The organism is Parageobacillus sp. KH3-4 (assembly GCF_022846435.1).
GTDB classification, from domain to species: domain Bacteria; phylum Bacillota; class Bacilli; order Bacillales; family Anoxybacillaceae; genus Parageobacillus; species Parageobacillus thermoglucosidasius_A.
In genome coordinates this window covers 2,029,145-2,144,487 of sequence record NZ_AP025627.1, presented here as the reverse complement: position 1 = coordinate 2,144,487, position 115,343 = coordinate 2,029,145, and the positions used below count along the sequence as shown (strand labels likewise).

At 39.8% G+C, this 115,343-nt stretch carries 99 protein-coding genes and 2 pseudogenes (1 of these 101 cut by a window edge); 88 read left to right on the top strand and 13 right to left on the bottom strand.

The window, feature by feature from the left end; genetic code table 11:
• The 47 genes and pseudogenes from MWM02_RS10935 to MWM02_RS10710 all read left to right on the top strand — a co-directional run.
• Positions 1–1,266: the 3' portion of a glycoside hydrolase family 127 protein gene (locus MWM02_RS10935; RefSeq protein ID WP_064553134.1), read on the top strand. 639 nt of this gene lie to the left of the window's left edge; 1,266 of the gene's 1,905 nt are visible here — the last part of the coding sequence; the start codon falls outside the window, past its left edge; the stop codon is at positions 1,264–1,266.
• 356 nt (positions 1,267–1,622) lie between these two features.
• The gene (locus tag MWM02_RS10930; protein WP_064553136.1) at positions 1,623–2,624 is read left to right on the top strand and encodes a substrate-binding domain-containing protein; all 1,002 of its coding nucleotides are present in this window, start codon (positions 1,623–1,625) and stop codon (positions 2,622–2,624) included.
• Positions 2,625–2,660: 36 nt separating this feature from the next.
• The gene (locus MWM02_RS10925) at positions 2,661–4,460 is read left to right on the top strand and encodes a cache domain-containing sensor histidine kinase (RefSeq protein ID WP_244401999.1); all 1,800 of its coding nucleotides are present in this window, start codon (positions 2,661–2,663) and stop codon (positions 4,458–4,460) included.
• A gap of 11 nt (positions 4,461–4,471) precedes the next feature.
• Complete coding sequence (locus MWM02_RS10920; RefSeq protein WP_064553140.1) at positions 4,472–5,692, top strand: response regulator transcription factor; 1,221 nt, start codon at positions 4,472–4,474, stop codon at positions 5,690–5,692.
• A 201-nt stretch (positions 5,693–5,893) separates the two neighbouring features.
• Entirely contained in the window at positions 5,894–6,970 is a 1,077-nt protein-coding gene (chvE, locus tag MWM02_RS10915; RefSeq protein ID WP_064553142.1) for a multiple monosaccharide ABC transporter substrate-binding protein, read from the top strand.
• 75 nt (positions 6,971–7,045) lie between these two features.
• Positions 7,046–8,587, top strand: coding sequence for a multiple monosaccharide ABC transporter ATP-binding protein (gene mmsA, locus MWM02_RS10910; RefSeq protein WP_244401998.1), 1,542 nt, complete (start codon positions 7,046–7,048; stop codon positions 8,585–8,587).
• 1 nt (position 8,588) lies between these two features.
• Positions 8,589–9,809: a multiple monosaccharide ABC transporter permease gene (mmsB, locus tag MWM02_RS10905; RefSeq protein WP_064553146.1), complete on the top strand. Its 1,221-nt coding sequence runs from the start codon at positions 8,589–8,591 to the stop codon at positions 9,807–9,809.
• A 138-nt stretch (positions 9,810–9,947) separates the two neighbouring features.
• Positions 9,948–11,042: a GntR family transcriptional regulator gene (locus MWM02_RS10900; RefSeq protein ID WP_244401997.1), complete on the top strand. Its 1,095-nt coding sequence runs from the start codon at positions 9,948–9,950 to the stop codon at positions 11,040–11,042.
• A 93-nt stretch (positions 11,043–11,135) separates the two neighbouring features.
• Positions 11,136–11,822, top strand: coding sequence for an L-ribulose-5-phosphate 4-epimerase (araD, locus tag MWM02_RS10895; RefSeq protein WP_064553150.1), 687 nt, complete (start codon positions 11,136–11,138; stop codon positions 11,820–11,822).
• Positions 11,823–11,837: 15 nt separating this feature from the next.
• Positions 11,838–13,527, top strand: a pseudogene (locus tag MWM02_RS10890) (ribulokinase).
• A 29-nt stretch (positions 13,528–13,556) separates the two neighbouring features.
• Entirely contained in the window at positions 13,557–15,047 is a 1,491-nt protein-coding gene (gene araA, locus MWM02_RS10885) for an L-arabinose isomerase (protein ID WP_244401996.1), read from the top strand.
• Positions 15,022–15,330 carry a hypothetical protein gene (locus tag MWM02_RS10880; RefSeq protein ID WP_244401995.1) on the top strand — a complete coding sequence of 103 codons (309 nt, stop codon included), beginning with the start codon at positions 15,022–15,024 and terminating at the stop codon, positions 15,328–15,330. The genes araA and MWM02_RS10880 overlap by 26 nt, the downstream gene beginning before the upstream one ends.
• Positions 15,331–15,833: 503 nt before the next feature.
• Positions 15,834–17,144, top strand: coding sequence for an ABC transporter substrate-binding protein (locus tag MWM02_RS10875; RefSeq protein WP_244401994.1), 1,311 nt, complete (start codon positions 15,834–15,836; stop codon positions 17,142–17,144).
• A gap of 89 nt (positions 17,145–17,233) precedes the next feature.
• Positions 17,234–18,178, top strand: coding sequence for a carbohydrate ABC transporter permease (locus MWM02_RS10870; RefSeq protein ID WP_064553159.1), 945 nt, complete (start codon positions 17,234–17,236; stop codon positions 18,176–18,178).
• Between the two features lie 3 nt (positions 18,179–18,181).
• Complete coding sequence (locus tag MWM02_RS10865; RefSeq protein ID WP_099458915.1) at positions 18,182–19,027, top strand: carbohydrate ABC transporter permease; 846 nt, start codon at positions 18,182–18,184, stop codon at positions 19,025–19,027.
• A gap of 26 nt (positions 19,028–19,053) precedes the next feature.
• Complete coding sequence (arfA, locus tag MWM02_RS10860) at positions 19,054–20,562, top strand: arabinosylfuranosidase ArfA (protein WP_275973733.1); 1,509 nt, start codon at positions 19,054–19,056, stop codon at positions 20,560–20,562.
• Positions 20,563–20,651: 89 nt separating this feature from the next.
• A complete protein-coding gene (locus MWM02_RS10855) occupies positions 20,652–21,647 on the top strand; it encodes a Gfo/Idh/MocA family protein (RefSeq protein WP_244401993.1) in 996 nt (331 codons plus the stop codon).
• Positions 21,605–21,775 carry a hypothetical protein gene (locus MWM02_RS19475; RefSeq protein WP_346015916.1) on the top strand — a complete coding sequence of 57 codons (171 nt, stop codon included), beginning with the start codon at positions 21,605–21,607 and terminating at the stop codon, positions 21,773–21,775. The genes MWM02_RS10855 and MWM02_RS19475 overlap by 43 nt, the downstream gene beginning before the upstream one ends.
• Positions 21,776–22,152: 377 nt before the next feature.
• A complete protein-coding gene (locus MWM02_RS10845) occupies positions 22,153–22,956 on the top strand; it encodes an HAD-IIA family hydrolase (protein ID WP_244401992.1) in 804 nt (267 codons plus the stop codon).
• A complete protein-coding gene (locus MWM02_RS10840; protein WP_244401991.1) occupies positions 22,953–24,158 on the top strand; it encodes a sn-glycerol-1-phosphate dehydrogenase in 1,206 nt (401 codons plus the stop codon). The genes MWM02_RS10845 and MWM02_RS10840 overlap by 4 nt, the downstream gene beginning before the upstream one ends.
• A 563-nt stretch (positions 24,159–24,721) precedes the next feature.
• Positions 24,722–26,494, top strand: coding sequence for a sensor histidine kinase (locus MWM02_RS10835; RefSeq protein WP_244401990.1), 1,773 nt, complete (start codon positions 24,722–24,724; stop codon positions 26,492–26,494).
• Positions 26,463–27,248, top strand: a complete 786-nt coding sequence (locus MWM02_RS10830; protein ID WP_481861424.1) for a response regulator transcription factor — start codon at positions 26,463–26,465, stop codon at positions 27,246–27,248. Before MWM02_RS10835 ends, MWM02_RS10830 begins: the two co-directional genes overlap by 32 nt.
• A 78-nt stretch (positions 27,249–27,326) precedes the next feature.
• Positions 27,327–28,646, top strand: coding sequence for an extracellular solute-binding protein (locus MWM02_RS10825; protein WP_064553170.1), 1,320 nt, complete (start codon positions 27,327–27,329; stop codon positions 28,644–28,646).
• A 72-nt stretch (positions 28,647–28,718) separates the two neighbouring features.
• The gene (locus MWM02_RS10820; protein ID WP_244401989.1) at positions 28,719–29,600 is read left to right on the top strand and encodes a carbohydrate ABC transporter permease; all 882 of its coding nucleotides are present in this window, start codon (positions 28,719–28,721) and stop codon (positions 29,598–29,600) included.
• Positions 29,601–29,639: 39 nt separating this feature from the next.
• The gene (locus MWM02_RS10815; protein WP_064553232.1) at positions 29,640–30,506 is read left to right on the top strand and encodes a carbohydrate ABC transporter permease; all 867 of its coding nucleotides are present in this window, start codon (positions 29,640–29,642) and stop codon (positions 30,504–30,506) included.
• 22 nt (positions 30,507–30,528) lie between these two features.
• Positions 30,529–32,652, top strand: a complete 2,124-nt coding sequence (locus MWM02_RS10810; protein ID WP_244401988.1) for a glycoside hydrolase family 52 protein — start codon at positions 30,529–30,531, stop codon at positions 32,650–32,652.
• Between the two features lie 840 nt (positions 32,653–33,492).
• Positions 33,493–35,142, top strand: coding sequence for an extracellular solute-binding protein (locus tag MWM02_RS10805; protein WP_244401987.1), 1,650 nt, complete (start codon positions 33,493–33,495; stop codon positions 35,140–35,142).
• Positions 35,143–35,397: 255 nt separating this feature from the next.
• Positions 35,398–36,258, top strand: a complete 861-nt coding sequence (locus MWM02_RS10800) for an ABC transporter permease (RefSeq protein ID WP_244403617.1) — start codon at positions 35,398–35,400, stop codon at positions 36,256–36,258.
• A gap of 13 nt (positions 36,259–36,271) precedes the next feature.
• Positions 36,272–37,159 (top strand): carbohydrate ABC transporter permease, encoded by an 888-nt coding sequence (locus tag MWM02_RS10795; RefSeq protein ID WP_244401986.1) that lies wholly within the window; start codon positions 36,272–36,274, stop codon positions 37,157–37,159.
• Between the two features lie 39 nt (positions 37,160–37,198).
• Positions 37,199–39,280: an alpha-glucuronidase family glycosyl hydrolase gene (locus tag MWM02_RS10790; protein ID WP_244401985.1), complete on the top strand. Its 2,082-nt coding sequence runs from the start codon at positions 37,199–37,201 to the stop codon at positions 39,278–39,280.
• A 48-nt stretch (positions 39,281–39,328) separates the two neighbouring features.
• Positions 39,329–40,837 (top strand): GH39 family glycosyl hydrolase, encoded by a 1,509-nt coding sequence (locus tag MWM02_RS10785; protein WP_244401984.1) that lies wholly within the window; start codon positions 39,329–39,331, stop codon positions 40,835–40,837.
• A gap of 99 nt (positions 40,838–40,936) precedes the next feature.
• Entirely contained in the window at positions 40,937–41,887 is a 951-nt protein-coding gene (locus MWM02_RS10780; protein WP_244401983.1) for a sugar kinase, read from the top strand.
• Between the two features lie 17 nt (positions 41,888–41,904).
• A complete protein-coding gene (locus MWM02_RS10775; RefSeq protein ID WP_244401982.1) occupies positions 41,905–42,534 on the top strand; it encodes a bifunctional 4-hydroxy-2-oxoglutarate aldolase/2-dehydro-3-deoxy-phosphogluconate aldolase in 630 nt (209 codons plus the stop codon).
• 174 nt (positions 42,535–42,708) lie between these two features.
• A complete protein-coding gene (locus MWM02_RS10770) occupies positions 42,709–43,410 on the top strand; it encodes a GntR family transcriptional regulator (RefSeq protein WP_081260510.1) in 702 nt (233 codons plus the stop codon).
• Between the two features lie 63 nt (positions 43,411–43,473).
• Positions 43,474–44,877: a glucuronate isomerase gene (gene uxaC / locus MWM02_RS10765; protein ID WP_244401981.1), complete on the top strand. Its 1,404-nt coding sequence runs from the start codon at positions 43,474–43,476 to the stop codon at positions 44,875–44,877.
• Positions 44,878–44,910: 33 nt separating this feature from the next.
• Positions 44,911–45,993, top strand: a complete 1,083-nt coding sequence (uxuA, locus tag MWM02_RS10760; RefSeq protein WP_481861419.1) for a mannonate dehydratase — start codon at positions 44,911–44,913, stop codon at positions 45,991–45,993.
• Positions 45,994–46,839 carry an SDR family oxidoreductase gene (locus tag MWM02_RS10755; RefSeq protein ID WP_244401980.1) on the top strand — a complete coding sequence of 282 codons (846 nt, stop codon included), beginning with the start codon at positions 45,994–45,996 and terminating at the stop codon, positions 46,837–46,839.
• 110 nt (positions 46,840–46,949) lie between these two features.
• Entirely contained in the window at positions 46,950–47,600 is a 651-nt protein-coding gene (locus MWM02_RS10750; RefSeq protein WP_244401979.1) for a YesL family protein, read from the top strand.
• Positions 47,601–47,652: 52 nt separating this feature from the next.
• Positions 47,653–49,260: a glycoside hydrolase family 43 protein gene (locus MWM02_RS10745; protein ID WP_064553196.1), complete on the top strand. Its 1,608-nt coding sequence runs from the start codon at positions 47,653–47,655 to the stop codon at positions 49,258–49,260.
• A gap of 104 nt (positions 49,261–49,364) precedes the next feature.
• Positions 49,365–49,733 (top strand): annotated as a pseudogene (locus MWM02_RS19650) (transposase); the annotation flags it as partial.
• Between the two features lie 332 nt (positions 49,734–50,065).
• Positions 50,066–51,118 carry an aldose epimerase family protein gene (locus tag MWM02_RS10740; protein WP_244401978.1) on the top strand — a complete coding sequence of 351 codons (1,053 nt, stop codon included), beginning with the start codon at positions 50,066–50,068 and terminating at the stop codon, positions 51,116–51,118.
• A gap of 314 nt (positions 51,119–51,432) precedes the next feature.
• Positions 51,433–52,488, top strand: coding sequence for a D-xylose ABC transporter substrate-binding protein (gene xylF, locus MWM02_RS10735; RefSeq protein ID WP_244403616.1), 1,056 nt, complete (start codon positions 51,433–51,435; stop codon positions 52,486–52,488).
• Positions 52,489–52,616: 128 nt separating this feature from the next.
• Positions 52,617–54,137: a xylose ABC transporter ATP-binding protein gene (locus MWM02_RS10730; protein ID WP_244401977.1), complete on the top strand. Its 1,521-nt coding sequence runs from the start codon at positions 52,617–52,619 to the stop codon at positions 54,135–54,137.
• Entirely contained in the window at positions 54,134–55,312 is a 1,179-nt protein-coding gene (locus tag MWM02_RS10725) for a sugar ABC transporter permease (protein ID WP_064553202.1), read from the top strand. Before MWM02_RS10730 ends, MWM02_RS10725 begins: the two co-directional genes overlap by 4 nt.
• 124 nt (positions 55,313–55,436) lie before the next feature.
• Complete coding sequence (gene xylA / locus MWM02_RS10720; RefSeq protein ID WP_244401976.1) at positions 55,437–56,762, top strand: xylose isomerase; 1,326 nt, start codon at positions 55,437–55,439, stop codon at positions 56,760–56,762.
• An 18-nt stretch (positions 56,763–56,780) separates the two neighbouring features.
• Positions 56,781–58,280, top strand: a complete 1,500-nt coding sequence (gene xylB / locus MWM02_RS10715) for a xylulokinase (RefSeq protein WP_244401975.1) — start codon at positions 56,781–56,783, stop codon at positions 58,278–58,280.
• A 466-nt stretch (positions 58,281–58,746) separates the two neighbouring features.
• On the top strand, positions 58,747–59,748 hold the full coding sequence (locus tag MWM02_RS10710) for a LacI family DNA-binding transcriptional regulator (RefSeq protein ID WP_064553206.1): 1,002 nt from the start codon (positions 58,747–58,749) through the stop codon (positions 59,746–59,748).
• 215 nt (positions 59,749–59,963) lie between these two features.
• Here the strand turns inward: MWM02_RS10710 and MWM02_RS19645 are convergent, their stop codons facing one another.
• The 4 genes from MWM02_RS19645 to MWM02_RS10705 all read right to left on the bottom strand — a co-directional run bounded on the left by MWM02_RS19645 (position 59,964) and on the right by MWM02_RS10705 (position 61,158).
• Positions 59,964–60,269 (bottom strand): transposase, encoded by a 306-nt coding sequence (locus MWM02_RS19645; RefSeq protein ID WP_481861417.1) that lies wholly within the window; start codon positions 60,267–60,269, stop codon positions 59,964–59,966.
• Positions 60,244–60,462 carry a DDE-type integrase/transposase/recombinase gene (locus tag MWM02_RS19640; protein ID WP_481861773.1) on the bottom strand — a complete coding sequence of 73 codons (219 nt, stop codon included), beginning with the start codon at positions 60,460–60,462 and terminating at the stop codon, positions 60,244–60,246. Before MWM02_RS19640 ends, MWM02_RS19645 begins: the two co-directional genes overlap by 26 nt.
• A 25-nt stretch (positions 60,463–60,487) precedes the next feature.
• Positions 60,488–60,676, bottom strand: a complete 189-nt coding sequence (locus MWM02_RS19635; protein ID WP_481861416.1) for a helix-turn-helix domain-containing protein — start codon at positions 60,674–60,676, stop codon at positions 60,488–60,490.
• Positions 60,677–60,840: 164 nt separating this feature from the next.
• Entirely contained in the window at positions 60,841–61,158 is a 318-nt protein-coding gene (locus MWM02_RS10705; protein ID WP_244401974.1) for a transposase, read from the bottom strand.
• A gap of 348 nt (positions 61,159–61,506) precedes the next feature.
• Here MWM02_RS10705 and MWM02_RS10700 point away from each other — a divergent pair, with 348 nt between their 5' ends.
• From MWM02_RS10700 to MWM02_RS10625, 16 genes are all read left to right on the top strand, one after another.
• A complete protein-coding gene (locus MWM02_RS10700; protein ID WP_244401973.1) occupies positions 61,507–62,511 on the top strand; it encodes a Gfo/Idh/MocA family protein in 1,005 nt (334 codons plus the stop codon).
• Between the two features lie 17 nt (positions 62,512–62,528).
• Positions 62,529–63,719: a Gfo/Idh/MocA family protein gene (locus MWM02_RS10695; protein ID WP_064550462.1), complete on the top strand. Its 1,191-nt coding sequence runs from the start codon at positions 62,529–62,531 to the stop codon at positions 63,717–63,719.
• A gap of 88 nt (positions 63,720–63,807) precedes the next feature.
• The gene (gene iolG, locus MWM02_RS10690; RefSeq protein ID WP_064550461.1) at positions 63,808–64,833 is read left to right on the top strand and encodes an inositol 2-dehydrogenase; all 1,026 of its coding nucleotides are present in this window, start codon (positions 63,808–63,810) and stop codon (positions 64,831–64,833) included.
• A gap of 68 nt (positions 64,834–64,901) precedes the next feature.
• Positions 64,902–65,876 (top strand): sugar ABC transporter substrate-binding protein, encoded by a 975-nt coding sequence (locus MWM02_RS10685; RefSeq protein ID WP_244401972.1) that lies wholly within the window; start codon positions 64,902–64,904, stop codon positions 65,874–65,876.
• A 96-nt stretch (positions 65,877–65,972) separates the two neighbouring features.
• On the top strand, positions 65,973–67,463 hold the full coding sequence (locus MWM02_RS10680) for a sugar ABC transporter ATP-binding protein (RefSeq protein ID WP_244401971.1): 1,491 nt from the start codon (positions 65,973–65,975) through the stop codon (positions 67,461–67,463).
• A gap of 42 nt (positions 67,464–67,505) precedes the next feature.
• Entirely contained in the window at positions 67,506–68,504 is a 999-nt protein-coding gene (locus tag MWM02_RS10675) for an ABC transporter permease (RefSeq protein WP_081260199.1), read from the top strand.
• Between the two features lie 15 nt (positions 68,505–68,519).
• Positions 68,520–69,362 carry a sugar phosphate isomerase/epimerase family protein gene (locus MWM02_RS10670; protein ID WP_064550459.1) on the top strand — a complete coding sequence of 281 codons (843 nt, stop codon included), beginning with the start codon at positions 68,520–68,522 and terminating at the stop codon, positions 69,360–69,362.
• A 17-nt stretch (positions 69,363–69,379) separates the two neighbouring features.
• Positions 69,380–71,314: a 3D-(3,5/4)-trihydroxycyclohexane-1,2-dione acylhydrolase (decyclizing) gene (gene iolD / locus MWM02_RS10665; protein ID WP_244401970.1), complete on the top strand. Its 1,935-nt coding sequence runs from the start codon at positions 69,380–69,382 to the stop codon at positions 71,312–71,314.
• A 33-nt stretch (positions 71,315–71,347) separates the two neighbouring features.
• Positions 71,348–72,283, top strand: a complete 936-nt coding sequence (gene iolE, locus MWM02_RS10660; RefSeq protein ID WP_064550457.1) for a myo-inosose-2 dehydratase — start codon at positions 71,348–71,350, stop codon at positions 72,281–72,283.
• Between the two features lie 16 nt (positions 72,284–72,299).
• Positions 72,300–73,133 carry a 5-deoxy-glucuronate isomerase gene (gene iolB, locus MWM02_RS10655; protein WP_244401969.1) on the top strand — a complete coding sequence of 278 codons (834 nt, stop codon included), beginning with the start codon at positions 72,300–72,302 and terminating at the stop codon, positions 73,131–73,133.
• An 18-nt stretch (positions 73,134–73,151) separates the two neighbouring features.
• The gene (gene iolC / locus MWM02_RS10650; RefSeq protein WP_244401968.1) at positions 73,152–74,159 is read left to right on the top strand and encodes a 5-dehydro-2-deoxygluconokinase; all 1,008 of its coding nucleotides are present in this window, start codon (positions 73,152–73,154) and stop codon (positions 74,157–74,159) included.
• A gap of 18 nt (positions 74,160–74,177) precedes the next feature.
• The gene (locus MWM02_RS10645) at positions 74,178–75,638 is read left to right on the top strand and encodes a CoA-acylating methylmalonate-semialdehyde dehydrogenase (RefSeq protein ID WP_064550454.1); all 1,461 of its coding nucleotides are present in this window, start codon (positions 74,178–74,180) and stop codon (positions 75,636–75,638) included.
• Positions 75,639–75,707: 69 nt separating this feature from the next.
• Entirely contained in the window at positions 75,708–76,613 is a 906-nt protein-coding gene (gene fba, locus MWM02_RS10640; RefSeq protein WP_244401967.1) for a class II fructose-1,6-bisphosphate aldolase, read from the top strand.
• Positions 76,614–76,626: 13 nt separating this feature from the next.
• A complete protein-coding gene (locus MWM02_RS10635) occupies positions 76,627–78,354 on the top strand; it encodes a methyl-accepting chemotaxis protein (protein ID WP_244401966.1) in 1,728 nt (575 codons plus the stop codon).
• 39 nt (positions 78,355–78,393) lie between these two features.
• Positions 78,394–79,596, top strand: a complete 1,203-nt coding sequence (locus MWM02_RS10630) for an MFS transporter (RefSeq protein ID WP_244401965.1) — start codon at positions 78,394–78,396, stop codon at positions 79,594–79,596.
• A gap of 449 nt (positions 79,597–80,045) precedes the next feature.
• Positions 80,046–81,068, top strand: a complete 1,023-nt coding sequence (locus tag MWM02_RS10625; RefSeq protein ID WP_244401964.1) for an AI-2E family transporter — start codon at positions 80,046–80,048, stop codon at positions 81,066–81,068.
• Positions 81,069–81,143: 75 nt separating this feature from the next.
• Here the strand turns inward: MWM02_RS10625 and MWM02_RS10620 are convergent, their stop codons facing one another.
• The gene (locus tag MWM02_RS10620) at positions 81,144–82,853 is read right to left on the bottom strand and encodes a sigma-54 interaction domain-containing protein (protein ID WP_244401963.1); all 1,710 of its coding nucleotides are present in this window, start codon (positions 82,851–82,853) and stop codon (positions 81,144–81,146) included.
• Between the two features lie 228 nt (positions 82,854–83,081).
• Here MWM02_RS10620 and MWM02_RS10615 point away from each other — a divergent pair, with 228 nt between their 5' ends.
• Genes MWM02_RS10615 through MWM02_RS10605 form a run of 3 tightly spaced genes read left to right on the top strand, consistent with a single transcriptional unit; the run spans position 83,082 to position 86,582 of the window.
• Positions 83,082–84,515, top strand: a complete 1,434-nt coding sequence (locus tag MWM02_RS10615; RefSeq protein WP_064550450.1) for an aldehyde dehydrogenase family protein — start codon at positions 83,082–83,084, stop codon at positions 84,513–84,515.
• Between the two features lie 19 nt (positions 84,516–84,534).
• Positions 84,535–85,383 (top strand): AhlS family quorum-quenching N-acyl homoserine lactonase, encoded by an 849-nt coding sequence (gene ahlS, locus MWM02_RS10610; protein WP_064550449.1) that lies wholly within the window; start codon positions 84,535–84,537, stop codon positions 85,381–85,383.
• 17 nt (positions 85,384–85,400) lie between these two features.
• Positions 85,401–86,582 (top strand): iron-containing alcohol dehydrogenase, encoded by a 1,182-nt coding sequence (locus tag MWM02_RS10605; protein WP_064550448.1) that lies wholly within the window; start codon positions 85,401–85,403, stop codon positions 86,580–86,582.
• Positions 86,583–86,901: 319 nt separating this feature from the next.
• On the opposite strand, the gene MWM02_RS10600 is transcribed toward MWM02_RS10605, so the two are convergent.
• Both MWM02_RS10600 and MWM02_RS10595 read right to left on the bottom strand, forming a co-directional pair.
• A complete protein-coding gene (locus MWM02_RS10600; protein WP_167359566.1) occupies positions 86,902–87,039 on the bottom strand; it encodes a hypothetical protein in 138 nt (45 codons plus the stop codon).
• Complete coding sequence (locus tag MWM02_RS10595) at positions 87,020–87,211, bottom strand: Fur-regulated basic protein FbpA (RefSeq protein ID WP_244401962.1); 192 nt, start codon at positions 87,209–87,211, stop codon at positions 87,020–87,022. The genes MWM02_RS10600 and MWM02_RS10595 overlap by 20 nt, the downstream gene beginning before the upstream one ends.
• A gap of 181 nt (positions 87,212–87,392) precedes the next feature.
• Here MWM02_RS10595 and MWM02_RS10590 point away from each other — a divergent pair, with 181 nt between their 5' ends.
• The 6 genes from MWM02_RS10590 to MWM02_RS10565 all read left to right on the top strand — a co-directional run bounded on the left by MWM02_RS10590 (position 87,393) and on the right by MWM02_RS10565 (position 92,099).
• Positions 87,393–87,692: a MerR family transcriptional regulator gene (locus MWM02_RS10590; RefSeq protein WP_042385599.1), complete on the top strand. Its 300-nt coding sequence runs from the start codon at positions 87,393–87,395 to the stop codon at positions 87,690–87,692.
• A 180-nt stretch (positions 87,693–87,872) separates the two neighbouring features.
• Positions 87,873–88,184 carry a PTS sugar transporter subunit IIB gene (locus MWM02_RS10585; protein WP_013400991.1) on the top strand — a complete coding sequence of 104 codons (312 nt, stop codon included), beginning with the start codon at positions 87,873–87,875 and terminating at the stop codon, positions 88,182–88,184.
• Positions 88,184–88,516 carry a PTS sugar transporter subunit IIA gene (locus MWM02_RS10580; protein WP_244401961.1) on the top strand — a complete coding sequence of 111 codons (333 nt, stop codon included), beginning with the start codon at positions 88,184–88,186 and terminating at the stop codon, positions 88,514–88,516. Before MWM02_RS10585 ends, MWM02_RS10580 begins: the two co-directional genes overlap by 1 nt.
• 15 nt (positions 88,517–88,531) lie before the next feature.
• Positions 88,532–89,842: a PTS cellobiose transporter subunit IIC gene (gene celB, locus MWM02_RS10575; protein ID WP_244401960.1), complete on the top strand. Its 1,311-nt coding sequence runs from the start codon at positions 88,532–88,534 to the stop codon at positions 89,840–89,842.
• A gap of 15 nt (positions 89,843–89,857) precedes the next feature.
• Entirely contained in the window at positions 89,858–91,270 is a 1,413-nt protein-coding gene (locus tag MWM02_RS10570) for a glycoside hydrolase family 1 protein (RefSeq protein ID WP_244401959.1), read from the top strand.
• 115 nt (positions 91,271–91,385) lie between these two features.
• Complete coding sequence (locus tag MWM02_RS10565; RefSeq protein ID WP_064550444.1) at positions 91,386–92,099, top strand: GntR family transcriptional regulator; 714 nt, start codon at positions 91,386–91,388, stop codon at positions 92,097–92,099.
• A 36-nt stretch (positions 92,100–92,135) separates the two neighbouring features.
• Here MWM02_RS10565 and MWM02_RS10560 read toward each other — a convergent pair whose 3' ends face one another.
• The gene (locus MWM02_RS10560) at positions 92,136–93,269 is read right to left on the bottom strand and encodes an MGDG synthase family glycosyltransferase (RefSeq protein ID WP_064550443.1); all 1,134 of its coding nucleotides are present in this window, start codon (positions 93,267–93,269) and stop codon (positions 92,136–92,138) included.
• Between the two features lie 152 nt (positions 93,270–93,421).
• On the opposite strand from MWM02_RS10560, the gene MWM02_RS10555 reads away from it, so the two are divergent.
• Both MWM02_RS10555 and MWM02_RS10550 read left to right on the top strand, forming a co-directional pair.
• Positions 93,422–93,997: a YkoP family protein gene (locus tag MWM02_RS10555; protein ID WP_064550442.1), complete on the top strand. Its 576-nt coding sequence runs from the start codon at positions 93,422–93,424 to the stop codon at positions 93,995–93,997.
• A gap of 58 nt (positions 93,998–94,055) precedes the next feature.
• A complete protein-coding gene (locus tag MWM02_RS10550; protein WP_244401958.1) occupies positions 94,056–94,901 on the top strand; it encodes a metallophosphoesterase in 846 nt (281 codons plus the stop codon).
• Between the two features lie 20 nt (positions 94,902–94,921).
• Here the strand turns inward: MWM02_RS10550 and MWM02_RS10545 are convergent, their stop codons facing one another.
• Positions 94,922–95,314: a MaoC family dehydratase gene (locus MWM02_RS10545; RefSeq protein WP_064550440.1), complete on the bottom strand. Its 393-nt coding sequence runs from the start codon at positions 95,312–95,314 to the stop codon at positions 94,922–94,924.
• Between the two features lie 152 nt (positions 95,315–95,466).
• On the opposite strand from MWM02_RS10545, the gene MWM02_RS10540 reads away from it, so the two are divergent.
• Positions 95,467–96,993, top strand: a complete 1,527-nt coding sequence (locus MWM02_RS10540) for a Na+/H+ antiporter NhaC family protein (RefSeq protein ID WP_064550439.1) — start codon at positions 95,467–95,469, stop codon at positions 96,991–96,993.
• Positions 96,994–97,416: 423 nt separating this feature from the next.
• On the opposite strand, the gene MWM02_RS10535 is transcribed toward MWM02_RS10540, so the two are convergent.
• Positions 97,417–98,376, bottom strand: coding sequence for a bile acid:sodium symporter family protein (locus MWM02_RS10535; RefSeq protein ID WP_244401957.1), 960 nt, complete (start codon positions 98,374–98,376; stop codon positions 97,417–97,419).
• 302 nt (positions 98,377–98,678) lie between these two features.
• On the opposite strand from MWM02_RS10535, the gene MWM02_RS10530 reads away from it, so the two are divergent.
• The 10 genes from MWM02_RS10530 (at position 98,679) to MWM02_RS10485 (ending at position 109,584) form a co-directional block, all read left to right on the top strand.
• Positions 98,679–98,900, top strand: coding sequence for a FeoA family protein (locus tag MWM02_RS10530; RefSeq protein WP_064550436.1), 222 nt, complete (start codon positions 98,679–98,681; stop codon positions 98,898–98,900).
• A gap of 3 nt (positions 98,901–98,903) precedes the next feature.
• Complete coding sequence (gene feoB, locus MWM02_RS10525) at positions 98,904–100,898, top strand: ferrous iron transport protein B (protein ID WP_244401956.1); 1,995 nt, start codon at positions 98,904–98,906, stop codon at positions 100,896–100,898.
• Between the two features lie 66 nt (positions 100,899–100,964).
• Entirely contained in the window at positions 100,965–101,126 is a 162-nt protein-coding gene (locus tag MWM02_RS10520) for a FeoB-associated Cys-rich membrane protein (RefSeq protein WP_081260198.1), read from the top strand.
• A 263-nt stretch (positions 101,127–101,389) separates the two neighbouring features.
• Positions 101,390–101,965: a DUF5317 domain-containing protein gene (locus MWM02_RS10515; RefSeq protein ID WP_244401955.1), complete on the top strand. Its 576-nt coding sequence runs from the start codon at positions 101,390–101,392 to the stop codon at positions 101,963–101,965.
• A 185-nt stretch (positions 101,966–102,150) separates the two neighbouring features.
• Positions 102,151–103,995, top strand: a complete 1,845-nt coding sequence (locus tag MWM02_RS10510) for a diguanylate cyclase (RefSeq protein ID WP_244401954.1) — start codon at positions 102,151–102,153, stop codon at positions 103,993–103,995.
• Between the two features lie 165 nt (positions 103,996–104,160).
• The gene (locus tag MWM02_RS10505; RefSeq protein WP_244401953.1) at positions 104,161–104,913 is read left to right on the top strand and encodes a DeoR/GlpR family DNA-binding transcription regulator; all 753 of its coding nucleotides are present in this window, start codon (positions 104,161–104,163) and stop codon (positions 104,911–104,913) included.
• The gene (pfkB, locus tag MWM02_RS10500) at positions 104,910–105,821 is read left to right on the top strand and encodes a 1-phosphofructokinase (protein ID WP_064550430.1); all 912 of its coding nucleotides are present in this window, start codon (positions 104,910–104,912) and stop codon (positions 105,819–105,821) included. Before MWM02_RS10505 ends, pfkB begins: the two co-directional genes overlap by 4 nt.
• Before the next feature lie 27 nt (positions 105,822–105,848).
• A complete protein-coding gene (locus MWM02_RS10495) occupies positions 105,849–107,714 on the top strand; it encodes a PTS fructose transporter subunit IIABC (RefSeq protein WP_244401952.1) in 1,866 nt (621 codons plus the stop codon).
• Between the two features lie 142 nt (positions 107,715–107,856).
• On the top strand, positions 107,857–108,723 hold the full coding sequence (locus tag MWM02_RS10490; RefSeq protein ID WP_064550428.1) for a permease: 867 nt from the start codon (positions 107,857–107,859) through the stop codon (positions 108,721–108,723).
• Between the two features lie 15 nt (positions 108,724–108,738).
• Positions 108,739–109,584 (top strand): TIGR03943 family putative permease subunit, encoded by an 846-nt coding sequence (locus tag MWM02_RS10485; RefSeq protein ID WP_064550427.1) that lies wholly within the window; start codon positions 108,739–108,741, stop codon positions 109,582–109,584.
• 31 nt (positions 109,585–109,615) lie between these two features.
• On the opposite strand, the gene MWM02_RS10480 is transcribed toward MWM02_RS10485, so the two are convergent.
• On the bottom strand, positions 109,616–110,539 hold the full coding sequence (locus MWM02_RS10480; RefSeq protein ID WP_064550426.1) for an MBL fold metallo-hydrolase: 924 nt from the start codon (positions 110,537–110,539) through the stop codon (positions 109,616–109,618).
• A 68-nt stretch (positions 110,540–110,607) separates the two neighbouring features.
• Between MWM02_RS10480 and MWM02_RS10475 the strand changes: the two genes are divergently transcribed.
• Positions 110,608–111,009, top strand: coding sequence for a secondary thiamine-phosphate synthase enzyme YjbQ (locus MWM02_RS10475; RefSeq protein WP_064550425.1), 402 nt, complete (start codon positions 110,608–110,610; stop codon positions 111,007–111,009).
• Positions 111,010–111,366: 357 nt separating this feature from the next.
• Here MWM02_RS10475 and map read toward each other — a convergent pair whose 3' ends face one another.
• Positions 111,367–112,116, bottom strand: coding sequence for a type I methionyl aminopeptidase (gene map, locus MWM02_RS10470; protein ID WP_064550424.1), 750 nt, complete (start codon positions 112,114–112,116; stop codon positions 111,367–111,369).
• Between the two features lie 344 nt (positions 112,117–112,460).
• A complete protein-coding gene (locus tag MWM02_RS10465; protein WP_244401951.1) occupies positions 112,461–113,756 on the bottom strand; it encodes an ATP-binding protein in 1,296 nt (431 codons plus the stop codon).
• Between the two features lie 305 nt (positions 113,757–114,061).
• Between MWM02_RS10465 and MWM02_RS10460 the strand changes: the two genes are divergently transcribed.
• The gene (locus tag MWM02_RS10460; protein WP_064550422.1) at positions 114,062–114,307 is read left to right on the top strand and encodes a hypothetical protein; all 246 of its coding nucleotides are present in this window, start codon (positions 114,062–114,064) and stop codon (positions 114,305–114,307) included.
• Positions 114,308–114,424: 117 nt separating this feature from the next.
• Positions 114,425–115,231 (top strand): uroporphyrinogen-III synthase, encoded by an 807-nt coding sequence (locus MWM02_RS10455; RefSeq protein WP_064550421.1) that lies wholly within the window; start codon positions 114,425–114,427, stop codon positions 115,229–115,231.
• The last annotated feature ends 112 nt before the right edge of the window (positions 115,232–115,343 follow it).

Below are 115,343 nucleotides of genomic sequence, written 5' to 3'. Positions count from 1 at the left end.
CGTGGAAAGGAACCGAACTATTTTGAAGAAGAGAAGAAAAAGTATGGTCCTGGATACTTTGAAGAGTTATTCAAAACCTTTGACAACTTAAAAGAATATAATCAATCACATAAACCTGTGCGAGAGCAAGACAAAGCAGTGGGTCATGCTGTAAGGGCAATGTATCTTTATTGTGCTATGGCAGATTTAGCGAAAGAAACAGGAGATGAAAGCCTAAAAATAGCTTGTGAACGTTTGTGGGAGAATGTACACAAAAAAAATATGTATATTACTGGAGGAATCGGTTCAACGGCAAAGCACGAAGGGTTTACATTCGATTATGATTTGCCAAATGAGACAGCTTATGCCGAAACGTGTGCGGCGATTGGATTAGTATTCTGGAATCACCGCATGTTACAATTGGATTGTAGCGGAAAATATGCTGATGCGTTAGAACGTGCATTATATAATGGTGTTATCAGCGGAATTTCCTTGGATGGTACAAAATTCTTTTATGAGAACCCGTTGGCGAGTTTAGGAAATGTACACCGAAAAGAGTGGTTTGATGTATCTTGTTGTCCTCCTAACCTTGCACGTTTATTAGCCTCTCTTGGGCAGTATATGTATTCACAAAATGAGAAGGAAGTCGCTGTCCACTTATATATTCAAGGAAGTGTTAATTTAGATGTACAAGGAAAAAGTATTTTATTAAAACAGAAAACAAATTATCCATGGGATGGAAATATTTTGATCGATCTAGAAATGGAGCAGCCATCTACATTTGCTTTAAAACTGAGAATTCCAGGGTGGGCGCGCCAAGCGACAGTAAAAATAAACGGTGAAGTATTTGACATTAAGCAACATTTAGAAAAAAATTACGTGAGAATTGAACGGAAATGGAATAATCATGACCAGGTTGAACTCGTTTTTCCAATGCCAATTGAAAGAGTTTACACAAATCCTAATGTAAGATATAACAGAAATTGCGTTGCTATTCAGAGAGGGCCATTAGTCTATTGTCTGGAAGGAGCAGACAATCCGGAACCACTATATCGGATCTCCCTCCCTAAAAATGAAGTATTGCATTCACATTTTGATGAACAATTACTTGGTGGGGTTGTGAAAATAACAGGGAAAGCAGTTTTCTACAATGATTTCGAGTGGGATGGAGAACTTTATCGAACGAGTTTACCGGCACCCCGGCAATTCGAATTTACCGCTATCCCTTATTATGCTTGGGATAATCGAAAACCTGGTCAAATGCTTGTTTGGATTCCCGAAATATAAAAGTTGAAAAATGATATGTGTTGGTGAAGGTTAGCCGTAGACAAACGTTTACGGCTGATTTTTTTGTACTTAACAAGAGTGATAAAAGAAATTTTCTTGAGAAAGGTTATATATCCTTATTTCGACGTTTGAACCCTCTCTTCAAACATGATACATTGATAATATAATAAATTCATACGAACAAATAAAAAGGTCAGAAAGAGTATAAATACAAATAATAATAGACTGGCATTAGAAACCTGATCTTTTTATACGTACAAATAAACGTTAGCCATATTCCCGAACAGTATAGAGATGGTTTCATTGGATCAGGTTTTCTATCACTTTATGGCGTGTGGAAAAAGGGGGCGATCCAAATGAAAAAATTAGTATTTATTTATGCCGTTTTAATTAGTGCATTTATTCTTTACGTATATCATTACCATCTGGAAATCTCCCGCTTTCGTTCTTTTTACCAACAAGAGAAAGCGCTTCAAGGCAAAGTAGATGAGAAGTATGTGATGGTGACTTTCCAAGCAGGGATGGATTATTGGAAGCGTTGTCAAAAAGGATTTGAAGACGCGGCACAGGCATTAAATGTTTCTGTAGAATATCGCGGAGCTACGCAATACGATGTAAACGAGCAAGTGACCGTGCTGGAACAAGTAATTGCAAAAAAACCGGCGGGCATTGCGATTTCGGCCATCAATCCCACTGCGTTGACGGAAACGATTAACAAGGCGGTAGATAAAGGAATCCCCGTTGTGTTGTTTGACTCTAATGCTTCTGGCAGTAAGGCGTTCTCTTTTTTGGGAACGAATAATTATAACGCAGGAGTAACGGCTGCTCACAAAATGGCTGAACTATTAGGAAAAAGAGGAAAAGTAGCAGTGATTACATTACCCTATCAGCTCAATCATCAAGAACGAACGAAAGGGTTTTTAGAGACTATTCACCAAGAATATCCGCAAATGGAAGTGGTGGCAGTAAAAGATGGGAAAGGAGATTCTCTCGCTTCCAAGGAGGCAGCATTAGAAATACTTAATGAGTATCCCGATGTGGGAGGAATATTTGCAACAGAAGCGAATGGCGGGGTTGGTATCGGTGAGGCGATATTATCATTAAAAAATAAAAAAGTAAAAATCATTAGCTTCGATACTGATAAACGAACATTAGATATGGTGAAACAAGGAACTATATCTGCTACTTTAGCGCAAGGGACTTGGAATATGGGCTACTGGTCGCTACAGTTTTTGTTTCATCTTCACCATCGCTTAACTCCTTCCTTGCAATCAGGTTATCCTTTGCTACCTCCATACGTGGATACCGGAATTACTGTAGTGACGAAAGAAAATGTAGAAGATTTTTATGCGAAGTAAATGGAAGTACATCTGTGAAGAAATGAGTGATGACCATTGAAACGAAGAATCAATTATTTGCGAATAGACAATTTACCGATTCGTTATAAGCTCATTTCTCTTTTATTGGTCATTACTATTTTACCTTCGATTGGATTAGGAAGTTTGATCGGCTGGGCCGTTGACCGTATTATGGAACGGCAAATTAATGAAAATACTTTTCAGCTGATTAATCAAGTAAACAAGACATTAGAGTTTTATGTCAGTAATATGCAGAATATTACGTATTTAGTCGCGTTTAATCCAGATGTAAAAAGATTCCTAGCCGGACAGAAGGGAATACAAGGAATGAATGACGATTATTCCATTCGTCAGTTTTTGCAAGGGCTTACCACATTATATCCAGAAGTGGCAGGAATCCTTGTTGTGAACCGGAACGGCGAATATATCAGTAATGAGATGTATTCCCGTTCTTCTAAGCCGCTTACAGAAGAAACATGGTACCAAGAAGCGGTAAAAAATAAAGGAATTTTTAAAATTATTGGACACCCAATGAATCGGAATGTCATCACACATGCCAACTATACGAACAAGGAAGTGGTTTCCGTCGTGCGTGCTATTTTAAATCCGGGTACACAAGAGGTAGAGGGGGTGGTGCTAATTGATTTAAAACTGAGGGTGATTGCCGAGGCGACGAAAAATGTTCGTTTAGGAAAATGGGGGTATTTGATGGTCATTGATCATCGCGGTGAAAATATTTATATTCCAGCTAAACCGTTCATAAAAGAAATTCCGCGGCAATGGTTTCATGGAGATTTTGGAGCATTTTCGAAAAAAGTCCATGGACAATACCTTCAATTTATTTATCAGCGTTCTCCTTTCACTAACTGGACCACCATCGGGGTGTTTTCCAATCAAGAGTCTGCTTTAGAAATAAAAGAGATTCGTTTTTATGTGACGAGCTTCGTCTTTTTTGTGTGTTTAATCGGCATAGGAGCGTCCTATTATTTGGCGTATTCCATGTCAAGACCAATCAGCCAGTTAATCAGTTTTATGAAAAAGGTGGAAGCAGGCGATTTAACAAGCCGTTATCATGATGATCGAGCGGATGAAATCGGGGTGTTAGGTAGGAATTTTAATCATATGCTTGACCAAATTCAACGCTTTATTTCCCTTGCGGAATGGCAGGAACGACAACGATGGGAAGCGGAATTGCGCAGTTTACAAGCGCAGATTAAACCACATTTTCTTTATAATACGTTAGATACGATTCAGTGGATGGCAAGGAAAAAAGGAGCGGAAGATATAGCAGAAGTAGTAGAAGCATTGTCTAAACTATTCCGTATTGGGTTAAGCAAGGGGAAGGATATCATCTCCTTTGCGGAAGAAATCGAACATGTTCAAAGTTACTTGAGTATTCAAAAAACAAGGTATAAAGACAAATTGCATTATACGTTCGATATTGCTCCAGAGTTACAAAAGTTATTTGTATTGAAATTGGTATTACAACCGATTGTCGAAAATGCGATTTACCACGGCATTAAACAACGGAGAGGGCCTGGGCATATTTGGGTACAAGCTGAAGAGCAGGAAGGACTCCTTCTTATTCGCGTAACGGATGACGGAGTAGGAATGTCGCCGGAAAAGCTGGCTTCTTTGAGAGAAAGCTTATCGATTGATTTTACGTTAGGAGATACCGAAAAGAAAATGAAAAACATCAAAGGGTATGGAATGGTCAACGTGCAAGCGCGGCTGCGGTTAACATTTGGCGACTCCTACGGGTTATGGATTGATAGTAAAGAAGGACAAGGCACGACAGTAACGATTATGCATCCAATTATTAGACATATTACCTAGGAGGAAAAGAAATGTGGAAAGTGCTTATTGCGGATGATGAGGAGATTATTCGTGAAGGGATAAGAGAAACGGTAAACTGGGATAAGTTTCAGATGGAAGTGGTGGCGGAGGCGGAGGACGGAGAAGAGGCGTTGGAACTTGCATTAAAACACGGCATCCATGTATTATTCGTCGATTTAAGCATGCCCATTATGGATGGAATTACATTGATGAAACATATACGACAAAAGCTTCCTGACTGTAGAATGATTGTGGTTACAGGACATGATGAGTTTGCTTACGCGCAGGAGGCGCTTCGTCTGCAGGCTGATGACTATATTTTAAAACCGACCAATCCAGAACAATTACATGAGGTAATAAGCAAAGTGAAGAAAGAATTAGAACGGGAAAGGGAACAAAAAAGATATGTAGAATTACTATCGAGCCAAATTCAGAAAAACCTTCCTCTTCTTCGGCAACAATTTTGTTTGGCATGGGTCGCCGGAGAGATGACAGAGACGGAAATCATGAAGCAATTACAATTGTTGCAACTTCCGTCCTCTTGTCCTAGTCAGGTAGCGATCGTGTATTGGTCAGAATTTTTCGCGAACCAACCTGTTATGAATGAAAGAGATAAACAGCTGTTTTTATTTGCTATCGAAAATATCATTTCAGAATTATTGGATATTTATGAAAAAGTAGTATTTCGGGATCAATTTGGATTAATTGTCTTATGTATCTGGAGCCATGTTACTGAAGAGATGTGGATGCGATTAGAAGAATCCGTCAAAAAATATTTGAACGTGAAAGTAAATATATATACAGAGACAGTGAAGGGAAGCCTTATGCAAGTGGCCGATGCCTACCAGCAATGCAAAACGAAGATTTATAATGAATCACATATTTCTCCCATTGTGCGCCGGGCAAAACAGTATATACAAGAACATTTTTCCGAGCCCGGTTTGACATTAGAGTCTGTTGCCCAGTCTTTAAATGTTTCCCCCGTTTACTTGAGCCGCATCATCAAACAAGAATTAGGCACCTCGTTTGTCAGCTTATTAACCAAAGCACGCATAAAAAAAGCGATCGAACTATTGACTTCTACCGATCTTTCCATTCATGAAATATCTGAACGGGTAGGTTACGACACACAACATTATTTTAGTACAGCCTTTAAAAAAGTGGTAGGAGTTTCACCGAATCAATACCGCAAAGGAGCATCATTGCCGAACAGTATGCGAAAACATCATTGATAAACAGATACATTTTATGACAGAACTATCCTCTAAACAAGGGATAGTTCTTAATTTACGGAAATGAAAACGCTTTAATAAAGTTAATTTTTTATAAAAATAGTTAATATGTTAAAAAGACTATGAATTTTCTTGATGATATAGTGAAAGTGACAATAAAAAATATACGTACAAATTTAATAAAGGGGGATTAAGAAAAGTATGAAGAGATTTTTATCCGCACTGGTGTTATTGACGTTTGTATTTGCCTTATCGGCATGTAGTGGCATAGGAACCAATGGTGAAGATGCCGGATTTGTCGGAATATCGATGCCAACTAAATCATCGGAACGATGGATTCGAGATGGGGAAAGCATGGTAAAAGAGTTTAAGAAACTTGGCTATAAAACCGATTTGCAATATGCCGAGGATGTGGTAGAAAACCAAGTATCTCAGATTGAAAATATGATTACTAAAGGGGTAAATGTGTTAGTTATTGCACCGATTGACGGGGAAGCATTAACAGATGTATTAGAAAAAGCGCATAAACAGGGAATCAAAGTCATTTCCTACGACCGCTTGATTAAAAATAGCAAGTATGTAGACTATTATGCTACTTTCGATAATTTTAAAGTAGGCGTGTTGCAGGGAAAATACATCGAAGAGAAACTCGGTCTTAAAGAAGGAAAAGGGCCATTTAATATTGAGTTGTTTGCTGGATCTCCTGATGATAACAACGCGTATTTCTTCTTTAACGGAGCGATGTCCGTGCTAAAACCTTACATTGATTCCGGAAAGTTAGTGGTGCGAAGTGGACAAACGAAATTTGACCAAGTGGCTACGCTACGCTGGGATGGTGCTACTGCCCAAGCGAGAATGGACAACTTGTTAAGCGCTCATTATACGAATGCGCGAGTAGATGCTGTCTTGTCTCCATATGATGGAATTAGTATCGGGATTATTTCTTCACTTAAAGGGGTAGGATACGGAACTCCTAGCAAACCGATGCCTGTCATTACCGGTCAAGATGCGGAGTTAGCTTCCGTAAAATCGATTATCGCTGGTGAACAAACACAAACGGTATTTAAGGATACAAGACTATTGGCGAAAAAAGCGGTAGAAATGGCCGATGCGGTTCTCAAAGGCAAAAAACCGGAAGTGAACGATACAAAAACATATAACAACGGCGTGAAAGTCGTTCCATCGTATTTATTGGAACCGGTTTCAGTGGATGCTTCCAATTATGAAAAAGTGCTCATCGATAGCGGCTATTATAAAAAAGAAGATCTTTCTAAATAAAGGTGACGGGATATAGTGATAGTTTCTAAATACTATCACTATATCTATTCCTCACTATGGGAGGTGTGAAGGAGCATGTCTGAATTCATCCTGGAAATGAGAGGAATTACCAAAGAGTTCCCCGGTGTGAAAGCGCTTGACAATGTGAATTTAAAGGTAAGAGAAGGGGAAATTCACGCACTTTGCGGAGAAAATGGTGCAGGAAAGTCTACATTAATGAAAGTATTGAGCGGTGTCTATCCTTATGGTACGTATAGCGGGGAGATTTTGTTCAAGGGAAAGGTATGTAAGTTTAAAAATATTAAACAGAGCGAAGAACTAGGAATAGTTATCATTCATCAAGAGTTAGCATTAATTCCTTATTTGTCGATAGCCGAAAACATATTTTTGGGAAATGAGAGAGCGAAAAAAGGAATTATTAATTGGAATGAAACGATTGTCCAAACGAAGGCATTGCTACAAAAAGTGGGATTAGATGAGTCCCCGCACACATTAGTCGGGAATCTTGGAGTCGGTAAGCAGCAATTGGTCGAAATCGCCAAAGCGTTATCTAAAGAAGTAAAATTATTAATTTTAGACGAGCCGACAGCGGCTTTAAATGAGGATGATAGTGAAAATTTATTAAATTTGTTATTAGAATTCAAAAAGCAAGGAATGTCTGCTATTATCATTTCCCATAAGCTAAATGAAATTTCGAAAGTAGCCGACTCGATTACGATTTTACGGGATGGGAAGACGATCGAAACATTGGATATGAAAAAGGACGATGTGACGGAAGACCGCATTATTCGGGGCATGGTTGGGCGTGATTTAACGAACCGGTATCCGGTGCGAGAACCAAAAATTGGTGAAATTATCTTTGAAGTGAAAGACTGGAATGTTTATCATCCTCTTCACTCAGAACGAAAAGTCATTGACAATGTATCTATTTATATCCGCAAGGGGGAAATTGTCGGAATTGCTGGATTGATGGGAGCGGGAAGAACCGAGCTGGCGATGAGTATTTTTGGAAAGTCGTACGGCAGAAAAATTAGTGGAAAAGTGTTCAAAAACGGCTCGGAAATCGATGTTAGCGACGTCAGCAAAGCGATTGCCAACGGGATTGCTTATGTCTCAGAAGACCGCAAAGGAAACGGTCTCATCTTAATGGAAGACATTCGAAAAAACATCACGCTATCTCGATTAGGTAAAATCGCAAAGAAACTGGTTGTTGATGAAAATAAAGAAATCGTAGAAGCGGAACGGTTCCGTGACCAATTGAAAATTAAAACTCCAAGCGTTTTCCAAAAAACAGAAGCATTAAGCGGGGGAAACCAACAAAAAGTAGTGTTAAGCAAATGGATTTTTGCCGAGCCTGATATTCTCATTTTGGATGAACCAACGCGAGGAATCGACGTTGGAGCGAAGTATGAGATTTATACCATTATTCATCAACTAGCGGAAGAAGGAAAAGGCATTTTAATGATTTCGTCCGAATTGCCAGAAATTCTCGGCATGTGCGATCGGATTTATGTAATGAGTGAAGGCAGAATCACAGGGGAAGTAAATAGAGGTGAAGCAACTCAAGAAAAGCTGATGAAATTAATGACAAAAACGGCAGTTAGGAGGGTAATGTAACATGCAAATACCGGCACAGAAAGCAGTTTCACATCGTTCAACGGCAAACGAAAGCAAAATACAGCTTTTGAAACAGATGATGAAAAATAATATGAGAAGTTATGGCATGGTGATTGCACTAGTATTGATTATGCTATTATTCCAAATTTTAACTGGAGGGATTCTGTTAAGGCCATTAAACATCACAAACTTAATCTTGCAAAATAGCTATATTTTAGTATTAGCGATAGGCATGATGTTAGTCATTATTACCGGACATATTGATTTATCGGTAGGATCGGTTGCCGCATTTGTCGGGGCGCTTGCGGGAATTTTAATGGTTCAACATCATGTTCCAATGTTTGTAACAGTTCTGATTTCCTTGCTGCTTGGGGCTTTGATTGGGGCATGGCAAGGGTTTTGGGTTGCTTATGTAAAAATTCCGGCCTTTATTGTTACGCTAGCGGGAATGTTGCTATTTAGAGGATTGACGATGATCATTTTGGAAGGTCAATCGATCGCGCCTTTTCCGAAATCATTTCAAAATATTAGTTCCGGTTTTCTTCCTGACTTGTTCCATGGACAGAATCTCCATATTTTCACTCTCGTCATCGGAGTAATCGCGTCCATACTATTTATAGTGTCTGAAATTAGAAAAAGAAACAATCAGAAAAAATACGGCTTTGCTGTTAGTCCTGCTGCTGTTTTTGGAGTAAAATTAATCGTGATTGCGGCAATCATTATGGTATTTTCTTATGTTCTTGCCACATACGAAGGGATTCCAACAATCTTGGTTATTTTAGCTACGCTCATTATCGCGTACTCATTCGTTGCCAATAAAACCGTAATGGGCCGACATATTTATGCAATTGGCGGAAATGAAAAAGCGGCACAATTATCTGGAATTAAAACCAAACGTGTGACATTTTGGGTGTTTGTCAATATGGGCGTGCTGGCGGCATTGTCTGGTTTGATTTTCGCGGCTCGCTTAAACGCAGCGACACCGAAAGCAGGGAATTTGTTTGAACTTGATGCAATTGCAGCTTGCTTTATCGGTGGAGCGTCTGCCTACGGCGGAGTTGGCACAATTAGTGGAGCGATTATCGGCGGACTTGTAATGGGGGTAATAAACAATGGGATGTCTTTGCTTGGTCTCGGAATTGATTGGCAGCAAGCGATTAAAGGATTAGTATTATTAGCTGCAGTAGCATTTGACATTTATAATAAAAACAAGGCTGCTTAGCCTTCGTATGAGCGGAAATGAAAGGGTCAAGATCAATATTGTCTTGGCCCTTTTTTTGCGATAAATATATACATACGTACAAATAAAAATTGTTATAATAAATTTACTTTAATATTAATTTTTTACTTGAGGTGAACTATGAAAGAGAAAGCAATGCCGAAATATCTGCAGCTAAAACAGGAAATTTTATCTTGGATCCTTTCTGGAAAACTGCATCCAGATGAAAAAATACCGACAGAACACGAAATAGCAAGTCAATTTCAACTAAGCCGCCATACGGTTCGGCAGGCATTGGGCGAATTAGAGAAGGAAGGATGGCTGTATAAAATCCAAGGAAGTGGTACGTTTGTTTCCAGACCAAAACAAAAGGAACAGATTGATAGCAAAACAATAGGAATACTGACAACTTATATTTCCGACTATATTTTTCCACACATCGTCCGTGGGGCAGAAGAAACGCTGCGTGAAAAGGGATATCGTTTATTGCTGGCAAGCACTGACAATAACAAAGAAAGGGAACGAGAACAGTTAGAAACGATGATTACCCAGCCGTTAAACGGATTGATTATTGAACCAACAAAAAGTGCTCAGGGAAACCCGAATCTAGAATATTATTTATCACTTAATAATCTTCATATCCCATATGTGATGATCAATGCCCGGTACTTAGAAGTAAGTTGTCCGTGCGTAAAAATGGACGACGAGGGCGGGGGATTTTTATTAACGGACCATTTAATTCGTTTAGGCCACCAGCGTATTGCCGGGTTTTTCAAAACAGATGACTTGCAAGGAGTGGATCGCTTAAAAGGATTTATTCGTGCGCATCAAGAGCATGGTGTGGCGCTAGCGACCAGTTATCTCATTTCCTATGTGACGGAAGAAAAGGAAACAAAGCCGTTAGAAGCGGCCCGTCTTTTTTTGCAACAATCCCAAGAAGAAAGACCGACGGCGTTTGTCTGTTATAACGATGAATTGGCCATTAAATTGTTAGATGTTATCCGGCAACAAGGATTGTCCGTGCCGGAAGATATTTCTGTAGTAGGATTTGACGATTCTACGTTTGCCACGGCGACAGAAGTAAAATTAACGACCATTCGCCATCCAAAAGCGGAAATGGGAGCGAAAGCAGCAGAAATGTTAATCCAAATGATTGAACAGCAAACAGGGGAGAGAATAAATGATGTCATTTATAAACCTGAATTAGTTGTTAGGGAATCTACAAGGAAAGTGTAAAAAATGTCTGAATAACACAAAAAAGTTATGGAAAAATTGTACGTACAAAATTATAATGGAGGTGAGGAAATCTTTTTATAGGGAGTGGAGGAAATGCTTGAGGAACTAAAACAGACAGTTTTGGCAGCGAATTTGCAGCTTCCTAAATATCGGCTGGTGACATTTACATGGGGAAATGTTAGCGGAATTGACCGGGAGCGAGGGCTTGTTGTCATAAAACCAAGCGGGGTAGAGTATGACAAGTTAACAGCAGATGATATGGTTGTTGTTGATTTGGAAGGAAATGTAATCGAGGGGCATTTGAAACCGTCTTCAGACACCCCGACGCATCTATTGCTGTATAAAGAATTCCCAGCGATCGGAGGAATTGTGCATACACATTCTCCTTGGGCGACCATTTGGGCGCAATCCGGGAAAGGAATACCTGCATTAGGGACGACTCACGCGGATTATTTTTATGGCGAAATTCCTTGCACACGTAAAATGACAGATGAGGAAATTAAAGGGGCCTACGAGTGGGAGACAGGAAAAGTGATTGCCGAAACGTTCCGTTTCATTGATCCGCTGCAAATACCGGGGGTATTGGTACATGGCCATGGCCCGTTTGCTTGGGGCAAGGATGCTTTTAACGCGGTGCATAATGCCGTTGTTTTAGAAGAGGTGGCTAAAATGGCGGCAAGAACTTACATCCTTAATCCTGAAGTGCAGCCTATTAGCCAATCCCTGTTAGACCGGCATTACCTTAGAAAACATGGAGCCAATGCTTATTACGGACAATAAAGGGGAGAAATTGCAATGGGGAAAAAATATGTGATTGGTATTGATTATGGAACAGAGTCAGGCCGTGCCGTACTTGTCGATTTGGAAGGAAACGAAATCGCTGATCATGTCACTCCGTATCCTCACGGAGTCATTGATGAAGTGCTTCCGGAATCCAATGTAAAATTGGAGCCGGATTGGGCATTGCAGCATCCGGGAGATTATATCGAAGTGTTAGCGACTGCAGTTCCATCTGTATTGAAAAAGTCGGGAGTTAATCCTGCTGATGTAATTGGAATTGGGATTGATTTCACTGCTTGTACAATGCTTCCGGTTGACGCTTCGGGCGAACCTCTTTGTTTTCGGGAAGATTTGAAAAATCATCCACACAGCTGGGTGAAGTTATGGAAACATCATGCTGCACAAGATGAGGCGAATTTAATTAATGAAATCGCCGCAAAAAGAGGCGAAGCGTTTTTGCCACGATATGGCGGCAAAATTTCATCTGAATGGATGATTGCGAAAATTTGGCAAATTCTAAATGAGGCGCCGGAGATTTACGAGAAAACAGATCTTTTCCTTGAGGCTGCTGATTGGGTCGTATTTAAAATGACGGGTAATATTGTTCGCAACAGTTGTACTGCTGGTTATAAGTCGATTTGGCATAAGCAAGAAGGCTATCCAAGCAAAGAATTCTTCCGGGCGTTAGATCCGCGTTTGGAAAATTTAACAGACACAAAATTGCGCGGTGACATTGTGCCTCTTGGTACAAAAGCAGGCGTACTTACGGAAGAAATGGCAGCGATGATGGGGCTACTGCCTGGAACAGCCGTTGCTGTAGGAAATGTAGATGCACACGCGGCCGTGCCCGGAGTAGGAGTGGTAGAGCCAGGAAAATTAGTGATGGCGATGGGAACGTCGATTTGCCACATGCTGTTAGGAACTGAAGAAAAGTATGTGGAAGGAATGTGCGGCGTCGTTGAAGACGGGATTATTCCAGGATATTTTGGATATGAAGCAGGTCAATCGGCGGTTGGGGATATTTTTGCTTGGTATGTGGAACAAGGCGTTCCTGCCTGCGTGAAAGAAGCAGCTGAAAAAGAAGGAGTAAGCGTTCATCAATGGTTGGAAAAAAAAGCTGCTGCGTATAAGCCAGGAGAAACAGGATTGCTTGCGCTGGATTGGTGGAACGGCAACCGTTCTGTATTAGTTGATACAGATTTGACAGGGTTAATCGTTGGGTACACGTTACTAACAAAACCGGAAGAAATTTACCGGGCATTACTCGAAGCAACTGCATTTGGGACTCGGAAAATTATCGATGCTTTTGTTGAAAGCGGTGTCAAGGTTGACGAATTATACGCTTGCGGCGGGTTGCCACAAAAAAATAAATTATTGATGCAAATTTATGCGGATGTGACGAATCGTGAAATTAAAGTAGCAGCTTCTAAGCAAACTCCTGCTGTTGGTGCGGCAATGTTCGCCGCTGTGGCAGCTGGAAAAGAGAACGGAGGATATGAATCAATTGTGGAAGCCGCCAAAAAAAATGGGAAAAGTCCGTGATGAAACATTTAAGCCGATACCAGAAAACGCAGTGATTTATGAACAATTATATCAAGAATACACAAAATTACATGATTATTTTGGACGCGGAGAAAATGATGTTATGAAACGGCTCAAATTTATTAAAGAGAATGCCAAATCGAAAGAATCACTAAACGCCTAATTAATTGTGAATGATGAGGAGGAACCATGATGTTACAACTGCGACCATATGAATTTTGGTTTGTGACCGGAAGCCAACACTTATACGGGGAAGAAACATTGAAACAAGTAGAGAAACATTCTAGAGTCATTGTGGAAGGATTAAATCGCGATTCTATTATTCCGTTTAAACTAGTTTTTAAACCAGTTGTAACAACTCCTGAGGGGATTCGGAAACTTTGTATAGAAGCCAACGCGAATGATGAATGTGCAGGAATCATTACATGGATGCATACGTTTTCTCCTGCAAAAATGTGGATCGGAGGTCTTTCCGAATTAAGAAAACCGTTATTGCATCTTCATACGCAATTTAATCGTGATATTCCATGGGACAGCATTGATATGGATTTTATGAATCTGAACCAGTCTGCTCATGGTGACAGAGAATACGGCTTTATCGGGGCCAGAATGGGGATTGCCCGGAAAGTGGTAGTCGGTCATTGGGAAGATCCAGATGTTCGTGAGCGGCTTGGAAGATGGATGCGTACTGCTGTTGCTTTTACCGAAAGCCGAAATTTAAAAGTGGCTCGTTTTGGAGACAATATGCGAGAAGTGGCCGTTACGGAAGGAGACAAAGTAGAGGCGCAAATTAAGTTTGGCTGGTCAGTGAATGGTTATGGAATCGGAGATTTGGTGCAATATATAAAAGATGTACCAGAACAAAAAGTAAACGAACTTTTCGATGAATATGCAGAATTGTACGATATTGTTCCAGAAGGTTTTCATGAAGGTCCAGTACGCGAATCGATTCGTGAACAAGCCCGGATTGAACTTGGATTGAAAGCATTTTTAGAAGAAAGGAATTTTACAGCGTTTACGACTACGTTTGAGGATTTGCACGGAATGAAGCAGCTTCCTGGGCTAGCGGTACAGCGGTTAATGGCGGAAGGATACGGATTTGGCGGAGAAGGAGATTGGAAGACTGCCGCGCTTGTCCGTGTCATGAAGATTATGGCGGACGGAAAAGGGACGTCGTTTATGGAAGATTATACGTACCATTTTGAACATGGAAATGAAATGATCCTTGGTGCTCATATGCTCGAAGTATGCCCAACGATTGCGGCAACACGACCAAGAATCGAAGTTCATCCTCTTTCTATTGGCGGAAAAGAAGATCCGGCTCGTCTCGTTTTTGATGGAGGCGCAGGTGAGGCCGTTAATGCTTCACTAATTGATTTAGGGCATCGCTTCCGTCTTGTCGTAAATGAAGTGGATGCAGTAAAAACAGAAAAAGAAATGCCGAAACTTCCAGTAGCAAGAATTTTGTGGAAACCGCGCCCATCGCTTCGCGATTCGGCAGAAGCGTGGATTTTGGCAGGAGGCGCTCATCATACTTGCTTCTCTTTCGCAGTTACAACAGAACAGTTGCAAGATTGGGCAGAAATGGTTGGTATTGAATGTGTAGTAATTAATGAGAATACCTCTCCGCACTCGATTCGCAACGAGTTAAGATGGAATGAAATGGTATGGAGAAATCGATAAAAATAGAAAACATACGAAGACATGGACAATATCATTTTTATCCATGTCTTTTCTTTTTATATATGAAGGTCTTGAAGAGACGGCATCTGCCGACGGAGGGAAATGCCATTTCATACAATCATCACGACAGATCTGGCACCAATCTTGCCCTTTGGCAGAAGTTGATGCTCACCCTGCTATTAACCTTAATGTGGTTGGAAGAAGTGAATTTCAGTCGATCGATGTTGCGAGAATAACCGATAGTAAGAGAAAAGGGGAAGTACAGTATAAGGTATTTGCATAAAGAAAGAAATAGAATATTTTTAAAAAATAAAAAATTCAAAATTTTTTGTTGAAAAAAACACAATAAATGTTAAAATTTAATTAGTATTATACGTACAATTATAAAAAACAAACAAATAAATATATAAATTGTTATGACAATTTTTTCATTGTTTTTATTTGTTTGTACAATATGATTTCTTAACCATTGTAAATGGTTAAGTGATTTTATAGAAGCTATGGTAACATCCACTAACTGATTTCGGAATTGAGAAGTTTATGAAGGGCTGGGGAAAAATAAAAAGCTATTGCAATAAGGACGAGAGACAACATCTTTATGGGGCAGCTCTCAGCCTATCTGAATAAAAAGAAAATCCTCTTTTATACAGATGCCCCCACTTATTATAAGGTTGATATATTGATATACAGGGGTTATTCATTGCTGAGAAAGGAGGGGATTGAACATTTTTATTTAAGCGTTTTCATATTTGCTATAAAACGATTATTTTAAAAGGGGATGGGAATATGAAGAGGCTTATGATGCTGCTATTTACATTGACAATGGCAATGTCCTTACTGTTAAGTGGATGTTCCAGTGAAGCGAGTGACCCCGGGCAATCCGAAAAAAGCTCTGATGGGGATGTTAAATTAACTCTTTGGACATTTGTTGAGCAACATGCTAAATTCTACAAATACATGGCTGATGAATGGAACAAACAGCATCCCGACAAAAAAATTGAATTGCAAGCTACTACTTATCCTTACGACGATATGCATAATAAGTTACTATTATCCTTGCAGTCTGGAGTTGGGGCGCCAGATATTGCAGATATTGAAATTTCCCGTTTTTCTAACTTTTTGAAAGGGAAACCCCAACTGGTAGAATTAAATGATATTGTGGAACCAGTTAAGGACAAAATTGTTCAATCTAGATTAAACATCTATTCAAAAGACGGAAAATATTACGGCATCGATTTTCATGTAGGCGCTACCGTTATTTACTATAATAAAGAATTATTAGGTAAGGCCGGTGTAGATCCTGATAAAATTATAACATGGGAAGATTTCGAAGAAGCAGGCAAAAAAGTAGTTAGCGCAACAGGGAAGCCGATGATTACTATTGAAACTAACGATTTATGGAGCTACTGGCCTTTAATAGTACAGCAAGGTTCTGATTTCTATGGCAAAGATGGCAGTGTTACTTTAGACAATGAAATTAATGTAAAGACGTTAGAGTTTTTAAAACAGCTATTAGACGAAAAGATTGCTAAAGCAGCTCCTGGAGGAGGTCATCACAACGAAGAATATTATGGCTTTATGAACAAAGGAGGAGCTGCATCCGTTGTAATGCCAATGTGGTATATGGGAAGATTCACAGATTATATGCCTGATCTAAAAGGAAAAATGATTATTCGCCCTATGCCCCGTTGGACAGCTGATGGTAATCGTTCCGCTGGTATGGGCGGGACTGGAACGGCTATTACGAATCAATGCAAAAATGTGAAGCTCGCCAAGGAATTTTTAGCATTTGCGAAGCTGTCTAAAGAAGGAAATATTCAAATTTGGAAACAGCTTGGATTTGATCCAATACGTTGGGATGTTTGGGATGATCCTGCATTAAAAGAGCCGAATAAATATACTGAATATTTCGATAAAGATATTTTTAATATCCTAATGAGTGTGAAAAACGAGATTGACTCACCGGCAATTACAGAAAATACCCCGAAGATGAATCAACTTGTCGTGCAATCCGTGCTTTACAAGGTGTTAAAGGAAGGTAGTCAGTCGCCTAAGCAGGCGCTAAAGAACGTGGCAAAAGAGATGAAAAAGCAATAATGTTCGAGACGGTAAGGAAGGTTCTAACGACACGTAGTCGTTTGGATCTTCCCCAATCACCCATTTACTCGGTATAAGGGGGGAGTATGATGGAGAATTATCATTTGAATTATTCCATGAATACGCAACCAGTGCCCCAAAAGACAAAAAAAAGCAGGAATATTTTATTTTCTCAAAAAGTAGCTCCATATATTTTTGTATCTCCGTTTATTATCTCGTTTTTAGTCTTTTTTCTTTATCCTTCTATTTCGACAATTATCATGAGTTTTCAAGAGGTTTTGCCTGGTGAGACAAAGTTTATCGGATTGCAGAATTATAAGAAGCTATTAAATCCGCATTTTTACGCGGCGTTGCGCAATACAACAATTTATACCATTTGGACTTTAGTAATTCTGATTCCACTGCCTCTAGTATTAGCTGTAATATTAAACTCCAAAGTTATACCGGGGCGCAACTTTTTTCGTTCTGCCTATTTTATACCAGCGTTAACGTCTACTATTGTGGTTGGCGTAATATTCCGGTTGATCTTCGGGGAATTGGAGTCCTCTCCAGCAAACATGTTAATGAAAGCATTAGGGCTACACGCTCAACAATGGACAATGCATTGGGGAACAGGGATGTTTTTGATGGTATTTTTAGCATCTTGGAAGTGGCTAGGTGTTAACATTTTATATTTTCTTTCAGGATTACAAAATATACCGAAGGAGCTTTATGAGTCGGCCGAAATGGATGGAGCAGGGGTGTTTACAAAATTTTTTAGGATTACACTTCCGCTTTTGAAACCAGTGACAATTTATGTGTTAACCATCAGTATTTTTGGTGGATTCCGCATGTATGAGGAAAGTTTTGTATTTTGGCAAAACCAGTCTCCTGGCGATATCGGCCTTACCTTGGTAGGTTATATTTACCAGGAAGGGTTTATGAACAATGATATGGGGTTTGGCTCTGCCATTGGGATTGTATTGTTGGCGATTGTATTAGTTATTAACTTGATTCAGCTTAAGTTTACAGGAGCGTTTAAAAAGGAGGGGTAAACAATGGAATCAATGGCAAGACCAAATCCGGTCGTAAAGATCATCCTTGTATTAATGCTACTTTTTATTGCTGTTATTGCATTATTTCCTTTCTTTGCTCTTTTATTAGCATCATTTAAACCATCTACTGAATTATTGCGATATGGTTTAAACCTCAAGCTGCAAGCGCATTTATTATCGTTTAAAAATTATATTTACCTTTTTCAAGAAGGAGCTAAATATCTTATTTGGTATAAAAATAGCTTAGTAATTACGATAATAGGAACTATATTATCGCTGTTCTTCTCTTCAATGGTTGGATACGCATTAGCAGTTTATGATTTTAAAGGTAAGAATGTTGTTTTTATTCTTGTCTTGGCTGTGATGATGATTCCTATGGAGATTTTAATGTTACCATTATACAAGCTAATGGTCTCTTTTAAAATGATTAATACGTATTGGGGAGTAATTGTCCCCATTATGGTGGCCCCAGTAGCAATATTCTTCTTTCGTCAATATGCTTTAGGATTGCCGAAGGAATTGTTGGATGCCGCTAGAATCGACGGATGTTCTGAATTTAAGATTTTTTTTAATATTATGGTTCCATTAATGAAACCTGCTTTCGGAGCAATGGCGATTTTACAAGCGATGGGTTACTGGAATAGCTTTTTATGGCCAACCGTTATCCTTCGCACAGAAGATATGTTCACTTTACCGATTGGTTTATCGGGATTATTGACTCCTTACGGAAATAACTACGATATTTTAATTTCAGGATCTTTGTTAACTATTCTTCCAATTATTATTTTATTTATTTTCTTCCAGCGCTATTTTATTTCAGGTTTAACCGTTGGAGGGGTAAAAGGATAATATTATTAAGCGAAAGGATGAAAACCGTGAACACAAAAAAAGCCAAAATGATCGTCGAAAAAGATTTCAGAATTGCGGAAATTGATAAGCGGATTTATGGTTCATTTATAGAACATCTTGGCCGGGCGGTATATGGAGGAATTTACGAACCAGGTCATCCACAAGCTGACGAAAGAGGGTTTCGAAGAGATGTTATCGAATTGGTAAAAGAGCTGCAGGTTCCATTAATTCGTTATCCAGGAGGAAACTTTGTTTCCGGGTATAACTGGGAAGACGGGGTAGGTCCGAAAGAACAGCGGCCGCGGCGTTTGGAGTTGGCGTGGAAATCAATTGAAACAAATGAAATCGGTGTCAATGAATTCGTAGAGTGGGCGAAGCTTGTCAATGCTGAAGTAAATATGGCGGTTAACTTAGGAACACGCGGCATTGACGCTGCCCGCAATTTAGTCGAATATTGCAACCATCCATCAGGTTCGTATTATAGTGATTTGCGTATTTCCCACGGCTACAAAGAACCGCATAAGATTAAAACATGGTGTTTAGGAAATGAAATGGACGGCCCATGGCAAATCGGCCATAAGACTGCGGTAGAATATGGGCGCATTGCCTGCGAAGCGGCAAAGGTCATGAAATGGGTCGATCCAACTATTGAGCTTGTCGTTTGTGGAAGTTCCCACCGCAACATGCCAACCTTTGCGGAATGGGAAGCAACCGTTCTTGATCATACGTATGAGCATGTAGAATACATTTCGTTACATCAATATTATGGAAATCGTGATAATGATACAGCGAATTATCTGGCTCTCACATTAGAAATGGACGATTTTATCCGTTCCGTGGCGGCAATTGCAGATTATATTAAAGCGAAAAAGCGCAGTAAAAAAACACTTTATCTTTCTTTTGATGAGTGGAATGTCTGGTACCACTCTAACGAAGCGGATAAGTTAATCGAACCTTGGACGATTGCCCCTCCTTTATTAGAAGATATTTATAACTTTGAAGATGCATTATTGGTTGGATGCATGTTGATTACATTGATGAAACATGCCGATCGTGTGAAAATTGCTTGTTTAGCGCAGTTGGTGAACGTAATTGCACCGATCATGACAGAGAAAAATGGCCCAGCTTGGAAACAAACGATTTACTATCCATTTATGCATGCATCTGTGTATGGCAGAGGTGTAGCCTTACATCCAGTTATCTCTAGCCCGAAATATGACAGCAAAGACTTTACCGATGTTCCTTATTTGGAAGCCATCGCTGTTTATAATGAAGAAAACGAGGAACTTACGATTTTTGCAGTCAACCGTGATTTGGAAGATCCGTTGTTGCTAGAGTGCGATATTCGTAATTTCGATGGGTACCAAGTTATCGAACATATTATTTTAGAGCATGAGAATGTAAAACAAACAAATTCGGCAACCCATTCCCCTGTTGTTCCTCACAACAATGGAAATGCCCATCTATCAGATGGAAAAGTGGTAGCCCAGTTGCCAAAACTATCGTGGAATGTGATTCGTTTGGCTAAGAAATAAGCGGAAGCAGGCTGGTCTAATTAAGTTGTAAATGGGACCAGCCTATCCCTTTGATGTAAATATAAGATGAATAAAAAGGAGAAAAATTTATGGAACAAAAGGTTCGTTGGGGAATATTAAGTACAGCTGCTATTGCTAGAGAAACGGTGATTCCGGCTATTCAACGCGCTAACAATGCAGAAGTGGTGGCAATTGCTAGCAGTAGCGGAAAAGCAAGTAGTATCGCCAAAGAATTAGGAATTCCTGTTTCATATGAGAGCTATGACCAGTTGTTAGATGATCCAAATGTTGATGCTGTTTACATACCGCTTCCTAACAGCATGCATGTGGAGTGGACGATTAAAGCAGCAATTAAACAAAAACACGTTCTTTGCGAAAAGCCAGCTGCGTTGTGTGAAGCGGATGTAAGAAAAATGGTCGAAGCATGTAAACAAAATAACGTGTTTTTTATGGAAGCGTTTATGTATCAGTTTCACCCTCAGCATCAGAGAGTGAAAGACATTATTTCCTCAGGGGAAATAGGGGATATCAAATGCATGCGCGCCAGTTTTTCGTTCTATCTTCGCGATCGGGAGACCAACATTAGAATGAACGCACAGCTGGGCGGAGGAAGTTTATTTGACGTAGGATGTTATTGTGTCCATTCGATTCGCAATTTATTAGATTCAGAGCCTGTGGAATTGTTTGTTCAATCTAATTATGATGAACATCACTCTGTTGATATGACAACTAGCGGATGGATGAAAATGAAAAACGGAGTTCATGCATTGTTCGATTGTAGTTTTGAAATGTTTCCGCAAAATAAATATGAAATAATTGGAACAAAGGGAAAAATAGAAGCGTCACGAGCATACCGTCCAGATGTACATGGGGGAAATGGAATTATTACCGTTACGACCGATAGTGGAGAAAGTCGGAAAGAAGTCGTTTGCGGCGACCAGTACGTATTAGAGATGGAACATGCTTCCCGTTGCATTCTTGAAGGTGAAGAACCGTTTTATTCAATTGACAATATGATTCAACAGGCGCGGGTGTTGGAAGCATGCTATACATCTGTGAAAACGGGAAATGTTATACGATTTTAGGCATTCTCATCATGCTGATGAAAATACAAAGCCTTCCTGATTGGTTTGAAAAAGAGGGGGAGCAGATGCAAGTCATTCAAGAAAAATGGGCAGAAATCAAGCAGCAGCCGGTATATCTTTCACACTGATCAATGATTATGGAATCGAAGTTACCTGTATGAATTACGGCTGCATTATTACGAAAATCATTGCTTCCTGACAAAGATGGAAACTATGAAAATGCAGTGTTAGGCTTTGACCGTTTTGCCCGGTACTTAACGCATTCCCCTATTTTGGTGCAGTAATTGGACGAGTGGATTGGTGAATTCAGGAAGAAAAGCGTTGAATTAGACGGGTATACCGGTTGCGTAATAACCATTTAACATGGCGGAATCAAAGGATTTCATCATGTATTTTTGTATTACAGGCAATAAGAACTATTCATCGGTAACCAAGTACAAATTGGTGTTTTGAAATCATAAATATAGTCACAAAAGTTTCTTTCGGAAGGGGCAAAGGAGAACAGATGTTACAAGAAATTGAGGCGGTTCTTATTGACTTGGATGGTACTATTTTTCAAGGAGGGAGATTGATTCCTAAAGCAGACGATGCGGTTGCGTACTTGCGCTCTCTTGGTAAGCGAATCGCGTTTGTTAGTAATCGTGGCAACATATCACAGAGAATGTGCTACGAGTGGCTAAAGAAATGGAGAATTAGTGTACGGAAAGAAGAAATTATTTTGTCGTCTACAGTTACGGCAGAATTTCTGTACGTACATTATCCGTTTTGCAAAGTATGGACATTAGGAGATTATGGATTGCAGGAAGAGCTTCAACGTTATCATGTTCGATTGGCAAAAAAACCGGAAGAAGCGGATTTTCTGGTTATAACACTACATGAAACAATGACATACGATGATTTAAATTTAGCGTTTCAAGCTGTGCAGCACGGAGCGAGAATCATTGCGACACATGCAGATAAAACATTTCCGAATGAGAATGGAAATGCCATAGATGTGGTAGGAATGATTGGAGCGATTGAAGCAACAACAGGACGAAAAGCGGAACTTATTTTAGGTAAACCTTCTTGTTTTATGGTGGAAGCTGCTTTACGTTATTTGCAAGTAAGCCCGCCAAAGTGCCTGATTATTGGCGACAGTATTGAAACGGATATTCGGATGGGGCGTATGCATGGAATGAAAACAGCACTTGTCTTGACGGGAAATACAAAGAAAAAACATCTCGATTCGTTATTAGAGAAGGAGCTCCCCGACTATATTATTGATTCGATTTATGATATCGTTCGATTTGGGAAGGAGGCAGTGCAATGAATCGAACATTAATAGAAATTAAGGCTCTTTCTAAACAATGTCACTGTGGGAACGACCATAATGACATCCCAATTGAAACAATTATGATCAGCGATGATGCTTTACAACAAGCAGTTATATACTTGCAAAGAAAAAAATATCAAACAGTTGCTTTAATTGTGGATCAACATACATTTGAAGCAGCCGGACGACAGCTGAGCGCATTATTGCAAGGTGAACCAATTCATCATACTACTTGTTTCATTCAGCCAGATGAAAATGGTGATGTTATAGCAGATGAAGCGTCCATTGTACAAGCGCTTTTGGAGATTCCTCATGATGTTGATGCAATATTAGCGGTTGGATCTGGAACGATTCATGATATTACACGCTTTTGCAGCTATAAAATAAAAGTTCCGTTTATTTCTGTGCCAACAGCTCCATCTGTCGACGGTTTTACCTCTATGGGCGCGCCGTTAATTATCCGAGGAGTAAAAAAGACTATTCAAGCACAGGCGCCTATTGCTGTATTTGCGGATGTTAATGTATTAAAGCAGGCGCCTAAACGGATGATCGCAGCAGGATTTGGGGATATGATAGCCAAATACACTTCGCTTATTGATTGGCGTTTTGGCCATCTTGTTGCTGGTGAACCATATTGTCCCCTTGTTGACAAGATTACTCAAGAGTCGTTGCAGGAGTGCGTCAACAATATCGAGAAAATCGCTGCTGCGGAAGAAGAAGGAGTGCAGATTTTAATGAACGCGCTTCTTCAATCGGGAATAGCGATGCTGATAATGGGACAATCATATCCAGCATCTGGTGGAGAACACCATCTATCTCATTATTGGGAAATGGAATTTTTGCGAAAGAAAAAGCCACAAGTGCTTCATGGGGCTAAAGTAGGGGTTTCCACATCATTAATTGCTGAAGTATATACTAATCATTTTTTAATCCTCTTAAATGATTTAAGCGAAAATAACGCATTATTAGGCAACAAGACTATAGAACTGTTGGAGAGAAACAGACAGAAAATAAAAGAATGGTTTCAATCGCTGCCGTCTCCATCGGAACTGCGCTCAATGATGGAAAGAGTAGAAGGCGCTTGCACTCCAGAACAACTTGGGATCGATCAAGAATTGGTTGATAGAGGCCTTAAAGAAGCATATCATTTGCGTGATAGATTTACTATATTACGTTTTCTAAATGAATTTGTTAAATAGTGAAGCTCTAAGAGAATCGCCACATGAAACGGAGAGAAGATTTTAAAATCCTGCTACGGCAGGCTATTATGAAGAAGCAAAATATTTACAGCATGTTCCAAAGTACTGAGAAAGATGTATGCCTTCCGGAAAAGAAACGATTAAACGGGATTTTGCTGATATAGAGAAGAAGCATGGTCTACGCTGTACTCATTACCGGAGATTGTAAAAATCAGGCGCGAGTGGTGTGCGTCGGTGCCGCCATGAATTTGAAAAAAATGACGAGTTGCCTATGGAAGATAGAGCATCGTCCTTCCTTTGCATTCGTATAATTTTATCTGGGAATATATTTAAAGATAGGTTCAAGACATTCGTATAAAATCCACTTTGCCAACAAGATAAAAGGGAATTCCATATTTGGAATTCCCTTTAAATCTGTCTTTTCTGTCTTTTTAGATATAATATTAAAAATAGAATGTGAATCATTGCTTAGGTTTTGGTTGCCCATACTATTATTCATCCCTTTATTATGCAAGAAACATTATTCGTGAAAGCAGCAATCATGCTATGGGGGGATAAAGATATTGAAGAAAAAGAGATTGTATAAATTTAATACACTTCGTAATCAAATTTTATTTGTCTTTTTATCTGTAATGATCGTTGTGCTATGTTTTGTAGGAATTATGACATTTCATTTAGTTTCTACGTTGCTGAAAAACAACGCCGAGAAGCAGATCGAGCAAACGGCAATGCACGCCAGCGGACGTTTGGAAGCGCTTTATCAACAAATCGATGCATTGACAAACCAGGTCGCCACTAATATGTACGTACAACAATTGCTTTTGAAAATAGCTAACGGTTACTCTCCCGGATTTAGGGAAAAACAAGAGCTAATGTATATTGTAAATTCGTTTCAAGCGTATTCTGATGCAATTCATTCTTTTGAACTTTATACGAATAATTACAAGAAAATATTTCCATTAGACGGAGAGGATTTAGGTAACCGAGTAGGTATAAAATGGATTAAACAAGCTTCCGAGGCAAAAGGAAAAATGGTCTGGGTTGGTCGTGATCCGAAGGCTCCGGGATATTTTCTAGCTTTGCGGCAAATTCGCCTCATGGAACGGTGGTTTTCTTCAGGAGGCTATTTATTAGTTCGCATAAATCAAGATTATTTTCAATTTAACGATTATTTTTATTCGCCTGGGGAAAAGAAAGGATATATCATTCTCATGGATTCTAACTCCAATGTCCTTTTTTCAAATTATCACGGAAAGTTTCGACAGCTCGTTAACACAAAACAAGCGATGATTCGGAAAGAGGGGCAAGAGTACTTAGTGGTGAAACAACTGTCTGAGTTAACAGGATGGACGCTTGTAATCATAACTCCTGTCAAGTTCCTCACGGAAGGGGTGTCGATCCTTAAAAATGCGATTATCCTTTCCGGAACGATAGGTTTCTGTATTTTTTTGACATTTTCTTTTTCTCTCTCTACAATGATTACTCAGCCGATTTTGCGATTAACGAGAATCATGCAACGTGGCAGAAACGGCGAGTTAAGGACAAGCCCGCCGATTTCATCAACGGTTGAAATTAATGAGTTGAATGAAACATATAATGCGTTAGTAGAAAATATTAAACACTTAATTCAAGTAGTTTATGAAAAGGAATTGGTTCGCAGTCGCGCAGAGCTGAAAGCCCTGCAGGCGCAAATAAATCCCCACTTTCTTTTTAACACGCTTGACGCCCTTTATTGGTCCCTTGTAGAGAAGGATGAAGAAGAATTATCGCAATTTGTCCTTAATATGTCTCAATTATTTCGCTATATTATAAGTAGCTCAAAGAATGACGAATGGGTAACACTTCGCGAAGAAATAGAACATATTAGACGTTACATGGAAATCATGAAATTAAGATGGGGAGATCGTCTCATATGGGATATAGTAGTTCCAGCGCGCTGTTTAGATGTCCGGATACCAAAACTATTAATTCAGCCGCTAGTAGAAAATGCTGTTTTGCATGGGGTTGGAAATAAAATGGAACAAGGTTTCGTGTTGGTCACTGTAGAGGAATCTGATCATTCCCCTGATTTAATGATTAAAGTAATAGATGACGGTGTTGGAATGGATGAAAAAACTCTGCAGAAAATAGAACAGTTGTTAAATAAAAAGGAGTTTTCAACCTTTAAAGGAAGCGGAATGGCCATTGCCAATGTGAATAGGAGACTGCAGCTTTATTATGGGGAAGATAGAAAAGTTGCCATTCAAAGTGAATTGGGCAAAGGCACATGCATATCTTTAAAAATTCCCAAAAGCGGGGGATTCGATGATTCATTTTCGGACGATTTTGATTGTTGATGATGAGCCACGAGCAAGACAAGGATTAAAGAAAACTTTGGAGTCCTGGTCAGCGGGTAGATATGAAATTTTTTGTGCGGCAAATGGGGAAGAGGCGATACACATTATTCGCCAGCGGGCGATTCATTTGTTAATCACAGATATTCGCATGCCTGAAATTACTGGTTTAAAACTGGTCAAGTCAATAGAGAAGCAGAAAAACAAACCGGTTGTTATTATCATATCCGCTTATTCTGAATTCGAATACGCGCAAGAAGCGATTACGTTAGGTGTAGTGAATTATCTTTTAAAACCGATAGATAAACATAAACTTATTAATGCAGTGGAGCAAGCAATCAAGGTTTGGGAAGAGCGTCAGAAAGCGGCGGTAGTGGAGAAAATGATTGATAGCCGGGTAATAAATATCCAAGAAGGAACGCGTTCTCATGTCGTTAAGGAAGCAATGCGGTTTATTAATGAAAATCTGAATAGACCATTTAATTTACGTGAAGTATCCTCATTCGTACATTTAAATCCTAGTTATTTCAGCACTTTGTTTAAAGAAGAAACAAACATGACTTTTAGCGAATATGTAACAAGATGTAGACTGCAAAAAGCCAAAAGTTTATTAATTACAACCGATTTAACGATTGCGGAGATCGCGGAAGAAGTAGGATATCAGACCGCAAAATACTTTATCAAATTGTTCAAAGAGTTTGAAGGAATAACCCCTTACCAGTTTCGAAAAGAGAATCTAAAAAAAGGAGAATTTTAGCCAATCATCGTTACCTTAATTCCCTGGCTTTTTCAATGCTATAATTGCATCGTAGCAAAAAACAAGGGGGGAATGGATTTGTTAAAGAAAGCGCATTCATTATTATGCGTCATGATCATCATTTTTGCACTTGTATTAACAGGTTGTTCGGGTACGACAAATGAAAGTACATCTTCATCAGGGGCCGGCAAAAAAGTAACGATCACGTTTATGCATCTTTGGCCGGCAGGAAGTTCGAAGCAGCAAAATATGATTGTTAATGAAATTATTAAAGAGTTTGAAGAGCAAAATCCAAATGTTACGGTTAAACAAGAAGTTTTAGAAAATGAACAATATAAAAATAAATTAAAAGTACTTGCTGCTTCCAATGAACTTCCTGATGTAGGCATGACTTGGGCTGCAGGATTTTTAGAGCCTTATGTGAAAGGGAATTTATTTGCGCCACTAGATGATATCTTGAATTCTGGGCTGAAAGATAAGTTTGTTTCGGGAACAACCGAGGCCTATGCTGTTAACAATAAAACGTATGCGCTTCCATTGGAATTAAATATCACTCCTATTTACTACAACAAAAAAATCTTTTCCAAGTACCATTTAGAGCCACCTAAAACATATGAAGATTTTAAACATATTGTTCAAACGCTTGTTAAAAATGGTGTAGCACCGATTGCACTTGGAAACAAAGATCGTTGGACAGGATCATTATGGTATATGTATCTAGCTGATCGGATTGGCGGAGCTGATACGTTAAAAAATGCGATTAATGGCAGCGGTACATTCGAAGATCCAAGCTTGATCAAAGCTGCGGAGGAAGTTCAACATTTAGTAAAAATGAAAGCGTTTATTAAAGGGTTTAATGGACTATCTAACGATGAAGCAAAATCAGAATTTATGAATGAAAAAGCCGCGATGTACCTAATGGGAACATGGGAATTGCCTAACTTTACTACGAATGAGGAAGTACCAAAAGAGTTTAGAGACAAAGTCGGTTTCTTTAAATTTCCTGTCGTTGATGGAGGAAAAGGAAATGTAGATAGTTGGGTGGGAGGCCCGGGAGTAGGTTTGTTTGTTTCTGAAAATTCTAAAGTGAAGGAAGAAGCGAAGAAATTTGTAAAATTCTTTATTGAAAAGTGGGGAGAGCAATCTGTGACAAAAGCGGGAGTAATTCCTGCGACGAAAGTGGACACTGCCAATATAGATTTGCCGCAGTTATACATTGATGTACTCAATGAACTAAACAAAGCTAGCAACATCACATTGTTTGCCGACGTGCAAATGAATCCGGAAGCAGCACAGACACATTTGAATTTGATTCAATCATTATTCGGAGAAGAGGTTACACCTAAGGACTTCGTCAAACAACATGAAGAAGTACTTGCAAAGACACAAGGGAAGTAAAAAAATCTGATCAAAAAGGACATATTTTCAAATATGTCCTTTTTGATCAACGAGTAAAGGAGGGAAGGCGTCATGAATAAAATGATGTCTGATAAAAAAGTCATTGCTTTATATATACTTCCACCTTTGTTATTGATTGTAGCATTCATTTATGTTCCGATCATCATGACAGGTTATTACAGCTTAACCCAATGGGACGGCATCGGACAGATGAAGTTTATTGGTCTGGATAATTATAAAGAACTGATAAAAGATGAAATGTTTTGGAAAAGTGTCTATCATTCATTCTTACTAGCAGTCTTTTCTGTGATTAGTTTGTTAGGCTATTTAGCGGTATCACTGGTACTATCTGGAAAGGTCAAAGGCGCAAATTTATTAAGAAAAATTTACTTAATACCGATGTTGTTGTCTTCTGTTGCCATTGGTCAACTTTGGCTGAGAATTTACCATCCATCTAATGGCATGCTTAATCATTTTCTCTCCTTTTTAGGAATAGAAAATCCTCCTAACTGGTTGGCTGATCCTTCGATTGTGCTATATGCGGTCTTTATCCCTATTATATGGCAATATGCGGGGTTTTATATTTTGATTTACTATGCAGCTTTAAAAAGTATCCCGCCTTCTATTATAGAAGCGGCGATTATCGATGGAGCCAATCCTTTGCAATTGGCTTATAAAATTAAAATCCCTTTAATTTCAGGGGTAATTAAAGTAACCATTGTATTAGCTGTTGTCGGTTCTTTGAAATATTTCGATCTAATTTATGTAATGACAGACGGAGGACCGAACGGCGCAAGTGAAGTAATAGCTTCCTATATGTACCATAAAGCGTTTCGCAGTTTTAATTTTGGGTACGGAAGCACGATCGCATTCTTTCTATTATTGATTTGTGTAGTTGTTACATGGCTGATTCGGAAGTTTACGAAATCTGATGAGGAAGTACAATATTATTAATTTTTGGAAAAGGGGCGAAAGAAATTGAAAACAGGTACGATGACAGAGAAACGGACTGCCTGGCTATCAGCTGGTCAACCCGGAAAGAAGATAGGCATGTTCTTTTTCTATATAGTGCTAATTGTTCTAGCTGTTTTTCAAATACTTCCTCTAATTTGGCTATTATTCTTTTCGCTTAAGAATAACCAAGAAGTATTTAATACGCCACTTTTTTCATTGCCATCTCCGCCTAGATGGGAAAATTATGTAAAAGTATGGGTGGAAGGAAATATAGGACGTTATTTTTTTAATAGCGTCTGGATCACTACGTTATCGGTCATTTTCACCGTATTATTGGCTAGTTTCGCTACTTTCGCCATTACGCGTATGAATTGGAAATTAAAACATGTTGTATTGGGATTGTTTATGGTCGGGTTGATGATTCCAGTTCATTCAACACTGATTCCATTGTTTAGCTTTTTTATGAAAATGAAATTAGTAGACCATCCATTATCTGTAATTTTAACAAATATCGGGTTTAATCTGCCGCTTACGATAATGGTTTTGCTTGGGTTTTATTACTCATTACCGCGTGAGTTAGAAGAATCAGCCATTATGGACGGATGTTCTGTCCATCGGATGTTTTTCCAAGTCATTTTGCCGATGACTTCTCCGGTCATTGTAACGACGGCGATTATTAATATGATTTATAACTGGAATGAATTTGTTTTTGTCAACACATTTATTAGTTCAGATCAATATAAAACCCTTACCGTAGGAATCCAAAATTTTATCGGGCAGTACACTACAGACTGGGGAGCAATTGGTGCAACTTTGATGATTAGTATTTTGCCAATTCTACTTGCATTCTTTTTCCTCAGCGACCGAATTGTAGAAGGAATTACGGCTGGAGCAGTTAAAGGATAATTAGAAAGGAGAAGTATAGGCAATGCCAAAAAACATGTTTTTTAACGCCCATCATTCACCAGTAGGAGCATTTGCAAGTTTTACGCTTGGATTTCCAGGAAAAAGCGGAGGGCTGGATCTCGAATTAGGGCGTCCTCCTCGGCAAAATGTGTATATAGGTGTTGCTTCTCTTTCACAACCAGGGATGTATGATGTATTGCCGTTTTTTGAAGCCGGTGACGATGAAAGCAAGAGATATGACATCGAAAATCCAGATCCTAATCCAGAAAAACCACAGATTCTTGTTCCGTTTCCAAACGAAATGATCCAACGGGAGTTTCATGTTTCGACCGACACGTGGAAAGCGGGAGATCTTACGTTTACGATTTATTCTCCTATGAAATCTGTTCCAAACCCTGGCACAGCCAAAGAAGAAGATTTAAAGTTTGCTTTAGTTCCAGCGGTAATTGTCGAACTTACAATCGATAACACAAAAGGCACATCGCCAAGACGCGCATTTTTTGGCTTTGAAGGGAACGATCCTTATACGTCAATGAGACGGATTGATGATACGTGCCCGCCATTGCGTGGGGTTGGACAAGGCCGCATAACGGCTATTGTATCAAATCATAGCGATGTACGTTCGGCACTGCATTTTAGCTTGGAAGATATTTTAACGACCCCGTTGGAGGAAAATTGGACATTTGGATTGGGGAAAGTTGGAGCATTAATTATGGATACACCAGCCGGGACGAAGAGAACATATCAGTTTGCAGTATGTTTTTACCGTTCCGGGTACGTAACTGCTGGCTTGGACACATCCTATTTTTATACCCGGTTCTTTAAAAATATTGAAGAGGTAGGAAAATATGCTTTGGATCACATCGAAGCGTTGAAAGAGCTCGCTTTCCAGTCCAATCAGCTTATAGAGAAAGACTGGTTATCGGATGATCAAAAATTTATGATGGCTCATGCGATTCGCAGTTATTACGGCAACACCCAGTTGTTAGAACATGAGGGAAAGCCAATCTGGGTAGTAAATGAAGGCGAATACCGCATGATGAATACATTCGATTTAACAGTAGATCAGTTGTTCTTCGAGTTAAAAATGAACCCATGGACGGTGAAAAACGTCCTAGATTGGTATGTAGAAAGATATAGCTATTACGATCGGGTTCGTTTCCCGGGAGAGGAAAAGGAATACCCGGGAGGGATCAGTTTCACCCATGATATGGGTGTAGCAAATACATTTTCACGCCCTCATTATTCGGCATACGAGCTTTATGGAATCGACGGTTGTTTCTCTCATATGACACATGAACAATTAGTAAACTGGGTACTGTGCGCTGCCGTGTATATAGAACAAACAAAAGATTGGGCTTGGAGACAAGAAAAGCTTCCAATTTTGGAACAATGTTTGGAAAGTATGGTAAACCGGGATCATCCAGATCCGGAAAAACGAAATGGAGTGAAGGGCCTAGACAGCACGCGTACGATGGGAGGAGCAGAGATTACAACCTATGACAGTTTAGATGTCTCCCTAGGACAAGCGCGAAATAATTTGTATTTGGCAGGAAAATGTTGGGCAGCATATGTAGCACTTGAAAAAATATTCCGGGATACTGGAAAAGAAACGTTGGCCGCTTTAGCAGGAGAACAAGCGGAAAAATGTGCAGCTACAATTGTTAGTTACGCGACAGAACAAGGATATATCCCAGCGGTGATGGGAGAAGGGAATGATTCAAAGATTATTCCAGCGATCGAAGGATTAGTGTTCCCTTATTTTACAAATTGTCACGAAGCTTTAGATCCACATGGCCGTTTCGGAGAATATATTCGCGCTTTGCGGAAACATTTGGAATATGTATTAACGGAAGGGATTTGTTTATTTCCAGATGGAGGATGGAAAATTTCATCGACAAGCAATAACTCATGGCTAAGCAAAATATACTTGTGCCAGTTTATTGCCCGGCACATTTTAGGGTGGAAATGGGATGAAGCTGGTGCGAGAGCAGATGCGGCGCATGTAGCTTGGTTGACTCACCCGACACTTTCCATTTGGAGCTGGAGTGATCAAATTATTGCGGGGGAAATTAGCGGAAGCAAGTATTATCCGCGTGGGGTAACAAATATTCTCTGGTTAGAAGAGGGAAAGGAAAAAATGTAATGTAAGTGTGAAAGAGAAAAACTATGACTTATAAGCCTTAAAAACTCATTATGAGGAAACGCGGTAGCTATAGAAAAGTATGCTCTTTTGGTTTACAGGCGCAGATGATAGAGCTATGGATGGCCGCGGAACGGATCTCTTCAAGCCACCGGAACAAATGATAGAGCTACAAACAGAAAGAGATGAACAAACTTTTGCGATATTTAGAGAATATAAAATGTTGCACTTTCGGGAGTTGCTGACGTAGATAACTTTTTTAGTAAAAAATATAAGAAAAGGTTGTCCTATCCATTTATTTCCGATAAGTTTTATAACCCAAAACCGTCTTTTTGGAAAATCATTCATTTCGCTACTATCAGTATTCATGCCATCATCATCCGATATTAAAGTGATCGTACTCATTAGGGTGATGATGGCTTCTAGGTCTCAAAGGCGTTTGGGAATTTAGCAAATAACCGATAATTTCGATAAATAAAATAATTCATAAAAATATTGAATCAATACGAGTTTTTATTTATAATAATTCCAGAACTGACATACTAGTATTACTAATAATACAGTTTACATATTTTCTTGAATAAATTGGTTTTGTGAAACATGCATCTTTCATATTTCATGTCTCATAAGTATAAGGTTGTTTATTTTTAACTACCATACTAGTATTGTACTGCTGGTTATTATGCTGTAATTTTTGAAATCGCTTACGAAATTGGTGTATGGGAATAGTTATATCCCTTTTGTTATAGTCCGCTAGAAAGGGGGGATAACAACAAGCTAAAGTAATGGTTACGCTGGTTCGTACGGGAGGAAATTTATTTAAAACGGCTGGGGGGAGAAATTATGTTCAAAAGGCTATTTGTTTCAATGGCAGCAATGGTTATGACTATTGGGTTGCTAGCTGGATGTACTGACAAAGAACCTGCTTCTTCGGACGAATCAAGTAAATCTTCTGAAGGAAAATCCGTGGTAACTATTACTACAATCCGTACTTTAAAAGATGATGTAAAATTTAGGAAGGGAGAGGATGTTAATAACAACCCAGCAACAAGATGGGCTGAGAAGGAACTAGGAATCAAATTCAAAACATTATGGACAGCGCCAAATGACGAGCAATATTATAATAAAATTCGTTTAGCGCTTTCATCTGGCCAAGAACTTCCAGATGTTTTTATGGTAGCAGATGGTTTGTTGATTAATGACCTAATCCGTTCAGGAAAAGTTATGCCAGTAGATGAAGCAATTGAAAAGTATGCTTCACCAAGATTGAAAGAAATATTTAATAAATTTCCCGAAGCGTTTTATCCGGCAACCGTAAATAGCAAACGATATGGCATCCCTCGTTTCTCGGGAGGGAACGGATCGGATTCGTTGTTATGGATTCGTAAGGACTGGTTGGACAAATTAGGGTTACAGCCTCCAAAAACAATCGAAGATCTTGAAAAAATTATGGATGCGTTTGTAAACAAAGACCCGGACGGAAACGGGAGAAAAGACACCATTGGGTTAACTCTTGCCAGCAAAAATGGTTTAGCTACTTGGCTTGCAGATGGAAGTTTTATTTTTGGCGCATATGGCGATTATGTACCTGGTTCTTGGTCAAAAGAAAAAGATGGCTCTTTAGTATACGGGTCTGTTCAGCCGTCCATTAAAAAAGGTTTAGCCAAGCTGCATGAATGGTATGAGAAAGGATATTTGGATAAAGAAGTAGGAATTTTGGATGAACAAACGGCTATCAAAAGTTTTGTCGCCGGAAAATCGGGAATTTTAGCTGCTCCGCCGTGGGCAGTCGGGTGGCCGATTGCTGACGCAATTAAAAATAATCCAGGAGCAGTTGTAGAGCCATATCCTCTGCCGAGCGGGCCAGATGGAAAAATCGGACGCCGCGGTGAGGGACTAACTGTAGGAATGTTCCTATTTAATAAAAACTTTAAACATATGGATAAATTCTTTGAATACTGGGATGCAATCTACAGTTATGTGTTTAACGATTCTAAATATTTCAAATATGGATTATTTGAAGGATATGACTATGTGATGAAGGATGGAAAGCCGGTATATGACCCGAAACAAATTCCAGGCGGAGCAATAGACCCAGGAAAATATTTCTTGACAACCGATATCCCTACGATTCCTTATATGCTTTATAACCTTGCAGAAGAGCTATATACTACAAAACGGCAACCAAAAAATGCATACGAGTATACGAAGATCGTCGCGCAAGGAGAGCCATATATGAAAGCAGCGACGATTGTGAACCAACAAAATGAATATAGAATTGAAAACGAATTCAGTGGTCCTCCTACGAAAACAATGCAAAAAAGAGGAGAATTCCTCACAAAAATGGAAAGAGAAACATTTGCTAATATCATCTATGGAAGAGCGCCTCTAGGTGAATTTGATAAATTTATTAAAAAATGGAGAAAATCTGGCGGCGATGACATTACGAAGGAAGTCAATGAATGGTATAAATCAGTGAAAGAGAGCAAGTAAAAATACGTTTGAGCGGTGCGAACTTATTGGGAATTTTGCGTATGTTCGCGCCGTTCTTTACCATATTATGATTGATATTTTGTTAGCAATGGATATAGTTGGGCGATAAAAGTTTGCGTTACATCGTTTCGTGTGCCCCCGTTACTTACGAAAAGGAGGAGAAGGAATTTGCAAACACAAACGCATTTAGAAAGCCAAACGGTTATAAGCAAAAAGAAGGGTTGGAATTTGCGAAATACATGGCAGCTACATGCAATGTTACTACCAGCTGTAATCATTGTTTTTATTTTTCAGTACATTCCTTTGCTCGGTCTTGTAATGGCGTTTCAAGATTATGAACCTTGGCTAGGATTTCTTCACTCTCCTTGGGTAGGGCTCGAGCATTTTAAAACGATGTTTGAATATGAAGATGCTCGCCAAGTAATATGGAATACTTTAGTCATTTCCACATTAAAGATTATTTTTAATCTTGTTGTTCCCTTAGTTTTTGCCCTGCTGTTAAATGAAGTCTACATAATGAAATTCAAGCGGACGGTACAGACGATTGTTTATTTACCTCACTTTTTATCTTGGGTGATATTAGGCGGCATTTTAATCGATATGCTTTCTCCTGAAGGCGGAATTGTTAACCGTGTATTCGTTTCGTTGTTTAATATTGAACCGATTTTCTTTCTCGGAGATAACGATTGGTTCCGTACGGTTGTTGTCATCACGGATGTTTGGAAAGAATGCGGTTTTAATACGATTGTCTTTCTCGCTGCTATTACGTCCATTAATCCAACATTGTATGAAGCAGCAATTGTCGATGGTGCTAACCGGTGGCAACAGACGATTTATGTGACATTGCCGTCCATGCTTCCTATCATTATTGTAGTTGGCACATTATCATTAGGAAACATTTTAAATGCAGGGTTTGACCAAATTTTAAACCTTTATAATCCGCTTGTATATAAAACGGGGGATATTATTGATACGTATGTTTATCGTGTCGGGCTTTTAAATGGAGATTTTAGTTACGGTACCGCTGTTGGTTTATTTAAATCTGTTATTAGTTTTATTCTAGTTGTTACTGGATACCGTTTAGCATATAAATACGCAAACTACAAAGTGTTCTAAGCGGGGGAGGATCATGCACCATTACCAAAAAAGTTTGTCATATAAAATATTTACTATATTCAATTATTTCATTCTAGCATTAATAGCATTGTTATGTATACTGCCACTCATTCATATCTTGGCTGTTTCATTTAGCGGAAGTGCTGCGGCAACTGCTAACATTGTTGGTTTGTGGCCTGTTGATTTTACGCTGGATGCATATAAAAAGACGATTGGAAACGAAAATTTTGTGCGTGCATTATTTAATTCGTTTCTCCGGGTTATATTAGGAACGTCTATATCCATGGCATTTATGTTATGTGCCGCCTATTCTTTGTCAAAGAGTGATTATGATTTTAAAGGCAGAAAAATTTATATGTGGTTTTTCGTTTTCACTATGTTATTCCACGGAGGACTAGTGCCAACTTATATGGTTGTAACAAAATTAGGACTAACCGACACGATTTGGGCATTAGTGTTGCCCTCGGCAATAAATGCCTTTAATTTGATATTGCTTGTCAATTTTTTTAGAACTTCTGTACCAAAATCGTTGGAAGAAGCAGCTATCATCGATGGAGCTAATCATTTCACCATATTTTGGAGAATATATTTACCGATTTCCGTGCCGGCTATCGCTACAATTTCTCTGTTTACCATAGTGTTTCATTGGAATTCATGGTTTGACGGTATGATTTATATGTCTAATGTCAAGCATTATCCGCTATCCACATTCTTGCAGACGATTATTGTGCAGCAAGATTTTAGTAAAATGAGTGTCGATGCAGAAACGTTGAAAAACTTATCAGAGCGGACTGTCAAATCAGCGCAGATTTTTATAGCGGCATTGCCTATGCTCATTATATATCCGTTTGTTCAGAAATTTTTTGTAAAAGGAATCGTTTTAGGAGCAGAAAAAGAATAAAAGGAGACTTATATTTTGCATGAATAGGAGGCGCTATATATGAAAGGAAATGGGGCAGTGTTACAGGAAGGGGAACAATACGAACCTTGTTGGCTAAGATATGAAAAAGTAGAAGGATATTACCAAAACCTTTCCTTATTTTCAAATATTGTTGTGAAAGGAACATCGCCTGTTTTTCATTCGGCTGTTGAGGAACTTTCGCGCGGCATATCGTCTATTATTGGCATTCAACCGAAAGTAGCCAAAAACGTTGAAAAAAATGGGTTTATTCTATTAGGCACTATAGATGATGAAGAGGTAAAACGGCGATTTTCAAGTTTAAGAGAGTTTCAGCAAATAAACAAGGAAGGATATACTATTCAGTCTATTTCACATAATGGGGAATTATCCATTTATTTAGTGGGAAAAACGGATAAAGGTGTTTTGTATGCTGTGTTCCATTTTCTTCGATTATTGCAGATGAAAAAGGGCATCGAGCGTTTATCTATTTTGGAAAACCCGAAAAATCGATTGCGCATGATTAACCATTGGGACAATATGGATGGAAGTATCGAACGTGGATATGCGGGACGCTCGATTTTCTTTAAAGACGATCAGTTTGTAAAAAATAGAAATCGTATCAAAGATTATGCACGGTTGCTTTCGTCAGTAGGAATTAATGGGGTTGTGATTAATAATGTGAATGTCCACGAAACAGAAACAAAATTGATTACAGAGGAATTTTTGCCGGATGTTGCAAAAATTGCAGATATTTTCAGATCTTACGGTATACAGACGTTTTTAAGCATCAACTATGCAAGTCCGGCCCAAATTGGAGGACTATCAACAGCGGACCCGCTTGATCCGGACGTGCAACAGTGGTGGAAAAAGACAGTTGAACGCATTTATCATTATATCCCAGATTTTGGTGGGTTCTTAGTAAAAGCAGATTCAGAATTTCGGCCTGGACCATTTACATATAATAGAAACCATGCTGAAGGAGCGAATATGCTGGCTGAGGCGCTGCAACCATTTGGGGGAATCGTGATTTGGAGATGTTTTGTATACAATTGCCGACAGGATTGGCGGAATCGTTCGACCGATAGAGCGAAAGCGGCTTACGATCATTTCAAGCCATTAGACGGTCAATTTCATAACAATGTCGTTTTGCAAATAAAAAATGGGCCGATGGACTTTCAGGTAAGGGAGCCGGTGTCTCCTTTATTTGGTGCGATGCCAAAAACGAATCAAATGATGGAAGTTCAAATCACGCAAGAATATACAGGGCAGCAAAAACATTTATGCTATTTAATTCCGCAGTGGAAAGAAGTGTTGGAATTTGATACGTATGCAAAAGGGAAAGGATCGCAAGTGAAAAAAGTAGTAGACGGCTCTTTATACAATTATCAGTATAGCGGCATCGCAGCTGTTTCTAATATAGGCGATGATCCGAACTGGACGGGGCATACATTGGCGCAAGCCAACTTATATGGGTATGGGCGCTTGGCCTGGAATCCAGACCTTTCAGCGCAGGAAATAACGAATGAATGGGTGCTGCTTACATTTGGGGATGACCCGGAAGTTGTTGGACAGATTAGCCAGATGCTTTTAGACTCTTGGAGAATTTATGAAAATTATACCGCCCCTTTGGGAGTAGGATGGATGGTGAACCCTGGACATCATTATGGCCCAAATGTGGATGGGTATGAGTATTCTCCGTGGGGAACATACCATTATGCGGACCGTTACGGGATTGGAGTCGATAGAACAGTACGAACTGGGACAGGTTTTACCGCTCAATATTTTCCTGAAAACGCTGAAATGTACGAATCTCTTGAATCTTGTCCAGATGAATTACTATTGTTTTTCCATCACGTCCCTTATACGCATCGTCTCAAATCTGGCGAAACCGTTATTCAGCATATATACAACACTCATTTTGAAGGTGTAGAGCAAGCCAAGCAGTTAAGGGAAAGATGGAAAAAATTAAAAGGTAAAATAGATGAAAAAAGATATCGTGATGTTTTGGAGCGTTTGAATATTCAAGTAGAACATGCAAAAGAATGGCGGGATGTGATTAATACATATTTTTACCGCAAATCGGGAATGGAGGATAAATATAACCGCACTATTTATAAATGATGAGGCAGATTTATGCAAATATCCTAATCAAGGAAGTGAATCATTGGAATGAAAAAAATAAAAGTTCGAGATGATGAGCCAAAAGTGTTTAAGAAGAATTGGAAATTCTGTGTCGGCACAGGAAGATTGGGGCTTGCATTGCGAAAAGAATATTTCGATCATCTAAAATTGGTTCAAGAAAAAATAGGATTTCAATATATCCGCGGACATGGTTTGCTTTCTGATGATGTAGGCATTTATCGTGAAGTGGAAATCGATGGAGAAACAAAACCTTTTTATAATTTTACTTATATTGACAGAATTATTGATTCTTATTTAGAGCTAGGAATCCGCCCATTTGTGGAACTTGGATTTATGCCAAGTGCCTTAGCGTCTGGAGAGCAAACTGTATTTTATTGGAAAGGGAACGTTACACCCCCTAAAAACTACAATAAATGGTATGATTTAATCGTAGCGGTAGTATCTCATTTTGTGGAACGTTACGGTATCGAAGAAGTGCTGAAATGGCCTTTTGAAGTTTGGAATGAACCAAACTTAGTAAATTTCTGGAAAGATGCGGATAAACAAGAATATTTTAAACTATATAAAGTCACGGCGGCTGCGGTAAAAAGCGTTCATCCTGATCTTCAAGTTGGAGGGCCGGCCATATGTGGGGGAAGCGATGAATGGATTGTTGACTTTCTTCGCTTTTGCGCCGACGAAAATGTACCGGTCGACTTTGTAAGCAGGCATGCTTATACATCAAAGAAGCCGCATAAAAAGACATTTGAGTATTATTATCAAGAATTAGAAGCTCCGGAAGATATGTTACAACAATTTAAAACAGTTCGCGAGCTAATTGATCAATCGCCGTTCCCACACCTGCCTTTTCATATTACGGAGTATAATACATCGTACAGCCCAATCAACCCGGTTCACGATACCGTTTTCAACGCGGCATATATAGCCCGGATTTTGAGCGAAGGCGGAGATTATGTCGATTCTTTTTCGTATTGGACATTTAGCGATGTATTTGAAGAAATGGATGTTCCGAAGGCACAATTTCACGGCGGATTTGGCCTAGTTGCTCTCAATTCGATCCCGAAGCCTACTTTTCATTTATTTACATTTTTTAATGCTTTAGGTGATGAACGGCTTTATCGTGATGAGGAAATAATTGTGACTAGAAGGGAAGATGGTTCTATTGCGCTGGTTGCTTGGAACTTAGTTATGGAGAAAGGGAATGGTTTTACAAAAGATTTCGAAATGGAAATACCTGTTCCGTTTGAAGATGTTTTTGTGAAACGGCAGACAATCGATGAAGATCACGGCAATCCATGGGCTGTATGGAAACAAATGGGGAGGCCGCGGTTTCCACATAAAAAGGCCGTAGAGACATTGCGCCAGGTAGCACAGCCTAAAGTGACTACATGCAGAATGCGGACGGAAAATAATATTTTAAGGTTGCAAGTCAAGTTAACGAAAAACGAAGTGACTCTTATCGAAGTAGAACCGGTGAAAGATGAAACATATACCTATGTTGGATTAGACGACAGCTTCATTACATCGTACTCATAATATAAATTCTGTTAAGCGGAAATACAGGAGAGTCTTAGTTTGGGGTAGATTTTCCCTTCACCAAGATGACATGAATATGAGAAAAGTGGAGGTTTTAAGATGGATGTTGTCACAATAGGGGAGTCCATGGTAGTTTTTACTCCTACTAGCAATGGATTAATGAGATATGCTACCCATTTTACGAAAAAGATCGGTGGTGCTGAGTCTAATGTTGCAGTTGGCCTTGCAAGGTTAGGACATCGTGCCGGTTGGATCAGCAGAGTCGGAAATGATGAATTTGGAAAGGCAATTCTCGCTTTTTTAAAGGGGGAAGGCGTTGATATAAGCAGAGTAAAGATGGACGAAAAAGCACCGACAGGCATTTATTTTAAGGAAATGAGAAGGCAAAATGACATTCGGGCTTACTATTATCGCAAAGGCTCGGCAGCAAGCCTATTATCACCGGCTGATTTGGACGAAGAGTATATCGCAAGTGCAAAATATTTACATATTACAGGCATTACCCCTGCTTTAAGCGATAGCTGTCGGGAAGCCATTTTAGCCGCAATAAAAATAGCGCGCGATAATGGGGTGAAAATTGTATTCGATCCTAACTTGCGACTCAAACTTTGGAAGGAAGAGGCTGCTAGGGGAACGCTTCTTTATATCGCATCACAAGCAGATATTGTACTCCCGGGGATGGCAGAAGCAACCTTTTTATTTGGCAACCATCCTACAGAAAAATTGGGGCAATTATTTCTTGAACTTGGGGCTTCCCTAGCAGTACTGAAACTAGGAGAAAAAGGCGCACATTATTTTACAAGTAAAGAAGACAAATGGGTTCCCGGCTTTCCAGTGGAACAAGTGATCGACCCGGTTGGAGCAGGCGATGGGTTTGCTGCTGGATTTATTTCGGGATTGTTAGACGGATTAAGCATATATCATGCTGTGGAAAGAGCTAATGCTGTAGGTGCGCTGGTGACGATGGTTTGCGGCGATGTTGATGGTTTGCCTGAACGTGATGAGATTGAAAAATTAATAACAAAAAATAATGAAGATGTTATTCGATAATAAAGTGGGGGAAAAGCATGGATGATATTAAAGAAACGGGAATTATTCCTGTCATTAGGGGAGCAACAGTTGAGAATATCATCCCCATTGCGCGCGCTTTAAAAAAAGGTGGAATAAATATCATTGAAATCACAGTGGAAGCTCCAGGAGCGCTGGCAGCGCTTGAAAAAGCGGCAAACGAGCTAGAGGGTGTATTAGTAGGTGCTGGCACCGTATTAGATGGGGAAACGGCACGATCAGCGATTTTATCCGGAGCTAAGTTTATTGTTTCTCCTTCCACGAGCATAGAGACGATTCAAATGACGAAGCGGTATGGGGCAGTGAGTATAGCGGGAGGATTAACACCAACGGAAATCGTTACCGCTTTTGAAAATGGAGCTGATTTTGTAAAAGTATTTCCTATCAGTATATTCGGACCTAATTACATTAAAAGCATTAAAGACCCTTTGCCGCAAATACCGTTAATTGCGACGGGGGGAATAAATATAGAAAACATAGAAGATTATATAAGAGCAGGCGTGGAGGCGGTAGGGATAGGAAGCTCATTAGTCAACGTAAAAAAGCACCTCACTGATTCATACCTGTTGGAAATAGCCCATCATGCTTCCTTATTAGTAGCTGCGGTAAAAAAAGCAAGAGCGAAATAGGCAAATATTTTAACCAACAACCGTATGGCTGAATGTATGAATATATGGTGCAATTGACAGAAAATATTTTCTTCGCTAAAATGTAAGCGAATTTTTATCTTTAAAAAGAAATGTTTATTTTTTGAATAATACTACCATACTAGTATAGTGAGATAAAATGAAAGGGAGAATTCAATGGCAATGTTTACATTCCAAGAAAGCCAACAAATAAAAAGCTCTACAAGGGGATCAACGAGAGACCAACTGTATCATTTGTTAAAGGAGAAAATTTTGCGTTTAGAGCTTGAGCCAGGTACAAAAATTTCTGAAAAGGAAATTGCTGAAAATCTTCATGTTAGCAGAACCCCTGTTCGTGAGGCTTTCTTAAAATTAGCTCAAGAAGAATTGTTAGATATTATTCCGCAAAGCGGCACGATCGTATCACGGATTAATTTAGAGCATGTAGAAGAAGGCAGATTTATTAGAGAGGTCATTGAGAAAGAAGTAGTGGCGTTGGCATGTGAAAAATTTACGGAGGAATATTTATTTCAATTAGAAAAAAATATTGCCATGCAGGAATTATGCGTGGAAAAGAGCAACTATTTAGCACTTTTCGAATTGGATGAGGAATTTCATAAGATTATTTTTGATGGTTGCAGGATGTCGCGGTCATGGAAAATGGTTCAGCACCTAAATAGCCATTTTAACCGCTTGCGCGTGCTTCGATTATTTTCCGATTTAGACTGGGATATTATCATCTCTCATCATAAGCAAATTTATCAATTAATTGCTAATAAGGAATCAGAGAAAGCGCGAAAAGTGATGGAAGAACATTTAAGACTAGTGGTCATTGAAAAGGACGTGCTAAAGAAACAATATCCGCATTATTTTGTTTGAATTCGCCCTGTTTAGAAGAATGTATAGATCTAATGCATGTTGTTGAAAAGGAGGGGAAGCTGCGTGCAGACATTTATACACGAAAATTTTTTACTGCAGAATAAACCGGCGAAAATTCTTTATCATGAATATGCGAAACATATGCCAATTATTGACTACCACTGTCATTTAAGTCCGAGGGAAATCGCAGAAGATAAACGATTTCAAAATTTAACCGAGTTGTGGGTAGACGGCGATCATTATAAATGGCGTGTAATGAGGACGTTGGGGATTGAAGAGAAATATATAACAGGAGACGTAAGTGATTATGAAAAATTCCAAGCGTGGGCTAAAGCAGTGCCTTATTGTATTGGAAACCCATTATACCATTGGACGCATTTGGAATTAAAACGTTATTTCGATGTTGATATAGTTTTAAACGAAGGAACATGTAAGGAAATATGGGATCATTGTAACCAAGTATTACAAAAAGAGGATTTCTCAGCCCGCAATATCATTTCTAAATCCAATGTGGAAATGATAGGAACAACGGATGATCCATTAGATAGTTTAGAGTACCATAAAGTTATTCAAAGTAGCCAACATATCCCAACAAAGGTCATGCCCACTTTTCGGCCGGATCCATTATTAGAAATTAATCATCATTCTTTTCCAAAATATATAGGAGAGCTAGGGAAAATTACGAATATCGAAATAACTAATTATGAACAAATGTTAGAGGCAATTAGAAACAGAGTTAACTATTTCCACGAAATGGGATGTAGAATTTCTGACCACGGACTCGAGTATATGCCATATGAAGAAAGCGATTTAAAAGAAGTGTCCGCTATTTTCCAAAAGCGAAAAGATGGTTTTATTGTAACTAAAACAGAAGAAGATAAATACAAAACGTTTACATTACGTTTTTTAGGACAACTTTATCATTCATTGGATTGGGCCATGCAACTGCATATTGGTTCAATAAGAAATACGAATGCGAGAAAGTTTCAACAATTAGGCGCAAATACCGGGTATGATTCTATTAATGATTTTATATTGGCAAAGCCACTGAATTCTTTTTTAAATGCGTTAGAAAAAGAAAATAAGCTGCCTAAAATCATTCTTTATACTTTAAATCCTGCATATAATTACGTTATTGCATCGACAGTTGGCAATTTTCAAGGTGAAGGAATTAAAGGAAAAATACAGTTTGGAGCGGCTTGGTGGTTCAACGACCATAAAGATGGGATTCTATCACACATGAAGGACTTAGCCAATGTAGGAGTTTTAAGTAGTTTTATAGGCATGCTGACTGATTCAAGAAGTTTTTTATCCTATGTACGGCATGAATATTTTCGAAGAATACTATGCAATTTAATAGGGACGTGGGTGGAAAATGGCGAAGTCCCGCCCGATTATCCTTTTTTAGGAAAAATTGTTCAAGACATTTGTTATTTTAATGCAAAAAATTACTTTAACATTCAGTAAATTTCCTTCGATGAATCAAGGGAGTGCAAAGCGATGAAAATGACATTTCGGTGGTTCGGCAAGGGCAATGATACTGTTTCGCTGGATGACGTGAGGCAAATTCCCGGAGTGGAGGGAATTGTAGGAGCATTATACCACATTCCTGTAGGCGAAGTGTGGCCGCTTGAAGATATTTTACACTTGAAAAAACAGGTAAATGAAAAAGGATTCCACCTTAAGGTAATTGAGAGTGTCAATGTCCATGAAGATATTAAACTAGGATTGCCTTCACGGGAGCGCTATATTGAAAATTACAAACAAACGATTCGGAATTTAGCGAAAGCTGGTGTGAAAGTTATTTGTTATAACTTCATGCCTGTTTTTGACTGGACGAGATCGGATCTAGCGAAAAAACGGAGCGATGGTTCTACGGTTTTGGCTTATGAGAAAGATAAAATAGAAAATATTGATCCGGAAGAAATGGTTAGAAGAATCGAAAGCGACGCAAACGGTTTTTTATTGCCAGGGTGGGAACGTGAAAGATTGAAAACAATCAAAAACCTTTTTTCTCTATATAAAGGAGTTACAGAAGACGATCTATTTGAAAACCTGCGTTATTTTTTGGAACAAATTATTCCCGTCGCAGAAGAGTGCGGGATTAAAATGGCGATTCATCCCGATGATCCGCCTTGGTCGGTATTTGGATTGCCGCGAATTGTAACAAATAAAGAAAATTTAGAGAAAATTATAAAGATGGTCGATAGCCCAGCGAACGGAATCACGTTGTGTTCAGGTTCATTGGGGGCTAACCCTAATAACGATATTCCAGAAATGTTCAGATATTTCTTGAAAATGGATCGGGTCCCGTTTGTCCATGTTAGAAATATAAAAATACATGAAAACGGCGATTTTGAAGAAACATCCCACCGTAGTTGCGATGGTTCGCTCGATATATGTGAGATCGTAAAGGCGCTTCATGATATGAACTTCCAGGGATATATACGTCCTGACCATGGACGGATGATTTGGAATGAAAAAGCGCGGCCGGGATACGGGTTATATGACCGTGCGCTTGGTATCATGTATCTCTTCGGAATTTGGGATAGTCTGGAAAAGCAAAAGAAAGGAAGAGGATAAATGCTGCCAATCCATCCAAATCTAAAAGGCAAAGTAGCGGTAGTTACCGGCGGTGGTGGAGTGCTGTGCAGCTGCATGGCCAAGGAGCTGGCTCGGCAAGGAATGAAAGTGGCAATCCTTAACCGGACGTTGGAAAAAGCAGAAAAAGTAAAGGAAGAAATTATCAACCAAGGTGGGGATGCCATCGCCGTTCCATGCAATGTGTTAGATGTTGATAGTGTAAAAAAAGCGGAAGAAATCGTATTTCGTGAATACGGCCCCTGTGATGTGTTGATTAACGGGGCCGGCGGTAATCATCCACAAGGGATTACCACAAAAGAGATACTTGAACAAGAAGATTTGGATCATCCGGAAATCGCTACATTTTTTGATCTTACTACCGAAGGATTTAAGTATGTGTTCGATTTAAATATTGTGGGCACTGTCATTCCAACACAAATTTTTCTAAAACGAATGATCGGAAAAAAAGGAACGATTATCAATATCTCATCGATGAGCGCCCCCCGGCCAATGACGAAAGTTCCGGCATATAGCGCTGCCAAAGCGGGGATTGAAAATTTCACAAAATGGCTGGCGGTGCATGTAGCTAGTGTCGGAATTCGTGTTAACGCGATTGCTCCAGGATTTTTTCTGACGAAACAAAATGAAAATTTACTAAAAAATCCAGACGGATCATATACGGAGCGTACAAAAAAAATTTTATCCCACACACCGATGAAGAGATTAGGGAATCCTGAAGATTTATTAGGAACTTTGCTCTGGCTTGTCGATGAACAAACAAGCGGATTTGTTACAGGAATCGTTGTACCAGTTGATGGAGGATTTTTGGCATATGCTGGCGTCTAAAGATAGGATAGAGCGAATATTTTTCTTTTCTTATTGAATATTCAAATAATACAAATATTTGTGATATACTGTTCCGTAGAAAAGACGGCATTGAAAAAGGTGGATTAAAAATGCGTTCCAGTTGGCTAGAAGGAAGAATATATGGCATATGCGAATGGATCACCAGATTGGCGTATGTCAATATACTTTGGGGGCTCTTTACATTAGCAGGAGCGATTATTTTAGGCGTTGCGCCTGCGACAGTTGCGTTGTTTACCGTTGTAAGAAAATGGCTTCTTTTTAGCGATAATGATGTTCCGATTTTTAAAACGTTTTTGAACACATATAAAAAAGAGTTTTGGCGGGCCAATAAGATCGGGCTATTTATAGGGTTTGTTTCTTATGTTTTATATATTGATTTTCTATATATCGCAAACGTCCGAGAAGCGTTTCAGCTAGCATTTTCCGTTTTTCTGTTTGTTATTTTAGTTTTTTATGCTATTACGCTTTTATATCTCTTTCCTATTTATGTTCATTATGAACTGCGGTTCTTGCAGTATGTAAAATACTCTTTCTTTATCGGGATGGCGAATCCGTTAATGACGCTGACCATGTTCCTTAGCATTATCTTGCTGACTGTTTTGTTTATGTATATACCCGGGCTAATTCCATTCTTTAGCGTTAGTTCGTTCTCTGTTGTTTTAATGTGGTGTGCGCTAAAGGTCTTCCGCAAAATTGAGGAGAAGCAAAATGCCATCAATCGTTCTAACAGCAAAGCTTAAGTAGTTGAATATCTTTTTGTAAATGTTTTCGGAAAAAGGAGGTAACACAGATATGGTAAGAATAAGAAATCCCATTTTAACCGGATTTCATCCAGACCCATCCATATGTCGTGTAGGAGAAGATTACTATATTGCCGTTTCCACATTTGAATGGTTTCCAGGAGTGAGAATCTATCACTCGAAAGATTTAAAAAATTGGCGTTTAATTTCAAGACCATTAAATCGATTGAGTCAACTGAATATGTTAGGAAACCCAGATTCAGGAGGAGTTTGGGCGCCCCATCTATCATACAGTGACGGTAAATTTTGGCTTATATATACAGATGTAAAAGTAGTGGAAGGGCAGTGGAAAGATTGCCATAACTATCTTGTCACTTGTGAAACGATTGATGGCGAATGGTCTGACCCTATTTACTTAAATAGTTCAGGTTTTGATCCGTCTTTGTTTCACGATGATGATGGAAGGAAATATTTAGTTAATATGTGCTGGGATCATCGTGTTGGCAACCATTCTTTTTATGGCATAGTGCTTCAGGAATATAGTGTTGAACAACGAAAGTTAATTGGAAAACCGGAAATTATCTTTAAAGGAACAGATTTAAAAATTACCGAAGGCCCCCATTTATATAAAATCAACGGTTATTATTATTTATTAACAGCGGAAGGTGGCACAAGATACAATCACGCGGCAACCATTGCGCGGTCAAAATCTCTCCGGGGGCCGTATGAGGTGCATCCGGAAAATCCGTTGATTACATCATGGCCATATCCGCGTAATCCGCTGCAGAAAGCGGGGCATGCCTCCATTGTGCATACCCATACGGATGAGTGGTTTTTAGTACATTTAACAGGCAGACCGCTTCCGAAAGAGGATCAACCTTTGTTGGAACACCGCGGCTACTGTCCGCTTGGGCGTGAAACAGCAATCCAAAGACTGGAATGGAAGGACGGCTGGCCTTATGTTGTCGGAGGAAATCAGCCTTCTTTAGAAATCGAAGGACCGAATGTGGAAGAAGTAAAATGGGAGAAGGATTATGATGAAAAAGATGATTTTGACAGCGATGTTTTAAACCCGCACTTTCAGACGTTGCGGATTCCGTTAGGAGAGGATATAGCTTCATTAAAAGATAATCCCGGGCATTTGCGGCTATACGGAAGGGAGTCGCTTACCTCAAAGTTTACACAAGCTTTTGTAGCTAGACGATGGCAGCACTTCAACTTTATTGCAGAAACGAAAGTTGCCTTTCGCCCTACAACATTCCAGCAGTCTGCAGGACTTGTAAATTACTATAATACGCAAAACTGGACGACGCTTCAAATTACTTGGCATGAAGAAAAAGGAAGAATTCTTGAGGTAATGACATGCGATAATTTTACATTTGACCAACCTCTCCGGGGAGAAGAAATCGTTATACCAGATGATGTACAATATGTCTATCTTCGCGTTGAAGTACAGACGACTACTTATCAATACTCTTATTCATTTGACGGGGAAAATTGGATGAAAATTCCTATACAATTTTATTCATACAAATTATCCGATGATTATGTAAGAGGCAGAGCCGCTTTTACCGGTGCGTTCGTCGGAATGCACTGCCGGGATAGTTCAGGGCAAAACAACTATGCTGATTTTGATTACTTTTTGTATAAAGGATTGTGATATCTTTGTTATATGCTAAACACTTTGTTTATTAAATAGACAAACAAATAAAAGTACGTTATAATTTCGTTAAGATTTCTAAGTAATCTAAAAAATTATGAAGGGTTATAGCGGAAATCGGAAGTTTCTCTCATTATCTTATCAAGATCCACGCCAATTCCTGAAGCTCGTGAGCCTGACGTTATAAGAACGTTTCTTCGATCAGCGTAAAAGACAAAAAACGGCTTTCCAAACGTGGAAGGAGGCGGTTGCGCGCCTCCACTTCCATCGCATGATACCGCTGATCTGTCACAAATGAGGCGTTTCGATCGAATATTACACGACTCGGGCGAACAATCCATTACGGAAGAAACAATTGATTGTTGTGTTATGTGGAAAATGACTAAAGTACTGCATGCGGTGAGTACAAACTGCAAACGTTTGGCGCAGAGCGAATGATACAGGACGCTTTCAGGTTCGCAAAGGCAGTTTGATTGTTCAATTGCAGTTTTGAAATATTTTCTCAAAATATAAAATTATTGGGAAAAAATGAAGGCGTTGCGGGCATATCGCCCAGATGTATATGGAGGAAACGGAATCGTTACCGTTGCGACTGATAGTGGAGAAACGCGGAAAGAAGTCGTTTCTGGCGATATAGATTGAGCCCGCTTCCCACTGCATTCTTGAAAGGGAACAGCCGCTTTATTCAAGCGGCAATATGATCCAACAGGCGCGGGTGTTTGAAGCATGCTACACGTCTGTGCAAACAGGAAGTGTTATAAAAACATGGAAGTTCTAGTTTTTGAGAAGTGGGAGGATGAACACGATGAAAGTCATTCAAGAAAAATGGGCAGAAATCGATCAACAGCCTGTCATATCTTTCACGATGATCAATGATCATGGGATGGAAGTTACTTGTATTAATTATGGTTGCATTATTACGAAAATCGTTGTCCCTGATAAGGATGGAAATTATGAAAATGTTGTATTAGGATTTGATCAATTTGATCCGTATGTAGCGAATACTCCTTATTTTGGTGCAGTAATTGGGCGGGTGGCAGGAAGGATACAAAACGCTTGTTTTGAGTTGGATGGAAAAACATATACATTATGTAAAAACGAAAACAACAATCACTTGCACGGTGGGGTAAAAGGGTTTCACCGTGTTCTTTGGAATGCGGTGATGGTGGAAAAAGAAGAGGAAGTTGGCGTGCAATTTTCTTATACAAGTCCGGATGGGGAGGAAGGATATCCAGGCACTGTCCAAGTACAAGTAACTTACATGTTAAATAATCAAAATGAATTAGTTATTTCTTATGGTGCACGTTCTGACAAAAGCACGTTATTGAACTTAACAAATCATACGTATTTTAATTTAAGCGGCAACATGAAAAGAGACATTTTGGATCATGAATTGAAAATAAAGAGTGACCGTTTTTTAGAGTTAAATCAAGAGCTAATTCCAACAGGTGCCATTTTGGATGTTGCGAACACTCCTTTTGATTTACGCAAAGGAAAGAAAATTAAAGACGGAATTATGATGAATCATCCACAAATTGAGTTAGTTGGACAAGGATACGATCATCCGTTTTTATTAAATGTTCATCATGATAAAGAAATCATTCTTCAAGATCCTGAAAGCGGTCGCACACTGACAATCGAAACAGATGAAGTAGGGGTAGTAGTATATACGGGAAATCAGTTACAAGAGGGAATGGATATTTATGGTGTGCCGTCGCGGAAGTATTTAGGAATTTGTTTAGAAACACAAGGGTTGCCAGATGCCATTCATCATCCTCATTTTCCATCTTGGATATTGCGACCAAGTGAAAAATATTCGTCGGTAACTATCTATAAATTTGGTGTTGTAATAAAATGACAATTTTTATAAGTATTATCGTATCTATATGGAAAAATTGTAAAAACATTATTATTTAAATCGCTTACACTCTGTATTCATATACATTTGGATATGAAAGATCCGTTACTACACCTGATTCTGGAGAAGTTGGAAAGGTTGGCTAGCTAAGGTGGAAGATAAAAACGGATATTCATTTTTTCGTAATCTTTGTTTGTTCACTAGACAAACAAATTTAACAGCATTATAATTTATATTGTAAGTTAATAAAAATTTATGACCAAAATGAAAAGGGGGAGCTAGGATTGAAAAAGGCAGTAAAAGTTCTTAGTCCTATGTTATTGCTGTTTTTGCTTGTATTTATGATGACTGCTTGCGGACAGGACGTTGCAAACCAAAATGGAAGCGGTAACAAAAGGGGAGGACAAGATAAAATAAAGATAGGTTTTTCCGTGTCGGATCTTACACTTGAAAGATGGCAACACGATCGTGACATTTTTGTTAAGCAGGCTGAAAAATTGGGAGCAGAGGTATTAGTACAATCAGCAAACGGGGACAGCGAAAAACAATTATCACAAATTCAAAATATGTTATCCCAAGGGATCGATGTTCTAGTAATTGTGCCAGTTAATACGGATGCTCTATCGCCAGTTGTAGAGCAAGCAAAAAGAGAAGGTGTAAAAGTACTCGCTTACGATCGACTAATTATGAATGCCGATGTGGATGCATATGTTTCATTCGATAACGTACGTGTAGGAGAGATGCAGGCGGAATATTTAGTGAAAAAAGTACCTAAAGGTAATTATTTCTTGTTAGGCGGTTCTCCTACAGATAATAACGCTAAAATGTTTAGAGAAGGGCAAATGCATATTTTGCAACCTCTTATTGATAAAGGCGATATTAAAATAGTTGGGGATCAATGGGCAAAAGATTGGCAGGCTTCAGAAGCAATGAGAATTATGGAAAATGCGTTAACGGCTAATAAAAATAAAATTGATGCAGTGGTTGCTTCCAATGATAGTACTGCGGGGGGAGCTATTCAGGCGCTGGAAGCACAAGGTCTAGCTGGAAAAGTAGCAATTTCTGGCCAAGATGCTGATTTAGCGGCAGTTCAACGTATTGTCGAGGGAACACAATCTATGACTGTATATAAACCTATTAAGACTATTGCAACTAAATCTGCAGAAGTTGCAGTTCAGCTTGCTAAAGGTGAGAAAATTCAAGCAGACGAAACGGTGAATAATGGAAAAGTAGATGTGCCGTTTATTAAATTAAATCCAATTATGGTGGATAAAGATAATGTCATTGATACTGTCATTAAAGATGGTTTTCATTCCTATGATGACGTGTATAAAAATGTACCAGAAGATAAGCACCCACCACGTCCGTAATAAATTTTTTAAATGTGGACTCTTTTAATGGTATCCATGGCAAATGGTTCGATTCTGCTTGTCGTGAATACTATTACCTTATTATTTTTTGATGATAAGTTAAAAAATTATTAGGTAAGGTGGGGCGTATGCAACCATACATTTTAGAAATGAAGGGAATTACAAAAGAATTTCCAGGAGTCCGTGCATTAGATAATGTTACTTTTTCTGTGCGGAAAGGAGAAATTCATGCACTTTGCGGCGAAAATGGCGCTGGGAAATCCACTTTAATGAAGATTCTGAGTGGGGTATATCCATACGGTTCATATGAAGGAAAAATTTATATTAATGGTAACGAAGTAAAATTTAGAAATATAAAAGAATCCCAAAAAGCAGGAATTGCTATTATTTATCAAGAGTTAGCCGTTGTAGAGGAAATGACGGTAGCCGAAAATATGTTTCTCGGCCATGAATTGATGAGAGGAAAATACATGGATTGGAATCGCTTATATGCAGAAGCGCAAAAATGGCTGCAAAAAATAGGTTTGCCTATTGATCCAGAAACAAAAGTGGGAGATTTAACTGTTGGTAAACAGCAATTAGTAGAAATTGCGAAAGCCCTTACAAAAAATGCCGAGATTATTATTTTAGATGAGCCGACAGCAGCATTAACAGAAAGCGATGTTTCTACTTTAAAGAACATTTTAAGAGATCTTCGCTCTCAAGGCGTTACATGTATTTATATATCCCATAAACTCAACGAGGTCATGGAATTAGCCGATACAGTAACTGTTTTAAGGGATGGGCAAACCGTGAGTACCGACCCAATAGACCAACTGACGGAAGAGCGTATTATTGCCAAAATGGTAGGAAGGGAACTGGATGAATTATACCCTTATGAACCGCGTGAAGTGGGAGAAGAAATTCTCAAAGTCAACAATTACTCTGTTATTGACGAAAAGTCAGGAAAAAAAGTGATTGATAATGCCTCTTTTACTTTAAGAAGGGGAGAAATTCTTGGTATCTCAGGACTAATGGGATCAGGACGAACAGAATTATTTACAAGTATATTTGGAGCGTATAAAGGAAAGAAACAAGGGACTGTTTTTTTAGATGGGAAGGAAGTAATCATTGAAAGTCCTGCAGATGCTATTAAGCATGGAATCGCCTACGTTTCCGAAGACCGGAAGAAGTATGGCCTCATTCTTGAAATGGATATTATAAAAAATTCCACTCTTGTGGCTCTAAAAAGGGTAACAAATTGGAATATGATTGATCGTGCTTTAGAAGTAAAATATGCGGAGGAAATTACAAAGAAAATGAAGTTAAAAGCATCTAACCTTGAGCTGAAAGTATCTCAGTTGAGCGGCGGAAATCAACAAAAGGTAGTTTTGAGTAAATGGTTATTAAATAATCCTAAAGTGCTTATTTTAGATGAACCAACTAGAGGGATAGACGTCGGTGCGAAATATGAAATCTATAAAATTATTAACGAATTAGCTAATCAAGGTGTCGGCATTGTCTTGATTTCGTCAGAGTTACCGGAAGTTATGGGAATGTCGGATCGCATTTTAGTCATGTCGGAAGGAAGAATTGTTGGGGAGTTTAGCCGGGAAGACGCTACACAGGAAAAAATTATGACTTGTGCGACGGGAGGGAGACAAAAATGAAAAGCTCGGTTTCTTTTCAAGCACCCGTGGATTCAGGAAAATTGAGAAGGATGCGTTCAAAATTTGATTTTCGCTCTTATACGCTTATCATTGCCCTTGTTCTTATAGCGCTTATTTTTGGAATATTAACAGATGGAGAGTTCCTAACATCGCGTAATTTGTCCAACTTATTTATGCAAATGTCTGTGATCTCGATTTTAGCTATCGGAATGACACTAGTTATTATAGCAGGGCATATTGATTTATCTGTAGGTTCGGTCGTTGGATTAACAGGAGGAATTGCAGCAATTTTACAAGTTTGGTATGGATGGGGAACTGTTTCTGTTATTATTGTTGCAATTATTGTCGGTGCATTGATAGGACTTTGGCAGGGTTGGTGGGTTTCTTATCGTAATGTGCCCGCGTTTATTGTTACGCTAGGCGGCATGCTGATTTTTAGGGGAATTTTAATTGGGATTAGTAACGGAGAGACTATTGCCCCGTTGAATAAAAGTTTTGAAGCGATTGGGAATAGTTATCTTCCTTATGTAATTGGTTATGTATTAGCAATAATCAGTATTATTATGCTATTTGTTTTTGTTAATAGAAACCGTAAAAAAAGGCAGTTATTAGGGTTAACTGTCAATACCAAGGTTAATGATTATGGAAAAGCGACGATTTACTCATTGTGCATTTTGGTATTAGTTTACATGTTAAACCGCTACTACGGTATTCCGATCCCAATGCTTGTCGTCGTTCTATTTGCGATCATCTTTGTTTTTATCGCGGTCAAAACTCCATTTGGAAGATACATTTACGCAATTGGCGGGAATATTGAGGCAGCAGCCCTCTCGGGGATAAATATCAAACGTATTGTACTTGCTATATTTATTTTAATGGGAGCGCTTTCCGGAGTGGCAGGTATTATTTTAACGAGCAGATTGAATGCGGCAACAGTAAGTAGTGGGGAAATGTATGAGTTAGATGCCATCGCTGCCTGTGTCATTGGGGGCACGAGCCTAATGGGCGGAAGAGGAAATATAATAGGAGCTATTATTGGCGCCCTCATTATGGCTAGCATCGATAATGGGATGAGCATGATGAACATTGAAACCTTTTGGCAATTTATTGTAAAAGGATTGATTCTTATTATTGCAGTCTGGATTGATATATCGAGTAAAAGCCGGACTAACTAATTTAATCGATATTGGAAATTAGTTAAAAATACACAACTGTATTTTGCATTTATGTGTGTTAATACCAATCATATGATTGGTCTATTTCTATAATAGAAAAATATTATAATAGGAGGAATCTATCATGCCTTATTTCAACAACATCAGCACCATATCCTATGAAGGACCAACGTCTAAAAATCCGCTTGCGTTTAAGTTTTACAATCCAGAAGAAAAAGTCGGCGATAAAACGATGGAAGAGCACTTGCGCTTTTCAGTTGCGTATTGGCATACGTTTACAGGGGATGGATCGGATCCGTTTGGGGCAGGCAATATGATCCGTCCATGGAACAAATACAGCGGAATGGACTTAGCCAAAGCGCGTGTAGAGGCTGCTTTTGAGTTTTTTGAAAAATTAAATGTCCCATTCTTCTGTTTCCATGATGTGGATATCGCGCCAGAAGGGGAAACATTAAAAGAAACATATAAAAATTTGGATATTATCGTAGACATGATTGAAGAATATATGAAAACAAGCAAAACGAAGCTGCTTTGGAATACGGCGAATTTATTTACCCATCCTCGCTTTGTCCATGGCGCCGCCACTTCTTGCAACGCCGATGTATTTGCCTATGCAGCGGCCAAAGTAAAAAAAGGGTTGGAAATTGCGAAACGATTAGGAGCGGAAAACTACGTATTTTGGGGCGGACGAGAAGGGTATGAAACGCTATTAAATACCGATATGAAACTAGAGCTGGACAACTTAGCCCGCTTCTTGCATATGGCGGTGGATTATGCAAAAGAAATTGGGTTTGAGGGGCAATTTCTAATTGAGCCGAAGCCGAAAGAGCCGACGAAACATCAATATGACTTTGACGTTGCGACAGCGTTGGCATTTTTACAAACATACGGACTAAAAGATTACTTTAAGTTCAATATCGAAGCAAACCATGCAACGTTAGCGGGACATACGTTTGAACATGAATTGCGGGTAGCGCGCATTCATGGGATGTTAGGTTCTGTTGACGCAAACCAAGGAGATATGTTGTTAGGATGGGATACGGACGAATTCCCGACAGATTTATATTCTACTACGCTTGCCATGTACGAAATTTTGAAAAACGGCGGCCTTGGCCGTGGCGGATTGAATTTTGATGCTAAAGTAAGAAGAGGATCATTTGAACCGGAAGATTTGTTCTACGCTCATATCGCTGGAATGGACAGCTTTGCTGTTGGATTAAAAGTCGCTTATCGATTAATGGAAGACCGCGTTTTTGATGAGTTTATTGAAGAACGGTACAAAAGTTATACAGAAGGAATTGGACGGGAAATCGTCGAAGGAACCGCCGACTTCCATAAATTAGAAGCTCATGCTTTGCAACTAGGAGAAATCCAAAATCAATCGGGCAGACAAGAACGATTAAAAACATTGCTTAACCAATACTTGCTTGAAGTTTGCGCAACCCGTTAAGGAAAAGAGGGATTGGCTGTGGATCACGTCATTGGTGTGGATTTAGGGACAAGTGCAGTAAAGGTGCTGCTTGTGGATCGGAATGGAAATGTCAAGGGAGAGTGGACAGAAACTTATCCCTTATATCAGCTCCAGTCCGGATATAGCGAACAAAATCCTGAGGATTGGGTAGAAAAAACGATTGTTGCTTTAAGAAAGTTATTGGAAGTTTCCCATGTTTCTCCTGACTCTGTTAGTGGATTGAGTTTTTCCGGCCAGATGCACGGACTTGTGCTTTTAGATAAGGAACGGAACGTACTGCGAAATGCGATTCTGTGGAACGATACGCGGACAACGGAAGAATGCCGGGAAATTGAGGAGAAAGTGGGAAAAGAAACGTTATTATCGATTACGAAAAACCGTGCGTTAGAAGGATTTACCTTGCCGAAGCTGTTATGGGTGAAAAAGCATGAGCCGCATCTTTATCAGCGTGCGTACACGTTTTTGCTGCCGAAGGATTACGTCCGTTTCCGTCTTACGGGGCAAATTGCGATGGAATATTCCGATGCGGCAGGGACGTTGTTGTTAGATATTGAAAATAAGACATGGAGCAAGCCTATTTGCGACGTCCTTGGCATTGATGCTCAGCTGTGCCCTCCTTTAGTCGAATCAACGGCATATGTCGGAACATTGCTTCCGGAAATCGCGGAAGAAACTGGATTATCTACGAATGTAAAAGTTTTTGCCGGCGGTGCCGACAATGCTTGCGGTGCAGTTGGCGCTGGCATTTTATCGGAAGGGCGCATGATGTGCAGCATCGGTACATCCGGTGTCGTTTTGGCGTACGAGCAAACAGGAGAGAAAGATTTTGCTGGAAAAGTTCATTATTTTAATCATGCCAAGCCGAATGCCTACTATATTATGGGAGTGACATTGGCCGCCGGGTATAGTTTTGATTGGTGGAAGCGCACGTTTATGGAAGACATCCCGTTTGCCGATATTGTCAAACGTGCCTATGAATCACCGATTGGCGCCAATGGCTTGTTGTTTGCCCCATATTTGGTCGGGGAACGAACTCCTTATGCCGATGCCGATATCCGCGCCTCCTTTATCGGGATCGATTCTTCGCAAACGAAGTGGGATTTTGCGCGCGCAGTGATGGAAGGAATCACCTTTTCGCTAAATGAATCGGTGGAGATGATGAAGGCAAGCGGAAAAACGGTCGAGTCGGTCGTTTCCATCGGCGGGGGAGCGAAAAGCAAGGAGTGGCTGCAATTGCAGGCAGACATCTTTGCGATCCCAGTGGCAAAATTAAAAAATGAGCAAGGCCCAGGGCTAGGGGCGGCAATGATTGCTGCGTATGGCTGCGGCTGGTTTGATTCGCTCGAGCAATGTTCGGACGTGTTTAAGCAGGTAGAGCTTGTTGTTGAGCCGCAAAAAGAGGCGGTAGCACGTTACCGGGAGTTATTTGCTATTTACCGTGAGATTTATCCGCAAACAAAAGAGATTACGAAAAAGTTAAAAGCATTTCGGAACTAATTTTTCTGTGCGCGCCGGCACGTTTTGTGCCGGCGTATTTTTTAAAAGGCTAGATTAGTATGATATTATCCCCTTATAATAGACAGAAAAAAAGCAAAGACTGTTACTGTTTACTATAAGCGGATTTTATAAAAAATCAGAAATTTAATTGAAAAGGGAATGTTTAGATATTATATAAACCAGAGAATGGGCTAGCAGGAGCGAAGTTTTTGGAAAAGTAAAATCGTCCCCTTTGTGTCGTTTTTTATTCAATTTTTGTAGTTATAAGCTGGATGCAAGTCCAATTATTTATGTAAAATTGCAAAACAATCATTAGATATTGATTCAAACAAAAAGAGATTGAAAAAAAGTGGAAAACAAATTACACTTTAAATAAAATAAAGAAAGCGCTTGCTCTAATTTTCTGTTTGAAAAATGTGTTCCTTTCTTACTAAAAAAATACTGACGTGCGAAAGACTGGTGAAATATGAAAGTAACGATTTATGATGTGGCGAAACAAGCTGGTGTATCTATATCAACTGTATCAAGAGTGATTAATAACACGGGACGTATTAGTGAAAAGACAAGAAAAAAAGTATTAGAAGTGATGAAAGAATTGCACTATCAACCTAGTATAGTGGCTTCTGCGTTAACTGGAAAACGGACCCGTACAATTGGACTTATTATTCCTGATGTAGCTAATCCATTTTTTTCTGAAATTGCCAGGAAAGTAGAAGACCGCGGAAGAGAACTAGGATTTAATGTGTTAATGTGTAATACAGATAATAATCCAGATACAGAAGAAATGTATCTTTCTCTCCTAAGACAAAAAAGTGTGGATGGAATTATTATTGGAACGACAACAAAAAACTACACAGTTTTAAATCAATTGCTACACGAAAAATTCCCGTTAGCTTTTATTGCTCAAGATATTCCTGAATTAGCTATTAATGTTGTTAGAGTTGATGATTTCTTAGGCGGATACCAAGCTGTATCGCATTTAGTATCTTTAGGTCACAAAAAGATTGCCATTATGTTGGGAAATTTAAGCAGAACAAGCGATAAATATCGTCTTCAAGCTTATCGTCAGGTAATGGAAGAGAATGGATTAAAATACGAAGAAAAATGGATCGTTTATACAGACTATTCAATGAGAGATGGAAAAAGAGCAGCGTTAGAGTTGCTTCAGTCTTCACAAAAACCAACTGCTATTTTTGCATGCTTTGATTCTTTAGCCATTGGTGTTTATCAAGCTGCAAAGGAATTGGGACTTCAAATTCCAGATGATTTATCTATTGTAGGTTTTGACAACACGATATTGTCTACAATTGTTGATCCTCCATTAACGACAGTAGCACAGCCTATTGACGAAATGGGACGGCAAGTAGTTGATTTGTTGATTGATGAGATAGAAGGAAACAATAATACAAAACAGCGGATTATTTTACCACCAGAATTAATCATAAGGCAATCTACAAAATTATTATAAGAGTCATTATTATTTTTAAAAAAAGAGGAACTTGGCGAAGTGGACATATCCCTGTCAAGTAGACAGTGTTTAAAAAGACCCTCTCATCAGCTTCATCCATCATAGTTGATTGGGCTTTGTCAGTGTCAAGGAAATCACTTGACACTGACAGCCCATCAACTAATTGGCAGACAAGCTGATGGAGGAGCTATTCTAGTCATCCGTGATTCCTTGTGTTATGCACATACCTTCTTTCTGTATTGTACAGGGCTAAGATATGTGAGTTTCTTTTGAATGCGCCTATCATTATAAAACTCCATATATTTATGAACAGCTGCTTCCAGGTCATCCATGGAGTGAAATTCCTCAAGATATATACATTCTGTTTTTAGATGGCTAAAAAAGCTTTCTATACAAGCATTGTCTAAACAGTCTGCTTTTCTGGACATACTTGGAATAATACCATGTTGTTTGAGAGTTGCGTGGTATTCATGGGATGTGTACTGGAACCCTTGGTCACTGTGTAAAATGGTTCCATTCACATCTCGTTTTTTTTATTGCTTCGTCTAAAGTATCAAGAACTAGCTGAACATCATTTCTTTTACTGATTCGATACGAAATCACTTCCCTGTTAAAGAGATCATAGATAACGGATAAGTATAGACGCTGGTTGTCCCAAAGGAGATAAGTAATATCTGTCACCCATTTCTCATTCGGTTTACTCGCTGTGTAAATTGTCTATTTAATACGTTCGGTACCTTCATTCTTTCCGAACCTTTTCGGTAGGCCTGCTTTTTTCTGCGAATTTTCGCCGATTCATCTGCTTCATTAAGCGATAAATACATTTGTGATTAATTCTCCACCCGTATTCCCGCAAAATGTATGCCTTTACTCTTGGATAACCATAAGTTCCATTGGATACTTCATAGGCTTCCACGATCAAATTCATGATGCCTTGATTTCTTAAATCTCTCACTGTTGTTACATTTTTTCGTTTCAGCCACTTATAATAACCGCTTCTGGAAACACAAGCTATCTTGCATAACAAAGAAATAGGATAGGAACGACTAAGATCATGAATGATGGAATAGAAGACGGTTTTGTCTCTGGTTTTCACCTCCTTTTCAAGGCAATAAGCTTTTTTAAGAATTCATTTTCTGCTTTTAGTTTTCGATTTTCTTCTTCTACTGTTAATGGCTTCTTTCTTGGGCGGCCCCGTTTAGAGGAAATGGTTTTTCCTCTACGTTCTTTTAGTCCTTCTTCTCCATACTGTTGATAGTTCTTTACCCAAATGCGTACCCTTTTAGGATCTTTGATCCCCATTCTCTTGGCTACTTTCCGATACCCTAATTGTTCATTCAAATACATCGTCACTGCATGTAATTTAAATTTAAAACTATAGCTTTTGTATTTTGCATCTGATTTATCCAAAAAATCCCTCCTGTATAGCAGTGTGTCCTTTTTCTACACTGTCTACACAAGAGGGATAATATCAAAGACGTCGTTCCTCTCTTTTTTTGTTCTAATAATATACTAAATATTTGTTATATAATAAAAATTTTATAAAATTCATAAAAAATAGTTGCTAAAATCGATTGATATAGATAAAATAAAAGCAGATATGGGAAAGCGCTTTCTCAAATTAATGTGCAATTTTTTAAGGATTTATAATCCATAACGCATAAAATATAAAGTTAAAAAACAAATATATATTGAGAAAGCGCTTGCTCTTAAAATTGCGTGGAACATTAGCTAAGTCTGTAAGAAAGGAGAAAAATTATGCCGCAAGTAAAAATAGGAATCTTGGGTGCAGGAGGAATTGCGAAGGTACATACATCGATTCTTAAAAGAGATGAACGAGTACAGATTGTCGGAATAGCAGACATTGTAGAGGAACGAGCAGTAAACTTGGCAAAAGAAGCAGGAAGTGCCAAGGCAGTTAGTAGTTTAGATGATTTGTTTGAACTTGGTGTTGATGCTGTATACGTTACAACTCCAAATACGTTGCATGTTGAACCTGTATTGAAATGTTTACAACAAAACGTTCATGTATTTTCAGAAAAACCAATGGCTACATCTTTGGAAGAAGCGGAACAAATAAAAAAAGCTGCGGAAACATCAAAAGCAATATACAATCTGGGAATGAATCGCCGATATGCGTCTGTTTATAAAAAGGTAAAAGAGCTCATTGCTTCGGGAGAAGTAACTCCGTATTTAGCAAACGTTAAAATGAATCGCGGTGAATTATTAAATCCTGCTTGGACAGCCGATCCGAAGGTGACGGGTGGATTCCTTTATGAAACCCCTTTCCATCTGATGGATATGTGTCGTTATTTATTTGGAGAAGTGCAAACAGTTTATTGTGAAGCTAGACAAAATATTTCCAAAGAGGAATTAGATACATTTGCGATTATGATGACTTTTGAATCAGGGACTATCGCAAATTTTGTTACTTATGCTCATGCTGGATGGAGTTTCCCGTTCGAAAGTTTGGAGGTTTATGGGAAATATTGTACGATTGCTACTCAAGAGCTAGAAAAGGTGATGTATGCTCCAGGATTGCAGCAACCAGCTCAGATTAGCGATTTTTATCAATTATCCATTGAAGAAAAGTGGGGATATGTGGAGGAAGATCGTCTATTTATCGATGCCATTATTCATGGAACGAAACCTCCTGTTACGGCAGAGGACGGATTTCGCTCCATTCAGCTATTGGAAGCGATTTATGAAAGTGCTAAAACTGGAAAAATGATCGACTTTCGTCAAGCGGCTTCATCACAATAAAAAGAGTAGGTGACGATATGAGTAAAAAACAAGTTCGCATTGGAATGGTCGGATATAAATTTATGGGAAAAGCCCATAGTCATGCTTTTCGTGATATTCCATTTTTCTTTGACACCGAGGTTGTTCCGGTTTTACAGGCTATAGCCGGAAGGGATGAACAAGGAGTAAAACAAGCAGCTGAAAAATTGGGGTGGGAATCGTACGAAACTGATTGGCGGCGTCTTATCGAGCGTGATGATATTGATGTTATTGATATCGTTACGCCGAATAATACGCATGCTGAAATTGCGATTGCTGCAGCCAAAGCAGGAAAACACGTTATTTGTGAGAAACCACTAGCGTTAACGTTGGAACAATCGTTAGAGATGCTTGAGGCGGTCAATAAATCTGGTGTCGTGCATATGGTTTGCCACAATTATCGGTTTGCGCCCGCTGTACAGTTTGCAAAACAACTAATTGCACAAGGTAAGTTAGGGAAAATCTATCATATTCGTGCTACGTTTCTACAAGATTGGCTTATGGATCCCGGTTTTCCATTAATATGGAGACTTAAGAAAGAAATTTCTGGATCAGGTACTCTTGGGGACATTGGGGCACATATCATTGATTTGGCACGTTTCTTAGTTGGAGAGTTTAGTGAAGTAATAGGAATGATGGAAACTTTTATTAAAAAGCGACCATTAGGTGATATGGATCTCCATTTGAAAGGGCGCGTAGAAAGCGGAAAATGGGGAGAAGTTGATGTAGATGATGCAGTTGCGTTTTTAGCACGTTTTGAAAATGGGGCGTTAGGTGTATTTGAGGCAACTCGCTTTAGCAGAGGAAATCGTGCAGGGAATCGATTCGAAATTAATGGGGAAAGAGGCTCTATTCGTTGGGATATGGAAAATATGAACAACTTGCAAGTCTATTTAGAAGATGACGAGCGTGGTTTACAAGGATTCCGGACAATTAACTGCACAGAAGTAGAACACCCATATGCATCAGCGTATTGGCCGGCTGGCCATATTATCGGTTATGAGCACACGTTTATTAACCTATTGTCTGAAATGATGAATGGAATTGCAGGTGGATACAGCCCTGCCCCTAACTTCGAAGATGGTGTTCGCAATCAAGCAGTATTAGAAGCTGTTGAACGTTCTGTACAAACAAACAAATGGATAAAAGTATCTGAATTATTAGAATCATCACAATTGAAAACGAATTGACGTGGAAGAATGTTGATAGTATAGATAGCAGAATTTTCTGTATCATAAAAAGAAAGCGGTTACATTTATTCGAAAGGTGTGTTGTTTTATGACGGTTCGATGTGCTGTTCTTGGCTTAGGACGGTTAGGTCATCATCATGCCAAAAATTTAGCCACCCATCAGATTAGTGGTGCTCAATTGGTCAGTGTTGTTGATCCAATGGAAGGTCGTGCAGAGCAATTTGCTAAAGATTTCGGTATTGAACATTGGACTAAAAATCCAGATGAAGTATTTGAAGACCCTCGCATTGATGCAGTTATTATTGTTACTCCAACAAGTACCCATGCTGAGATGATTCAACGAGCAGCGAAAAATGGAAAAGCTATATTCGTAGAAAAGCCGCTTACTCAAAGTTTAGAAGAAGCGGATGAAATCATTCAAACTATTAAACAGTATAATGTCATCTGTCAAGTTGGATTTATGAGAAGATTTGATCCTGCATATGTCGAGGCAAAGCGAAGAATCGAAGCGGGGGATATTGGGAAGCCGATCTATTTTAAAGGGATTACTCGCGATGCTGGTTCCCCGCCTGCGGAATTTATTAAACATAGCGGTCGGGTGTTTTTGGATGTTTCTATTCATGATTATGATATTGCAAGATTTTTAATGGGAGCTGAAATTACTTCCGTTTCTGCGCATGGAAGGGTGTTATTGCATCCATTTATGGAAGCGTTTAAGGATGTGGATCAAGCGATTACGTACGTACACTTTGATTCTGGTGCAGCCGGAGATATCGAGGCAAGTCGCAACTCGCCTTATGGTCATGATATTCGCACTGAAATTATTGGTACGGAAGGTTCGCTTTTTATTGGGACTCTTCGAAATCAAAATGTAACGTTATTAAATTCGAAAGGCAGCACGTATGAGATTATTCCAGACTTTCAAACGAGATTTAATGATGCTTATCGTTTAGAACTTGTTCATTTTATTGAATGTGTTCAAAATAATCAAATTCCAAAAGTAACCGAAATAGATGGAAAGGTGAATTTAAAAATTGCTATTGCAGCGACGGAGTCATTTGATAGCGGCAGAGCGGTTCATATCAAGAAAGAACATCTAGAAAAAAGTTATTAATTTTTCGAAGAAGATAACGATTCTGTTACCAGTTCATTTACCATATAAAAAACAAGGGGGAAAGGGAAATGAAGATTCAAAAAAAATGGATTTCGTTCACGCTTTTACTGCTGCTTAGTTTTGCTATGCTAGTCGGATGTAGTGGAAAACAGGAAACGGTTACAACATCGGGAGATAAGTCAGGAAAAATCGTGATTGGAGCAGCTTTGCCGGATTTTGATGATAAATGGCTCAGCTATTTGCAAGATGGAATGAAAGAATATGAAAAAACGCAAAAAGATGTCGAGGTGGTCTATGTTGATGCAATGAATGATGCCAGTAAGCAGTTATCTCAAGTCGAAAATTTTATTCAGCAAAAAGTCGATGCAATCGTATTAATACCGGTAGATACAGTTTCTGCACCAGAAATGGTTGATAGAGCAAATCAAGCTAATATTCCTATTGTAGTTGTTAATAGAATTTTTGATGGTGTAGATAAGGCTACTGCTTATGTTGGCTCCGAATCGATTAAGGCAGGAATCATGCAAATGGAAGAAGTAGCAAAAATTTTGGGTGGAAAAGGAAATATTGCGATTATAAACGGACAAATGGGGCATGAAGCACAAATCAAACGTACAGAAGGGAATAAGCAAGTAATCAAAAAATATCCTGATATGAAGGTTGTATTAGAGGGAACAGCAGAATGGGATCGAGCCAAAGCCATGTCGCTAATGGAAAACTGGTTGCAATCCGGTAAGAAAATTGATGCTGTTGTCGCTAATAACGATGAAATGGCGATTGGGGCAATAATGGCCTTAGAAGATGCAGGAAAATTAAATGATGTAGTTGTAGCTGGAGTAGATGCTACGCCAGACGCGTTAGAATACGTAAAGAAAGGAAAATTAAAGGTTACTGTTTTCCAAAATGCGAAAGGGCAAGGTCAACTAGGATTAGAAGTAGCTATTAAAGCAGCAAAAGGAGAAAAAGTAGAAAAGTTCAACTGGATTCCGTACGAACTAGTGACAAAAGATAATGTAGAAGAGTATATCAAAAAATGGAAATAATGTCTTATGCACATTATAGTCTATCACAAAAAAAGAAGGGGCACCACAATAGTGCCCTTTCTAAAAAATAATCCTGATGAAAACGAGGGAAAGCGTATGAGTAAAGACTATATTTTAGAAATGATCGATATTACAAAGGAATTTCCAGGAGTGAAAGCGCTCGATGGTGTACAGTTTAACGTTAAAAAAGGAACAGTCCATGCATTAATGGGAGAAAATGGTGCTGGAAAATCAACATTAATGAAAATACTAATAGGAATTTATACTCCTGATAAAGGAAAAATTATATTTGATGGAGAGGAGCTAAAACTTTCCACCATTAAACAAGCTCTTGATAAAGGGATTTCTATGATTCATCAAGAACTTAGCCCGATACCAAATATGACAGTAGCGGAAAATATTTTTCTAGGCAGAGAGCCTAGCTATAGATTTACCGGATGGGTGAAAAAGAAAGAATTAGAAGAAAAAACAAGAAAGTTATTTGAAAGATTGGAGATCGATATCGATCCTAATACTAAAATGTCTGAACTTAGCATTGCTAATACTCAAATGGTTGAAATTGCGAAAGCGATTTCTTATAACTCTAAGCTGATCATTATGGATGAACCTACATCTGCCATTACAGAAAAGGAAGTCCATCACCTATTTAATATTATTCGTTCTTTGAAAAAAGAAGGTGTGTCAGTCATTTATATTACCCATAAGATGGATGAAATAGAGCAGATTACAGATGAAGTAACGGTATTAAGAGATGGAAAATATATAGGAACGAAGCAAAGCAATCAGATTACGAAAGATGAACTTATACAAATGATGGTAGGAAGAGAATTAAATCAAATTTTTCATAAACAACCTGCAGAAATTAAAGAGGTAGCATTATCAGTAAAAGGATTAACGAAAAAAGGAAAGTTTGAAAATATTAGTTTTGAAGTAAGAAAAGGGGAAATTGTAGGTTTTGCTGGATTGATGGGTTCAGGGAGAACAGAAGTTTTAGAGAGTGTTTTTGGAGTTACTCCTCCCGATTCTGGAGAAGTCTATGTTCATGGTAAAAAAGTAACCATTCGTTCCACAAGAGATGCCATTAAATATGGAATGGGATTATTAACAGAAGATAGGAAGTTAACGGGATTATTCCTACCATTATCCGTTCAAGATAACATGATTACCGTAACTGTCGATCAATATACAAAGGGTGGATTTTTGCAACAAAGAAAAATTCGTGATGATTGTCAGAGACTAGCTGAACAATTAGCAATTAAAACGCCAAATTTGCAACAACTTATTAAATATTTAAGTGGTGGAAATCAACAAAAGGCGCTAATTGCTAGATGGTTACTTTATGATCCTGACATTTTGCTTTTGGATGAACCAACGAGAGGAATTGATGTAGGTGCAAAATCGGAAATTTATAATTTGATTTTTGAGTTAGCTAGAAAGGGAAAAGCAATTGTTGTTGTTTCTTCAGAACTACCGGAAATATTAGGATTAAGTGATCGAATTATCGTGATGCATGAAGGAAGAAAAACAGGTGAATTGTCTAGAGAAGAAGCGACACAAGAACGAATCATGGAATTAGCAACTGGATAATTAGTTGCTTTACTGGAATCATAACGATCGGAGGGAGTATACATGAATAGCCAAGTGTCTGTTGTGAATAAATCGGAAAAATCGAAGCAGTCCATTAGTTCCAAAGAAAGAGTTTCTCGTATTTTACACAAATATGGAATGTTATTTATCCTTATTGCATTAGTTATCCTCATGTCTGTTCTTTCTCCAACATTTTTTACAACCGGGAACTTATTGAATATTGTTAGGCAAATGTCTGTAGTAGGAATAGTAGCTATCGGTGTTACGATCGTTATAATTACCACTGGAATAGATTTATCGTCAGGATCTGTCATTGCGCTTGTGTCGGTTGTAGCGGCTAGTTTTGCCCATCCGGATACGTATCCGGTTGCCGTCCCGATTATCATTGGTCTAGGCTTGGGACTTCTTACAGGTATTATCAATGGAACAATTATTTCAAAAGCAAACATTGCCCCATTTATTGTCACATTAGGAATGATGACGGCTGCAAGAGGAGCTGCGCTGTTGTTTAGTGATGGAAGACCGATTGGAAACTTGTCGGATTCCTTTAGGTTTATTGGTCAAGGGACAGTGGCAGGTATTCCAGTTCCAATTATTATCTTTGGATTTGTAGGATTGGTTTCATATATTCTTTTGAATAAAACAAAGTTTGGTAAATATGTATATGCTATTGGTGGTAATGAACAAGCAGCGATTATTGCTGGTGTTAATGTAGATAAGTATAAGATTTTGGTATATGCATATGCTGGTTTACTATCAGGTCTTGCTGGAATTATTTTAACGTCTCGTATATCATCTGGTCAGCCAACGGCAGGCATGATGTATGAATTGGATGCAATTGCTGCGGCTGTTATCGGTGGTACAAGTCTTTCTGGTGGAATTGGCACGATTGGCGGTACAATTATTGGAGCGCTTATTATTGGAGTCTTGAATAATGGTCTGGATTTGCTAAATGTTTCACCATATTGGCAACAAATTTTAAAAGGAGTCATTATAACTGTTGCTGTATTTATTGACTCTCGGAAAAATAGAAAATCGTAGGGTGGGAAAAGCATAATGAAAATTGCATTTAATCAAGCAACAACGATGAAGAAATCCACATTAAAAGCGGATTTAGAACTCTGTGAGAGATATGGATATGATTTGATTGAGATTCGATTAGATAAGTTAAGAGATTATCTTATTGGCGATACAGTAGAAGAGTTAAAAGAATTTTTTGAACATCACCGAATCAAGCCGTATGCATTTAATGCGTTGGAGTTTATTACATTCAGAGATCGAGAAGAATATACACAAATACAAAATGATTTGCAGTTTTTATGTGAGGTTGGTGAAAAAATCAACTGCAAAACAGTGATTGCTGTTCCAAGTTTTGATATTGGTGATTATACAATATCGGAAATAAAACATGAAACGGTTCGGGTGTTACACGAGCTAGCGCAATTGGCGGAACCATATGGAGTGCGATTGGCGTTGGAATTTTGTGGGTATCCAAATTGTTCAGTCAATACTTTTGCTCAAGCGTATGATATTGTTCAAGAAGTAAATCGAGATAATGTTGGTATTGTACTAGATTGTTTCCATTTTTACGCAATGAATTCCCGTATCGAAGATTTACAAGCCGCAGACCCATCAAAAATTTTCGTATTTCATATTGATGATTGCGAAGATTTACCTTTTGGAGCGCTACGCGACCATCATCGTGTGTGGCCAGGAGATGGGGCTATTGATCTAGATCAAATTTTGCGTACATTAAAAGAGATTGGCTATTGTGAAATGGCATCGGTCGAATTATTTCGCCCGGAATACTGGGAATGGGATATAGAAAAAACGATTAAGACGGCTAAAGAGAAAACAGAAAAAATATTGAGTAACTATTTTGAGTTAAGCAGATCGTGAAAAAGGAGGGGAAAATTATGAGGACGGTTCGATTAACGACTGCGCAGGCATTAATTAGGTTTTTAAATCAACAATATGTTGAATTCGATGGAAAAGAGCAAAAATTTGTCAAAGGAATTTTTACAATTTTCGGACATGGGAATGTACTTGGAATTGGTCAAGCGCTTGAAGAAGATCCTGGGGAATTAGAAGTGTACCAAGGTCGTAATGAGCAAGGAATGGCACATGCGGCGATTGCCTTTGCGAAGCAGAAACATCGAAAACAGATTATGGCATGTACTTCTTCTGTAGGCCCAGGAGCAGCCAATATGGTAACAGCAGCTGCAACTGCTTCAGCTAATAATATTCCAGTCTTATTGCTTCCAGGAGATACGTTTGCAACAAGGCAACCTGATCCGGTTCTTCAACAAATTGAACATTATCATGATTTAACGATTTCTACGAATGATGCCTTCCGCGCTGTCAGTAAGTATTGGGATCGAATCAGTCGTCCAGAGCAACTCATGACGGCAATGATTAATGCGATGAGGGTATTGACGGATCCGGCAGACACAGGTGCAGTCACCATTGCTCTACCACAAGATGTTCAAGGAGAGGTATATGATTTTCCTGAGTATTTTTTCCGAAAGCGTGTTCATCGCATTGAGCGCCGTGTGCCGACTATTGATGCGGTGAAAGATGCAGTGGAGCTGATTCGCAGAAAGAAAAAGCCAATTATTATTTGCGGCGGGGGTGTTCGCTATTCGGAAGCTGCGGAAACATTAAAAAGATTTTCTGAAAAATTTCACATTCCTTACGGTGAAACACAGGCTGGCAAAAGCGCAATTGAAAGCACACATGCTTATAATCTTGGGGGAATTGGGGTAACTGGTAATCTTGCTGCCAATATGATTGTGAAAGAAGCTGATCTTGTTATCGGAATTGGTACAAGGTTTTCGGATTTTACGACTGGTTCAAAACAGTTGTTCCAAAATCCAGATGTAGACTTTTTAACAATTAATGTGTCCGAATATCATGCATATAAGCTTGATGCGGTGAAAGTCGTTGCTGATGCCAAACTAGCACTTTTAGCCCTTGAACGTGAGTTGGAGAGGATTGGTTATCGTTCTGAATATACAAATGAAATTGAACTAGCAAAATCAAAATGGAACGATGAATTAAGACGTTTGTATAAAGTACGATACAATGAACAGGGATTTGTACCAGAAATTGCTGGTCACCTAGATGAAGTGCTTCCTGAGTTTTATGAATTATTTGGTTCTTGTTTGACACAAACAGAGGTAATTGGGGTTATCAATGAACTTATTGATGAAGATGCGATTATCATCGGAGCGTCAGGAAGTTTGCCAGGTGATTTACAGCGAATGTGGATATCGCGTAAACCGAATACGTATCATATGGAATACGGATATTCGTGCATGGGATATGAAATTTCAGGGGCTCTCGGGGTGAAGATGGCGGAACCAGAGAAAGAAGTATATGCGTTTGTAGGTGACGGAAGTTATTTAATGCTTCATTCAGAGTTGATTACTAGCATTCAAGAACGGAAAAAAATCAATATTTTGTTATTCGATAACGCAGGGTTTGGATGCATTAACAACTTACAAATGGAACATGGAATGGGTAGCTTCGTCACAGAATTTCGTTACCGTAATATGGAAACGGGACGTTTGGACGGAAACTTCATCACCATTGATTTTGCACAAAGCGCTGCAGGCTATGGTGTGAAAACATATAAAGTTTACACGCTTGATCAGTTAAAGGAAGCTATCGCGGATGCGAAAACCCAAACAGTATCGACACTAATTGATATTAAAGTTCTCCCGAAAACGATGACACATGGTTATGAATCATGGTGGCATGTTGGCGTTGCCGGAACTTCTCGTAATCCAAAAGTAATGGAAGCCTATGCTAAGAAAGAAAGCGAATTGAAAAAAGCTCGAAAATACTGATAGAAAAAATTACAAAATGAGGTGTATTGAAAAATGGGGATGAATGGAATAGCAGAAAATCCGTTTCGGGTTGGTATTGCTCCTATCAGCTGGGTCAATGACGATATTCCTGGTCTCGGAGACCATTATACACAAGATCAAGTATTATCGGAAATGGCTTCGTTGGGGTATATTGCAACTGAAATGGGAAGGCTTTTTTCGCAAGATCCTTCATCATTAAAATCAAAACTCGAAAAATACGGAATCCAATTAGCAAGCAAGTTTATTGGTGTATTATTTTCTGATGAAAAATGTTTAGAAAAGGAGCTGCAATCGTTTCAGAAATGGGCGGAATATTTACATGAAATGGGTTGTAAGCACGTCATCGTGTGTGAAATGGGTGGATCGATGCATTGGGATCCTCGCCGTTCACCTGAGGATAAAACAATTCAAAAGTTAACGGAGAAAGAATGGGAGTCGTTAGTTGAAGGTTTACATAGGGCTGCTAGACTATGTCAGTCATTCGATATGAAACTTGTTTATCATTTCCACGCTGGTACTGTGGTGGAAACTGCGGATGAAATTGACCGTTTAATGGAGTTAACGGATCCGAATCTTGTCCATTTACTATATGATACAGGGCATGCATTGTACGGTGGTTACGATCCACTAGAACTTTTGCATAAGTATGAGGATCGAATCGAATATGTTCATTTAAAAGATGTTCGGCTTAATGTTCTTGAACAAGTGAGAAAGGAGAATCTTGATTTTCGTAGCGCTGTGTTACGTGGAATGTTTACCGTGCCGGGAGATGGTTGCATTGATTTTGTTCCGATTTTTGAAAAATTGATACAAATTCAATATGACGGTTGGATTATTGTTGAAGCGGAACAAGATCCTGCTGTTGCGCATCCATATAAGTACGCAAAAATAGCAAAGGATTATATTGATTCGATTGTTCAAACTTTGATGTCTACAAAACAACGATAAAGGAGTGAGAAAATACATGAGTCGATTAGTTATTTCGAGTCACAAGCCGGATAAGGAAGGAAATGTAGTGAGAGTGACACCGCAATCTGCTGGATGGAAGTATATCGGATTCGAAGTATACATTCTACAAAAAGGGCAAAAGCTGCGGAAGGAAACGGTGAATCAAGAAGCATGCCTAGTTCTCCTTAGTGGAAAGGCAAATGTATTCACTCAATATGGACAATGGAAAAATATTGGTGAACGAATGAGCGTATTTGAAAAGATTCCTCCGTATTCTGTATATGTTTCTTCTGGAGATTTTTACGAAGTAGAGGCTGTAACAAATCTTGAATTAGCAGTCTGCTTGGCTCCAGGGAAAGGTACCTATTCTGCTAGATTAATTAGTCCTAGTGAGATAGAAGTAGAGATAAGAGGTGCAGGAAACATTGAACGAAGAGTTCATAATATTCTTCCGGAGCAAAAACAAGCTGATAGTTTACTAGTAGTAGAAGTATTTACACCGGAAGGTAACTGGTCTAGCTATCCGCCACACAAGCATGATCAAGATAATCTGCCTCATGAGTCTTATTTAGAAGAAACATACTATCACAAAATTAATCCGGAACATGGATTTGCTATACAAAGAGTGTATACTGATGATCGTTCGTTGGATGAAACAATGGTAGTCAAAAACGGAGATGTTGTTTTAGTGCCGAAAGGATATCATCCTGTTGCAGCACCGCCGGGATATGAAGTGTATTACTTAAATGTCATGGCAGGACCAGTTCGGACATGGAAATTCCACAATGATCCAGATCATGAATGGGTAATGGGAAGCAGGTTAGCAGCTAAACATTCATCATCTATATAAGAAAAGTGAGGCGGTTTGATGAAATATTTAACATTTGACCAACAAAAACCATTAGATTTTATTGCTATCGGACGGTTATGTATTGATTTAAACGCCAATGAAATTAACCGCCCAATGGAAGAAACGGTGACGTTTACAAAATATGTAGGCGGTTCTCCAGCCAATATTGCAATTGGAATGTCTCGTCTAGGGATGAAGACAGGATTTATTGGGCGTGTAGCAGACGATCAGATGGGAAGATTTATTATTAATTATTTGAAAAGAAATCATATTGATACATCCAATGTGGTTACCGATAAATCAGGAAGTGTGACAGGGCTTGCTTTCACTGAAATTAAAAGTCCAACTGATTGCAGCATTCTTATGTATCGGGACAATGTCGCTGATTTGAAACTGGAGCCAAATGATATAAAAGAAGACTATATTAAACAAGCAAAGGCTCTCTTAATTTCAGGAACGGCTTTAGCGAAAAGCCCATCTAGAGAGGCAGTGTTTTTAGCGTTACAATATGCGAAAAGACATGGAGTTGTTGTGTTCTTTGATTTAGATTACCGTCCTTATACGTGGAAATCTCATGAAGAAACAGCAATTTATTATAACTTAGCTGCAGAAAAATGTGACGTCATCATTGGAACAAGAGAGGAATTCAACATAATGGAGCGATTTGAAAGCATCAAAAATAATGATGAGAGAACAGCAAAACAGTGGTTTAATTACCAAGCAAAAATTGTCGTTATTAAGCATGGCAAAGAAGGTTCGACTGCTTATACAAAAGAAGGCGAGAAATTTGTGGGAACCATTTTCCCTGCTAAAATCATTAAAACATTCGGAGCTGGTGATTCATATGCTGCTGCCTTTATTTATGGATTAATGCAAGGATGGGATATTCCTAAAGCGATGGAATATGGGGCTGCTGCTGCTTCCATTGTTATTTCAAGCCATAGCAGTTCAGATGCGATGCCGACATTACAACAAATTGAAGAATTTATTCAGAAATATAAAAGCAATCAAATGATAACGAAATAAAACAAGGAGGAAGATAACATGACAACAGCGGCTGAAGTACAAATATTAAAAAATTATATTGGAGGACAATGGGTGGAATCATCTTCTGGAAAAACGGAAGTGGTTCCGAATCCAGCTACAGGAGAAGTTTTGGCCTATGTTCCTATTTCTAATAAGGAAGATTTAAATAAAGCTGTTGAAGCAGCAAAAGAAGCTTTTAAAGATTGGAGCAAAACGCCAGTACCACGTCGAGCTCGGATTTTATTTAAGTATCAACAACTGCTTGTTGAACATTGGGAAGAGCTTGCTCGCTTAGTAACGTTAGAGAACGGAAAGAGCTATAGCGAAGCATATGGAGAAGTTCAACGGGGGATAGAATGTGTTGAATTTGCAGCAGGAGTACCTACGTTAATGATGGGAAAACAGCTTCCAGATATCGCAACTGGCATTGAGTCTGGAATGTATCGTTATCCGCTAGGAGTAGTCGGGGGGATTACGCCATTTAACTTTCCAATGATGGTGCCATGCTGGATGTTCCCGTTAGCGATTGCTTGCGGAAATACGTTTGTCCTAAAACCATCTGAACGTACGCCGATACTTGCCAACCGTTTAGCAGAATTGTTTAAAGAAGCGGGGCTTCCGGATGGCGTGTTGAATATCGTTCATGGAGCACATGATGTGGTGAACGGGTTGTTAGAACATCCAGATGTGAAAGCAATTTCTTTTGTTGGTTCGCAACCTGTCGGTGAGTATGTATATAAAACAGCGGCCGCATATGGAAAGCGCGTTCAAGCGTTAACTGGGGCGAAGAATCATTCAATTGTTATGCCAGATGCTGACTTAGATTTAGCGGTTCAGCAAATTATGAATGCCGCATTTGGATCTGCTGGAGAAAGATGTATGGCTACTTCTGTTGTGGTTACTGTTGGAGATATTGCAGACGCATTTGTAGAGAAATTAGTAAAAGCGGCAAATGAGATTAAAATTGGAAACGGATTAGATGAGGATGTATTCCTTGGACCAGTCATTCGTGAATCGCATAAGGAACGAACAGTCAAATACATTGAACTTGGAGAAAAAGAAGGAGCACTTTTAGTGAGAGACGGTAGAAAAGATGCTGCGACAAATGCCAAAGGTTATTTTATCGGTCCAACCATTTTTGATCAAGTGACAACCGATATGACAATTTGGAAAGATGAAATTTTTGCGCCTGTTTTATCTATTGTTCGGGTAAATACATTGGATGAAGCAATTGAAGTTGCAAATAAATCTCCATTTGCTAACGGTGCTTGTATTTATACAAAAGATGGAAGAAATGTTCGGAAATTTCGGGATGAAATTGATGCGGGGATGTTAGGAGTCAACTTAGGAGTACCAGCACCAATGGCGTTTTTCCCATTTTCCGGGTGGAAAAATTCGTTTTATGGTGACCTTCATGCAAATGGAACAGATGGTGTTGAGTTTTATACACGCAAGAAAATGGTTACAGTTCGCTGGTAATTTCATAGAGTATCAAGCGGTTTCAGCTTGATACTCTTTCAATATTACTACTAAAAGAGGTGATAGTAAATGGCGTTAGTATCGATGAGAGAGATGTTGAGTCAGGCATTAGAAGAAAAATATGCGGTAGGTCATTTTAATATTAATAACTTGGAATTTGCACAAGCTATTCTTCAGGCAGCGGAAGAAGAACAATCCCCGGTAATTTTGGCAGTGAGCCCAGGATACATTCCACATTTAGGAGGCTTACGAACAGTAGCAGCAATTGTAAAAGAATTAATAAAAGAATATAACATTACTGTTCCAGTTGCTCTCCATTTGGATCACGGTTCATCATACGAACAATGCTTACAAGCAATATATGCAGGATTTACTTCTGTCATGATTGATGCTTCACACTATCCTTTAGAAAGGAATATCGCGGAAACGAAAAAAGTAGTGGAGGCCGCTCGTGTTTTCGGTGTCTCAGTAGAAGCGGAAGTAGGCAGAATCGGAGGTCAAGAGGATAATGTCATTGTTGATGAAGCAGAGGCGATGTATGCAATTCCGGAAGACTGCGAACGTTTTGTGAAGGAGACTGGTGTCGACTGTCTTGCGCCAGCGTTGGGATCGGTTCATGGTCCATATAAAGGAAAACCAAAGCTGGGATTTTCAGAAATGGAACAGATCAAGCGATTAACTGGTGTACCGCTTGTTTTGCACGGTGGCACAGGAATTCCTCTTAATGATATTCGTAGAGCGATTTCGTTAGGTACAGCAAAAATTAATGTGAACACGGAAAATCAAATAGCGTTTACTAATATGATTCGACGTGTTTTAAAAGAAAATATTGCATTGTATGATCCGCGAAAATATTTGGCGGAAGCGAGAGAAGCAATAAAAAATATAGTAAAACAGAAAATGCGTGAATTTGGCTCATCAGGGAAGGCGGAAAAAATTCATGATAAGTACCGAATAAAAAAGACTGTTTTATGAGGGATGAGATTTTATGATGGAGTTATTAAAAATACGAAGACGTTTTACTATTCGTCAGAAAGTATGGATAACTTTTTTGATAATTGGCTTTCTATTCTTTTTGACAGTAGGTATTTTCTATTACGGTATCATTGTGATAAATCGTGCTTATGATGATTTTCTTAATCGTAGAATGGTTGTGTTGAGAAACTCCGAACATATTCAACTCCAAGCTTTGCAGCAAATCAATAGTTTACGTGCTTTTCTTATATCTGGTAATCAGCAGTATATAAGAGATATGGAGAGTGCTAATAAAGAATTAGAGAATATTCTTGAGAATATTCTTAATGATACGAAAAAAATAGTAAAAAATAATGAAGAACAAAGTCGTATTAGAAAAATACAACTGCTTAATAAAGGATTTATTAATTCGTCAAAATATGCAATTGACTACAGAGATGATAATGCTCCAGTACAATTGATTTCTTCTCTTGCTGATTTTTCCAATAAGTTTGCAAATGATATTTTGCTTGAGTCCAAGAAGCTATCAAGTCTGGAAGAGAAGCTTCTCGAGAAACAAATTTCTCGAAATAGTCACCTTGTTATTCAACTGCTTTCTATACTTATTCTTGTTTGTATCTTTGTGGCATTACTCTTTTTATTTATTGGATGGATGGTTTCTAGAATGATTGTCAAGCCGGTTGTGATGGTATCAAACGCTGTGCAAAAAATTGCCTCTAGCGATTTGACGTTAGGTCCTATTCAAGTCAACAACAAAGATGAAATTGGTGAGTTGGCACAATCGTTTAACGACATGGCAAGAAATCTTCGCCATCTTATTCAAGAAGTCAGTGGGAATGCAGAACAAGTAGCGTCATTTTCTCATGAATTAACAACGACAGCAGAACAAACAAGAACAGCAACTGAACAAATTGTTGCTACGATGCAGGAGGTGTCAGCAGGTGCTTATAAGCAAATAGAAAATATTGAGAATAATTCACAAATCATTCAAGAAATGTCTCTAGCTATACAACAAATTGCAAATCATGCACAAATTGTTTCTTCAAAAGCGATTGAAGCTTCCAAAAAATCAGCAGAGGGAAGAAAAGCAATAGAAATGTTAGTACAACAGATGACGTTAATTAACCAAACAGTAAGCAGTTTGTCAAACGTAGTAAAAGAGTTAGGAATGCATTCAAGAGAAATCAATCAAATAATCGAAGTAATTACCGAACTTTCTGAGCAAACACATTTATTAGCCTTAAATGCAGCTATAGAGGCAGCAAGGGCAGGGGACCATGGACGCGGATTTGCTGTGGTGGCGGATGCAGTTCGCAAGTTGGCAGAACAGTCTGCGCAATCTGCTCAGCAGGTTTCCTTATTAATTAGTAAAATTCAACAAGAAACAAATAGAGTGGTAATATCAATGGAGGATGTAACAAAAGAGGTAGGATCAGGTATACAATTGGTTAACTTTGTTGATGAATCGTTTGTTCATATTTATAACACAGTTAGCGACGCAACTACTCAAATACAAAATGTATCATCTGCTGTAACACACGTGGTATCAGGCACAGAACAAATCGTACAATCGATGAAACAGGTGAAGTCAATTACAGAGTCAGCACATTTGGGAGTACAGGGAGTATCTGCGGCAACTGAAGAACAACTAGCGTCCATGCAAGAAGTTTCTGCTGCTGCTTATACGTTATCACAAATGGCGGAGAAGTTACAAATGTTAATTAGGAATTTTAAAGTATAATGCGGGAATGAAATAGGATGAATGATGAGGGGGGATAAGTTGCGCTCGTTTTCTTCTAATAGAGATCGGTACCTTTTTTTAATTGCTTCATTTATATTTTGGTTTTCGAATTTTATTTATATGCCGATTTTATCTCCGTATATTGAGTTGTTAGGGGGAACTTACACTTTTATTGGTATTGTTTTAAGCAGTTATGGATTTATGCAATTTTTATTCCGTCTTCCTATTGGAATGATTTCTGATTTTATGAAGCGAAGAAAACCATTTATTATACTTGGAATGCTAATGACAATGATTAGCGGTTTGATGTTTGCGTTAACAAATAGTTTAGGTTGGGCGCTTGTTTCTCGCTCGCTTGCTGGGGTTGCTGCGGCGACATGGGTGGCTTTCACGGTTCTTTATTCGAGCTATTTTTCTGATGAGAAAATTTATAAAGCGATGAGCAATATTTCTTTCGTTGTTGTTTTAGCTCAACTAACAGGCATGTCTATTAGTGGTTACATTGTTGATAAATGGGGATGGCATGCCCCATTCTGGATAGGTGGAATTCTAGGGATGATTGGGGTAATCCTTTCTCTTTTTATTTATGAACCGAAAGATAAAGATGTAAAACAGACCTCTATACAAATGAAAGACCTTATATTGGTGATGAGAGAACCATTGCTTTTAAGGGCTTCCTTACTTTCCATTTTGGCTCACAGCATCATTTTTACCACAATGTTTGGATTTATACCGATGTATGTGTTGCAAATAGGACTTCAAGAAAGTGACTTGAGCATGATTGTTTTTTCGTTTATGATTCCTCATGCATTAGCGACGCTTTTTATGGAAAAAGTGTTCGTTCCATTATTTGGGAAATGGAAATCGTTGATGTTAGCATTTCTCTGTAGCGCTATTTTTACTCTTATCACCCCTGTTATTAAAGATAAAGAATTATTATGTGTCATACAAGCACTCAATGGGTTTTCTCTAGGATTGCTATTTCCGCTATTATTGGGAATGTCAATTGAAACGATTGATGATGATAAACGAGCGACAGCAATGGGGACCTACCAAGCAATTTATGCTGTTGGAATGTTTGGAGGACCGTATTTTGCCGGTATGTTGAATTCGGCAATGGGGATTCATGCAGGTTTTTACTTTGCAGGTGTGTTAGGAATAGTAGCAATGATACTAATATTATCTTGGAATTATAAAGAACGCGGGTCTATCCGTTACTCTAACTATAGAAAAGTTCCATGAGCGCGCTTTGCTCTCCACCCGGCATGAAAATGGCCGCTCCAAGCGCGCATTTTCATAGAAAAAACTAAAGTTAATTTATATGCGCCAGCACGCATCGTGCCGGCGCATTGCTATGTCAAGCGATGGACGGTTCTATTTTTTAAGAAAGTATCGCATTTGGACTTTTTAGGAATTATGGAAATAATCATCTTCGAGCAAAAAAATTATATGAACGAGCGGGTGAATTTCCCATAGGCCCATCTTGACAGCAAATCGACTCCTTGTTCTTGCATTGATGAAAAATGACTGCAAATCAATGAGCTTGTCCGCTTGCTCCCTTCCTTGTTTATTGATAGCAATGAAAGCGCTTATTTAAATATTTCCAGCAAAAATTTTTATTAATTTTTTTGGGATTGTACGGTAAAATCAATAGTGGTAAAAACTCTATTTAGCAACGGGGAGATGGATCAGTGGGATCAGAAATCATGCAATTTTTCAAGCGATCGACGTGGAAAAGAATCGTTATTTTTTCTATTTTAATTTTTATTCTCTATTTAGTTCGAAGCATTTTAAATATTATTTTGCTTACTTTTATTTTTTCTTTTTTAATGAATGGGCTTGTTGACTTTATTTCTAAAAGGATTCGCATCAATCGGAAAATTATTGTGCTGCTATTGTATGCCGCGGTCGTTTCCATCCTTGTCTACGGCGTCGTCAAATATTTGCCCGTCGTTATTAACGAGATTTCACAGCTGATCAAACAGCTTACGGAATTTTATTCGAAGCCTAAAGATAATATTGTGTTTAATTACATTATCGAGCAACTGAAGCAATATGAAATTACTACTTATTTGAATTTTGGAATGACATATTTAATCAAATATTTCAGCGACATTAGCAGCGTCGGTCTGCAAATTTTGCTTGCGTTAATTTTAAGTTTATTTTTCCTTCTGGAAAAAGAGCGGATTATTTCATTCACGAATCGTTTTAAATATAGCAAAATCAGCCCTTTTTATGATGAATTAGAATATTTTGGAAAAAAATTTGCCCGTACGTTTGGGAAAGTTATTGAAGCTCAATTTGTCATTGCAACGATTAATATGACAATTACGGTAGCGGGCTTGTGGATCATGGAATTCCCACAATTATTCGGGCTGGGGATATTGATCTTTTTTCTCGGATTGATTCCTGTTGCGGGCGTGATCATTTCGTTGTTTCCGCTGTGCTTTATTGCTTATAGCATAGGCGGAGTAATGAAAGTCGTTTACGTTCTCATTATGATCGCCGTTGTTCACGCGCTCGAAGCGTATGTTTTAAATCCAAAATTGATGTCCTCGAAGACGAATTTGCCCGTTTTTTATACGTTTATCGTTTTGATTTTTTCAGAGCACTTTTTTGGGGTATGGGGGCTGATTTTAGGGATTCCCGTATTTGTATTTATTCTTGATGTGCTGGGAGTAAAGACAGTGCAGGGAAAACGGGATGATGAATAAATGCATGTTTATAAAATGGAGCCATGCAAGACGATTTAAAGCGATAAGCGAAACAAAAACCAGCGCGCCGGTGCATTAGCGCCGGCGTAACGTTTTTTCAGATTTCTCCCACTTTTTCAATTTTTTCACGAGCGTAGAATGATCGATTCCTAGCTGCTGTGCTGCTTTTCGCAGCGATGTATTCTTTTCGATCGCTTCATAGATGAGGCGTCTTTCAAACTGTTCGACCCGTTCTTTGAGCGTCAACGGAGATGTGGCTGCCGTTTGGTCATAAATGTGCAGCGGAAGGTCGTGCGGTTCGATCAGTTGGGACGGGACGGAAACGACCATGTTTTCCATCAGGTTTTTCAGCTCCCTTACATTTCCCGGCCAGTGGTAGCGTTGCAAAATCTCCTTTGTTTTAGGAGATAAATGTTTATCGATGCGGTAGAGCTTGCAATAAAAGGAAAAGTAATAGTCAAGCAACGGCTCGATATCTTCAGGGCGTTCGGCCAATGGAGGAATATACATTTCAATGACCTGCAGCCGATAATATAAATCTTCGCGAAATTTTCCTTGTGAAATCAGCTCTTTTAAATTCCGATTCGTTGCCGCGATGATGCGCACATCCAGTTTTTTCGTTTTGTGGCTTCCAATTCGCTGGACTTGTTTTTCTTGCAGTACCCTCAATAACTTTACTTGTAGCGATAATGGCATTTCTCCAATTTCGTCGAGCATGATTGTTCCTTTGTCTGCTAATTCTAATAGGCCGATTTTTCCGTCTTGCCGCGCTCCTGTAAACGCTCCCTTTTCATAACCGAATAATTCGGATTCCAGCAACGCTTCTGGTATGGCCCCGCAGTTTATTTTAATAAATGGCTTGTCTTTTCGCGGGCTGAGATGATGAATCAAGTTGGCGATGACTTCTTTCCCGACGCCAGATGGGCCGGTTAGTAAAACGGTAGTAGGGTAAGGAGCGACTTGTTGGACTTTTTCAAAAAGTCGTTTCATCGAGGGGCTGCGAAATACGATTTGCTCATTGGAACCGTCAACGGAGAACGTATAGCGGTGGTGGCTCATTTCCGAGAAACTTTTTGCTTTTTCTAGCTCCGCTTTCATTTGAATGAGTTGAGAGATGTCGCGAACGCTGGTCACGACCATTTCGATATCTCCCTGCTCGTTGAAAACAGGGTTTCCGGTGACAATGACATCTTTTTTTCCGCCGATTTTTTGCAAAATGGAAATTCGCTTTTTTTGTTGTAAAACGAGAAGAGAGACGGATTGGTCAAAATACCCTTTTTTTACTAAATCATACATATGATTTCCGACAAGTTCTTCTCGGCGGAATCCTGTAATGGCTTCGTAAGCGGAATTTACCATGATCGTAATGCCATTTTGGTCGACAACGTAAATGCCATCTGTCGAAAATTCGATAATCGTTTCCATTTGCTTAAACAGAGAATGGTAGTGTTCCATTTGCGATATATCTTGGAGGACACCGATCGCTCCAATTAGTTCGCCGTTTCGGTGCAATGGAGTTCGATTGACGAGACATTGGCGTCCCGCGATGTTCATTTTTACCCCGATCGAACTTGTTCCGTTCTCTAAGACGTGAGGAAGCTGGGTAGTTGGAATAAGATCCCGTATATCTTTTCCTTCCCAATTTTCGTTTTCTATTTGAAGAAGCTTTTTGGCAGGAGAATTGATTAATAAAATTTTCCCGTTTCGATCTACCACAATGACTGCGTTATGGATGGAAGAAAAAATGCTTTCCCATATATGGGGATCCATGATGGTTTGTTTCATCATATTGGACCTCCTTATGTTGATGGTGGTGAAAAAATTCAATATGTGGTGAAAAAATTCACTACTAAACCTATTCGGTATTCTTTTAAGATTCTCCTTTTGATGGTGATTTTTTTCACCATATTCATCATGGATATTTTAAAAAATCACTTATTTTAAGAATATTATCAGTATTGGCACGGTATTTGCATTATTAGTGGTTGAACAAAAAGGGAGGAGAGGGAGAGAATGAACGAAGAAACGAAAGGGTTATTTATCGATGGAAAGTGGGTGAAAAAGCCAAGAACGTATGAATTGCGCGCCCCTTATAATGGACAATTGTTAGCGCGCATCAGCATGGCCGATGCAGACGATGTGGAGAAAGCGATTTCTGGAGCGCAGCGGGCTTTTCAAACGATGAAAGATTTGCCTGCCTATCAGCGTTCAGAAATATTGTTTCGGGTTGCGCGGTTATTGAAAGAGCGCAAGGAAGAAATGGCGCGGATTGTCGCCAAGGAAGCAGGAAAGCCGATTCGCACCGCCCGGGGGGAACTGGAGAGAACGATTGTGACGTATCAATTTGCGGCGGAAGAGGCAAAACGGATTTACGGGGAAACGATTCCGATGGACGCCGCTCCCGGCGGAGAAGGCCGCATTGGCATGACATGGCGCGAACCGCTGGGAGTTGTCGTGGCGATTACCCCTTTCAACTTTCCTTTTAATCTAGTTGCCCATAAACTTGGCCCGGCTTTTGCCGCAGGGAATACGGTAGTATTAAAGCCGGCGGAACAAACCCCTTTAAGCGCGCTGGCGATCGCTGAAATTTTTCAAGAAGCAGGTCTTACGGACGGGGCATTGCAAGTCATAACGGGAAGCGGCCGGGAACTTAGCGATGCTTTGTTAATGGATGAGCGGGTGAAAAAAGTTACGTTTACCGGAAGCGCGTCAGTTGGAAAACTGATTAAGCAAAAAGCAGGATTAAGGAAAGTGACGCTAGAGCTTGGTTCGAACGCGGCATTAATTGTCGAACCGGATGTTGCGTTGGACAAAATCATTCCGCGGTGTGTAGAAGGAGCGTTTTCTTACGCCGGGCAAGTGTGCATTTCGCTCCAGCGCGTTTATGTACATGAAGCGATTTACGAAGAATTTTGCAAACGCTTTATTGAACGGGCCAAACAGCTAAAAGTCGGCGATCCTTTAGATGAAGACACGGACATTAGCGCAATGATTCGCCAAAGAGAGGCGGAGCGCATTGAATCGTGGGTGGAAGAAGCGGTTCAATCTGGAGCGAGAATTGGATTAGGCGGCATACGCAACGGTTCGGTGTATTCACCGACGGTTTTGCTTGATGTAAAGCAAGATATGGCAGTCTCGTGCCGGGAAGTTTTTGCGCCGGTTGTATCGATCGTTCCGTATCGGGAATTACAAGAGGCTATTGAAATGGTCAATGATTCGGTATACGGACTGAATATCGGAATTTATACAACCAATATTCAGCGCGCTTTATATGCAGCGCGGCACATTGAGTCTGGCGCCGTGATCGTCAATGACATTCCTACGTTCCGCGTCGACCATATGCCGTATGGAGGAGTGAAGGAAAGCGGTTACGGACGCGAAGGGATTAAATATGCTGTCGAGGAAATGACGGAATTAAAGTTTGTTTCGATAAAAACAGATTTTTAAAAGGGGAGAGGGAAGGTTTATGTCCAACATGATAAAACCGCATCCAAAGCTTTATGTCATGGATAATGGGAGAATGAGAATGGATAAAAACTGGATGATCGCGATGCATAATCCGGCGACGATTCATAATCCGAACGCACAAACAGAGTTTGTAGAATTTCCGATTTATACGGTGTTGATTGACCATCCGGAAGGAAAAATTTTGTTTGATACCTCTTGCAATCCAAACTCGATGGGGCCTCAAGGGAGATGGTCGGAAGCAACCCAGCAAATGTTTCCGTGGACGGCAAGTGAAGAATGCTATCTCCACAATCGGCTAGAGCAATTAAAAGTAAGACCGGAAGATGTTAAATATGTCGTTGCTTCGCATTTGCATTTGGATCACGCGGGCTGCTTAGAAATGTTTACAAACGCGACGATCATTGTACATGAAGACGAATTCAACGGCGCCCTCCAATGTTACGCGCGCAATCAAAAGGAAGGCGCATATATTTGGGCCGACATTGATGCATGGATTAAAAATAACCTTCAATGGCGCACAGTGAAGCGTCATGAAGACAATATTATCCTCGCTGAAGGGGTTAAAATTTTGAATTTCGGAAGCGGCCATGCGTGGGGAATGCTTGGATTGCACGTGGAGCTTCCAGAAACGGGAGGGATCATTCTCGCTTCAGATGCGATTTATACAGCGGAAAGCTACGGACCGCCGATTAAGCCGCCGGGCATCATTTATGACTCCCTTGGTTATATGAATACGGTCGAACGAATCCGGCGGATCGCGCGGGAAACGAATTCGCAAGTATGGTTCGGCCATGATTCCGAGCAATTTAAAAAATTCCGCAAATCTACGGAAGGCTATTACGAGTGAGAAAGGGGAGAAGCGAAATGAGTGTTTCGCGAATTGTATTTACATCGCTAAACTATGTCGGATGGGGAGCATTGGACAACTTGCTTCCTGAAGTTGAACGATTTTCTCCAAAAAAAATATTAGTCGTAACAGATCCAGCGTTAGAGAAAATCGGCCTCGTTCAACGTGTAACAAATCCGCTTGCACAACGTGGGTATGACGTTCAGCTTTATACAGATGTAGTGCCGGAACCGCCGCTGGAGACGGGAGAAAAATTAGTTTCCTTTACGAGGAAAGGAGAGTTTGACCTTGTGATTGGCGTCGGCGGCGGGAGTGCGATGGATTTGGCGAAACTGGCGGCGGTGTTGGCTGTGCATGAAGGAAAAGTAGCCGATTACCTTAATTTAACGGGAACGAGAAAAGTCGAGAAAAAAGGCTTACCGAAAATATTAATTCCGACTACATCAGGGACCGGGTCAGAAGTGACAAATATCTCCGTGCTCTCTTTAGATACGACAAAAGATGTGGTAACGCATGATTATTTATTAGCGGACGTAGCGATTGTCGACCCGCAACTTACCGTTTCTGTTCCGCCGCGCGTGACGGCTGCGACAGGCATTGACGCGCTGACTCATGCGGTCGAAGCATACGTATCCGTCAATGCAAGCCCGACGTCAGACGGTTTGGCGCTGCAGGCGATTCGCTTGATCGCGCGGTCGTTGCGTAAAGCGGTGGAAAACGGAGAGGACAAGCAGGCGCGGATCGATATGAGCAACGGCAGTTATTTGGCGGGATTGGCGTTTTTTAACGCTGGGGTCGCAGGCGTTCATGCGCTTGCTTACCCGTTAGGCGGACAGTTTCATATCGCCCACGGCGAATCGAATGCAGTATTGCTTCCGTATGTGATGGGATATATTCGCAAAAGCTGCGCGAAGCGGATGGCCGATATTTTGAATGCGCTAGGAGGGAACTCAAGCTTTCTTTCAGAAGAAGAAGCTTCATATAAATGTGTCGAAGAGCTGGAGCGAATCGTCCGCGATGTCGGTATCCCGAGAACGCTCGGCGGATTTAATATCCCAGAGAGCGCATTGGAAAGCTTAACGAAAGATGCCGTTCAGCAAAAACGCTTGCTTGCGCGCAGTCCGCTTCCGCTGTTAGAAGACGATATACGGACGATTTACCAATCTGCTTTTCAAGGTGTGGTGACGGAGCCGAAATAAACAGAAATGCGCTTGGATTTGCGCAAATACAAGAGATTTTATAATTTGAACAAGAACGTGTTTTAAATTTCTTGCTATTTTTCAGCGGCGAAGGGGAGCTGCCTGCTTTCCTTCGCTTTGATTCCACGAAAGGCCGATATCGCCCCGTTCATTAATCAACCGGTAAAACGGAAGGCGGTACAAGCCAGTCCAATGGATCGATCCAGCAATCAGTCAGAGTGTAACTAAAACAAGCTCTTGTCGCCCTATCGACAAGAGCTTTGCTATGAGAATGAAGGGATAAAAAAGAAAAGGCAGCGTCAAGCTGTCCTTTTTGCAATTATATCCGATTTTGTACAGATCTTAATACTTCATAAGCGCGATCACCAATTAATTGAATAAGCTGCTCGAAAATGGCGTCACGCTGCAAATCGAGTTCTACGATTCGCTTTGCTAGTTCAAAAGCTTTCGGGTCCATTTCGCTTACCACCTCTGTTTTTTTGTAATTGATGCCGTTCGTATTCGTGCCGCAATTCGCGAATTGTCCATTGCTGAAGTGCGTTGGCGTCAGGAAACAAACCAGTTTTCAGGAGCTCGTAAATGTAAAATTGTTTTTGTTTGATGATTGCCGTCCGCATGAGTTTCCCCATCTTTTTCCCTCCTTCATTTACTTTTTAGTATATGATGCTTTGTTTTATTTCTCATTTATCTTGTCAATATTTCTTACATAAAAACAGAAAATATGTTAAGTTTTTTAACAATAATGGCCAATGATTAAAGAAAAACGATATAATTATGTTATAAAAAATAACATTTATAGAGGTGAAAGATATGACGAATAAGGACGATTCATACAAATTTAAAAAAGTCATCTCTATTGGCATTGTTAGTGAGTTAACGGGGTTATCCCAGCGCCAAATCCGGTATTATGAGGAGCGGAAACTTATTTTTCCGGACCGTTCGAAAGGAATCCGAAAATATTCATTCGCTGATGTGGAACAATTGATGGAGATTGCCGATAAACGCGAAGAAGGTGTTCCGACGCAGGAAATCCGGCGCGAAATGACAAAAGAGATTCGGGAAAAAATGTTAAAAGGACAGATGAATGCTCATTTCCGATTTCGTTCATAAAAAGCATCCCCCTCCTTTTTTAGAGGAGAGGGATATTTTTATGTTATTTATAAAAGTATATACAATATATTTTAAAAAACTAAGAAATAATTTTTAAATGACTAGACAATTTTATATATTTGTATATAATTAAAAATGTAAACGGTATCATTGGATAAAAGCAAGGAGGTTGCATCAACAATGAAACGAATTCTTTTAGCTTGCAGTTCGGGGATGTCTACGAGTTTATTGGTAACAAAAATGCAGGAGTATGCAAAATCGATTGGGGAAGAAGCAGAAATTTGGGCGGTGGGGCAAGATCAAGCGAAAAAGGAAATGGAGAAAGCGGATGTTGTTTTAATTGGCCCGCAAATGAGCTTTTTAAAAAGTGAGCTTCAAAAAGAAGCTGAAAAATATGGAATTAAAGTAGATGTGATTGATATGGTGGCATATGGGATGGCAGACGGAAAAAAAGCGTATGAACAAGCGTTGAAATTAATGGGGGAAAAATAATGGAAAAAATCGATCTTCAGCAATTAACGAATGAACAAATTGCGTTTCAGCTTATTCTTCATAGCGGAAATGCGCGTAGCAAAGTCATTCAATCCCTCCGGGAATATCGTGCTGGAAACAAGGAGGTTGCCAGTAAGCTGCTAAAAGAAGCAGAAGCGGACTTAAGTTTGGCGCATGATATTCACTTTCAAATGGTTCAAAAGGAAGCGGGCGGTCAAAATACCGAGTTTACGTTATTGTTAATCCATGCGGAAGACCATTTAATGTCGACACTGTCCATGAAAGAGTTAGTAAAGGAGATGCTTGAATTATTTAAAGCGAGAAACTTATAAAAAGGGGGGCGTTTCATGAACCAAACTTTTGAAAAGTTAAGTAAAATATTGGTTCCTATTGCGGGAAAGTTAAATAACAGCCGTTATTTACAAGTGTTACGTGATGCGTTTATGTTAGCGTTTCCACTTACAATTTTCGGATCGATTGCCGTTGTTATTGCGAACTTGCCGTTTCTTGATAAAGTCATGAGCGAAAGCAGTTTAAATACATTGCGGGAAATTTTAAACGTAGCTCCAAACGCGACAATGGGAGTTATGACGATTTTCGTTGTATTCGGTATCGGTTATTATTTATCGAAAAGTTATGAGGTGGAAGGAATTTTTGGAGGTGCTATTGCACTCGCTTCTTTCTTGATTTTAACGCCATTTGTTTTAAATGTGGAAGGAAAAGAAGCGGTACAAGGCGTCATCCCTCTTGATCGTTTAGGTGCAAAAGGGATGTTCCTTGGAATGATTACCGCGTTTGTTGCTGCAGAGATTTACCGGAAAGTCGTGCAAAAAAATATTACGATTAAAATGCCAGCTGGAGTGCCACCAGCCGTTGCAAAATCGTTTGCGGCCCTTATTCCTGCGGTGGTGACACTCACAGTTTTCTTGGTCGTCAATATTATTATAACACAATTATTTAATACAAACATGCATGATGTCATTTATAATGCAGTACAAGCACCATTAGTCGGTTTAGGAAGCGGCATTATTCCAACGCTTATCGCGATTTTTGTGACACAGATTTTATGGTTTTTTGGGTTGCACGGCCAAATTATCATTAACTCTGTGATGGATCCAATTTGGAATACGTTATCTCTGGAAAACTTAAATGCGTATACGAAAACTGGAGAAATTCCGCATGTGATTAGCAAGCAGTTTATTGAAGTTTATACGGTTGGCATGGGTGGAACGGGAATGACTCTTGCCGTCATTTTTGCCATGCTTTTCTTTATGAAAAGCAAGCAAATGAAACAAGTCGCGAAATTGGGGATCGGGCCAGGAATCTTTAACGTAAATGAGCCGATTATTTTCGGTTTGCCTGTTGTGATGAACCCGCTTATTATGGTTCCATGGATTATTGCGCCAATGATCGTTACATTTGTCACTTATTTAGCGATGTCTTCCGGTCTTGTCCCGCCTTCGACAGGGGTGGCGGTTCCGTGGACAGTACCAATCTTTATTAACGGAATGATGGCGACGAATTCGCTGGCAGGGGGAATTTTGCAGTTAGTCAACTTTACGATTGTTCTTATTATTTGGTTCCCGTTCTTAAAATTTATTGATCGGATGAACTTACAAAAAGAAAAGGAAGAAGAAACGGCAAAGAATGCGTCATAAAAAGAGGTGGAGATCATGAAGCAACAGACAAAGCAGGAGATCCTTTATCGCTTTCCAGACGGATTTTGGTGGGGAAGCGCCACATCTGCCACGCAAATTGAAGGAGCAGCAAACGAAGGGGGGAAAGGGCCGAATATATGGGATCATTGGTATGAGAAAGAGCCGAATCGCTTTTTTAACGGCGTTGGCCCTTCCATTACATCCGATTTTTATCACCGTTACAAAGAAGATATTGCATTAATGAAAGAAATAGGCCATAATTCGTTCCGTTTTTCGATTTCTTGGTCGCGGCTCATTCCCGACGGTATTGGCGCTGTCAATCCAACAGCGGTGCAATTCTACAACAATGTCATTAATGAATTGCTAGAAAATGAGATTGAACCATTTGTGACTTTGTTCCATTTTGATATGCCGCTAGCAATGCAAGAAATGGGGGGATGGGAAAGTCGGGATGTGGTAGATGCATATGCCCGCTATGCAAAGATTTGTTTTGAGTTGTTTGGTGACCGTGTAAAAAAATGGTTTACACATAATGAACCGATTGTTCCGGTCGAAGGAGGGTATTTATACGATTTCCATTATCCGAATGTAATTGATTTCCAGAGAGCTGTACAAGTGGCTTATCATACGATCGTAGCCCATGCAAAAGCAGTGCAAGCGTTTAAACAGATGAACATTCCAGATGGAAAAATTGGCATTATTTTAAATTTAACTCCTTCTTATCCCCGGAGCACCCATCCTGCTGATGTTAAAGCAGCACATATAGCTGATTTATTTTTCAACCGTAGCTTTTTAGATCCAGCGATAAAAGGCGAATATCCGCAAGACCTTGTCGGCCTTTTACGGGAACATGGATATTTGCCGGCAACCAAAGAAGGAGATAAGGAGCTAATTAAAGAAAATACCGTCGATATTCTTGGGATTAACTATTATCAACCGCGTCGTGTAAAAGCAAAAGAGCATCTCCCAAATCCAGAAGCCCCATTTATGCCGGAGCGCTTTTTTGACTATTATGTGATGCCGGGAAGAAAAATGAATCCTCACCGCGGCTGGGAAATTTATGAAAAAGGAATTTACGATATTTTAATGAATGTAAAAGAAAATTACGGTAATATCGAATGCTTTATTTCGGAAAACGGTATGGGTGTCGAAGGAGAAGAACAATTCCGCGATGAAGACGGAATGATTCATGACGATTATCGGATTGGATTTATTCGTGAACATTTAAAATGGGTGCATAAAGCAATACAAGAAGGAGCAAACGTTAAAGGCTACCACGTATGGACGTTTATGGATAACTGGTCTTGGACGAATGCTTATAAAAATCGCTACGGATTAGTGGCAGTTGACCTTGAAAACAATAGAAAACGTACAATTAAAAAGAGCGGATACTGGTTTAAAACGCTTGCGGAGAACAACGGCTTTTAATAGACGAACATGGTTATCCCTTCTTTTGGGATAACCTCTTTTTTCTCACATATTGTGTAAAAGTAAAAGAAAAATTACAATAAAGATGAAAATTGCGGTATAAAGGATGACGGTAATGCCAAAATATGAACAAATTTCGAACGAAATTCGCAAACGAATCAAAGACGGGATATATTCCCCGAACGAACCGATTCCCGATGAACATTCGTTAGCCAAAGAATTTGGCTGTAGTCGCATGACGGTAAAGCGCGCGTTGGATGTGCTTGTGTCGGAAGGCTTGCTATATCGTAAACGCGGGCATGGAACATTTATTGTCAAATCCGCCATATTAGATGGTCAAGTCAATGTCGCTAGCAACGAGACACTTGGATTGACCAATTTATTAAAAGGAAGAAAAGTAACAAGCAAAATTATTACGTTTGAAGTGTTGTTTCCGCCGGAGGATGTAGCAACACATTTATGCATTGATACCAACACGCCAGTTTACCATCTGATTCGTCTTCGCAATGTCGATGATGAACCGTACGTCATTGAACGTACCTATATGCCGACAAATTTAATTACAGGGCTAAATGAAAAAGTGCTTCATTCTTCGATTTACAATTATATTACAAATGAGTTGGGGTTAACGATTGCTGGATCCCATCGAAAAATTCGTGCAGCAAAGCCGAATGAACTAGATCAAATGTACTTGCAATGCGCGCCTGATGACCCAGTGTTGGAATTAGAACAAGTCGGATTTTTGAATAACGGACTTCCGTTTGAGTACTCTTTTTCCCGACACCGTTATGATAAATTTGTATTTGTGACGGTAAATATTCGACGGTAAAAAAGCTTGTCCTTCTTCATAAAGGACAAGCTTTTTTTATCGAGGAGTCTGCTTAAATAATCCGTCGCTTAGCTTCGAGTAAAGCAGCATTGCTGGGCGTTCTGGAGAAAGCTGGCGGTGGTATTTCTCCACTTTGCTGAAATAATGCGCGATTTGCGGAGAGTGAAGAATAGGAAGAAGCTTATCGGCAATATTCGGGACGTCTTTCCAATTTAAAAAATCGAAGGCGAGATGGAACTGTTTCAATATGCGCAAATTCATTTCTTCTTGTCCGGGAAGCGTATCATAAATAAAAATGGGCAATTTTTTATATAAACATTCGCTAATCGTTACACCGCCCGGTTTGGTTAAAATAAAATCCGCTTGATCATAAAGTGCGTTCATCTCCTTGCGCGACGAAATATACGGAAGCGGGATGAGGCGCGGATGTTTTTCGCTTTGCAGCTGTTTGTACATTTGCGCGTTTTTCCCGCAAAGAACGTAATAATCGATCGGATCGTCAGGAGAAATTTTTTTTAACAACGCGGCGAACGCGCCAATTCCCAAACTGCCGCCTGATATAAGACCAATGTAGCGGGAACGCTCCGCCTGCTTTTTTTGCCTGCTTATCGTTATGTGTGGATGAACCGGAATGCCTGTTGCAAAAACGCGGCTTTCCGGAACCCCTTTTTCCAATAGCTGCGTTTTCATGTAAGGATGGCCGACAAAATGGTAATCGATCGCTTCAATTCCCCATAAATGATGAATGAAATAATCGGTATATACGTTGACTACTGGACTGGCGATTTCCTTGTTTAATTTGAGACGGTTTAATAAATAGGAAGGAAGGGCATGCGTGCAAACAATGAGATCGGGCTGTATGTGTTGGACTAAATTTTTTACGTGACGGCTAAAGAGAAATTCGTAATATCGGAATGATGGCCGCGCCTTTTTTTGACGGATGACCGCTTGCTCATACAATATGCTGTATGTCTTTGGAAAATGGCGAATCCATTGTAAGTAAGCAGAAGATATAAATTTTTCCGCTTTTCCTAATCGCGATGACAGCAGCTCGACTTTATGGCATCGCCATTGCGGGGCCATCGCTAATAAATCTTCTTTCAATGCGTCTGCCGCTTGGTGATGCCCTGATGGAATTTGCAACAAAGGAAGAAACAACACCGTTTTCACGTCGATCACCTAATTGCTGAAGTTGTTACTGAGTATATGTCAAGTGCAGAATTTTATCCACTTTGCCCATCTCCTTTTTTATCCATTTATAAACTGCCGGCAAATACTTCACAATGTAAATGTAAATGTGCAAAACGAAAGAGGGGGAGCATATGAAAGAAAAAGCAAGACAGTGCGCTTTGGCGATTTGGGGAGCATTTGACCCGATTTATTACGCTTTTTCGAGGCTTGAGTACGTTGGAGGTACATGGGACGGTTGCCGCCCGATTTTTCGCGTTCGTGTAACGAAATATAAAGGAAGGGAAGTCGTACTCTCGGACGGCACAAAAATCCAAAAAAACGACCTGCTGTTAAAAATTCATTTGCATAACGTTCGTTTAATTCGCGAACTTCTTCATTTAAACAGCGAAATTAAAAAAGGACGTTATGTTTTCCAACAAGTGAAAGCAGGTCTTCCCTATATCGCCGATTATGTGCGTAATCATGAACAATTTTCTGAAATTAAAGGAATTATCGGGATTACGATGTTAAACAAAGGATGCGAGCGATTAGGCTTTGAAACGTTTTCGATTGTAAATCCGTTTTACAAATGGTTCAAAACAGTCGTGATGATACCTATGGTTGTTGTTTCGCAGCTTCGTTTTTCCCCAGTTCGGCGACCGCCTAAATATTTGTTTATGTCAAAAGATAAGTTGCTTACATTGTACGATTGCCAGCCGATCCATTAACTCCCTCTTCTTTCTCTCTTTCCATTTACTTATAATGGTAAATAGGGAGGAGAGACTGATGATATTTGTTTTTGCCATCGTTGTGATCATTTTTATGCTATTTATCTATAAAGCACACCGCAATACGCATGATGCGGTTTTTCATAGAGTAGAAGTGCGCTATAACGGGAACGACGAGGATGCCATCCGTATTTTGCATTTGTCGGACCTTCATTTAGAAAACTTATCGATTTCCCCTGACTATTTATATGGAAAACTAAAAAATGAGCAAATTGATTTGATCGCATTAACTGGGGATTTGCTTGATCGTGAAAAAAGTATTCCAAAGTTGGCCCCGTATTTGACGGTGTTGCAAAAGCTAAACCCGGCATATGGCATTTATGTCGTGTTCGGCAACCATGATTATGTGTTGAAAGAGGAGCATTTCCAAGCTTTAAAAACAATGTTAGAGAAACATGGGTGCACCGTTTTGCAAAATGAAGCGAAAACCATTTCGATTAAAGGAAAAACCGTAAATGTAATCGGTATTGATGATTTTTGCACAGGACGCAGCGATTTAGAAAAAGCATACGCACATATCAAAGATGGTTTACATCTTGTGCTGACACACGATCCAAATATCGTTTTGCATATGCGCCATTATCATTTTGATTATTTGCTTTCCGGCCATTTTCACGGCGGACAAATTCATTGGCCGAAGCCGTATCATCTCGTGAAAATGGGAAAATTAGTGCGAATGAATATTATTAAAGGCTACCACGAACTAGACGGCAAGCCGTTTTACATTAGCGAAGGGCTCGGGCAGACGGGAGTAAACATCCGTATTGGTACAAAGCCAGAAATTACGCTTCACACATTGTCATTAACGCCGCTGCATCGGCGTGAAACGGGGAAGGTTGTCTGAACGAAGACAACCTTTCTTTTTCATGAAGGATGTACGTCGTCCTTTATAATCCCTTTGCTCGTCCCAATTAATACTTCTTTCCCATGTTGATTTCGATAAACCGTTTTCATTGCCACTTTTTTGTATCCACCCATTGGAGTCACTTCGGTAATCGTTAATTCACATGTGATTGTATCTCCAGTAAATACAGGGCGAATGAATTCGCAGTTTATTTCTCTGGCGATATAGTTTAAATCACCCCCAATTTTTGTACCGATGCTGGCGGTAAATAACCCATGCACCATAAGCCGTCCCTTCTCATCACGCTCCATATGATGCCTTCCCATATCACCAGAGAGGCGGGCGAATTGCGATGTTTCTTCTTCTGTGAACGTGCGCTGCCAAGTAAATACGTCCCCAGGTTTTAAATTCATTTTTATTCCCCCTTTCTTTATTTTTATATTTTATCGAATTTTCTAAATAATGCAAAACAAAATTGATCCACAAATAATTTGTAGTAGCATAGAAAAGCTCGTTATTGCCCATACTTTTTTACAGAAAAGAAAGAAAAGGAGTGCTGGGATTAATGGGGCCTTCATGGAAAGCGCTGCTTCCGTTTTTAGTAGTGATTCCGATATCAATATGGACAAAACAAGTCATTCCAGGCTTGTTTGTGGCGTTATTGTTTGGCAGTTATTTGATCGATCCGACGTTGCTGGGCGGTTTACGGACGATGCTATCGTATACGGTCGATAATATCATGCAGACAAATAATATTCGCATTATTATTTTTCTTTATGTGTTTGCCGGTCTTATTAGCATGATTAAATATACAGGAGGAATTAAAGGATTTGTTCATCTTATTAGCAAAAAAGTAAAAACAGCAAGAAGCGCTTTAATGCTAACATGGATTTCGACAATGGTGACGTTCAGCGATCCTGATTTCCGCATCGTAACGATTGCGCCGATTATGAAAGCGCTCAAAGAACGGCTAAGGTTATCTTCGCAACAGATCGGGTTTGCGATTGAAGTGACGTCCAATCCGGTTGTAGCCCTCATTCCATTGGCAACAGCATTTGTTGGCTATATGGTCTCGGTAATTGATAAAGCGCTGAAAACAGCGGGAATTGATGCGAAGCCGTATATTGTCTATGTAAAAAGCATTCCGTTTAACTTTTTTTCATTTACGATTATTATTGTCGGGCTTTATTACAGCTTTTTTAAATACTCAAGAAAAGGAAAAGCACGCGCGATGGAGAAAGACATAGGAAAATATGTGCCTGTTCAGCGGTGGAATGAACAATTGGCGGTGGAGTTCGCCGAAGAAAATGCGTCAGACATAAATAAAGGCAAAACGGAAAATCCGAATGAAATGCAAGGTGAAGAAGGGGAAGGGATGGAGTCTTGTCCGCGCGCGTACAATAAAGAAACGCCGATTAAGCCATGGAATTTAATCGTACCGTTATCCATTGTACTTGCGCTGACACTATTCTTGAGCTGGTGGGATGGGCATAAAGGGGCAAAAACATTTTTTGACGCGTTCCTTCGCAGCGATGCGCTTGGTGCGATGTTGGAAGCGCTATTTATTACCGTAATCATTACGGTCGTTTATTTTCTTTTGCAAAAATTCAAGCTTGCTGATTTATTGACCCATTTTGTTAAAGGCGGAAATGAATTAATGTCTGTCATTTTAATGCTGGCACTCATTTGGGCGTTGTCAGCAGTATCGGAGGATTTAGGTTTTTCTCAATATATTACGGACCATGTACAAAATTGGATTCCACATTATTTTGTCGCTCCTGTATTGTTTTTGCTTGGTGCGCTGATTTCTTATTTTATCGGCTCCTCTTGGGGAACATGGGGGATGTTAATGCCGCTTGGCGTCACGCTTGCACATCAGTCAGGTGCGAATATCCTACTTGTAATTGGTGCCGTATTTGCGAGCGGGACGTTCGGTGCGTTTACCTCGCCGCTCAGCGATAATACAGTGACATTATGTACGATTTTGGGGTTGCCGGTGATGGAATATGCGCGTACAAAGCTAGTTCCTGCATTCATTGCAGCAGGGATGGCTGCGGTTCTTTTTGGTGTTATGTCGTTTGTAATGCGGTAAGTTTCATCAAAGTTCGCCTGAATAAAAGGGCGAACGTTATTTTTTGGATAACAAAGCAAAAACGGACATGGTAAAATTACACACAAAAAGGAAGCAAGGTGAAGTAACAGTGGAGAGACAGAGATGGATGGAAGAGCTCCAGCAATGGCAAGGGGGGAGACCGGCAAGAGCAATTAGCTATTTTGCAAGAGCATTAACAAAACATCGAAGCCCGTATGGACGTATATTACAATGAACAAGAGGATGTGCAGGCGGTAAAGCGGCACTGCTGTTATATGCCTCCGGATGTATATGCCTCCGGATGGTGACGGCCTTGCGTTGTTTCATAAGTATCACGAGATTGTTGCGCGGATGCATAAGCGCGGCTGACTTCCATTGCCACTATAAAAAATAAAAAACTGGTTCCTAGCGGGAACCAATTTTTTAAGCTGAAATTGTCGATCCGCTCGTTTCTTGTTTCTCATCTTTTTTGCGAAAATATGTGGCAACAATTGGCCCGGAAATGTTGTGCCATACGCTGAAAATGGCGCTCGGAACGGCGGCGAGCGGCGAAAAATGGGCGGTTGCTAACGCCGCGCCAAGGCCGGAGTTTTGCATGCCGACTTCGATCGAAATTGCTTTTTGTTTTGGTACCGATAAGCGAAACAATTTGGCAAACCAATAGCCAAGCAATAATCCAAGTACGTTGTGGGCGACGACAATCAAGAAAATTTCGATCCCGCTTTTTGCAATCGCTTGTTGGTTTTGTCCGACAACTGCCGCGACAATGGCGACAATCGCGATCACGGAAACGAGTGGGAGAATTTGGACACATGTTTTTACTTGTTTTTGGAAAAACGATTGTACAATTAATCCAAGAATAATCGGGATAAGAACAACTTTCACAATCGACCAAAATAAGGAGGCGGCGGAAACGGATAACCATTTCCCAGCAAGCAGCAAAATAAGCGACGGTGTTAAAATTGGCGCAAGTATTGTCGAAACAGACGTCACGGCGACAGAAAGCGCCGTATCCCCTTTTGCCAAATATGTCATTACGTTAGACGCCGTTCCGCCCGGACAGCAGCCGACAAGGATAATGCCGAGAGCCACTTCCCGCGGCACTGGCAAATAATGAGAAAGCAAAAAGGCGAGAAGCGGCATGATCAAAAACTGGGCGACGACGCCGATCAGCACTTCCTTTGGCCGTTTCAACACTTCTTTAAAGTCATTGACCGACAGTGTAAGCCCCATGCCAAACATAACGATGCCAAGCAATGGCACAATGTACGGAGCGATCCATGTAAAAGTTTTTGGAGAATAAAAAGCAAAAGCGGCAAATAATAGCACCCAGATGGCAAAAGTGTTTCCGACAAAGTTGCTAATTTTCGCTAATTTTCCCATATTATTTTTCCCCCTGCTGAATGATATGCGTAAAAGATATTATATCGATTATTCTGAAAAATTCAACTATAAACTATATGAAGTGAGTATTTAATATTTAAAGTAAAGATGGAGATTTTGTGAATAGATTATTGAAATTATATGATGGTGTGACAAAAATCACTTTCAAAATTTCAAAGTGTGGTATGATATTTATTGAGAAAAATAATCATTATTGTTTTTTTCGTGGTGCAAAATGGGAGAAGTATTACCTCTAAAATTTAATTGATAAAAAGAATCATTATTATTTGGGGGAGTTTAAGATGGTTCTTGCCGATCTTCAACAAGGACAACAAGCTGTGATTACCCATTTAGCAGTAGCAAATGAAGTTGTGAAACAGCGCCTAATTCATATGGGCATGCATGAAGGGGAAAAAGTTTGTGTTAAATGCATAATGCCATTTGGCGGCCCGTTAATGGTGGAAGTAGATGGGCAGTATATTTGTCTTCGGCGCAAAGAGGCGGCTTGTATTGGGGTGAAATAATCGATGCCATCATATATTGCGTTATTTGGCAATCCAAATACAGGGAAAACTTCATTGTTTAATAATTTAACAGGATCATACGAATATGTCGGAAATTGGAGCGGAGTAACGGTAGAAAAAAAGATTGGCATATTGCGGCAGCACGATGTTCCGATCGTTGACCTGCCGGGAATTTATTCGCTACAACCGCTGTCCCGGGATGAAGGAGTGGCGACCGAATTTTTATTAACGGAGTCTTTTTCCGCGATTGTCAATATCGTGGACGCTTCCCAATTAAAACGGAATTTGCATTTGACCGTTCAGCTTCTTGAATTTGGAAAACCGCTGATGATAGCGTTAAATATGATTGACGTGGCAGAGAAACGCGGAGTAAAAGTAGATGCGGAAAAGCTTTCGCAATGTATTGGCGTTCCTGTGATTCCGGTTATCGCGCGGACGGGAAAGGGAACAAAAGAGCTCGTTTGCACCATTTTGTCTCTAACCGAACAAAGCGGGCATTCGTTTTCAATCGATTACGGTCGAGATGTGGAAGCAGCTGTGCAAAAAATAGGTGAACAACTCCCAGATGATTTACCGGTGTCAAAACGATGGCTTGCATTGCAGTTTTTAGAAGGAAATGAACGGGTTCATGCATATTTACAAACATATTTAGAAGTTGCCCCGCTTCTGTTGATTCGCGACAATGTACGACAAAAGCTTGGGCGCGCTTTAGCAGAGCACATGTATGAAGTGCGCGAGCGATGGATTGCGAAAGTCATCGAAACATCAACGGTGACGACGAAGCAAAAGACGCTCACGTTAACAGAAAAAATTGATGCGATTGTAACCAATAAATATTTGGGCTTGCCGATTTTCTTATTATTTATGTATATCATGTTTATGTTAACGTTTGACTGGCTTGGCTCACCGCTTGCCGATCTGTTTGATCAGTTTCTTTCCGGTCCATTAACGGATTGGCTGGCCAAACTGTTGTCGCTTATAGGTGCATCTCCATTCATTAAAGAGCTTGTCCTTAGTGGAATTGTTTCTGGCGTTGGCGGGGTGCTTGTATTTGTACCGCAAATTTTCATTTTGTTCTTTTTCATTTCTTTGTTAGAGGATTCCGGATATATGGCGCGTGTCGCTATGGTCATGGACCGGTTTATGGAGGCGATTGGTTTAAATGGAAAAGCGTTTATTCCGATGATTATCGGATTTGGCTGCAACGTTCCTGGTGTCATGGCAGCACGGACGATTGAACAGCCAAAAGAACGGTTGCTGACGATTTTGTTGCTGCCGTTTATGTCATGTTCGGCGCGTTTGCCGGTATATGCGCTGTTTGCTGGAACATTTTTCGCAAAAAATCAAGCAATTGTCGTGTTTTTCCTATATATATTAGGAATTGTTGTCGCACTTGGCCTTGCCAAACTGTTTTCGGCCACTTTATTAAAAGATGAAAGCTCGGTTTTCGTCATTGAGCTGCCGCCGTATCGGATGCCGCAAGCATTGACGTTGTGGCGGAGCACATGGGATAAAGGAAAAGGATTTGTGCGAAAAGCAGGCACGTTTATTTTCGGTGGGTCTGTTGCGATTTGGCTATTGACATATGTTGGGCCAAAAGGAATTGGTGTTTCCATGGATGACAGTTTTCTAGCAGTTGTAAGCAGTGTGCTTGCTCCAATTTTAGCGCCGCTCGGTTTTGGAACATGGCAGGCTGGCGCGTCGTTGATAACGGGTTTTTTAGCAAAAGAAGTCGTTGTTTCAACAATGAATATTATTTACCATGCGCAAAATATGGACGTGCTGCAAAAGGCGCTAGTGCAACATTTTACGCCGTTATCTGCGCTTAGCTTTATCACGTTTGTGCTTTTATATACTCCTTGCTTAGCGACGGTTGCGACCATTCGCAAAGAAACAGGATCACGAAAATGGACGTTTATTTCGATCGGTTGTGCGTTGAGCATTGCGTACGTGATTTCTTTCGTTATTTATCAAGGTGGAATGTTGCTTGGATTTTGATGAGTCATTTAGTCTATCATCGAAAAAAAGAAAACTTTAAAGTTTTTGTAAAAAGAGGCGAAAGCGATGATTGCGAATATTGTGATCGGTGGCGTTATTTTTGGTTATGCCGGATGGATGCTTGTCCGCCACATTAAGAAAAGCTCAAAAGGAAAATGTGCTGGTTGCTCTCTTGCTGATAATTGCCAAGGTTCTTGCTCGCCTTACAAACAAGAAGATCGTATATAAATAAATAGAAGGATTCTCTATAAAATAGTTATAGGGAATCCTTATTTTTATGCTGGCAACTAGTAAAGGGGGGGACAAAAATGTTGAATTTTGTTGGAAAGAGTATCTAATAACCGTGAATTTTAGAGAAAATAGAAAAAAATTACTAAAAATAATCGAAAAGTACTATTTACATTGTCGGAAAAAATCGATATTAATGAATTATAAGAAGAAATCGGTTGTGAAAACACAGAATCTTCTGTGTAATGATGAGGAGAAAATATATGGTTTATGATGGTATTTTATTATCGCTTGTGGTTGGTTTTTTTCGTGGAGGAAGTTTGAAAGGTCTTGCGCATATGAAGCTGCGCGGGGGATGGTTGTTTCCGTTATTGTTGGCGGTGCAGTTCGTTATTTTTGCCCTGCAAGATAAAGTCGCGATTGTCGCCAAACTAAGCAACATTTTGTTTCTTCTCGTATATATGATTGGTCTCCTTTTTCTCTGGATTAACCGAAGCCAGCCTGGATTTATCGTTATTTTTGCGGGAGTTCTATTAAATTTTATCGTTATGGCGGTAAACGGCGGAAGGATGCCTGTGTCGGTTGAGGCAGCGCAATTTCTCGGCCGTGAATACATAGATGCATTGCAGGCGGGAGTATACGGCAAGCATCAAGCGATTACATCAGAGACGTTGTTGCCGTTTCTAGGCGATATTATCCCGCTGTCACCGCCATATCCGCGTCAGCAAGTCATCAGCATTGGCGATGTTATCATCAATGTTGGAGCGTTTTTCTTTATCCAACATCTCATGCTTAACACAGCGAGCAAAGAACGTTCTACCGCTCCTGTAAGTAAATAAAAGGAGGTGAGTAACTTGAGCGTAAAAGCAAGACAAGTACTTATTAATCTATTTATTATCGTTTCAATTATTGTTGCATTGACGTCAGGATATAAACTTGGTGGCTAATATTTTATTAGATGCAGGAGAAGTGTATTCAACAACTTCTCCTTGAAATTTTGTAAAAAATGAATGAGAGTGATTATATGATGCATATCAAAAAATATGCAAAAACATATGTACTATTTGTTTTGTTGTTAGGTTTATTTTTATTTTTAGTAGAAAGTAATTTTGTCACTCAATCCCTAGAGGATTGGGTTTTCATTTATATGTTATCCGGATCTATTATTTTACTAAACAAGTTTTTAATTCATCTTCCTCCAAAGGATAATTCGTTTTCGATGGATTCGGCGATTTATTTAGCAGTGATGTTTTTACATGACATTGATTTAGTGATGAATGTTTTACTTATTAGCAGCGTTATTGAATTTCTTTACAAGCGTAAAATGGTATGGTGGAAGCACCTTTTTAATTTTTCCATGTATTCCATTATGATTGTCGGTGCCTATTATTCATTTTTGTTTTCCGGTGGGCATATTGGTGAAATAAATACCCAAAATTTGCTTCCGTATATGATTAGCTTGGTCGTCTATTTTAGTCTAAATATTTGTTTAATGTTTTTATTTTTTATCTTTTTTGATCGCATATTTAAAGGAACTTTTGATTTAGGAGTTTTATTGGAATCAGCTATTGGCTATTGCGTTACGTTATTACTATCACTTGTTTTAGCGATTTTATTAAATGAAAAACAGTATTTTGGTTTGTTTTTATTTACTGTTTTAGTTGTCATTTTATCAGCGGTGTTTCGTAAGTTTCTTTATTTATATCAGGAAGTATCAGAGCGAGCTAATAGAGATCATTTAACAAGGCTTTATAATCATGGTTATTTTAAAGAGATGTTGAATGAACAGTTTCATGATGCAAAAAAATTGAAACAGCCGTTTACTCTTGCTTTATTAGATTTAGATGATTTTAAAAAATATAACGACCGCAACGGCCATCTGCAAGGGGACAAGCTGCTGCAGTTTTTCGGCGAGCTGCTAAAAAAAGCGGTGGACGGAACAGACTTTGTAGCGGCGCGGTATGGCGGCGAGGAGTTTGCCATTTTAATGCCCAGTACAACAAAGGAAGAAGCGTTTTCGTTTTTGGACCGATTGCGGAAAGAAATAAACGATACATACTTTTTTGGGGTGGAGCATGTTCCTTACCGCTGCCTTTCGTTTTCTTGCGGGATTGCCGAAATGGAAAGAAGCATGTATGACAGCGGTGAGTTAATTCATAAAGCAGATCAGGCGCTTTATTACGCAAAAGCACAAGGGAAAAATAATGTACAAGTATATGAAGAACATAACATTTGCTTTGATGAAATAAAGTTTAAAGAAAACCTTGATACGCTTGAACAGCAAGTCAAATTTTTTTTATCAAAAGACGTTTATACGTATCGTCATAGTAAGCGGGTATTCAAATATGCCTCCGAATTTAGCCAAATGCTTGATTTAACCGACCATGAAAGACAAACGCTCGTTTTAGGGGCGTTAATTCATGATATTGGAAAAATCGAAGTGCCACGGGATATTTTAAATAAAGAAGGAAAATTGGAACGGCATGAATGGGAAATCGTGAAGAAACATGTAACGTGGGGAAAAGAAATAATAGCAGCGGAAAAACAGTTTGATGATTTGATTCCGTTAGTAGAACTTCATCATGAACGGTATGACGGAAAGGGATATCCATACGGACTAAAAGGAGAAGAAATTCCAAAGCTTGTTCGTATTTTATGTATTATTGACTCGTTTGATGCGATGACGACAGAACGGCCATACCAACGCACGAAAACGTTTGAAGAGGCAGTATCCGAAATTATGCGTTGCGCAGGCACTCAGTTCGACCCCTTTTACGCTAAATTATTTACAGAGTTTATTCAAGAAAAATACTTATCGCGTGTGCAAAAACAGACGGAGAAATATCATGATAACGAAGCTGTCCAATGATAAAAGGACGGCTTTTCTTTTTGTAAAAATGATTGAATTTGAATGTTTTTTTGACTAAATATGAATTATTTTGAATGATTTTGATCGAAAATGATTGATTTTTAAATCGCTTTCATTTATGATAAAAGTACAAAGTGATCATTTCCATCCAAGGAGGTGGGATAGTTGCTCACAGAAGAACGCCACCGTACTATATTGGAACTTCTCGCAGAAAAAGAAGTAGTGAAGCTGCAAGAACTAGTCGAAGCGACCAATTCGTCGGAGTCAACAATTCGCCGTGATTTGACGCAGTTGGAAAAAGAGAAAAAATTGCGGCGCATTCACGGTGGCGCAACATTGCTACAAAAGAAGCGGGAAGAATTAAGCGTCTTAGAAAAATCAACAAAACATAGACAAGAAAAGAAACGGATTGCCGAGTATGCGGCAAGCCTTGTGCAAAACGGCGATTGCATTTATTTGGACGCTGGAACAACGACGTTCGAAATGATTCCACATCTGCATGGCAAAGATATCGTTGTCGTCACGAATGGTATTATGCATCTAGATATGCTTTTAGAATATGACATTCCGACATATTTGCTCGGCGGCTTTGTGAAAAAGAAAACGAAAGCGCTTATTGGCCGCGGTGCGCTGCAGGCATTGCAAAGCTACAGCTTTGATAAATGTTTTATCGGCGCAAACGGCGTTCACTATGAATATGGATATACAACACCTGACCCGGAAGAGGCGATGATAAAACATACGGCGATACAGCTATCCCAAAAGGCGTATGTGCTTGCCGACCATTCTAAACTTAATGAAAGCGCATTTGCGAAAATTGCTGAACTCCATGAAGCGGTGTTGATTACAGATGAATTAGCTGAAGAATGGCTAGAACCATACAAAGCAAAAACAGCAGTAGAGGTTGTGACAAAATGATTTATACATGCACGTTAAACCCATCTGTTGATTATATCGTTCATGTTGACGAATTTCGCGTTGGCGAATTAAACCGTGCGGTGAAAACGTTGGCATTCCCCGGTGGAAAAGGGATCAATGTCTCGCGTGTGCTCAAGCGGCTTGGTGTAGAGAGCACGGCGTTAGGGTTTATCGGCGGATTTACCGGTGCGTTTATTATCGAACAATTGCAAAACGAAAACATTGCCTGCGATTTTGTCGAGGTGCCGGGAAATACGCGCATTAATGTGAAGCTAAAGTCGGGGACAGAGACGGAAATTAACGGTCAAGGGCCGATGATTGAGCCGAAATATGAAGAAGCATTAATCCAAAAAATGCAAGCTTTAACCGAAGACGATGTGGTTGTCCTTGCGGGAAGTGTGCCGTCTTCCTTGTCTCCGGACATTTATGAGAAAATCATCGACGAAGCGAAAAAAGGGAAAGCAAAAGTCGTTGTCGATACAAGCGGCCCGGCGCTAAAACAGCTGCTTGCGCGGAAGCCATTTTTGGCAAAACCAAACCATAAAGAATTAGCGGAGCTATTCGAGACAAGCTTTCATTCGAAAGATGAGATCATGGTTTATGGCCGCCGGTTAGTAGAATTGGGAGTGGAAAATGTCATCGTATCGATGGCGGGAAATGGTGCTTTCTATTTTAACAAAGAAATGACGCTGTTTGCCAAGGCGCCGAAAGGAACGGTAAAAAATTCCGTTGGTGCCGGTGATTCGATGGTGGCAGGATTTCTTGCCGCATATACAAGCGGCAAAAGCTTGGAAGAAGCATTTGCTTATAGTGTCGCGTCTGGAAGCGCAACGGCGTTTTCCGAAGATTTATGCACGAAAGACCGTGTCGAACAGCTAGTGTGTGAAGTAAATGTTAAGCGTTTTTAATGGCATATGAAAAAGGGGGGCATTTTGATGAAAATTACCGATTTGCTTACAAAAGAGGCGATGATTCTTCATCTTCAAGCGAAAACAAAAGAAGAGGTAATTGACGAGCTTGTCGCAAAATTACAAGAAGCAGGAATATTGCGCGATGCACAAGCGTTTAAAGAAGCGATTTTTGCGCGCGAAGCGCAAAGCACGACAGGTGTCGGCGATGGGATTGCCATTCCGCATGCGAAAACAGCTGCGGTAAAGCGACCTGCCGTAGCGTTTGGCCGTTCCGATAGTGGCATTGATTATGATGCGCTTGATGGAAAACCAAGCCGTTTGTTTTTTATGATCGCGGCGCCGGAAGGAGTGGACAATACGCATTTGGAAGCGCTTGCCCGCTTATCGTCGATGTTAATGGATTCCTCTTTCCGCGCACAGATTGAAAGCGCTTCAAGTGAAGAGGAAATTATTCGCTTGATTGCAGAAAAGGAAGGAGAAAGAGAGGTAGAAAATACGCCTGTTTCGCCGTCGAAACGTCCAAAAGTTATCGCCGTTACCGCCTGCCCGACGGGAATCGCTCATACGTATATGGCGGCGGACTCATTAAAAGCAAAAGCCGCAGAAATGGATGTAGAAATGAAAGTGGAAACAAACGGTTCTAGCGGTGTAAAAAATAAGTTGACGAAACAAGATATCGAAGATGCGGTTGCCGTCATCGTTGCAGCGGATAAGCAAGTGGAAATGGAACGGTTCAAAGGAAAACATGTTATTCAAGTGCCGGTTGCGCAAGCGATTCGTAACCCGAAAGAGTTAATTGAGCAAGCTCTCAAGCAAGATGCGCCAATTTATCAAGGAAGCGGCATGAAAGAAGCAACAATGGAAGGAAAAGCGCGCACAGGATTTTATAAACATTTAATGAACGGGGTTTCCAACATGCTCCCGTTCGTTGTCGGCGGCGGTATTTTAATTGCGATATCATTTATTTTCGGCATTAAAGCGTTTGATCCGAAAGATCCGTCGTATCATCCAATCGCGAAAGCGCTCATGGATATCGGTGGTGGAAACGCGTTTGCGTTGATGATTCCGGTGCTTGCCGGTTTCATTGCCATGAGCATTGCCGATCGCCCAGGTTTTGCCCCGGGAATGGTGGGCGGTTTCATGGCAGCAAACGGCGGAGCAGGATTTTTAGGCGGGCTAATCGCCGGATTTCTTGCCGGATATTTAGTCGTTGGCTTGAAGAAGCTATTTAGCCGTCTGCCACAGTCGCTTGAGGGGATCAAGCCAGTGTTGCTTTATCCGCTTTTTGGCATTTTCATTACAGGGATTATCATGATGTATGTCATCATCGATCCGGTGAAGGCGTTAAATGAAGCGTTGAAGCATTGGCTTGAAAATATGGGGACGGCAAATTTAGTTTTGCTTGGCGCGATTCTTGGCGGCATGATGGCGGTCGATATGGGCGGCCCGATTAACAAAGCGGCATTTACGTTTGGGATTGCCATGATTGATGCCGGCAACTATGCTCCGCACGCGGCGATCATGGCTGGAGGAATGGTGCCGCCGCTAGGGCTGGCGCTTGCGACGACATTTTTTAAAAAGAAATTTACCAAAGCGGAGCGTGAAGCTGGAAAGACATGCTATATCATGGGGGCGACATTTATCACAGAGGGGGCGATTCCGTTCGCAGCAGCCGATCCAGTGCGCGTCATCCCATCGATTATTGTCGGTTCTGCGGTGAGCGGGGCGCTGACGATGCTGTTTAAAATCGGCCTTCCAGCTCCGCACGGCGGAATTTTCGTTATTCCGATTGTCAAAGGAAACCCTCTATTATACGTATTTGCGATTTTAGTAGGCGCGATCGTTACTGCTTTGATGGTTGGTCTGTGGAAAAAAGAAGTGGAAGAATAATAGGAAAAAGCTGAGCGTGATTTGTCGCTCAGCTTTTTTATATTTTTATAAAAATGAAGATTCTCATGAAAATTTCATGAATAAAAGAGTCATTCATGGTACAATAAACGGTTGTAATGTTAGAAAAGGAGAGCTTATTGATATGACGAAGACATTTCTTCAGCTAAATACGATATTTATTAGTATTTTAATAGAAGCGCTGCCGTTTGTTGTACTCGGTGTGTTCATTTCAGGGATTATTCAAATGTTTGTAACGGAAGAAATGGTCGAAAAATGGATGCCGAAAAATAAAGTGTTGGCTGTCATCTGTGCAACGTTGATAGGAGCGTTATTTCCTGCCTGCGAATGCGGGATCGTTCCAATTACGCGAAGATTGGTAGCAAAAGGAGTGCCTTTGTATGCGGCAATACCGTTTATGTTAACGGGGCCTGTCATTAATCCGATTGTATTATTTTCGACGTATATTGCATTTGGAAGCAGTTGGACGATGGTTTTATATCGGTCCATTTTTGCTTGTATCGTCGCGATCATCATCGGTTTCATCATATCCGTGCAATATAAAGATAGCCAGTTGCGAAAGGAAGAAACGATTCATACCGTTTTGCCAAAATCGTGGAAAGAAAAATGGATCGGGACGTTGCAACATACGATCGATGAATTTTTTACGACAGGCAAATATTTGATTATTGGCGCGTTTTTTGCGTCGGTGATGCAAACGTATGTGAAAACATCGACATTGCTTGCGGTTGGCCAAGGAAAAGTGTCTTCCATTCTTGTCATGATGGCGCTTGCCTTTGTGCTATCATTATGTTCAGAAGCGGATGCGTTTATTGCTTCGTCGTTCCAAAATACGTTCCCGTTTGGGGCGCTCGCAGCCTTTCTTGTATATGGACCGATGCTGGATATCAAAAATACGTTGATGCTGTTGCAGTCGTTTAAGACCCGCTTTGTACTTGTGCTTATTATGTATATTACGATATTTGTGTTTATCGGTTCGTTGTTCATTTAAAAGAGGTGAAATCGCATGGTGCGAATGTATATTTTGCTTGGTTTTTCGTTTTTGTTTTTTCATTTATATATTACTGGGGAAATTAGCAAATATATTAATATGCGCTATTCTTACTTGTCATTCAGCGCCATTTTCGTATTCGCTTTTTTGACTATCGTCCAGCTTATTTTCGCCAGCCGCAAAGAGAAACATGAACATTGCCACGATGATTTATGTTGCCACGACCATAAGGAGCAAGCGCGATGGAAACGGGTCGCCAATTATATGATATTTATTTTTCCAATTGTATCCGCGTTGCTTCTTCCAGTAGCGACGCTTGATTCAGATATGGTGAAAGCGAAAGGCTTTCATATAAGGGGGTTCGCGACAAAAAGCGATGACCCGTTTGTCCAACGGCAATTTTTACGTCCGGATACAAGCATTTATTACGGAGCCGATGACTACGACGACTTGATGAGAAAGGAACTGAAAAAATTTTCAAAAACATCACACCTCGTATTGAATGCGGAGAATTATTTAAGTGCGATGGAAACGATCTATCAATTCCCGGGTCAGTTTGATGATCGAGACGTCGAATTTGACGGGTTTGTCTATCATGATGAGACGACGAAAAAAACACAGCTGTTTGTTCTTCGCTTTGGCATTATCCACTGTGTGGCCGATTCGGGGGTGTACGGGCTTTTAACGGAGTTTCCCGACAATCCTCATTTAGCGAATGATGAGTGGATTCATGTGAAAGGAAAGCTCTCCACCATTTATTATCAGCCGTATAATGCGACAATTCCTTATGTGAAGGTCAAATCGTGGCATAAAATCGGTGAACCGAAAGAACCATACGTATTTCGAAAGTATGACCAATAGGAAAAAAGGGGCCAATGGTAAGGCTCCTTTTTTAACGTATATCACAATCAAGCACTTCACCAAGCTTTAAACATTTCAATCTGCTTTCGTCTAAGCCGCGCCGCTTCCATTCGGCAAACAAACGGTCAAGCGCTTCTTTTGGAGTATCGTCGGCGAGGCGAAATGCGCCATAGTGCATTGGAACAAAATAGTCTGCCTGGCAATCAAAAAAGGCTTGTACCGCTTCTTCGGGAGTGACATGCTGCGGCCCCATAAACCATTCCGGTTCATATGCGCCGATCGGCAGAAGCGCGTAATCGATCGCAAAGCGTTCGCCAATCTCACGGAATCCGCGGAAATAGCCGCTATCGCCGGCAAAGTAGATCGTCGGTTTTTCCTTCGCTTGCATCACCCAGCCGCCCCAGTGGGATGTATTCATATCCCACAATGTCCGTCTTGTCCAATGCTGCGCGGGAACAAACGTAAAGGTGACACCATTAAATGATTGCTCCTCCCACCATGCGAATTCCGTCACTTGCTTATACCCTTTTCGCCGGAATAAACGGCCAAGCCCGACGGGAACGAACATGTGCGGCGTTCCTTTCAATTGGCGGATGCTCGGAAAATGCAAATGATCATAGTGCCCATGAGAAATAAGCACGACATCGACTTCAGGCATTTCATCCGGCGCAATGCCAGGTTTCGTAAGCCGCTTTGCTGTTCCCATGCGCGTTGCCCATACCGGATCGGTGACGATGGTGATGCCGTTTAATTGAATGACAAACGTAGAATGCCCGACCCAAGACAGCAATGTGCGATAACGGTTTGTGTGAAGAAGCGGATATTGCGGCGGGTCGGCATGGGGAACTTGATAGGATAAATCTTTCCTTTTGCTTCTCCGTTCCTTTTGCCAGCGGCGGAAATCGGCAAACGTTTTTTTGGTTGAAACACCGTCTAAGTTTTCGTACCTCTTCATCTGTATTCACCCTTTTTGCATGCGCTATAATATAAAGTAACAAATTTTTGATTGGTGGTGAAGGGAATATGTTGCAATCATTCACAATTCAAACGACAAAGCGCGATGAGATGGTGGACATCACTTCGTTCGTTGAACAAACGGTTCGCCAATCGGGAGTGACAGAAGGATTTGCCATTGTTTATTGCCCTCATACAACCGCGGGAATTACGATCAACGAAAACGCCGATCCTGATGTGAAGCGGGATATGATGCGCCGTTTTGATGAAACGTACCCGTGGGAACATCCGCTTGATCGCCATATGGAAGGGAATACAGCGGCGCATATGAAGGCAAGCACGGTCGGTGCGTCGCAGCATGTCATTATTACGAACGGCAAGCTTCTTTTGGGGAGATGGCAAGGAATTTACTTTTGCGAATACGATGGTCCGCGCCGACGGACGTTTTATGTGAAAGTCGTTGAGGGGTAAAAAGCGGACGTTATTGCGAATGAACGCAAAGCAGTTTAAAAAGCAAGGGAGAAATCCCTAGCTTTTTCAAGGGGTGCAGAAAACGGAGGGGCGACGCGTTTGCCGTGGCGAAGTGAACACGCGAATTGTGCAAAAGTTTCTGTTTCTGTGGAACGAAACCGCTGTTTCCACTAACTAGTGAGACGATAAAAAAGCGATGAAATCGAGCGAACAACGTGCTGTTTCTACACAATCACATGAAAACAAGCTATGGAAAAACAAAAATCGACTATAAAAACGATAATAATATTATGTAAACTTTGCAAAAACAGAAAAAAGACTAGCCAAAAAGCAATGGCTAGTCTTTTTCGTGAATGGTTAGGAAAGCGCCGTCAAAATAAGCGGGCCGTTTTTCGTAATCGCGATCGTATGTTCATATTGCGCGGAATAGGAACCGTCGACCGTTCTTGCTGTCCAGCCGTTATTGTCCATTTTGCTTTGCCATGCGCCGACATTTACCATCGGTTCAATCGTAATAACCATTCCTTCTTTGAGACGCAACCCTTTTCCTTTTTCACCGAAGTGAGGAATATACGGTTCTTCGTGAATCGTCGGTCCAATTCCGTGCCCGGTAAAATCGCGGACGACGGAAAAGCCGTTTGCTTCGACGTATGTTTGAATCGCATGGCCGATATCCCCAATGCGATTGCCAACAACTGCTTGTTCAATCCCTTTGTATAGAGATTGTTCCGTCACATAAAGCAATTTTTTTACTTCTTCGCTTACATCTCCAACCGCATATGTCCATGCGGAATCAGCAAGCGCTCCATGCAGGTTTACAACAAAATCGATCGTTACGATATCTCCGTTTTTTAATGGTTCATTGCGCGGAAATCCGTGGCAAATTTCATCGTTGATGGAAGCGCATGTTGCGTAAGGATAGCCTCGATATCCTTTTTGTTCCGGCTTGGCCCCATGTTTTGCTAAAAATGTTTCTACAAAACGGTCAATCTCCATTGTGGTAATTCCCGGCTTGATGAGCCGGGCGATTTCTTGATGGCAAGCTGCCAATAACTTTCCTGCTTCGTGCATTAATTTTATTTCTCTTTCTGTTTTCACATGAATCATGGAAAATCTCCTTTTCATTCATATATGAAACGATGGAAATTTATTGATGCCGTACTGAGACGGGTCTATGGTGTATTGTAGCAAAAAATAGCGTGAAGATAAACGAAAGACAACCTTAGTAATTTTATTCATAATTTTTTGTAAATTTTTGATGAAATGTCAAATAAAAGAGTTGCACGGCTTATAAATTTGTTTGCTGATAACCGTTTCTTTCCGCGCGAAACGCAAAGGCAGTTTGGAGGCTGTTCAACTTAGCATGCTATCGATGGTTTCGGACCGCTGGTGAAGTGCATGGACTGCTATGGAGAAAAAAACATTTTTCTATATATATGTTGAATATAGGTTTATAGTGCCATAAATAACTTTTTTTCCTCATTTTTCAAATTGTGAAAATCGGATGAAAGCGGAAGATAAATCGATACTTCCGTTCCTTTATGTATTTCACTTTCAATATGAATCATTCCATTCATCGATTCGATAATACGATATACGACCATCATCCCAAGGCCGGTGCCTTTAATGCCTTTGGTTGTAAAATATGGTTCTCCTAGACGTTCGATTTGTTCCTTCGTCATGCCGATTCCCGTGTCAGAAATGCGAATGAGCACGTGCTGTTTTTCGATGGAGACGTAAACTTGCAGCACACCGCCGTTTGGCATTGCTTCGATGGCGTTTTTCATAATATTAAGCAAGCATTGGCGGAATTTTTCACGCTCTCCCGTTATCGTAAACGGAGCTAACGTTGTTTTTACTTCTACGCTGTTCATGTTGGCAAGCGGGCGCAAAAGGTCGATAACACGTTCAATTTCTGTTTTGACATTCAGTTTTTCTATCGATTCCGGAGCGGGTTTTGCAAACGTTAAATAATCGGTAATGATCGCTTCAGCTCTATCCAACTCTTCAATTGCGATTCGTACATATTGCTTTCGTTTTTCGGGAGAAAGGTGGTGTTGTTCCAACAGTTGCATAAAGCCGCGCGCGGCAGTTAGCGGATTTCGTATTTCGTGGGAAATGGATGCGGCCAAGTGGCTTACCGCTTCCATTTTTTCCGCACGGATGATTCGTTTCCGCAACGCCATGTTTTTATATATCATTTCTTTTAATGAACAAGTAATGAGCATACATATCGGCTGAACGGACAAGTATGCAAGAGAAATGTCAGAGGATGATGGAATGCGGTGGAACATTTGCGCAAGGATGATAGATAAAATGCCGGAAAAAGTGCACAGCGCAGCGGCAAGCAATACGCGATGTTTAGATGACAGCGCGAGAAATTTTTTCGCCAATGCAATGCCTGTCACCATAATGAACAATGAAGTAATGGCAGTAACGAGAAAACCAGTCCCGCCAAACAAAGAACAATAACCGATTGTCACAAAACATAAAAACACGCTCGTCGCTGCACCTTTATATAAACTCCCTAACCAAAGCGGTATTTGTCGCAAGTCGAAAATGAATTCCCTGTCTGAACCGACGGGGATGGTAATACATAAGACAATGACGAGTGCGAAACAAACAGTAAGCAAATGATGCTTGATATGTTTAGGAATATTCTTTTCTTCTATCCATATTGGAACGATAAAAATCGGAATAAGAATAAAGAACAAATTAAGCAAAAAATCTTTTAAAATACTAAGCATAGCAGCACCTCTTTCGCGTAATGCGGTACAATTTAGAAGCAAATTCAACAATTACTGATAATATATTACATTGTAAACAAAAAACGTGTTGGATGTTAAGAGTGAATTCATAGTGTTTTTTTGACATAAATCTTCGTTTTTCAACATATATATATTGCTCACCAAGCTAGTTGTTTGCCATGGAGTAAACGCGTTTTTTTATCGACAAAACGGATATGCAAAGATAGCAATTTGTTGATTTTTCTTCGTTCTTTCTCCCGCTGTTTATTTTTATAATTGTTTAATGAAAGGGGGATTTTCCTATTATGGCGGAGCTGGATAAGCAGTTAATTGTTTGGATCGCGGAAAAACAACCGGTAAAAATTAAAACAGATCGCGGGGAAGCTACGTTTCTGCCTGTCAAATTATATAAAGATGCCCGTAAATTGTTTGTGTATAACCGGAAAATGAAGCTTATCAATATCTGCTTAGATCACGTCATTTCCATTGAACCGACTCGTATTTACGGGTCGTTTGATATAAGGAAAGAACAGGTAGTACATATGCATTAAGTGATGAAGCGAGCGGCCTTTTTTAATAAGGAGGCCGCTCGTTTTTATATATATTGCATAGCGGCAAGGTAGTATTTTACAATGAAAGTATTCGCAATTGGTAGAGGGGGATGAAACATGCGTGGAAAGCGTATCGTCTTATGTGCATCAAGAAAATTGGAGGAAATGACGACACTTATTGAGAAACAAGGAGGAATTGCGCTTGTGCGTCCAGCGCAAGGAACGGTATTTTCTAAAGAAGGAGAACTGGAAGACGAAATTCGCGCTGTGATCGCGATGCACCCGGACTGGCTTATTTTTACAACCGGTGTAGGAGTGGAAACATTGCTTCAGGCGGCAGAACGAGGCGGGATAAAAGAGGAATGGGTGAAAACGATCCAACAAGCGAACGTAGCGGCTCGTGGATACAAAACGGTTGCGGCGTTAAAAAAGATAGATATTTCTCCCGTAGCTGTTAGCGACGATGGCACAACTAAAGGACTGATTCGCTCGCTCAAGGAGTATTCCTTTGCGGAAAAGAAAGTGGTTGTCCAATTGCATGGAGATACGGCTCCGACATTAAAAAAATTCCTTGCAGAAAACGGCGCAGCATATACGGAACTGCTTCCATACCGCCATGTCGCTCCGGATAGGGAAGTGCTCGAAAAGCTGTATGAGGAAGTCGTTCATCGGGAAGTGGATGCCGTTTGTTTTACGGCGGCAATCCAAGTTCGCTTTTTATTTTCATTTGTAAAAGAACAAAAGGATATTGAATTGTTCCGGAGAGCATTGAATGAAGATGTGATCGCGTGTGCGGTCGGAAAAGTAACGGCGGAAGCGCTCCAAGAGGAAGGGATTGCCCGCGTTGTTGCCCCGGAACTGGAGAGGATGGGGGCAATGATTGTGACGTTATCGCAATATTTCGAACGCCAGTTGCAGAAATAAAACATTTTATTTCCAGACTATGTATAACATGACCGCTTTCACATAGACAGCGCTTAAGGACACGATTCCTTAAGCGTTTTTTATTATACGTAAGCATTTTATGATGGTCACA

Bases quoted from the DNA above. Each gene is read 5' to 3' on its own strand.
- MWM02_RS10930 (WP_064553136.1), top strand. From the start codon at position 1,623: ATGAAAAAATTAGTATTTATTTATGCCGTTTTAATTAGTGCATTTATT.
- MWM02_RS10920 (WP_064553140.1), top strand. From the start codon at position 4,472: ATGTGGAAAGTGCTTATTGCGGATGATGAGGAGATTATTCGTGAAGGG.
- chvE (WP_064553142.1), top strand. From the start codon at position 5,894: ATGAAGAGATTTTTATCCGCACTGGTGTTATTGACGTTTGTATTTGCC.
- mmsA (WP_244401998.1), top strand. From the start codon at position 7,046: ATGTCTGAATTCATCCTGGAAATGAGAGGAATTACCAAAGAGTTCCCC.
- mmsB (WP_064553146.1), top strand. From the start codon at position 8,589: ATGCAAATACCGGCACAGAAAGCAGTTTCACATCGTTCAACGGCAAAC.
- MWM02_RS10900 (WP_244401997.1), top strand. From the start codon at position 9,948: ATGAAAGAGAAAGCAATGCCGAAATATCTGCAGCTAAAACAGGAAATT.
- araD (WP_064553150.1), top strand. From the start codon at position 11,136: ATGCTTGAGGAACTAAAACAGACAGTTTTGGCAGCGAATTTGCAGCTT.
- araA (WP_244401996.1), top strand. From the start codon at position 13,557: ATGTTACAACTGCGACCATATGAATTTTGGTTTGTGACCGGAAGCCAA.
- MWM02_RS10880 (WP_244401995.1), top strand. From the start codon at position 15,022: ATGAAATGGTATGGAGAAATCGATAAAAATAGAAAACATACGAAGACA.
- MWM02_RS10875 (WP_244401994.1), top strand. From the start codon at position 15,834: ATGAAGAGGCTTATGATGCTGCTATTTACATTGACAATGGCAATGTCC.
- MWM02_RS10870 (WP_064553159.1), top strand. From the start codon at position 17,234: ATGGAGAATTATCATTTGAATTATTCCATGAATACGCAACCAGTGCCC.
- MWM02_RS10865 (WP_099458915.1), top strand. From the start codon at position 18,182: ATGGAATCAATGGCAAGACCAAATCCGGTCGTAAAGATCATCCTTGTA.
- MWM02_RS10855 (WP_244401993.1), top strand. From the start codon at position 20,652: ATGGAACAAAAGGTTCGTTGGGGAATATTAAGTACAGCTGCTATTGCT.
- MWM02_RS19475 (WP_346015916.1), top strand. From the start codon at position 21,605: ATGCTATACATCTGTGAAAACGGGAAATGTTATACGATTTTAGGCATT.
- MWM02_RS10845 (WP_244401992.1), top strand. From the start codon at position 22,153: ATGTTACAAGAAATTGAGGCGGTTCTTATTGACTTGGATGGTACTATT.
- MWM02_RS10840 (WP_244401991.1), top strand. From the start codon at position 22,953: ATGAATCGAACATTAATAGAAATTAAGGCTCTTTCTAAACAATGTCAC.
- MWM02_RS10830 (WP_481861424.1), top strand. From the start codon at position 26,463: ATGATTCATTTTCGGACGATTTTGATTGTTGATGATGAGCCACGAGCA.
- MWM02_RS10820 (WP_244401989.1), top strand. From the start codon at position 28,719: ATGAATAAAATGATGTCTGATAAAAAAGTCATTGCTTTATATATACTT.
- MWM02_RS10815 (WP_064553232.1), top strand. From the start codon at position 29,640: ATGACAGAGAAACGGACTGCCTGGCTATCAGCTGGTCAACCCGGAAAG.
- MWM02_RS10810 (WP_244401988.1), top strand. From the start codon at position 30,529: ATGCCAAAAAACATGTTTTTTAACGCCCATCATTCACCAGTAGGAGCA.
- MWM02_RS10805 (WP_244401987.1), top strand. From the start codon at position 33,493: ATGTTCAAAAGGCTATTTGTTTCAATGGCAGCAATGGTTATGACTATT.
- MWM02_RS10800 (WP_244403617.1), top strand. From the start codon at position 35,398: ATGTTACTACCAGCTGTAATCATTGTTTTTATTTTTCAGTACATTCCT.
- MWM02_RS10795 (WP_244401986.1), top strand. From the start codon at position 36,272: ATGCACCATTACCAAAAAAGTTTGTCATATAAAATATTTACTATATTC.
- MWM02_RS10790 (WP_244401985.1), top strand. From the start codon at position 37,199: ATGAAAGGAAATGGGGCAGTGTTACAGGAAGGGGAACAATACGAACCT.
- MWM02_RS10785 (WP_244401984.1), top strand. From the start codon at position 39,329: ATGAAAAAAATAAAAGTTCGAGATGATGAGCCAAAAGTGTTTAAGAAG.
- MWM02_RS10780 (WP_244401983.1), top strand. From the start codon at position 40,937: ATGGATGTTGTCACAATAGGGGAGTCCATGGTAGTTTTTACTCCTACT.
- MWM02_RS10775 (WP_244401982.1), top strand. From the start codon at position 41,905: ATGGATGATATTAAAGAAACGGGAATTATTCCTGTCATTAGGGGAGCA.
- MWM02_RS10770 (WP_081260510.1), top strand. From the start codon at position 42,709: ATGGCAATGTTTACATTCCAAGAAAGCCAACAAATAAAAAGCTCTACA.
- uxuA (WP_481861419.1), top strand. From the start codon at position 44,911: ATGAAAATGACATTTCGGTGGTTCGGCAAGGGCAATGATACTGTTTCG.
- MWM02_RS10755 (WP_244401980.1), top strand. From the start codon at position 45,994: ATGCTGCCAATCCATCCAAATCTAAAAGGCAAAGTAGCGGTAGTTACC.
- MWM02_RS10750 (WP_244401979.1), top strand. From the start codon at position 46,950: ATGCGTTCCAGTTGGCTAGAAGGAAGAATATATGGCATATGCGAATGG.
- MWM02_RS10745 (WP_064553196.1), top strand. From the start codon at position 47,653: ATGGTAAGAATAAGAAATCCCATTTTAACCGGATTTCATCCAGACCCA.
- MWM02_RS10740 (WP_244401978.1), top strand. From the start codon at position 50,066: ATGAAAGTCATTCAAGAAAAATGGGCAGAAATCGATCAACAGCCTGTC.
- xylF (WP_244403616.1), top strand. From the start codon at position 51,433: ATGTTATTGCTGTTTTTGCTTGTATTTATGATGACTGCTTGCGGACAG.
- MWM02_RS10730 (WP_244401977.1), top strand. From the start codon at position 52,617: ATGCAACCATACATTTTAGAAATGAAGGGAATTACAAAAGAATTTCCA.
- MWM02_RS10725 (WP_064553202.1), top strand. From the start codon at position 54,134: ATGAAAAGCTCGGTTTCTTTTCAAGCACCCGTGGATTCAGGAAAATTG.
- xylA (WP_244401976.1), top strand. From the start codon at position 55,437: ATGCCTTATTTCAACAACATCAGCACCATATCCTATGAAGGACCAACG.
- MWM02_RS10710 (WP_064553206.1), top strand. From the start codon at position 58,747: ATGAAAGTAACGATTTATGATGTGGCGAAACAAGCTGGTGTATCTATA.
- MWM02_RS19635 (WP_481861416.1), bottom strand. From the start codon at position 60,676: ATGAATTTGATCGTGGAAGCCTATGAAGTATCCAATGGAACTTATGGT.
- MWM02_RS10700 (WP_244401973.1), top strand. From the start codon at position 61,507: ATGCCGCAAGTAAAAATAGGAATCTTGGGTGCAGGAGGAATTGCGAAG.
- MWM02_RS10695 (WP_064550462.1), top strand. From the start codon at position 62,529: ATGAGTAAAAAACAAGTTCGCATTGGAATGGTCGGATATAAATTTATG.
- iolG (WP_064550461.1), top strand. From the start codon at position 63,808: ATGACGGTTCGATGTGCTGTTCTTGGCTTAGGACGGTTAGGTCATCAT.
- MWM02_RS10685 (WP_244401972.1), top strand. From the start codon at position 64,902: ATGAAGATTCAAAAAAAATGGATTTCGTTCACGCTTTTACTGCTGCTT.
- MWM02_RS10680 (WP_244401971.1), top strand. From the start codon at position 65,973: ATGAGTAAAGACTATATTTTAGAAATGATCGATATTACAAAGGAATTT.
- MWM02_RS10675 (WP_081260199.1), top strand. From the start codon at position 67,506: ATGAATAGCCAAGTGTCTGTTGTGAATAAATCGGAAAAATCGAAGCAG.
- MWM02_RS10670 (WP_064550459.1), top strand. From the start codon at position 68,520: ATGAAAATTGCATTTAATCAAGCAACAACGATGAAGAAATCCACATTA.
- iolD (WP_244401970.1), top strand. From the start codon at position 69,380: ATGAGGACGGTTCGATTAACGACTGCGCAGGCATTAATTAGGTTTTTA.
- iolE (WP_064550457.1), top strand. From the start codon at position 71,348: ATGGGGATGAATGGAATAGCAGAAAATCCGTTTCGGGTTGGTATTGCT.
- iolB (WP_244401969.1), top strand. From the start codon at position 72,300: ATGAGTCGATTAGTTATTTCGAGTCACAAGCCGGATAAGGAAGGAAAT.
- iolC (WP_244401968.1), top strand. From the start codon at position 73,152: ATGAAATATTTAACATTTGACCAACAAAAACCATTAGATTTTATTGCT.
- MWM02_RS10645 (WP_064550454.1), top strand. From the start codon at position 74,178: ATGACAACAGCGGCTGAAGTACAAATATTAAAAAATTATATTGGAGGA.
- fba (WP_244401967.1), top strand. From the start codon at position 75,708: ATGGCGTTAGTATCGATGAGAGAGATGTTGAGTCAGGCATTAGAAGAA.
- MWM02_RS10635 (WP_244401966.1), top strand. From the start codon at position 76,627: ATGATGGAGTTATTAAAAATACGAAGACGTTTTACTATTCGTCAGAAA.
- MWM02_RS10620 (WP_244401963.1), bottom strand. From the start codon at position 82,853: ATGAAACAAACCATCATGGATCCCCATATATGGGAAAGCATTTTTTCT.
- MWM02_RS10615 (WP_064550450.1), top strand. From the start codon at position 83,082: ATGAACGAAGAAACGAAAGGGTTATTTATCGATGGAAAGTGGGTGAAA.
- ahlS (WP_064550449.1), top strand. From the start codon at position 84,535: ATGTCCAACATGATAAAACCGCATCCAAAGCTTTATGTCATGGATAAT.
- MWM02_RS10605 (WP_064550448.1), top strand. From the start codon at position 85,401: ATGAGTGTTTCGCGAATTGTATTTACATCGCTAAACTATGTCGGATGG.
- MWM02_RS10600 (WP_167359566.1), bottom strand. From the start codon at position 87,039: ATGGACCCGAAAGCTTTTGAACTAGCAAAGCGAATCGTAGAACTCGAT.
- MWM02_RS10595 (WP_244401962.1), bottom strand. From the start codon at position 87,211: ATGGGGAAACTCATGCGGACGGCAATCATCAAACAAAAACAATTTTAC.
- MWM02_RS10590 (WP_042385599.1), top strand. From the start codon at position 87,393: ATGACGAATAAGGACGATTCATACAAATTTAAAAAAGTCATCTCTATT.
- MWM02_RS10585 (WP_013400991.1), top strand. From the start codon at position 87,873: ATGAAACGAATTCTTTTAGCTTGCAGTTCGGGGATGTCTACGAGTTTA.
- MWM02_RS10580 (WP_244401961.1), top strand. From the start codon at position 88,184: ATGGAAAAAATCGATCTTCAGCAATTAACGAATGAACAAATTGCGTTT.
- celB (WP_244401960.1), top strand. From the start codon at position 88,532: ATGAACCAAACTTTTGAAAAGTTAAGTAAAATATTGGTTCCTATTGCG.
- MWM02_RS10570 (WP_244401959.1), top strand. From the start codon at position 89,858: ATGAAGCAACAGACAAAGCAGGAGATCCTTTATCGCTTTCCAGACGGA.
- MWM02_RS10565 (WP_064550444.1), top strand. From the start codon at position 91,386: ATGCCAAAATATGAACAAATTTCGAACGAAATTCGCAAACGAATCAAA.
- MWM02_RS10555 (WP_064550442.1), top strand. From the start codon at position 93,422: ATGAAAGAAAAAGCAAGACAGTGCGCTTTGGCGATTTGGGGAGCATTT.
- MWM02_RS10550 (WP_244401958.1), top strand. From the start codon at position 94,056: ATGATATTTGTTTTTGCCATCGTTGTGATCATTTTTATGCTATTTATC.
- MWM02_RS10545 (WP_064550440.1), bottom strand. From the start codon at position 95,314: ATGAATTTAAAACCTGGGGACGTATTTACTTGGCAGCGCACGTTCACA.
- MWM02_RS10540 (WP_064550439.1), top strand. From the start codon at position 95,467: ATGGGGCCTTCATGGAAAGCGCTGCTTCCGTTTTTAGTAGTGATTCCG.
- MWM02_RS10535 (WP_244401957.1), bottom strand. From the start codon at position 98,376: ATGGGAAAATTAGCGAAAATTAGCAACTTTGTCGGAAACACTTTTGCC.
- MWM02_RS10530 (WP_064550436.1), top strand. From the start codon at position 98,679: ATGGTTCTTGCCGATCTTCAACAAGGACAACAAGCTGTGATTACCCAT.
- feoB (WP_244401956.1), top strand. From the start codon at position 98,904: ATGCCATCATATATTGCGTTATTTGGCAATCCAAATACAGGGAAAACT.
- MWM02_RS10520 (WP_081260198.1), top strand. From the start codon at position 100,965: ATGATTGCGAATATTGTGATCGGTGGCGTTATTTTTGGTTATGCCGGA.
- MWM02_RS10515 (WP_244401955.1), top strand. From the start codon at position 101,390: ATGGTTTATGATGGTATTTTATTATCGCTTGTGGTTGGTTTTTTTCGT.
- MWM02_RS10510 (WP_244401954.1), top strand. From the start codon at position 102,151: ATGATGCATATCAAAAAATATGCAAAAACATATGTACTATTTGTTTTG.
- pfkB (WP_064550430.1), top strand. From the start codon at position 104,910: ATGATTTATACATGCACGTTAAACCCATCTGTTGATTATATCGTTCAT.
- MWM02_RS10495 (WP_244401952.1), top strand. From the start codon at position 105,849: ATGAAAATTACCGATTTGCTTACAAAAGAGGCGATGATTCTTCATCTT.
- MWM02_RS10490 (WP_064550428.1), top strand. From the start codon at position 107,857: ATGACGAAGACATTTCTTCAGCTAAATACGATATTTATTAGTATTTTA.
- MWM02_RS10485 (WP_064550427.1), top strand. From the start codon at position 108,739: ATGGTGCGAATGTATATTTTGCTTGGTTTTTCGTTTTTGTTTTTTCAT.
- MWM02_RS10480 (WP_064550426.1), bottom strand. From the start codon at position 110,539: ATGAAGAGGTACGAAAACTTAGACGGTGTTTCAACCAAAAAAACGTTT.
- MWM02_RS10475 (WP_064550425.1), top strand. From the start codon at position 110,608: ATGTTGCAATCATTCACAATTCAAACGACAAAGCGCGATGAGATGGTG.
- map (WP_064550424.1), bottom strand. From the start codon at position 112,116: ATGATTCATGTGAAAACAGAAAGAGAAATAAAATTAATGCACGAAGCA.
- MWM02_RS10465 (WP_244401951.1), bottom strand. From the start codon at position 113,756: ATGCTTAGTATTTTAAAAGATTTTTTGCTTAATTTGTTCTTTATTCTT.
- MWM02_RS10460 (WP_064550422.1), top strand. From the start codon at position 114,062: ATGGCGGAGCTGGATAAGCAGTTAATTGTTTGGATCGCGGAAAAACAA.
- MWM02_RS10455 (WP_064550421.1), top strand. From the start codon at position 114,425: ATGCGTGGAAAGCGTATCGTCTTATGTGCATCAAGAAAATTGGAGGAA.